Source organism: Microbulbifer maximicatervae (SeqCode), assembly GCF_052468155.1.
This window is the reverse complement of the sequence record NZ_CP174335.1, coordinates 519,042-634,384: the sequence shown is the minus strand read 5'-3', so window position 1 is coordinate 634,384 and position 115,343 is coordinate 519,042. Positions and strand designations below refer to the sequence as shown.

At 49.3% G+C, this 115,343-nt stretch carries 85 protein-coding genes (1 of these 85 only partly in view); 46 read left to right on the top strand and 39 right to left on the bottom strand.

Going from position 1 to position 115,343, the window contains the following annotated elements:
* Positions 1-714: 714 nt before the first annotated feature.
* Positions 715-2,358 carry an alpha-amylase family glycosyl hydrolase gene (locus ACJJIY_RS02565; protein WP_445359028.1) on the bottom strand — a complete coding sequence of 548 codons (1,644 nt, stop codon included), beginning with the start codon at positions 2,356-2,358 and terminating at the stop codon, positions 715-717.
* Positions 2,359-2,568: 210 nt separating this feature from the next.
* Positions 2,569-5,283, bottom strand: coding sequence for an HTH-type transcriptional regulator MalT (gene malT / locus ACJJIY_RS02560; RefSeq protein ID WP_445359027.1), 2,715 nt, complete (start codon positions 5,281-5,283; stop codon positions 2,569-2,571).
* Positions 5,284-5,717: 434 nt separating this feature from the next.
* Here malT and ACJJIY_RS02555 point away from each other — a divergent pair, with 434 nt between their 5' ends.
* The 9 genes from ACJJIY_RS02555 to ACJJIY_RS02515 all read left to right on the top strand — a co-directional run bounded on the left by ACJJIY_RS02555 (position 5,718) and on the right by ACJJIY_RS02515 (position 12,452).
* Entirely contained in the window at positions 5,718-6,611 is an 894-nt protein-coding gene (locus ACJJIY_RS02555; RefSeq protein WP_445359026.1) for a hypothetical protein, read from the top strand.
* 50 nt (positions 6,612-6,661) lie between these two features.
* Positions 6,662-7,312 carry an MBL fold metallo-hydrolase gene (locus ACJJIY_RS02550; protein ID WP_445359025.1) on the top strand — a complete coding sequence of 217 codons (651 nt, stop codon included), beginning with the start codon at positions 6,662-6,664 and terminating at the stop codon, positions 7,310-7,312.
* Between the two features lie 55 nt (positions 7,313-7,367).
* Entirely contained in the window at positions 7,368-7,982 is a 615-nt protein-coding gene (locus ACJJIY_RS02545; RefSeq protein WP_445359024.1) for a DUF2799 domain-containing protein, read from the top strand.
* 82 nt (positions 7,983-8,064) lie between these two features.
* Positions 8,065-8,493, top strand: coding sequence for a hotdog fold thioesterase (locus ACJJIY_RS02540; RefSeq protein ID WP_444892114.1), 429 nt, complete (start codon positions 8,065-8,067; stop codon positions 8,491-8,493).
* Positions 8,494-8,526: 33 nt separating this feature from the next.
* Positions 8,527-9,234 (top strand): M48 family metallopeptidase, encoded by a 708-nt coding sequence (locus ACJJIY_RS02535; protein WP_445359023.1) that lies wholly within the window; start codon positions 8,527-8,529, stop codon positions 9,232-9,234.
* Positions 9,235-9,277: 43 nt separating this feature from the next.
* A complete protein-coding gene (gene rlmD / locus ACJJIY_RS02530; protein ID WP_445359022.1) occupies positions 9,278-10,639 on the top strand; it encodes a 23S rRNA (uracil(1939)-C(5))-methyltransferase RlmD in 1,362 nt (453 codons plus the stop codon).
* 61 nt (positions 10,640-10,700) lie between these two features.
* Complete coding sequence (locus ACJJIY_RS02525) at positions 10,701-11,069, top strand: DUF2750 domain-containing protein (RefSeq protein WP_444895989.1); 369 nt, start codon at positions 10,701-10,703, stop codon at positions 11,067-11,069.
* Positions 11,070-11,124: 55 nt separating this feature from the next.
* Positions 11,125-11,499, top strand: coding sequence for a VOC family protein (locus tag ACJJIY_RS02520; protein WP_445359021.1), 375 nt, complete (start codon positions 11,125-11,127; stop codon positions 11,497-11,499).
* Between the two features lie 23 nt (positions 11,500-11,522).
* Positions 11,523-12,452 (top strand): SDR family oxidoreductase, encoded by a 930-nt coding sequence (locus ACJJIY_RS02515; protein ID WP_444895991.1) that lies wholly within the window; start codon positions 11,523-11,525, stop codon positions 12,450-12,452.
* Positions 12,453-12,458: 6 nt separating this feature from the next.
* Here ACJJIY_RS02515 and mnmH read toward each other — a convergent pair whose 3' ends face one another.
* Positions 12,459-13,562 carry a tRNA 2-selenouridine(34) synthase MnmH gene (mnmH, locus tag ACJJIY_RS02510; protein WP_445359020.1) on the bottom strand — a complete coding sequence of 368 codons (1,104 nt, stop codon included), beginning with the start codon at positions 13,560-13,562 and terminating at the stop codon, positions 12,459-12,461.
* A gap of 351 nt (positions 13,563-13,913) precedes the next feature.
* Here mnmH and ACJJIY_RS02505 point away from each other — a divergent pair, with 351 nt between their 5' ends.
* Both ACJJIY_RS02505 and ACJJIY_RS02500 read left to right on the top strand, forming a co-directional pair.
* On the top strand, positions 13,914-14,504 hold the full coding sequence (locus tag ACJJIY_RS02505) for a hypothetical protein (protein WP_413663455.1): 591 nt from the start codon (positions 13,914-13,916) through the stop codon (positions 14,502-14,504).
* A 128-nt stretch (positions 14,505-14,632) separates the two neighbouring features.
* Positions 14,633-16,474, top strand: a complete 1,842-nt coding sequence (locus ACJJIY_RS02500; RefSeq protein ID WP_413663454.1) for an SLC13 family permease — start codon at positions 14,633-14,635, stop codon at positions 16,472-16,474.
* Between the two features lie 11 nt (positions 16,475-16,485).
* Here ACJJIY_RS02500 and ACJJIY_RS02495 read toward each other — a convergent pair whose 3' ends face one another.
* Positions 16,486-16,932 (bottom strand): CBS domain-containing protein, encoded by a 447-nt coding sequence (locus ACJJIY_RS02495; RefSeq protein ID WP_445359019.1) that lies wholly within the window; start codon positions 16,930-16,932, stop codon positions 16,486-16,488.
* Positions 16,933-17,482: 550 nt separating this feature from the next.
* Here ACJJIY_RS02495 and ACJJIY_RS02490 point away from each other — a divergent pair.
* Together ACJJIY_RS02490 and ACJJIY_RS02485 are read left to right on the top strand one after the other, a co-directional pair.
* Entirely contained in the window at positions 17,483-17,959 is a 477-nt protein-coding gene (locus ACJJIY_RS02490; protein WP_282931121.1) for a DNA binding protein, read from the top strand.
* 169 nt (positions 17,960-18,128) lie between these two features.
* On the top strand, positions 18,129-18,692 hold the full coding sequence (locus tag ACJJIY_RS02485) for a SixA phosphatase family protein (protein WP_282931122.1): 564 nt from the start codon (positions 18,129-18,131) through the stop codon (positions 18,690-18,692).
* Here ACJJIY_RS02485 and cobB read toward each other — a convergent pair.
* The 3 genes from cobB to ACJJIY_RS02470 all read right to left on the bottom strand — a co-directional run bounded on the left by cobB (position 18,689) and on the right by ACJJIY_RS02470 (position 23,392).
* The gene (gene cobB / locus ACJJIY_RS02480) at positions 18,689-19,399 is read right to left on the bottom strand and encodes a Sir2 family NAD+-dependent deacetylase (protein WP_445359018.1); all 711 of its coding nucleotides are present in this window, start codon (positions 19,397-19,399) and stop codon (positions 18,689-18,691) included. The genes ACJJIY_RS02485 and cobB overlap by 4 nt on opposite strands.
* A 195-nt stretch (positions 19,400-19,594) precedes the next feature.
* Positions 19,595-20,902 (bottom strand): NAD(P)/FAD-dependent oxidoreductase, encoded by a 1,308-nt coding sequence (locus ACJJIY_RS02475; RefSeq protein WP_444892108.1) that lies wholly within the window; start codon positions 20,900-20,902, stop codon positions 19,595-19,597.
* Between the two features lie 207 nt (positions 20,903-21,109).
* The gene (locus tag ACJJIY_RS02470) at positions 21,110-23,392 is read right to left on the bottom strand and encodes a slr1591 family oxidoreductase (RefSeq protein WP_445359017.1); all 2,283 of its coding nucleotides are present in this window, start codon (positions 23,390-23,392) and stop codon (positions 21,110-21,112) included.
* A gap of 258 nt (positions 23,393-23,650) precedes the next feature.
* On the opposite strand from ACJJIY_RS02470, the gene ACJJIY_RS02465 reads away from it, so the two are divergent.
* The 3 genes from ACJJIY_RS02465 to ACJJIY_RS02455 all read left to right on the top strand — a co-directional run bounded on the left by ACJJIY_RS02465 (position 23,651) and on the right by ACJJIY_RS02455 (position 30,245).
* Positions 23,651-28,849 (top strand): DUF748 domain-containing protein, encoded by a 5,199-nt coding sequence (locus ACJJIY_RS02465; RefSeq protein WP_445359016.1) that lies wholly within the window; start codon positions 23,651-23,653, stop codon positions 28,847-28,849.
* A 390-nt stretch (positions 28,850-29,239) separates the two neighbouring features.
* Positions 29,240-29,647, top strand: coding sequence for a GFA family protein (locus ACJJIY_RS02460; protein ID WP_445359015.1), 408 nt, complete (start codon positions 29,240-29,242; stop codon positions 29,645-29,647).
* A 292-nt stretch (positions 29,648-29,939) separates the two neighbouring features.
* Complete coding sequence (locus ACJJIY_RS02455; RefSeq protein WP_282931129.1) at positions 29,940-30,245, top strand: hypothetical protein; 306 nt, start codon at positions 29,940-29,942, stop codon at positions 30,243-30,245.
* A 70-nt stretch (positions 30,246-30,315) separates the two neighbouring features.
* Here ACJJIY_RS02455 and ACJJIY_RS02450 read toward each other — a convergent pair whose 3' ends face one another.
* Positions 30,316-31,116 carry an ABC transporter permease gene (locus tag ACJJIY_RS02450; protein WP_444934272.1) on the bottom strand — a complete coding sequence of 267 codons (801 nt, stop codon included), beginning with the start codon at positions 31,114-31,116 and terminating at the stop codon, positions 30,316-30,318.
* Entirely contained in the window at positions 31,113-31,718 is a 606-nt protein-coding gene (locus ACJJIY_RS02445) for an ABC transporter ATP-binding protein (RefSeq protein WP_445359014.1), read from the bottom strand. The genes ACJJIY_RS02450 and ACJJIY_RS02445 overlap by 4 nt, the downstream gene beginning before the upstream one ends.
* A 696-nt stretch (positions 31,719-32,414) precedes the next feature.
* Here ACJJIY_RS02445 and ACJJIY_RS02440 point away from each other — a divergent pair.
* From ACJJIY_RS02440 to ACJJIY_RS02425, 4 genes are all read left to right on the top strand, one after another.
* Positions 32,415-35,477 (top strand): hypothetical protein, encoded by a 3,063-nt coding sequence (locus tag ACJJIY_RS02440; RefSeq protein ID WP_445359013.1) that lies wholly within the window; start codon positions 32,415-32,417, stop codon positions 35,475-35,477.
* A 304-nt stretch (positions 35,478-35,781) separates the two neighbouring features.
* The gene (parC, locus tag ACJJIY_RS02435; RefSeq protein ID WP_282931134.1) at positions 35,782-38,031 is read left to right on the top strand and encodes a DNA topoisomerase IV subunit A; all 2,250 of its coding nucleotides are present in this window, start codon (positions 35,782-35,784) and stop codon (positions 38,029-38,031) included.
* A gap of 137 nt (positions 38,032-38,168) precedes the next feature.
* Positions 38,169-38,618 (top strand): MarR family winged helix-turn-helix transcriptional regulator, encoded by a 450-nt coding sequence (locus ACJJIY_RS02430; protein ID WP_444915437.1) that lies wholly within the window; start codon positions 38,169-38,171, stop codon positions 38,616-38,618.
* Positions 38,611-39,690, top strand: coding sequence for an HlyD family secretion protein (locus tag ACJJIY_RS02425; RefSeq protein ID WP_282931136.1), 1,080 nt, complete (start codon positions 38,611-38,613; stop codon positions 39,688-39,690). Before ACJJIY_RS02430 ends, ACJJIY_RS02425 begins: the two co-directional genes overlap by 8 nt.
* Before the next feature lie 64 nt (positions 39,691-39,754).
* Here the strand turns inward: ACJJIY_RS02425 and ACJJIY_RS02420 are convergent, their stop codons facing one another.
* The 3 genes from ACJJIY_RS02420 to ACJJIY_RS02410 all read right to left on the bottom strand — a co-directional run bounded on the left by ACJJIY_RS02420 (position 39,755) and on the right by ACJJIY_RS02410 (position 43,369).
* On the bottom strand, positions 39,755-40,174 hold the full coding sequence (locus tag ACJJIY_RS02420) for a DUF2147 domain-containing protein (protein WP_108734638.1): 420 nt from the start codon (positions 40,172-40,174) through the stop codon (positions 39,755-39,757).
* Positions 40,175-40,357: 183 nt separating this feature from the next.
* Positions 40,358-41,881 carry a protein adenylyltransferase SelO gene (locus tag ACJJIY_RS02415; RefSeq protein ID WP_445359012.1) on the bottom strand — a complete coding sequence of 508 codons (1,524 nt, stop codon included), beginning with the start codon at positions 41,879-41,881 and terminating at the stop codon, positions 40,358-40,360.
* Between the two features lie 15 nt (positions 41,882-41,896).
* Positions 41,897-43,369, bottom strand: a complete 1,473-nt coding sequence (locus tag ACJJIY_RS02410; RefSeq protein ID WP_445359011.1) for a Ppx/GppA phosphatase family protein — start codon at positions 43,367-43,369, stop codon at positions 41,897-41,899.
* Positions 43,370-43,754: 385 nt separating this feature from the next.
* Between ACJJIY_RS02410 and ppk1 (ACJJIY_RS02405) the strand changes: the two genes are divergently transcribed.
* The gene (ppk1, locus tag ACJJIY_RS02405) at positions 43,755-45,803 is read left to right on the top strand and encodes a polyphosphate kinase 1 (protein ID WP_444934264.1); all 2,049 of its coding nucleotides are present in this window, start codon (positions 43,755-43,757) and stop codon (positions 45,801-45,803) included.
* Between the two features lie 360 nt (positions 45,804-46,163).
* On the top strand, positions 46,164-48,215 hold the full coding sequence (ppk1, locus tag ACJJIY_RS02400) for a polyphosphate kinase 1 (RefSeq protein WP_445359010.1): 2,052 nt from the start codon (positions 46,164-46,166) through the stop codon (positions 48,213-48,215).
* An 88-nt stretch (positions 48,216-48,303) separates the two neighbouring features.
* Here the strand turns inward: ppk1 (ACJJIY_RS02400) and ACJJIY_RS02395 are convergent, their stop codons facing one another.
* Both ACJJIY_RS02395 and aceK read right to left on the bottom strand, forming a co-directional pair.
* Positions 48,304-48,813, bottom strand: a complete 510-nt coding sequence (locus tag ACJJIY_RS02395; protein WP_444907179.1) for a hypothetical protein — start codon at positions 48,811-48,813, stop codon at positions 48,304-48,306.
* 56 nt (positions 48,814-48,869) lie between these two features.
* A complete protein-coding gene (aceK, locus tag ACJJIY_RS02390) occupies positions 48,870-50,624 on the bottom strand; it encodes a bifunctional isocitrate dehydrogenase kinase/phosphatase (protein ID WP_445359009.1) in 1,755 nt (584 codons plus the stop codon).
* 156 nt (positions 50,625-50,780) lie between these two features.
* On the opposite strand from aceK, the gene ACJJIY_RS02385 reads away from it, so the two are divergent.
* Both ACJJIY_RS02385 and ACJJIY_RS02380 read left to right on the top strand, forming a co-directional pair.
* A complete protein-coding gene (locus ACJJIY_RS02385; protein ID WP_413663436.1) occupies positions 50,781-51,389 on the top strand; it encodes a MarC family protein in 609 nt (202 codons plus the stop codon).
* A gap of 150 nt (positions 51,390-51,539) precedes the next feature.
* Positions 51,540-52,274, top strand: a complete 735-nt coding sequence (locus ACJJIY_RS02380) for a sulfite exporter TauE/SafE family protein (RefSeq protein WP_445355592.1) — start codon at positions 51,540-51,542, stop codon at positions 52,272-52,274.
* 128 nt (positions 52,275-52,402) lie between these two features.
* Here ACJJIY_RS02380 and ACJJIY_RS02375 read toward each other — a convergent pair whose 3' ends face one another.
* Positions 52,403-52,762 carry a putative quinol monooxygenase gene (locus ACJJIY_RS02375; protein WP_444915443.1) on the bottom strand — a complete coding sequence of 120 codons (360 nt, stop codon included), beginning with the start codon at positions 52,760-52,762 and terminating at the stop codon, positions 52,403-52,405.
* 917 nt (positions 52,763-53,679) lie between these two features.
* Here ACJJIY_RS02375 and ACJJIY_RS02370 point away from each other — a divergent pair.
* On the top strand, positions 53,680-55,542 hold the full coding sequence (locus ACJJIY_RS02370) for a sensor domain-containing diguanylate cyclase (RefSeq protein WP_445359008.1): 1,863 nt from the start codon (positions 53,680-53,682) through the stop codon (positions 55,540-55,542).
* A 1-nt stretch (position 55,543) separates the two neighbouring features.
* Here the strand turns inward: ACJJIY_RS02370 and pstS are convergent, their stop codons facing one another.
* Complete coding sequence (gene pstS, locus ACJJIY_RS02365) at positions 55,544-56,626, bottom strand: phosphate ABC transporter substrate-binding protein PstS (protein WP_445359007.1); 1,083 nt, start codon at positions 56,624-56,626, stop codon at positions 55,544-55,546.
* A gap of 111 nt (positions 56,627-56,737) precedes the next feature.
* The gene (locus ACJJIY_RS02360; protein WP_445359006.1) at positions 56,738-58,660 is read right to left on the bottom strand and encodes a PhoX family protein; all 1,923 of its coding nucleotides are present in this window, start codon (positions 58,658-58,660) and stop codon (positions 56,738-56,740) included.
* A gap of 229 nt (positions 58,661-58,889) precedes the next feature.
* On the opposite strand from ACJJIY_RS02360, the gene ACJJIY_RS02355 reads away from it, so the two are divergent.
* Both ACJJIY_RS02355 and ACJJIY_RS02350 read left to right on the top strand, forming a co-directional pair.
* Entirely contained in the window at positions 58,890-61,493 is a 2,604-nt protein-coding gene (locus ACJJIY_RS02355; RefSeq protein ID WP_444934257.1) for a TonB-dependent receptor, read from the top strand.
* A 132-nt stretch (positions 61,494-61,625) separates the two neighbouring features.
* Positions 61,626-63,506: a phytase gene (locus ACJJIY_RS02350; protein WP_444915448.1), complete on the top strand. Its 1,881-nt coding sequence runs from the start codon at positions 61,626-61,628 to the stop codon at positions 63,504-63,506.
* On the opposite strand, the gene ACJJIY_RS02345 is transcribed toward ACJJIY_RS02350, so the two are convergent.
* From ACJJIY_RS02345 to ACJJIY_RS02325, 5 genes are all read right to left on the bottom strand, one after another.
* Positions 63,484-63,921 (bottom strand): VanZ family protein, encoded by a 438-nt coding sequence (locus tag ACJJIY_RS02345; RefSeq protein WP_444915449.1) that lies wholly within the window; start codon positions 63,919-63,921, stop codon positions 63,484-63,486. The genes ACJJIY_RS02350 and ACJJIY_RS02345 overlap by 23 nt on opposite strands.
* A 592-nt stretch (positions 63,922-64,513) precedes the next feature.
* Complete coding sequence (locus ACJJIY_RS02340; protein ID WP_445359005.1) at positions 64,514-65,224, bottom strand: outer membrane beta-barrel protein; 711 nt, start codon at positions 65,222-65,224, stop codon at positions 64,514-64,516.
* A 218-nt stretch (positions 65,225-65,442) separates the two neighbouring features.
* Positions 65,443-66,153, bottom strand: coding sequence for an outer membrane beta-barrel protein (locus tag ACJJIY_RS02335; RefSeq protein ID WP_445359004.1), 711 nt, complete (start codon positions 66,151-66,153; stop codon positions 65,443-65,445).
* A gap of 142 nt (positions 66,154-66,295) precedes the next feature.
* Entirely contained in the window at positions 66,296-66,961 is a 666-nt protein-coding gene (locus ACJJIY_RS02330; protein WP_445359003.1) for a replication protein P, read from the bottom strand.
* Positions 66,873-68,180, bottom strand: a complete 1,308-nt coding sequence (locus tag ACJJIY_RS02325; RefSeq protein WP_108734619.1) for a DnaT-like ssDNA-binding domain-containing protein — start codon at positions 68,178-68,180, stop codon at positions 66,873-66,875. The genes ACJJIY_RS02330 and ACJJIY_RS02325 overlap by 89 nt, the downstream gene beginning before the upstream one ends.
* A gap of 200 nt (positions 68,181-68,380) precedes the next feature.
* Between ACJJIY_RS02325 and ACJJIY_RS02320 the strand changes: the two genes are divergently transcribed.
* The 4 genes from ACJJIY_RS02320 to gbpA all read left to right on the top strand — a co-directional run bounded on the left by ACJJIY_RS02320 (position 68,381) and on the right by gbpA (position 74,432).
* On the top strand, positions 68,381-70,624 hold the full coding sequence (locus tag ACJJIY_RS02320) for a heavy metal translocating P-type ATPase (RefSeq protein ID WP_445359002.1): 2,244 nt from the start codon (positions 68,381-68,383) through the stop codon (positions 70,622-70,624).
* The gene (locus tag ACJJIY_RS02315; protein ID WP_282931156.1) at positions 70,625-70,993 is read left to right on the top strand and encodes a cupredoxin domain-containing protein; all 369 of its coding nucleotides are present in this window, start codon (positions 70,625-70,627) and stop codon (positions 70,991-70,993) included.
* Between the two features lie 155 nt (positions 70,994-71,148).
* Positions 71,149-71,976, top strand: coding sequence for a DUF417 family protein (locus tag ACJJIY_RS02310; protein WP_445359001.1), 828 nt, complete (start codon positions 71,149-71,151; stop codon positions 71,974-71,976).
* A gap of 785 nt (positions 71,977-72,761) precedes the next feature.
* The gene (gbpA, locus tag ACJJIY_RS02305) at positions 72,762-74,432 is read left to right on the top strand and encodes an N-acetylglucosamine-binding protein GbpA (protein WP_445359000.1); all 1,671 of its coding nucleotides are present in this window, start codon (positions 72,762-72,764) and stop codon (positions 74,430-74,432) included.
* 89 nt (positions 74,433-74,521) lie between these two features.
* Here the strand turns inward: gbpA and ACJJIY_RS02300 are convergent, their stop codons facing one another.
* Entirely contained in the window at positions 74,522-75,133 is a 612-nt protein-coding gene (locus ACJJIY_RS02300) for a TetR/AcrR family transcriptional regulator (protein ID WP_444896022.1), read from the bottom strand.
* A gap of 134 nt (positions 75,134-75,267) precedes the next feature.
* Between ACJJIY_RS02300 and ACJJIY_RS02295 the strand changes: the two genes are divergently transcribed.
* A complete protein-coding gene (locus ACJJIY_RS02295; protein ID WP_445358999.1) occupies positions 75,268-76,338 on the top strand; it encodes an MBL fold metallo-hydrolase in 1,071 nt (356 codons plus the stop codon).
* 130 nt (positions 76,339-76,468) lie between these two features.
* Here the strand turns inward: ACJJIY_RS02295 and ACJJIY_RS02290 are convergent, their stop codons facing one another.
* From ACJJIY_RS02290 to ACJJIY_RS02250, 9 genes are all read right to left on the bottom strand, one after another.
* Positions 76,469-76,906, bottom strand: a complete 438-nt coding sequence (locus ACJJIY_RS02290; protein WP_445358998.1) for a hypothetical protein — start codon at positions 76,904-76,906, stop codon at positions 76,469-76,471.
* A 27-nt stretch (positions 76,907-76,933) separates the two neighbouring features.
* Entirely contained in the window at positions 76,934-77,554 is a 621-nt protein-coding gene (locus ACJJIY_RS02285; RefSeq protein ID WP_445358997.1) for a tetratricopeptide repeat protein, read from the bottom strand.
* A 12-nt stretch (positions 77,555-77,566) separates the two neighbouring features.
* Positions 77,567-78,205, bottom strand: a complete 639-nt coding sequence (locus tag ACJJIY_RS02280; RefSeq protein WP_445358996.1) for an alpha/beta hydrolase-fold protein — start codon at positions 78,203-78,205, stop codon at positions 77,567-77,569.
* Positions 78,206-78,350: 145 nt separating this feature from the next.
* A complete protein-coding gene (locus tag ACJJIY_RS02275) occupies positions 78,351-79,097 on the bottom strand; it encodes a copper resistance protein B (protein WP_445358995.1) in 747 nt (248 codons plus the stop codon).
* Entirely contained in the window at positions 79,090-80,880 is a 1,791-nt protein-coding gene (locus ACJJIY_RS02270) for a copper resistance system multicopper oxidase (protein ID WP_445358994.1), read from the bottom strand. The genes ACJJIY_RS02275 and ACJJIY_RS02270 overlap by 8 nt, the downstream gene beginning before the upstream one ends.
* Positions 80,881-80,891: 11 nt before the next feature.
* Complete coding sequence (locus ACJJIY_RS02265; protein ID WP_444915465.1) at positions 80,892-81,380, bottom strand: DUF411 domain-containing protein; 489 nt, start codon at positions 81,378-81,380, stop codon at positions 80,892-80,894.
* A gap of 108 nt (positions 81,381-81,488) precedes the next feature.
* Positions 81,489-81,836 carry a hypothetical protein gene (locus tag ACJJIY_RS02260; protein ID WP_445358993.1) on the bottom strand — a complete coding sequence of 116 codons (348 nt, stop codon included), beginning with the start codon at positions 81,834-81,836 and terminating at the stop codon, positions 81,489-81,491.
* 81 nt (positions 81,837-81,917) lie between these two features.
* Positions 81,918-82,715, bottom strand: a complete 798-nt coding sequence (locus ACJJIY_RS02255) for an oxygen-binding di-iron domain-containing protein (RefSeq protein ID WP_444934238.1) — start codon at positions 82,713-82,715, stop codon at positions 81,918-81,920.
* 13 nt (positions 82,716-82,728) lie between these two features.
* The gene (locus ACJJIY_RS02250) at positions 82,729-83,172 is read right to left on the bottom strand and encodes a pseudoazurin (RefSeq protein WP_282931168.1); all 444 of its coding nucleotides are present in this window, start codon (positions 83,170-83,172) and stop codon (positions 82,729-82,731) included.
* 261 nt (positions 83,173-83,433) lie between these two features.
* Between ACJJIY_RS02250 and radA the strand changes: the two genes are divergently transcribed.
* Positions 83,434-84,828, top strand: coding sequence for a DNA repair protein RadA (gene radA / locus ACJJIY_RS02245; protein WP_444896030.1), 1,395 nt, complete (start codon positions 83,434-83,436; stop codon positions 84,826-84,828).
* 82 nt (positions 84,829-84,910) lie between these two features.
* Here radA and ACJJIY_RS02240 read toward each other — a convergent pair whose 3' ends face one another.
* From ACJJIY_RS02240 to ACJJIY_RS02225, 4 genes are all read right to left on the bottom strand, one after another.
* The gene (locus ACJJIY_RS02240) at positions 84,911-86,017 is read right to left on the bottom strand and encodes a YHYH protein (protein WP_445358992.1); all 1,107 of its coding nucleotides are present in this window, start codon (positions 86,015-86,017) and stop codon (positions 84,911-84,913) included.
* Between the two features lie 52 nt (positions 86,018-86,069).
* Positions 86,070-86,324, bottom strand: a complete 255-nt coding sequence (locus tag ACJJIY_RS02235; RefSeq protein WP_413663408.1) for a hypothetical protein — start codon at positions 86,322-86,324, stop codon at positions 86,070-86,072.
* 396 nt (positions 86,325-86,720) lie between these two features.
* The gene (locus ACJJIY_RS02230) at positions 86,721-87,779 is read right to left on the bottom strand and encodes an AraC family transcriptional regulator (protein WP_413663407.1); all 1,059 of its coding nucleotides are present in this window, start codon (positions 87,777-87,779) and stop codon (positions 86,721-86,723) included.
* Between the two features lie 736 nt (positions 87,780-88,515).
* Complete coding sequence (locus ACJJIY_RS02225) at positions 88,516-90,117, bottom strand: AbgT family transporter (protein ID WP_444896033.1); 1,602 nt, start codon at positions 90,115-90,117, stop codon at positions 88,516-88,518.
* A gap of 315 nt (positions 90,118-90,432) precedes the next feature.
* Between ACJJIY_RS02225 and ACJJIY_RS02220 the strand changes: the two genes are divergently transcribed.
* Positions 90,433-91,134, top strand: a complete 702-nt coding sequence (locus tag ACJJIY_RS02220; RefSeq protein WP_444896034.1) for a glutamine amidotransferase-related protein — start codon at positions 90,433-90,435, stop codon at positions 91,132-91,134.
* Between the two features lie 571 nt (positions 91,135-91,705).
* Positions 91,706-94,693 carry a TonB-dependent receptor gene (locus ACJJIY_RS02215; RefSeq protein WP_444896035.1) on the top strand — a complete coding sequence of 996 codons (2,988 nt, stop codon included), beginning with the start codon at positions 91,706-91,708 and terminating at the stop codon, positions 94,691-94,693.
* 95 nt (positions 94,694-94,788) lie between these two features.
* On the opposite strand, the gene ACJJIY_RS02210 is transcribed toward ACJJIY_RS02215, so the two are convergent.
* Positions 94,789-95,106, bottom strand: coding sequence for a hypothetical protein (locus tag ACJJIY_RS02210; protein WP_444896036.1), 318 nt, complete (start codon positions 95,104-95,106; stop codon positions 94,789-94,791).
* 3,018 nt (positions 95,107-98,124) lie between these two features.
* Between ACJJIY_RS02210 and ACJJIY_RS02205 the strand changes: the two genes are divergently transcribed.
* The 3 genes from ACJJIY_RS02205 to ACJJIY_RS02195 are packed head-to-tail and all read left to right on the top strand — an operon-like array spanning position 98,125 to position 104,151.
* Complete coding sequence (locus ACJJIY_RS02205) at positions 98,125-99,309, top strand: HlyD family secretion protein (RefSeq protein WP_444896037.1); 1,185 nt, start codon at positions 98,125-98,127, stop codon at positions 99,307-99,309.
* 2 nt (positions 99,310-99,311) lie between these two features.
* Positions 99,312-102,044 (top strand): ATP-binding cassette domain-containing protein, encoded by a 2,733-nt coding sequence (locus tag ACJJIY_RS02200; RefSeq protein WP_444896038.1) that lies wholly within the window; start codon positions 99,312-99,314, stop codon positions 102,042-102,044.
* The gene (locus ACJJIY_RS02195) at positions 102,034-104,151 is read left to right on the top strand and encodes an ATP-binding cassette domain-containing protein (RefSeq protein ID WP_444896039.1); all 2,118 of its coding nucleotides are present in this window, start codon (positions 102,034-102,036) and stop codon (positions 104,149-104,151) included. The genes ACJJIY_RS02200 and ACJJIY_RS02195 overlap by 11 nt, the downstream gene beginning before the upstream one ends.
* A 114-nt stretch (positions 104,152-104,265) precedes the next feature.
* Here the strand turns inward: ACJJIY_RS02195 and ettA are convergent, their stop codons facing one another.
* The gene (gene ettA / locus ACJJIY_RS02190) at positions 104,266-105,930 is read right to left on the bottom strand and encodes an energy-dependent translational throttle protein EttA (RefSeq protein ID WP_413663399.1); all 1,665 of its coding nucleotides are present in this window, start codon (positions 105,928-105,930) and stop codon (positions 104,266-104,268) included.
* Positions 105,931-106,110: 180 nt separating this feature from the next.
* Between ettA and ACJJIY_RS02185 the strand changes: the two genes are divergently transcribed.
* The 5 genes from ACJJIY_RS02185 (at position 106,111) to fnr (ACJJIY_RS02165) (ending at position 111,596) form a co-directional block, all read left to right on the top strand.
* On the top strand, positions 106,111-107,217 hold the full coding sequence (locus ACJJIY_RS02185) for an enoyl-CoA hydratase/isomerase family protein (protein ID WP_445355620.1): 1,107 nt from the start codon (positions 106,111-106,113) through the stop codon (positions 107,215-107,217).
* 72 nt (positions 107,218-107,289) lie between these two features.
* Positions 107,290-108,195, top strand: coding sequence for a 3-hydroxyisobutyrate dehydrogenase (gene mmsB / locus ACJJIY_RS02180; RefSeq protein ID WP_445358991.1), 906 nt, complete (start codon positions 107,290-107,292; stop codon positions 108,193-108,195).
* A 397-nt stretch (positions 108,196-108,592) separates the two neighbouring features.
* A complete protein-coding gene (locus ACJJIY_RS02175; protein WP_444907211.1) occupies positions 108,593-109,291 on the top strand; it encodes an OmpW/AlkL family protein in 699 nt (232 codons plus the stop codon).
* Between the two features lie 123 nt (positions 109,292-109,414).
* Positions 109,415-110,797: an oxygen-independent coproporphyrinogen III oxidase gene (hemN, locus tag ACJJIY_RS02170; protein ID WP_445358990.1), complete on the top strand. Its 1,383-nt coding sequence runs from the start codon at positions 109,415-109,417 to the stop codon at positions 110,795-110,797.
* A gap of 127 nt (positions 110,798-110,924) precedes the next feature.
* Entirely contained in the window at positions 110,925-111,596 is a 672-nt protein-coding gene (fnr, locus tag ACJJIY_RS02165) for a fumarate/nitrate reduction transcriptional regulator Fnr (protein WP_238152063.1), read from the top strand.
* Between the two features lie 52 nt (positions 111,597-111,648).
* Here the strand turns inward: fnr (ACJJIY_RS02165) and ACJJIY_RS02160 are convergent, their stop codons facing one another.
* On the bottom strand, positions 111,649-112,671 hold the full coding sequence (locus tag ACJJIY_RS02160; RefSeq protein ID WP_445355624.1) for an adenosine deaminase: 1,023 nt from the start codon (positions 112,669-112,671) through the stop codon (positions 111,649-111,651).
* A gap of 302 nt (positions 112,672-112,973) precedes the next feature.
* Here ACJJIY_RS02160 and ACJJIY_RS02155 point away from each other — a divergent pair, with 302 nt between their 5' ends.
* The 3 genes from ACJJIY_RS02155 to ACJJIY_RS02145 form a co-directional block, all read left to right on the top strand.
* The gene (locus tag ACJJIY_RS02155; RefSeq protein ID WP_444896045.1) at positions 112,974-113,840 is read left to right on the top strand and encodes an SDR family oxidoreductase; all 867 of its coding nucleotides are present in this window, start codon (positions 112,974-112,976) and stop codon (positions 113,838-113,840) included.
* 169 nt (positions 113,841-114,009) lie between these two features.
* Complete coding sequence (gene fnr / locus ACJJIY_RS02150; protein ID WP_444896046.1) at positions 114,010-114,732, top strand: fumarate/nitrate reduction transcriptional regulator Fnr; 723 nt, start codon at positions 114,010-114,012, stop codon at positions 114,730-114,732.
* A gap of 400 nt (positions 114,733-115,132) precedes the next feature.
* Positions 115,133-115,343: the start of a putative adhesin gene (locus ACJJIY_RS02145; RefSeq protein WP_444896047.1), read on the top strand. 452 nt of this gene lie beyond the right edge of the window; the window shows 211 of its 663 coding nt (coding positions 1-211); the start codon lies at positions 115,133-115,135; its stop codon lies off the right edge, out of view.

Sequence of the window (115,343 nt, the reverse complement as noted above, 5' to 3'; positions counted from 1 at the left end):
AATTATGACATTGAAAGTAGAACAAGATATGAAATGCTGTATATCAGACAGCTTGAAGAGCAATGTTATGGAAGATATTCGCGGTTGAGTACCAAGTAAGACTGAATGCTTCACGGGAGTCTCCTGGTAGCATATTTGAAGTTAAGTACGGTTGTATTAGGAAGGAGAGGTAAACTTATACTCACTGGGAGAAGCAATTCATGTATTTTGTTAAGGAAAATAGCCTCACTGATAGGGTGGGAAGGTTGCGAGAAGCCTCTCTCACCTTGTACTTCAAGGAAGGACTGTCCCATTTCTAAATAGCTAAAATATAAGTCCTATTATCGGTTTTATATAAACGTTCAGAATTTTTCAATTTTTTATTTGAAAAATCATATGACGTGCCCCTCCAATGGTAGTGCTTTAAATTGAGATTAAAGGATTCTTAACTCGATGGGTTGGTATTTTTCATTAGTTGATGATTTTGTCTTTGCATTTGGTTATTTCCAATAGCGAAGATTTACCTTGAGAGGGGAGCCGCACCGGATATCTTTATCTGGTTTTTTTATTTTGCAGGCTATAGATGATGAAGTGCTGGAGTTAAACAGAAAAAAGCCGGCATTGTGCCGGCGGGAAAGCAGACGTCGAAAGGAAGAGACGTTGCAGAGAGACTGTAATTCTTACTTGATGCCCAGGCTCGAATATGAGCTGGGCATCTTTTAAATTGCTAATCAATCAGGCTTTTTTACGCAGCAGCACACAGGCATCTGCGGCAGCTAGCTCTAAGCTATTACCTTCCACGCTGCCAGCAAACAGTGCAGGGGTAATATTGTGTGCACCGGAGAATGCTGCAGGTAATTCCAAGATGCCACTGCTTTGTCCAAGGTTGAGAGCAACCAGCATTTCTTCGCTGTTGCTGCGCCTTATAAAAGCAAATAAATCACTGCCGGTGTCGATCACTTCCTGCCCGGCTGTCGCCAACGACTGGGGTAGCTCCCGGTGCCAATCGATCAGTGCGCGGAAGCGGTTGAGCATGGAGCGCTGAGTGTCTTGCTGCACTTCTACCGCTCGCAGCTGGTGCTCCGTTGAAACGGGCAGCCAGGGTTTTGCTGTAGAAAAGCCAGCGTTGTCTTCACTGGTATTGGTCCAGGGCATCGGTGTACGGCAGCCGTCGCGGCCTTTGAATTCCGGCCACAAATTAATGCCGTAGGGGTCCACTAGATCTTCATAGGCAATTTCCGCTTCCGGCAGGCCCAGTTCTTCCCCTTGATAGAGGCAGACACTGCCGCGCAGTGCCAATTGCATCAGCAGGAACAGCGGGGCTCTGGCATCGGCTTGATCGTCGTTAAAGCCTTTGTTCCAGCGGGTTATTGAGCGGGGTACATCGTGATTGCTGATCGACCAGCAGGGCCAGCCCTTGTCGATTACGTCGCGGTTTTTTTCCAGGGTTTCGCGCAGGAAGCCCGCACTGCAATCCTCGGTCAATAGATCGAAGGAATAAGCCATGTGCAGGCGTTTTTCCGTGGTGTACTCAGCCATGATCTTGTGGGTGTTGTCGTCGCCAACTTCACCTACGGTCACAGTGCCGGGATATTGATCCATTAACTGTCTTACCCGCTGGAGAAACACCAGGTTTTCCGGCTGGGATTTATCATTCTGGTGCCACTGGTAGTCGTAGTGATTGACTGGCGGCAGGCCTTTCTCGTCGAGCTTGAGCGGGCGCGCCGGGTTATTGGCCAGGGCCTGCTGATGGAAAATAAAGTTGACCGCATCCAGTCGGAAACCATCTACACCCCGATCGAGCCAGAACTTCATATCGGCGAGCAACTGCTCCTGGACTTCCGGGTTGTGCACATTCAGGTCCGGCTGTTCTTTGAGGAAGTTGGCCAAATAGTACTGGCGGCGGCGGGTACACCAGCGCCAGGAGCCTCCTCCGAATACGGAGACCCAATTGTTGGGAGGGGTGCCATCTTCTTGGGGGTCAACCCAGACATACCAGTCCGCTTTGGGGTTGTCGCGGTTGGCGCGGCTCTCCTGGAACCAGGGGTGCTGGTCTGAAGTGTGGCTGAGGATTTGGTCGATAATCACTTTCAGGCCGCGTTCATGGGCCGCTTCGATCATCCGGTCGAAATCTTCCAGGTTGCCAAAAATAGGGTCTACATCGCGGTAGTCGGCAACGTCATAGCCAAAATCCACCATCGGCGATTTAAAAAAGGGTGAGATCCAGATGGCGTCTACGCCGAGGGATTTTACATAATCCAGTTTTTGCGTAATTCCGGGAATATCACCGATGCCATCTCCGTTGGCGTCGCAGAAGCTGCGTGGGTAAATCTGATAAATAACGCTATTGCGCCACCACTCATAGCTGTTGCCGCTCATGGATTACTGCCTTGTTTCATTATTTGAAATGTGGAGATAGTCCACCTTTAAAGGATAGGGTGAGTATGGAGTAGTCATTGGCGGGCTTCCTCCTCCCCGGCGAGGGGGGAGAGGGGGGTAAAGGGTGACCGGCCTGGGGCGGCTTGGTATCGGCGGGCGGGGGATGAGGAGCATAGTGGGCACGTCCCTGTGCCGCTGGAGCAGGACGGTTTAGGGCTTGTCCTGGACCGAGCGAAGCATTTGCTCGGCCAGGGCGATGGCCTCCTGGCGATCCTTGACGTCCAGCTTTTGGTAGAGGCTGCGAATATGGGTCTTGATGGTGCTCGGTGCCACCTTAAAGTGACGGGCGATTTTCTCGTTCGACAGCCCCGAATGAATCGCATTCAGTACCTGCCATTCCCTTGGGGTTAGAGGGGAGTGGCGTAGGAAGTCCGGCACGGCATCGCTGGCCAGTATCTCGCGGATAATGGTGTCATCCAGTTCGATGCGAATACCACCGTCTAGCTCTGGCTGCTGCTGTGCCGCTTTGATCAGTTGTTGGGCTTTGCTGGACTCCGCCTCTCCCAGGCCATTTTCCAGGGCGGCTTTCAGGATAACGATTAAAGGTTTGCCGATCTGCAGGAAGCTGGCGCGAAAATCCCGTTCGTGGGAGAGAAGCAGGGCTTCACTAATAGCCTCTACAGATTGGGGGTATTGCTCCCTCAGCCACAGCAGGTGGGATTCCAGCACCCGGTTACGCAGGCGATCTGTTTCCAGGCCGCACTCGTTGGCGACTTGTTTCAGGCGGCTCAACAGGCGATTGGCATCGGACCAGTGGTGCAGCTCAATCATTGCGCGCACATGGTTGCGCCCGTGGCACTGTTCAAAGTGATTGCTGGGCCTGTCAGCGACGGGAGTAGCCTGTTCCAACCAGCTGACGATGGCCTGCTGATTGCCCAGGGCGCGCCAGGTGCGGATGCGGGTGGCATCGGCGTTGGCGATCCAGTCCCGGTGGTAGCGCCCGTCAGTGAGCAGCCGCTCGATACGCTCCAGCCACTCCAGGGACTCCTCTTTCTCTCCTCGGGCCTGGGCGATTTTTAAAAGCAGGGTGTACTCCGGCAGCAACCAGTGCTCGCCGACCCGGCGGTTGATTTGCATACCTCGGCGAGCGGATTGCTCGGCACCTTCCAGATCGCCGGACTCCCATTGAAGCTGGCCGCGCAGCCGGCACACAAATTCCGAGATGGGCAGTGTGGACAGGTGATTTTTCTGCACCAGGGTCTGCACCTTCTCCTGCAGCGTGGACGCTTTCTTCAGCAGGCCCTGGGCAAAGGCGATCTCTGTCTGTTGGCAGATGGCCCAGGCGGCGCTGGGGATATCCCGTTCGGCGATCGCCAGGGCTTCAACTTCCTGCATATAGCGGTTGGCCTCTTGCAAGGCACCCAGGCAGAAGCTGGTCTCACCGGTGACCAGCAGAGCGGAGATTCTTTCGCCTAGCTGGTCTGCGCGGAGTAGGGCCAAAGCTTCTTCGGCATACTCCTTGGCTTGCAGTGTCTGCCCTCGGGCAATGGCCACCTGGGCGCGCATGGTGGCAAAGGCGCCTTCAAAGTCGCGCCACTGTGCCGGGTCCTCCCGCTGCAGCCAGCTTTCCGAGGCCGCCAGGTTTTTCTCGCACAGGTCGTATTCAAAATTCTCCCGCGCCATTTTTGCGGACAGGAGGGTAAAGCGGGCGCTGTGTCGCAGGGCTTCGTCACCGAGCCAGTCGAGGCAGTCCCGCAGCAGGCGCGATTGCCCTGCGCGCAGAAGCTGTTCCCCTCGATCGTTGAGCAGTTGTTTTAACCGCTCGCGGTCGCCGCCGGCCAAAGCGTGGCGCAGGGCCTCCACTGGCTGGTCTAATTCTTGCCAGGTATCACAGGCAGTGCTGTGCAGTTGCAGTAAGTGTTCGCGGTCATTAATTTGCCGCTGCAGGAAGCGGGCGAAGACCGGGTGGAAGCGGAACCACTGGCGACTTGAATCCTGCGCCTGCAGGAATAACCCGCGACGCGCGGCTTCTTCCAGCAACTGCTGACCGTCCTGGCGACCGGTAAGGCGCTCCGCCAGTTGGGCATTCACCCGGGTGAGGATGGATGTGCAGGAGAGGAGCTGACGCAGTTGGGGCTCCAGCCGTTCCAGCACTTCCTCAGCCAGGTAATCGAGAATATGACTGTGGCCCTGCTCCAGCTCTGCCAGATAGCGATCCACTTCGTTGCTGTCGCGCACCGATAAAGTGAATAGCTGTACGGCGGGGGGCCAGCCCTCACTGAGATGATGCAGTTGGGCTGCGCGGTCGCCGTCGAGATTAAACGGCAGGCGCTGCTTGAGCAGGGTGGCGATTTCCTCAATGTTGAGGGCCAGCTCATTACTGCCCAATTCCAGTAATCGCCCTTGAACCCGCAGGGTGGCCAGGCCCAAAGGCGGTTGGCTGCGACTGGTGAGAACAATACCGACACCGGCGGGGGCGTGGCGCAACAAAAAGCGGGTAGTGTCGTGCACCTGCTGGTTGTCGATCTGGTGGTAGTCGTCCAGTACGATGCGCAGTTCGCTGGGCAGGCCCCGCAGTTCCGACAGCAGGTGGCTTACCAGGGTTGAGGGGTCCGGGCGCTGGGGCGCGGACAATAACTGGTGAGTCTGGGGGACACCATTGCCGGTCGCCCTGTGCACGCTTTCCACCAGGTAGCGGCAGAATTGGCTCGGTTCATTATCGCTGGCATCCAGCGTATACCAGGCCACCGGGTTGTCCTGCTGTGAGGCCCAGGAGGTAACCAGCGTGGTCTTGCCGTATCCCGCAGGAGCCGTCACCAACAGCAGTTGATCGCTGTGGCATTGGTTCAGAACCGACAGCAGGCGCGGGCGCGATAGGGCGTGCTCGGGGCAATCCGGCAGGCTGTATTTGGAAGTTAAAAGCATCGCTGCGGGAGGGATTGTTATAAATGTTTGATTTTTGTACAGCCACTATTATGCACCAGGACCCGGGTATTGTTACAGCACTGTAATAGGCCAGCTTTCTGGTGATTCCGCCTCTTGGGTGGCAAATTGGAGTGGCGCCGGTTTAGCTTTGGGCAGTATATTACTATTCGGGTTAAATCGGTCATCTCAACCCGTCGCAATGCAGTTTCTGCGGCTCACTAGTGGGTACGTTAGTTCATATTTACTTTGATGTATCCACACCGGCTCGTAAAGGGATGCGTTATTGTGCAGCTTCCCCTCGCGCCACTTTCAGTATTTTTTCGATTTTTCTTTGGCAGTGAGAATGCCCCTTGTGCGGGTTTTCATCAATGTTCATTCATTTAAAAAAGCCGAGCGCTGCGAAGGCGCCGATAGAATAATAAGAAGAGGAAGCCATGGCGGATATCGTAATCCTTGCTGCTGCGGGTATGGGGGCTGTGGATAACACGTTTGCAAAGCCACTGTTTTCGGCATTGGAAACCGAGCTTGGGGAGGAGTGGTCGCGTCTCTACTGCGCTGAATTACCCGGCCTGGAGCACTTCCAGAGCAACATCGAGCGCACCTTTGAGAGTATGCAGAAGCGCGAGCTGGACTTCCTGCGTGCACGAAAATATTTACTCCTGGGAATGTCGCAGACGGCGGCGCAGTCCGGCAATGTGGATCGCCGGGATAGCAACTACGAAAAGACCCAGCGCGAGATCTATGCGGCGCTGGCCAAGGCTGCTGATGAGGTTGATGAGCGGGCCCCGGTGATATTGGTCAGCCACTCGGTGGGTTGTATTAACCTATCTAATTACCTCTGGGACGCCCAGCGCCCCAATGTCAGTTGCGGTGTTTGGCGTGACGGTGGTCCGGCGGGGGTTCACAAAGGGTCGGCGCGTGAGAGGTTTTTGCGCCTCAAGACCCTGAGCCATTGGTACACCCTGGGGTCGACCATGCCCCTGTGGTGTTCCGATCGACCCAGGGAGCAAATTCAGGCGGTCACCTCCAATACCCGAGGATACAATTTTCGCTGGAAGAATTTTTATCACCCCAATGACCTGTTTGGCTGGCCCCTTAAACCCCTGAGCCCCTCCTATAACCAGGCGGTGTGCCGTGACTATGAGACTTGTTCGCTGAGCGATCACGGCGCTTTGGGTTCAGTGGCTTTTCCCTCGCCCCCTGAGGATTACTGGCGGAACCCGATAGTTGTTGAGCAGCTGATAGAGGATGTGCGCTCCCTGCTCAAGACGGTGAATAAGCCCGCTCATCGGCATCCACAACCCTCTCAGCAGGCTCTCGCGGTATAATCCCCAATTACCTCAACAGTCTCCTGTAAAAGATGAAGGGCCGCTTTCTTATGTCGCTGCAATATCACCTGGTTCCGGTTACTCCTTTCCAGCAAAACTGCTCGCTGCTGTGGTGTGAAGACAGTAAGCGCGCGGCTGTTGTCGACCCCGGTGGCGATCTCGATAAGATTCTGGCGGCGGTGGAGGAGCGCGGTCTCAAGCTGGAGAAAATCTTGCTGACCCACGGCCACCTGGACCATGTAGGCGGCACTGCGGCGTTGTCCAAGCAGCTCCTGCTGCCGATAGAAGGGCCGCATAAAGGCGATGATTTCTGGATTCAGCAGTTGCCCATGCAGGCGCAGATGTTTGGTTTCCCCGCTGTCGAAGTATTTACTCCAGACCGCTGGTTGGAGCAGGGAGATACGGTTACTGTAGGGGATCAGGAACTGGAGGTGCACCACTGCCCGGGCCATACCCCCGGCCATGTGATTTTCTTCCACCGCCCGAGCCAGTTGGCTCTGGTGGGAGATGTTTTGTTTGCCGGTTCGATCGGGCGCACAGATTTTCCCCAGGGAGACCACGATACCCTGGTTCGCTCTATCAAAGAGCGCCTATGGCCGCTGGGTGATGAGGTTCAATTTGTACCGGGGCATGGCCCCATGTCCACTTTTGGCCAGGAGCGCCAAACCAATCCTTTTGTCGCCGACAAGCGCTTTGGTTAAGTGATACCTGGATTCCAATAACAGGCGGGAAGTACAGCGCCGGGAGTCCCATTTTATGTTTGCAGGAAAAGTACGTCTTTTTCTCGCCTTGCTGGTGCTGGGGTTAAGCGGCTGCGCAGTAATTTCCGAAGAGGAGTGCCGCGCGGGGCTCTGGTATGAGCGGGGCCTGCAAGACGGCGCTCGCGGTCGCCCACAGTCGCTGGTGTACGATATTGCCCAAGAGTGTGATAGCTACGACATGCATGTGGATAGCGATGCATGGCTGCAGGGCCATGAAGAGGGTGTCGAGACTTACTGCACTGCAGAAAATGGCTATCACCAGGGGCGTAGGGGACGTAATTACCAAGGGGTTTGCACTGGCCCTACTGCTGATTTGTTTTTACAGAATTACGAGCGCGGTCTCGCCGAATACCGTGTTGAGCAGCATTACCAGCGCCTTTTGTGGCGCCGGGATAATTTAGAGCGCGAGTTGCTCTCCCTGCATTACGCCTATCGGAACACTGATAGTGAAGCCCGGGCCCAGGCATTGTACTTGCAGCGCAGCCGCCTTCGCTGGGAGCTGCGGATGTTGGATATGGAGTTGTTTCGTTATGGCTTGTTTGGCCCCACGCATTTAACACCCGGCTATTATCCCCCCGGATTTTTTTCTGCCAGATTATTTTATTGGTAAGTAAAAAAATTTTTGATCCTGAATGTAAGTAAAGAAGTCCGGGTTAATGCTCCGGTATCACACGCACAAGAGATTTATTGTAATGGCAATTTGGCATTTAGATCCTTCACTGGAAGAACTGAACCAGGGAATATCCCAATGCATGCCCGGCTACCTGGGAATGGAAATTACGGAAATTGGCGATGATTACCTGGAAGGGACCTTACCCGTAGACCATCGCACTCGCCAGCCCTTCGGTATTTTGCATGGTGGTGCTAATGTCGTATTGTCGGAGACGCTGGGCTCCATAGGTGCCAACCTATTAGTGGATACCGATAAATTTTATTGTGTCGGTCAGGAAGTTAATGCCAATCACCTGCGCCCTGTCCCTGAGGGAGAGGTTCGCGGTCGTGCAAAACCCGTGCATATTGGGCGCAGCAGCCAGGTGTGGGAAATTCTGATCTATGCACCCAATGGGAAACTCAGCTGTATTTCTCGCATTACCATGGCTGTTGTAGCTCATGGTGCCTAGTATTAGCTCTTGGGTTGCGAGTGGAGGTTCCGCTTGAAACAGGCCCAGGATTTTATTTTTGAAGATATTCCCTATCGCTTGGTGCGTTCGAGCCGGCGCAAGCGTCTGGGACTGGTACTGTCTTCCGGTGGTGTGGAAGTGCGAATTCCACAGCGTTGTGCAGCCCGTTATGGGCATGAATTCCTGCAGGAAAATATCCAGTGGGTGAGAGCGCAGTTACTCGCAGCCGACCGGCGCGCCGCGCAGGTGCCACAATATCAGTACGCTTTTGGTGAGAGTTTTCCCTGGCTGGGACAGCAGCTTCCCTTACAGCGTGCAATGAGCAGTAAAAGTGCCGGTATTGGCGATGGTGCTATCGGGCTTTATACCCGCTATCGCCAGCCTGATGACACGCAGCTGCAAACTGCTTTACAACGCCTTTACCAGCGGGAAGCATTGGCATTGTTAACGCAAAAATCCCATGTGTTGGCCGAGCAGCTGGGGTTAAGTATTTCATCAGTAAAAGTCCGTCGCACCAAAAGCAAATGGGGTCACTGTAGTATCCGCGGTGAGCTGCAGTTTAACTGGCTTGTTTGTCTCGCTCCTGAGCCGGTGGTTGATTACCTGGTGGCTCACGAGGTCTGCCATTTGCAACATCATAACCACAGCCGCGCTTTCTGGGATTTAGTCCACAGTGTGTGCCCCAGATTTAAAGAGTTGCGCCGCTGGTTGCGCGATAACGGCCACCGCCTGACCCTGTAACTTTTTTCTATTCTTTAGTTGTACTGAATTCTCCCAATTAATTATGAGTAAGAAGCCCCGTTTTATTACTGGCCGCAAGCCGGTTAAAAAAAACTTGCCGAGCCGCGCTGAAGCGACAATAGAAAAATTTAGTCACGATATGCGCGGTATTGCCCGGGTGGGTGGCAAAACGGTGTTTATTGATAGTGCCTTACCGGGAGAGCAGGTTAAATTCCGCTATACCGCACGGCGCGGCCGTTTTGATGAGGGAATTGTTGAGGACGTCATATCGGCTTCAGCGGACCGGTGCGCGCCGCAGTGCGCCTATGTGGATTCATGTGGAGGCTGTTCGGTTCAGCACCTGGAGCCATCGGCACAAATTATTGAAAAGCAAAAAATTCTTTTGGATCAGTTGTCGCGCTTTGGCGGTATTGAACCCGAAGAAATACTGCCGCCGTTAACCGCTGATGCCTATGGTTATCGGCGCAAGGCCCGTATCGGCATTCGCAAATTGAAAAAATCCCAGGGTGGTGAGTTGCTTTTTGGTTTTCGAAAAAAGCACAGCAATGATTTGGTAGATATTGATGAGTGCCCGGTACTACATACAAAAATTGCCGAACATTTAGGGTCGCTAAAAAAACTTGTTGGCGAAAGTGAAGGCCGGGCAAACTTTTCTCATCTGGAAGTGGCGGTTGGAGATGATGTGACAGCTCTGGTGCTCCGCCATTTAAAGCCCCTGTCAGATAAGGACTTGGCGCTCTGGTTAACATTTGCTAAAAGTACCGGTATACACCTGTATATACAAGGTGGGGGTGATGCTTCACTGGAGAGAATCTGGCCGACAGAAGGAGCTGCTTATCTCAGTTATCAGTTGCCGGAATTTGACCTGACGCTGAGGTTTAAACCGCAGGATTTTGTGCAGGTTAATTTTGCGATAAATCGGCAGATGGTGAGTCGAGCCGTTGAGTTACTCGATCCGCAACCCTCCGAGCGTGTATTGGATTTATTTTGTGGATTGGGGAATTTTACCCTGCCATTGGCGCGTCGTGCAGCGGAAGTGATCGGAGTCGAAGGTGTCGGCGCTTTAACTCAACGAGGTGGGGACAATGCCGCTTTGAACCAATTACAAAATGTGCACTTTTATTCTGCCGACCTGAACGAAAAAATGGCAGGTGCGCCTTGGGCTGAAGCAGGTTTCGATAAAATCCTGTTGGACCCACCGAGAGACGGCGCTTTGGAGGCTGTGCGCGGGTTGGCGCGATTTTCTGCCAGTAGGATCGTCTACGTCTCCTGTAACCCGGCCACCCTGGCTCGGGATGCCGGTGAATTGGTGAAGTTGGGGTACCGGTTGAGTAAGGCGGGTGTCATGGATATGTTTCCCCATACCGATCATGTTGAGTCGATGGCAGTATTCGACAGAATTTAGGGCCTATTGAGGCCGGGAAAACTAACGTAAACTGCGGTAAAACCGTTTAAGCGAAGTTGTTATGCAAAGCGAAACCCTAACCGATAATTTTGAAGATAATTGCGCGCGCTTTTTGCCTGAAGCTGTAGGCCAGGGCTGCGTCTGGGCCCTGCAGGGTGAGGAGGGCTTTGCACTTTGTGAGTCTGAAAAGCGGGCAGATACCGAGGTTATGCCCTTTTGGTCGCAAAGAGAATTTGCACAAGACCACTGCGAAGGAGACTGGGCTGACTATGAGGCAGTGGCAATTGACCTGGAAGAATTTATGGATGACTGGCTCACCGGCATGCATGAAGATGTCTTATTGGTGGGGATAAACTGGAATGCCGAACTGGAAGGGGTTGAGATGGAACCCCTGGACCTGCTGGAGCAGTTGGAGCAAGAGCTGCAATAAACTGCGCCATAGTGCCCCACCCAGTGGATAAAAATTACTCAACGGGGTGTCTCAAATGGGGCAGATTCTTGGCTTGCGCAAAACAGTCTACGGAGTTGCCAACATTACCGAGGCTGTGGCCTGGTATACGCAGGTACTCGAACAGAAACCCAGCTATGAAAGCGATAGCTATGCGGCATTTAGTATTGGTGATTGCGAGCTCGGATTAAATGCCGATGCGCGCAGCGCGATCAGTCGGGCCGATGGTGTAGTTGCTTACTGGCAGGTTTTGGATTTGGCCGTGCAGATTGAGCGACTCGGTACTATGGGGGTGCGGCAGCACACGGATGTAGAGGAAGTTTCTGGACGTGTGCTGATGGCGAGCTTTCTCGACCCCTATGGCAATGTTTTCGGATTGATTGAGTACCTGCAAACGCCCATTGAGAGATAGGACCATTAAACGGAGCAGTTCCTGTGGATAAGCCGCCCATTTCCAGATTTCGTTCCCCCAATCGAAGTTTTGCTGCGGAAAGCCTTGCGCAAATTGGGCGGGGTTATGTAGTTCCGGATCGAGTGGCTTTAATTACCGGCTGCTCAAGCGGTATTGGGCGGGAACTGGCTTTGGCGCTACATCGCCGGGGAACCATAGTGATTGCCACGGCGCGCCGCCCGGAAAGTTTACAAGAGCTGGCGGACCTGGGAATTGCTACAGAGGCCTTGGATGTGAATTCCCAGGCGGATATCAATCGAGTGGTTCACGCAGTAAAAGCGGCATACGGGCGGCTCGATATTTTGGTCAATAACGCCGGTTACGGTCAGATGGGGCCGTTGCTGGAACTGGACACGCGAGCACTCGAAAAGCAGTTCCGAACCAATGTATTTGCCCCTCTAGCTTTGATTAGAGCCTGTGTACCTTTAATGCGTTCGGAGCAGGGCGGAATTGTGTGTAATATTGGCTCGGTTTCCGGGGTATTGCCCACACCTTTCTCCGGTGCCTATTGTGCTTCTAAAGCGGCCCTACACTCTATTTCTGATGTTTTGCGACTTGAACTAAAACCCTTTGGTATTCGGGTAATGACGGTGCAACCCGGTGCGATCGCATCGGAATTTGGTCGCCACGCTGAGACATCCCTGCGCGGTCTTTTACCGCCGGACTCCCTGTATAAACGGCAGGAAGAGGCGGTTAGGGCCCGTGCCCAGGAGTCCCAACAGAATGCTACATTGGCAAGCACACTGGCCAAAAAGCTGGTGCGTGAGCTGCTGCGCAAGCGTGCGCGCCCCTTAGTCCGTATTGGCAATCGCAGCAGCCTGTTGCCCTGGATGGCCCGCTGGCTGCCGCGCAGTTTTAGGGACTGGTTTTTAATGCGGAGATTTAAATTAAATCGCCTCGCTCACAAAAGCTGAGGATTGTTATTCTGGTTTTTGCAGTGAGTGGTTGGACTCCTTCAACCACTGTTGTACTTCGTTGTAGTTGCCTCGATACAGAATTTTCTGTTCCGATTTCTTCATAAGATGGTCGTAGCTGCCGTCATAGTATTCCCGCAACAGTGACACCACGATAGGGATGTACACATCACTATTATTCGTTCTCAGTAATTCTTGGTTAGCTGAAGCTAAGGCTTCGTTGAGCTGCTTGTAGCGCAGCCCTCCTAGGCGTTTACTGATTTTATTGAGATTGAGATGTAATTCTTCCCCCAAAGATTCAGCTGCTGATTTTTCACTGCTTTTAAAGCGCTCTAAGCCCTCGTGAACATAATCTTGCACAATGCGCTGTGCCCGTGTTTCCAGTGGCTCCTCGACAAGAACCCTGGGAGCGGCCTTCATGGCGGTTTGCAATACTGGAGGAAGTGCGCAGCGTCCAATTAGACGGCTTTCATCTTCAATCGCAATAGCACCTGTCTGCTGAGAAAGCTTCAGCAGGTCGATACTGATCTGATTTTCAAAATCGATTTGTGAAGGTTGGCTACTACGGGTGCGTCCAAAGCTAGAACCTCGATGTTTTGCGATCCCCTCAAGGTCGATATACCGCCGCGCAGCCTGGATTAATTCTGTTTTGCCACTGCCGGTGTGACCAGCAACAACGATAAAGGGCAGCTGGGTACAATGCTTTTCCAGCTTGTTTAACAGGAACTGCCGCATGGCTTTATAGCCACCCTCTACTATCGGGTATTCAATATTATTCGAGCGTAGCAGTTTTTGTGTCATTCGGGAGCGCAAACCGCCTCGGAAACAGTAGAGGTAACCTTGGGGGTGTTTACGTACAAATGCGCTCCATTGTGAAAGACATAAGCTTCGCACGTCATCTGTTGCTAAACGCCAGCCAAGGTCAATTGCTGCTTGCTGGCCTTTGTTCTTGTACTCAGTCCCGATCAGTTCACGTTGGTGATTGTCAAGCAGGGGGTGGTTTCTTGCGGAAGGGAAAGCGCCGCGAACAAACTCAACTGGGGCGCGTACGTCCATCAGCGGAATATCATTCAGGAAGATGTCCGTGTAATTCGCAGTATCGGTCCGCAAGGTAGCACTCCTGCTTATTTAGAAAATAGGTGGTATTTGATTGTATCTCCATTTTCTTTCCAGGCCTATGGCAACTGAAGAAGCTACTTGTATATGCAATATATGATGTGCTTAGCGTTAGATGACAGTTTGATATTTACACCGGAAATTAATGCTCAGTATGAGAGAATACTTTTTTAATTTATTGCTCGATAGCTCAGTGTTTACATTTACTTTTTGAACCTAATGCGATTCCAGGTCACAGAAGGTAAATCTTAGCTTCCCTGAATTATTGCAGCTGATTTAAAAATCCTGGAAGCATTTGGATTACATAATGGGCGGGTTGCTCCTGCATGTATAGAGGATAAAAACGTGGCTAAAAAATATATCTATATCCCGATAAATAGTGATGAAATGCAGGAATATGCGGAGGGGTTGGCGAAAGCCTGGGGCATACCGGTGAATCAAATCCTGGCCAATAAAGTAACCTCCGGTTTTGGAAAAGCCATGTATCGATGGGTGAACCAGTGTTTGAGTAAGCTGAACCCTGCCGATACCCTTTACATCGTAACCCATGGCACGGGTGCCGGGGATGGACAATTTATTGGTGCTGAGCGCTCCACGAGTAACAACAAGCAGAAAAAAGTATATGTAAACGGCATGCCTAACTGGCAGGGAGGAGAGTGGAAAACCTACACGCCTCGACAGCTAGCAGATACCTTGGTTAAAGAGGGGCTTCCTGCTAATTTCGTTAATTTACATGTTTGTGCCTGTGGTTCCGGCTACGATGGAGAAAAGTTAAGACCTTGGGCTCAACGCTTGCGCCAGGCGATGGTTGGCACCTATAGAAATATTCAGGTCACTGGATATAGAGGTTGGTTCTCCTGCAGTACTGCCAGGGTTTGTATTAAAGTAGGTACTCAGTTTTATCCATTGGAAGAGCGGGCAGTTACTTTCTCCTGAATTTTGTACCCCTAATGTAGCTGGGGTTATGGCGTAGAAGTGCGCTCCATGTAATTTCCCGGGTATACCCTGAATAGATAGCTGAACAGAAATCTGAGCAGCTTTTATATTCAGGGATATCTTTCTCCATGACTGTTGACCAGTTACTAATCCTGATTATTTTAAGTGTCACTATAACCCTGTTTATATGGGGGCGGTGGCGCCACGATATGGTTGCTATAGCAGCCTTATTGACTTGTGTCTTTACCGGTCTGATTCCCCCGGAAAATGCTTTTATTGGTTTTGGCCATCCAGCGGTCGTGACTGTAGCTTGTGTGTTAATCCTGAGTCGCGGCTTACAAAATACCGGCGCAATGGATGCACTTGCACAACGAGTTGTCCGCAAAAGCGGGAGTATCTCAGTATCCATATTGTTACTCATTGGGCTCGGCGCGTTTTTATCGAGCTTTATGAATAATGTCGGCGCGTTGGCTTTATTAATGCCCGTGGCTGTGGATATGGCCGAGAAACAGAAAGTGGCACTGGGGAGGGTTTTAATGCCCCTGTCTTTTGCAACGATTCTGGGGGGAATGACCACACTGATAGGTACACCGCCAAACTTGGTCGTTTCCGGTTTTCGGGCGGATTCTGGCGCCGGTAGCTACGGTATGTTTGATTTCACCCCGGTGGGTCTGGCAGTTGCGATAGCCGGAGTTTTGTTTATTGCATTTGTTGGGTGGCGCTTGGTGCCTGCACGCAATCGAACGGGGGCCTCCTCCTTTGAAACTGGCACATATTTAACAGAAGCACTTGTTGAGGAAAAAAGTGTAGCTGCCGGTAAGAATCTACGTGAAATTTCCAAAATGCTGGGAACAGAAGATGCCCAAGTTGTGGGTGTCGTACACAATGATGCCAGGGTCTCTCCCGCGACTCCCTGGCATAAAGTAAATAGCGGTGACATTTTGGTCATTGAGGCGGAGCCGGAGAGCCTTGCCACCTGCTTGTCCAATCTCAGTTTGAAAACAGTGGGAGCCCTTGGGGCAGATTCATCGGGTAAGGCTCGACAATCGGGTAGCAATAACACCGAGAGTGATTCTCAGAATAAGACCCCAATAAAAGCACTGGCGGATCGTACCGAAATGCAGCTGCGGGAGTTGGTTGTCATGCCAGATTCCCCTTTAGTGGGACGCCCTATGAGGTTTTCACGCCTCGCAGCGAGATACCAGATTCACTTGCTAGCACTCTCGCGCCAGGGGCGCCGCTCGGTGCGCCGGTTGCGTTCGACACCATTACTGGCCGGTGATGCTCTGTTAATGATGGGGGCCGATGAAAACCTAAACAGCTTTGCTAGGGAAAAGGGCTGTGTGCCTTTGGCCTCAAGGGATATTAGCATTCCCAACAAGGAGAAGGCGGCCATTGCCCTATTGGCTATGGTGCTTGGTGTCGCTGGTGCAGCGTTCGGCTTATTACCGGCAGCAATCTCGTTCGCCACTTGTGTATTGGCTTTTATGGCGTTGAAGATAGTGCCGTTGCGAAATGTTTATGACTCTATCGACGGGTCCGTCGTCGTGCTATTGGGGACTTTGATTGCTGTTGCTGATGTGATGGAGTCAACGGGAGCTGCAGACTTGGTCGCTCAGGTTTTGTTGGATGTTCTGGCTCAGGGCAGTGCTGTTTTGGCCCTGGGGCTGATCCTGGTGGTTACTATGACGCTGTCTGATTTTATGAATAATGTCGCCACTGCGGCAGTGATGTGTTCAATTGCCATGAGTACTGCAGAACAACTGGCGGTGAATCCAGATAGCTTCCTGATGGCTGTCGCAATTGGAGCCTCTTGCGCATTTCTAACGCCGGTTGGGCACCAAAATAACACCTTAATTTTGGGGCCGGGAGGGTTTGAATTTGGTGATTACTGGAAAATGGGGCTGCCACTCGAATTGTTGGTACTGGTTGTGAGTATCCCTATGTTGCTTTGGGTTTGGCCCTTGTAATCGCGGTGAGCTCAAGCAATAGAATCGTCTACCGGCTGGGCCAACTCTGCCATGAACTTACTACAAAAGCGCAGAATATCAGTCACAGTTACAATTCCAACCAGCTCGCCTTCCCGCATAACCAGTACAGAGCCAATACTGGTATCGGCCATAGCTAAGAGAATTTTATCCAGCGGGTCGTGGATATCTGCGATAAAGGGACGTCTGGCACATAGGTCATGTACATAGAGCTGCTGCTCTTCTAGGCGGTGTCCCGGTGCACTGGCTCTTTCGATATCCCCTCGGGAAATGACCGTCTCCAAGTCGCCTGCACGTGTTACCGGCAGGTGGCGTACTTTGTGCTCCTCCATCATTGCCAGAGCATCCTCTACCGTGGCATTGATATCGATATGGTAGGGAAATGGCGTCATCAGAGCGGCCAAAGTCGGTATATGGTGGATATTATTGTGAGTGGACATAGTATGATCTGGGTATCCAATTGTATTTGGCAATATGCTCGATTACCGTTACACAGCGACTAATTTGCAATTGACGACTGCAGCTACAATATAGCTAATTGCGCTCCCTAGGGATATCCTTTTAAGATTGCAGATATGGCCGCCTTTGTTACACTTTTTAGCCCTTATTTTGAATTATTCCTATTATATTCAAAGGTAGGGACACAAATGGTTGATATTTGCCGGTGAAAGATTATTATTCGCGACCTCAGTCGAAAAATATAATCAGTGATTCGGAGTGTTTGCCGAACCGAGCTGAAATCGGCTAGTTTTTAATAATGTATTTGCCGAATATACCTAACACCAGAACTACACGATGTGTAGTGGTATCTACTCATGTATATCGGGCAATTCATAATATGCCGGACTAAACATCACTAAATTGCTTGCCATTGGCCAGCCACGGTGTTTGTTGATTTTTTACACGGTATATCCGAAATAACAATCTGTGTCGCCCAGCGCCACAGATATATCTCTGTGTTTTTTAATAACCGTCGTTGAGGTTTATTGAATGTTTCAGGAATACGAACAACTTGAACAACAAATCGCCGAACATCAGGCAAGAATCGAAGAGTTACAAGAGCAAATGGCTCAGGCTGAACGCAAGAAAGATGGCGTAATTGCCTATGATAAAGCATTGGTGAACCTTGCTGCTGAATACCACATGGATGAAGAGGAGTTCTTCGTTGCCCGTGGCCAGCAAATCGTTGAATGGTTGGTAGCACAGCTGGGTGATGAAGATCCTGCAGACTACGTACAAACCCTGAAGGCTCGCGTTGCCCGTCATCTCAAGAAGGAAGGTGACAGCCCCCGTCGCGGCCGTCGTGCAGCACCGGCAGCAAAGGCAGCAGAGCCCAAGCTGGAAACTGGTCACTATCGCAACCCGTATACCGGCGCTACTGTTGAAAAGAAAAAGCGTAATCCTAAGGCCCTGAGCCAGTGGATTGATGAGTACGGTCTGGACACCGTAAAAGAGTGGAAAATCTAATTCTGGATGACCACTCATTTGATGCCGGATATCCGGCATCAAATATTTTTTTAAAAATCGTTCGATTTTAATTCATCGCATTATTTGGCATTTTCGCCGCATCCTCTCTTTACTTACCTTATTATATTCAGCATATGTCTGCCCCGTTATTTACCTGGGAGTTTATACTGTGCTTTCAAGACTTAAGCTGTTTATTTTCTGTACACTTTTTGTTCTGGTTGGGGCTTCAAATTGGGTTTTAGCCGACTCTTCTGAGTCTCAGGTTATTTACTTAATACGCCATGCAGAAAAAGAGAAAGGGCCCGGGGTGGGTCGCGACCCTCATTTGACTGAGGCGGGCCGGCAGCGTGCACGGCAACTCGCCTATATTCTTGGGGGAGTGGGTATAGACGCTATCTATAGCACTGACTACAACCGCACCCGGGAAACGGTTGAGCCTCTGTCAAAAGAGCTGGGGCTTGAAGTGGAAATTTATAACCCCAGAGATTTAAAAGAATTTGCTAACTCTTTGCAGCAGGCGGGAAATCGAATTTTAGTGGTTGGGCACAGCAATACCACTCCAAAACTGGCGGAATTGCTCGGCGGTGAAAAAGGGCGACCTATTCGAGAGGCCAGTGAGTTTGACCGACTCTATATCCTTGTGCGTGATAATGAGGGGGTAACCACTTTGATACAGCGCTATGGCCCGATGAAATCCTCGCAGACAGAAAATGCAGTTTCAGAGTCACCTTAATTAATAATTTCTTTTATAAAACTATCGACTACCTGTGACGCCAGTCCGTGGCGGTGTTCTTTGAAGGCATCGCCGACACTACTGCGCTCCAGGTTCAACTCTATGGTGTGAGCTCCAGCCTGATTGGCACATTCGACAAATCCCGCTGCTGGGTAGACGTTTCCAGATGTGCCAATGCTGATAAATAGGTCGCAATCGGACAACGCCTGATAGATAGTTTCCATTTCCAGAGGCATTTCTCCAAACCAGACCACATGGGGGCGAAGGTTTCCCGCCTGCTGACAGCAACTACAGGTATCAGCTATCGAAAGATCCGAATTGAGCGGATATAGTTTCCCGCTCCGGCTGCATCGTGCTTTTAGTAGCTCTCCATGCATATGAATCAACTGCTCACTGCCCGCGCGCTCATGCAGGTTGTCAATATTTTGAGTAACCAGTAAGTAATCCCCTTGGAATTTCTGTTCCAGTTCGGCCAGGGCGAGATGGGCAGGGTTGGGATGGATATCTGCAGATAGCAGCTGCTGGCGGCGTTCATTGTAAAATCTATGTACCAGTGCCGGATTGCGATCAAATGCCTCTGGCGTTGCGACATCTTCCAGGCGATGGTTTTCCCACAGGCCATCGGCACCGCGAAAAGTACCTATGCCAGATTCAGCTGAAATTCCTGCGCCGGTAAGTACAACGATTTTTTGATACTGTTTTTTCATTTTATATTTTCACACAAGGGCTTTGCCTGGATCTACAGAGGAGCTCGCATTCAGCTCAGAGGTCTTAATTGATGGGCTGGTGTGACTCATAATGTTACCGCCCTGGCACTTCCATGTGCAGGGTTTATTGGTAGCAGTATTAGTTAATTTTGCACTAACTTTCTATTTTTCCCTTAGCTTCATGGGATTGATCCTTTAGTGCATCTTGAGCTTCGGCTTCACAAACCGGTTCGCCTGTCCGATTAGGTAGAGCAGCATAGCTCTCGGCCAGCCGTGGATTGCCGCCAAGTGCATACGGTAGAGCGAGCGATAGGCAAGGCCAGCAAGGCGTCCTTCTACGGTAAGACTGCCTTTAACCAACGCCCCCATCAGGTTGCCAACGGCAGTGTATTGACTGAGGGATACCAGAGAGCCTCGATCGCGATAATAAAAATGGTGCAAAGGTCTATCTTCAAATAGGGCAATAATATTGTCGCCAACCAGGGTAGCCATTTGCTGTGCTGCCTGGGCGCGCGGAGGCACTCGCTGGTGATTGCCGTCAATGCAACTGGCGCAGTCCCCCATGGCAAATATCTTTGCGTCAGTTTGGGTCTGTAAGGTAGTTTCCACTTCGATTTGATTGAGTCGGTTGGTACTGAGACCATCCAGCTGGGTGAGGAATCCCGGAGCTTTGACGCCGGCAGCCCACACTCGGATTGCGGCAGGGAGTTCCCTGCCACAGGAGGTGGTAAGTCCACGTTCGTTTGCTGAAGCAATATGGTGGCCGGTAAGGATATTAACCCCCATCTTGGCCAGTTCGCGTTCAGCATTATTTCCAATTCGTTTTGGTAGTGCTGGGAGTAGGTGCTCACCCCCTTCTATCAAGGTGATTTCCATCGCATTGGGACGAATGCGTCCATAGTTGCCGACTTGTTTTACGGCATCCACCAATTCAGCAGAGAGTTCTACACCGGTTGCACCGCCGCCAACGATTGCCACTTTTAACTTATCATCAACATGTGTCTCCAGCCGCAGGAAACGATTGAGAAGGTTTTGGTGAAATTTTTGTGCTTCGTTGCTGCTATCCAGGAAAAAGCAGTTTTCTCTGACGCCGGGGATATGAAAGTCGTTACTGTGCCCGCCGATACACAGTACTAAATAATCGTATTCCAATTCCCGTGCGGGTACTAACTCGCTACCGTCCTCATCATTAACAGGTCCGAGCCCGACTACTTGTCGTTCACGATCCAGGGACTGCAGGCTACCCAACTGAAATTCATAGCCGTGAATGCGGGCATGCACCTGATAATTCAGTGCATCCATATTGGCATCCAATGCGCCGGAGGCAACCTGGTGTAGCAGTGGTTTCCACAGGTGGGTGCGATTTCGATCAACCAGAGTAACTTGTGCAGCGGGGGACTTGCGGCGGCGCTTAAAGAAAGGGGTAAAAGAAAAATATTGACCGAGCCGTGTAGCCAAATGCAGGCCGCTGGCACCGCCGCCAATAATGACGATCTTTTTCATAGGGGTCTTCCTGTCGATTGCTAAAAGCCGACTCCCCAATCTGTGAAGACCTTTTTTGGTATCGGGAAATATGTCACCGATGTTTTTTCTAGCGCCAGTATGTCGCGCTGAAAGACAGATGACAAGTTAACAGAGTCGGTGAAGGCCTCTCTCAATAGAAATCATACAAAGCTCATAACCGGTTGTTGTTCCGGTTTCGCAAAATCCTTAAACCTGGCCTGGTACAGTCTCGTTGTCCTGTGAAATTAGCGCTCGCCAGTCTGCTGACTTGCGCAAGTGTACGCTCACTTCTGGATTCTGTGAGTCCGTCACTACACCGATAATTGACGCCTGGGTGTAACCGCGCTCTAGCAGTGCGCCCACGCAGGCTTCGGCTTGCTCAATAGGAACAGCAGCGAGGAGTCCCCCGCAAGTCTGTGGATCGGTAATCAGCGACCACTGGGGTAACCACTGCCACTCCTGGGGGTTTTCCACAAAGGCGTAGGCATTGGCATTTTGCGGTTGCAGGCTGGATAGCCATCCGCGCTCGATACAAGTAGCGGCGCCGGAGATTAGTGGTAGATTCTCAGCGATCAGTGTCGCGCTTAACCCTTCAGGGCCGAGCATTTCCAATAGGTGGCCCAGCAGGCCAAAGCCCGTGACATCTGTCAGCGCATTGGCGTTGTGGCGGGCAAATATCTCTGCGGCGTCGGCATTGCTATGCAACATGGTTTCCAGCGCCTGCTGCAACCATAGGCCTTTAGCCTCTCCCGCGCCCTCTGCTGCCAGGATAGTGCCTACACCCAATGGCTTGCTCAGGATCAAGCAGTCTCCCCCGCGGGCCCCCGTTTTCTCCAGGAGTTGCTCCCGCTCGGAAAATCCATTGACGGTTAAGCCCATTAGCATTTCAGAACCTTCGGCGGTATGCCCGCCAGATAGGACACAGTGGTGCCGGTTCAGCTCGTGGATGGCGCCTGCGAGTAACTGCTGTAGGTCTCGCCGGGTTATTTCCTCTGCAGCCGTAGGCAGGGTTGCAAGGATTTGTGCGGTGGCGGGTCGAGCATTCATAGCAAATAGGTCGGATAGGGCGTGCAGAGCCGCCAGGCGACCAAATATCCATGGATCATCTACAGGTGCACGCAATTGGTCGGAGCTTTGCACTAATAAATGATTAGCCGGTAGGTCCATAACTGCGGCATCGTCACCGACGCCCTTTAACAGGTATTCCGAATGCTGATCCGGGAGGGTCGCCAGCGTGCGGCGCAGGATGTCAGCTCCAACTTTTGCGCCACAGCCATTACAGCGCATTGGAGATAGAGAAGAGCCTGAGCGCTGGTCGACGATGTCTTTGGTTTTGGCAGTGTGATCAGCCATGTCCATTGGCAGCTCACTGAAGCGTCGCATAAATGTGCGGTCGATAGAGTCTTTCCATCGCCACATCAGACCGCTTGCAGCGGCGAAGCCATTTCGAACTGCCACAGCCCGCTTGCCACCGCAGGAGAGCAGGCTGAGAAAATCTTTTTGTGGCAGGTATTGTTTTAAGCGGCGTCCGGTCAGGGAGGCGCGCAGATTGTGAAATAGAACTGGCCCCTGGCGAACGGCGTAAACTCCAGCCTTGGGTAGAGGCTCTGGGGCGAAACTGGCCACATCACCAGCTGCAAAAACGTCTTCCCGCCCCTGGGCGCGAAGTGTTTGATCCACTACCACAAAGCCTTTGTCATCGAGGGACAGGCCCGAGTTGGCCAGCCAGGGGGGAGCACAGGCATTGGTGGTGAGTATTACCTGATCGAGGGGCAGGCAGTCACCGCTCCCATTAACGACACCCTGTTCGGTAATTTCATTAACGTTCCAGTTATGGTGTAACTGAACCCCTAGCTCTTGCATCTCCTTTGAGACTAATTTGCGTGCTCTGACTGGATAGCCCTGGGGAATTGCTGCGGCGCCATGAATCAGGTGAACCTCTACCTGCTTTTTCTTAACGGCACCTTGTAAAGCGTGAGCCATTGCCATCGACAGCTCGCAACCTCCGGCACCGCCGCCGACAACTCCTAAGCGGAAAGGTGAGGTGTTTTCACCAACCTGTTTTTGCAGCTTTTGCCAGAAACGGTAGAAATGCCCGATAGGTTTTACCGGGATTGCCAATTCGGAGCCCGGTAACTCGCGGGCGGGAGTCGCGCCGACATCCAAAGAGAGCAGGTCGTACTCTATGGGAGGTCTACCCAATAGGGATACGGTGCGATTATCGATGTCAATTTCGTGTGCACAGGCCTGTATAAAGCGGGCACCAGCGGCCCGGCAGAGCCTGGCAAGATCTATATGAGTGTCTTCCAGGGAGTAATGGCCTGCAACCATTCCGGGCAACATACCGGAGTAGGCGGTTTGCACTTGGGGAGAGACCAGGGTCAGACGCGCGCCTGGCAGAGGGTTCATGGCCCACATTTGCAGCACAATAGCATGGCTATGGCCGCCGCCGACCAAAAGGATGTCCTGGTAGTTTGGATGCTCCTGCATGTCTACTCACTGGCTGGGTAACAGAAAAAATGAGAGGCGGTAAGGATACTGGCTTCCCAAACTTCCGCGCCGCGCAAATACACCCCTGGATAAATAGTAGACAGTTCGCATTTGACTGCGAGCGAATGGACGACGCAGCTGCTTATTATCGCGAATAGCAGCGCCAAGGCAAAAAAATCCCCAGGTGCTGGTCTTTACTGTATGGGCCTAATTGCAGTTGTAATCTGCATAAAATTCATTTTCTGGCGCTTAATTCTAATGCCCCCAGAGCCCGCTTCTCAGAGTGCCTTTTTCCGTCGCTTAATCTGGTGGCTGCTAGCTGGGCTATTGCTGGTGGAAGTTCTTCACTGGTGGGCAGCAAACTGGGTGCGGGTAAAAGCTGGCGACTGGATGGAGGAGCGAGGCCTTGAATTCCATGTGGATCACTTGCGCGTATCGCTGCTGAATCTAAGTGTTATAGCGATTGATGTAAAAGCTAAGAATCGCGAAGGGCGGGGATTCTCTGCTCATGAGGTAATGCTCGATTACAGCTGGTGGCAATTGTTATGGGGGCGAGCTCATTTACCCAAGGCATCGGTGAGCGGTGCCTATATGGACTTGCAATCTTACCCGGGTGAACTGTACCGGGAGTGGGAGGTGGGTGGTTGGAATCTTGGAGGTGGAGCGCGGCAGGATCGCGATTTCAGGCTGCTTATCGGTCGAGCCCAGATACGAGATAGCGAACTATGCTACCTGCACAAGCCTATTTGGAGCCAAGCTACCTGCGCAGCCATAGGCAAACTCCAAACCGATAAATTCACGCTGGCATTATGGCGCAAAGGTGATGTTCCCCTGAATGTAGATATTGCTATTGGGGATTTACAGGTCGGTGACTTATTGGCCTGGGAGAGAGGTAAATCACGATACAACACGGTGATAGGCAGCTTGAAAGGAACCCAGGTCAATTTTTCCTGGCCGAGTCTCAATACAGATCTTAACAAGTTTGCTGCGGAATACTTTATAGGGTGCCCGCCACAGCGTTGGGCCGATGCAATAGCAGGGCTGCAAAGCCTGATTGGACATTGCGCCTCCGCCCGCCGGCTTGCCGCAGAAGGTGATATGAAATTCGGGTTTGGCCGCAAAGCTCGTGCCCAGTGGCGGCAGCTCAATGGTGAGAGTGTTGTACTGAGGCACAGTGATCGCCTTTGGCAGGATTGGCGGGCCGGGGTTATTAGCATCAGTGAGTTTAATTTTGAGCGCCCGAAAAAGCGCTTGGGATGGAGTCGAGGCTTTGCCCAGGCATTTGATTGGTGTCCACGACATCTGCGTAACGCCAATTCCCACCTGTGTCTGCGAGCGGCTAATTTAGACCTGCCGGAAAAAACGGTTTTCGACTGGAACGATCGCTTAAAAATAAATACAGGGGCCAGTTCAATTAATCGGGGCTACCTTTTAGATATGGCTCGATCTACCAGCCATCCCATCAGGGCTAATAATGGCGTATTTGGTCCTCTTCAGTTTTATGCCAAAACGCGAATATTATCTTTTTCCCACCTCGCGATTGAAACAGCCAATGGGTGTGTACCGGGTGGTCTGTGGCAGAAGCCCGATCACTGTGTCTCTATGGTTGGTCTCAAAAGTACAGAGGAGTTTGCCTTTCAGTTCGGCTCTGCTGAACACAATATTGATTGGGGGCTTTCCAGCGGTCCTCTGCAATTGGCTCAATTTTCAATAGGTGCCAGAGGTCGTCCCAGAGCTAAACTACAGGACCTACGCTGGCAGGCCATTGATACAATAGGTCGTAACGGCCCGCTATCTGCTCAGGACTTTTTTATCCAGTCACTATCAGGGTGTTTGCCGCAGGACTTTCTCCCCTCGGATTGGCAGCCTTTGTGCGCACGTTTGAACAGCTTTTCGGGGCAGGGACATTTTGCCTGGCAGGGAAGTGAAGATGGCTATGCCATTTTGGGAAAACTGCGCCTTCACCGATTACTTCTAAATGATTCCGCTGGTGCAGGAAATGGCTTACTGATACAGCAGTTTGAAAGTGGCGATAGCTTATTTAAAAGAAAGGTTACAAATAATCCTTGGGTGGCGACCAGTCAGTTACCGGGTATTCCTCAAGGAGTTGGTGATGATAATTACGGCACCGAAAAAGGAAGACTGGATCAACAAAATATTGATTCAGATAAAAATCCTGACGATTTAGGGCTGGCCAGCATAGAAAACCCAAACCTGGAAATTAAAAACCTTGTTTTGAAGAAACTGGCTGGCTGTCTCACTGAAGGTTGGAAAAGGTTATTTTATCGCGCCAACAAAGGCCACGAAAATCTGCCAGTTTGCTTTGATATCCGCTCATTAGAGCAAAGGGAGCCACTCTTTATATCTTGGCAGCAGGGGATAGATCTTTCTGTAAAAAAAATATCCGTGGTTAGTGCTGAAGCAAAGACAAAAGGGGGCAGAAAATTATTTGACTTAAAAATGATAGAGCTACCCCTTGCCAGGCTAAGGCATAGACGTACACCAGACTCTGAATCTTATGTCGCTTTGCCCGGTGCAAATGCTGAGCAGTTGAGTGGCTGCTTTCCCGGCGGTAGGCAAGTGAGTTCACTAAATATTCACTGTGTAGATGTTGAGCGCCTTTCACTGGGAGATTACTCCTTCGTTTATTTCAGCCAACGCAATCTAATTGCCAATATGGATGACTCAGCAATTCAATCCGTGCAGCTGAAAAACCTGTCTGGCGCGAATGTTTTTGACATTGGAGGTGTACTTATACCAAAGCTAGAGTTGCTATGGTCCCGGGAAAAACCTACCCAGTCAAAAATTGCATTGCAGGATGTTGCTGCTGACAGAGTAACCTTGTGTCTTCCCTGGCTAGCAGAGAAGTATAAATCGATACCGACCTGTGTATTTGGGCAAGACATCCATTCGGTAGGGCATAGCGGTTGGTCGATCGAGGAAGTGGAATTTAAGGAGGACTTCGAAACTGTACCCATGTTGCAACTGGGGCGAGTATTCACTAAGAGAATGTCTTTTTCCTCCAATACTCTCGATTTTTATGGGCTCAATATCGATGATGTTCTGCTTTGTGGGTTGAGGTCTTATTCTTCTGAAAATAATGAAGATATGGGTCTTGCCGATTGCATTGAGACCCCACAAATAAGCTTTGGTGATTCCTGGGTAAAATTGGGTATAGATTCCGGCGCCCCCCGCTTGGATTTAGGACCGTTAAAGAGTAAGCCTATCGCGTTTTGGCAAAAGGGTAGCGGCTATTTAGAAGCTGGTGTGCAGAGCTTGGGTTGGAGTCGATTTATCTGGGATAGCGGTGCAGAGTTCTCGGTGTCGAATCTAAGCTTGCAGAATATCCGGGTGTGTACGCAGGATACGGGGCTTGCAGTAACTGTGGATAAGCTGAGTCGGGCCAGGGCAGGTGACTCCCACCATTGTTTTGGGGTTGATAAATTATCCATGTCGGGATTACAGAAAATCAAATTGTCACACCCCTGGTCAGTTCAAGGTTCTGTAGAATTGGTTGGGTTATCAATACCCAGGAAAAATTTGGGCCCTCTGAAAATACCAAAATTTGAAATTGATAATATCTCCTTGCAAGGGGAATCTTTGGCGAAAGCCTCTGGTGCGAGGGGATGTATGCCAGGGGGACTATTAAAAGACGAAAAGATTGCGCCCTGTTATGAATTTGGGGCCTTTAGTATTGGCAAGGCAGAAGGTATTAATGGCTCTAGCGGTAGGCAGCTTATCCTTTCTGGGATAAAAATAAGTAATGTACAGTTGCATGAGCAGAATTTTCCACAGGAATTGCCACTTAAACTTTTATCCGTATCCGGTATGGGGGCCGGGCACTTAAATATCAGTCGGCAGGGAGTTGACTTCAAGGATTTACAGTTTAAGGAAATTGCAGGATGTTTTCCCAGTGGTTATCTGGATCAGGGAGATCATTGCTTCAGCTTCTCGAGTTTAATGCTGGAGGGAAACTACCGCCGTGGTCAGGGGGCAGAACTTGCTGTTGTGAGGGTCAATGGCATCACTTTACTTTCACCCTCTGGGGAAGAGTTAGTGCACGGTGAGAGCATAACCTTGTCGCATTTGCTCTTTACCGATACCGAGTGGCGCTTTGCCAGTGGTGAGGCAATTCACTTTCATTTTTTTGAGAGAAACCCGGATAGTTTGGATTTTGATCGCCATAGATGGATGGCTGATTTTAAGTCCCTGTGGGTTGAAGGTTTGAGCTACTACCGCCCTAAGAAAACACTCACTGTTGGTTTCATCGACTTTCTGCGCCCTCGATTTATTCTCTTAAGGGATTTATCGGGGAAGTTTCCGGTAGCCCGAAAAATTAATGAACTGCGAGGATTTGGTGGTATTGACACATTTGCTTTCAGGGAGAAGGGCAGCCCACCGCTACTATATCATCTCGGTGACCTATATCTAAAACACGGCACTTTTAGTTGGGTAGACTATCAAGATGAATTCAGGGCCCGCTTACCGGTCCGGGATATCAACTTTAATCTCAGTGATTTAAGTAACTTAGCCGAACACCCCCCTGCGGTGATTGTTGTTAATGGAAGGCCTGGCGGATTTGGTGAGGTTCAGATAGGGGGAACTGTAGATTACTTGGGAGATAAAAAGTGGAATGCTGATCTTACCGGATATCTCACCAGCGTAAATTTGATACCTGCTACGCCTTATATGGCCAAGTTGTTAGGTTACAAAATCCTTCAGGGGCAGGGAGATGCGGTAGTTAATATTCGGGTATTTGAAAATGAACTCGATGGCTTTGCCGATATACGACTGGAAAAACTAAAAGTTCGCCGGGTGCGGAAAGATGATCAGCTACCGGTGAAGTCCACGCTGATTCCCTTGAATATTGCTCTATGGTTGCTAAAAGACGGGCGGGGGGATATCAAGTTTGGCATGCCTGTTAGCGGCAATATTCGCGATCCCAAGTTCTCCTTTAGTTTTGTATTTAGTGAGTTGCTACAAAAGGCAATTATAGATGCCTTGATAAGCTATTTGACTCCCTATGGCGTATATTTGTTGGCACGCTATGCCTGGGGGCGTTTCAGGGCGAAATCATTTGCGTCTATTGACTTTGAGCCTGGAAGTGCAAAGTTAACTAATTTAGCACTGACACAACTACAGCGTATGGTCTTTGTTTTACTTAAGAACCCTGACGCACGACCAGGAGTATGCGGCATCTCTAATGCCCGGGACTGGCAAGCCCTGTACCCCTATTCCATGGCAGGTATGAGCAGAAGCGGAAGAGCTCAAGTTGCTTTTTACCAAAACCCATCTCTGGAACTTCGTGAGGAACTTGAAAATTTGGCAATGGAGCGAAGCCGAAATGTCGAAAAGTATTTGATTGATGCGGGAATAGAGGCTTCAGAATTAATCCCTTGCGCACCTGACTATATTGGTAAGGATTTTGGTGATCCAAGGGTGGAATTTTCGAACTAGAGTTTATTTTAAATAATTCAAATAATGTCTGATTGCTGAGTGGGTTCTCTCGGGGAATATATAAGTTGGCCTGAATCCCCGTAAATAATCGTTAATGTTGCTTGATAAGCTGCACATATTTAGCGTCTTGAAAAAATCATAGGATTTTCATTAACTTTTTAGATGTTAGGATGAGTTTAGTACGGTGAGCTGAATAAGCAGTGATTTATTGTTTATTGGCTGTTTATTGCGGAGTGATTATTTCTTGGGAGGTTTGTGCACTATTTCACATTGCGATATGAAGCTTATGATATTGCTGATTTTGATCAATAGCTGATTAGTTTTCTATGGTAGATTCCACTCCCGATTTTGATATTGATTTTCTGAAGTAAGAAATACTTAGGTAAAAAAATGACTCAAGTACACGGAAGTTGCCTCTGTGGTTCAGTGACAATTAGCGCATCTTTGCCCTCTTCAAATCTGGGGGTTTGTCACTGCGGTATGTGCAAAAAATGGGGAGGTGGTCCTCTGTTGGCGGTGGATTGTCAAACCAGTGTTGAGATCACCGGTGAGGAACATGTCAGTGTATTTGATTCATCAATTTGGGCTGAACGAGGTTTTTGTTCAAAGTGCGGTTCGCACCTCTTTTATCGCTTAAAGGAAACTTTCCAGTACTCAGTGCCTGCGGGGATCTTTGATCTTCCGGCCGAGACAACAATGACCCATCAAATCTTTATCGATGAAAAGCCGGATTACTACGAATTTGCCAACGATACCCAGAAGATCACGGGGCTGGAGATAGTAACTGAGTACTCATGATAGTGAGTGCTCGCTATCTCTATGGGTATCTTTTAGTCAAGACGGAATATGCGCCCGGGATTCACTTTAGGGTTACTATAGCGTCCTAGGGCTGGATCGCCGCTTCCCTCAATGGTGATTTCAGCTTAGATGGGTACCAAAAGGGTCATCTGCATGGGTTTCGCTCACTGCGGCGGCTCTTTTAGCATCTTTGCGTTGGTATCCGGATGTCTCGTTCTGGAAGCACCTAATCTTTTAAGGTGCCGAGAGCATTAAGATGTAATCGGAAGGTAATACGGACTGGCGAAATTCCATGACTGAAACCCAAATTGTAGAAATTTTCCTGGCCAACCAATGGTGGTCCATCCTGGCGTTGGTGGTAATTGTAATTGGCGTAACTTTATGCTGGTTTGGTGGCCTGATGGCTGCGTTGACGGCCTTGGGTAACAAGCGCTGGGTTTGGGGGATTGTAACGATCGTCCTCGGGCCGATTACCGGCATTCCCTATGCATTGCGTTACAAAGAGGCGGAATATGCCCGATCGCTGATGCTGCGGGGTGTATGGGCCTTACTGGTAGGTCTGATTATCGCCGGGGCTATCTTATTCTTTGGCCGTTAAAGGTTAATAGAGCGCTGGTTTTCAGGTGTCCAGCGCTCCCTCCTTCGATCGAATCATCTCTCCACAGACTTTAGACATTTTTAATCAGGCGATCAGTGCGCAGGCGCTCCCGCTTATCAAAGAGCTGCCTTGAGGCCAGGGCAACGGCGAGAAAAGTGCCGAAACCGGTGCCTGATGCAATCGCAAAAAGAATCAGGATTTGATATTTGACGGCAATTGTAGGGGAGGTGCCTGAGAGAATCTGCCCTGTCATCATTCCCGGTAAAAATACTATCCCAGCGGCAGCCATGGAATTAATTGTCGGCATCAATCCTGCACGCATCGCATCCCGCCGAAACTCCAAGCTGGCTTGTTGCCAGGTATGCCCCAGCATCAAGCGATTCTCAATAATATCCCTAGAGCGGTGCATACTTTCTGTTAGACGGTCCAGGCTTAGGGCAACACCAGTCATTGTATTACCCAGCAACATACCTAAAAGTGGAATGGAATACTGGGGTTGGTACCAGGGAGTAGGGCCAATCAGTACGGCCAAACTTAATATGGTGATACTGAAAGCGGATACCAGCATTGATAAGGTGCCTACGGCAAAGCTCCAGCCACCGAGCAGACGATACTTTTGTCGGGCTGCCACTTGCTGCCCGGCAAATAGCAGCATTGCCAAGGCCAGTAGTCCCACCCAAAGTAGGGTACCAACTGCAAAAAGGGTTTCCAGTACCAGTCCTACCAGGGTGAGCTGAATAGCCGTGCGTAGAGCGGCAACAATTAACGATCTACTTAGTTGTAGTCGTGCTACATGAGTGCATACAGCTAGAGCCAGTACCAACCCCGCAGCCAAAGACAACTGCCACCAGGATAGGTCGATTACACTCATCGATGGATCTCCTGTTCTTTCAGTTGATTATCAACAATGGCCAGGTGGCGGTGAGCTATCCTTCGAATCTGCTCCTGGCTATGAGCTACCCAAATCGTAGGCAGCTCGTGCTCCTCAATGAGCCCTGTCAGCCATTGCTCTACCTCTTGCGCGGATCTGCCGTCTAGGTTGGCCGTAGGCTCATCTAGAAGAAGCGCTTGGGGTTTGTAGGATATTGCGCGAATAAGAGCCAGGCGCTGCTTTTCTCCCGAAGAGAGTCGATTTACTTGCCACTTTACTGCATTTTCAGGAAAGCCGAGAAGTTTAAGTGCATCATTCATAGGGGTTGCGAAGTGATCGCCGACAGTTTCTTCCCACCAGGCAGTCTGTGCAGGAACTAACATCACTTGTTTTCTCCACTGGTGTGCCGGGTAAGAATTTTGAGATCTACCAGCCAGGAATATATCACCTTCGTGAGATTCGAGATCCGCTATGGCTCTAAGCAATCGGCTTTTACCTGAACCAGATGGCCCAGATATGCAGGTAATTAGGCCGGGTTCCAGGGTAAAACTTGCGCCCTGTAAGGTGCCGATAGAAAGATCTTTGATTTTAAGGTCCGGCATGGATAGCCCTATAGATATTGGACACCAATAATTATCTCCGCATTGGTGCTCTGAGTGAAGTATTTATAGCTCTATTGAATGTTTATAATTTCTGCGTGGATAAGAAACCTTCATTTGGTTCTATCGTTTAAAAAATATCAATATAAGAAATTGTATTTCTTGCTTAATAAGGAACCATGTTGAGAAAATTAATTATTTTTCTGATGTTTTCCTATAGAGTTGTGACCAAAATATGATTATTCCTTATAGGTACTACTTTTAGTTGTTCAACATAGCTGAATCGAAAATTTTATGTTCTAAGACTATCCATTATAGACTTTATGAAAATCATATTTATAGTCAGGATAATATAGATTTTTATATGGTGAGTTGTTTAGCATTAAATTAAGTTTGTGGGTTGTGCGATATAAGTTATAGATTTTGCATTTTTCTTAATGATGTTTCTCGGGCTATACGCGAGCCCTTCTATAAATATATTTAACATGTATATCTGCTTCTGTTATATGCGAATTTATTTAATTAATAAATTTGGTGGTAATGCGGGTTGGTGGAAAATTTTTGTTGTTGAATTAAATTAATTGCCATGTTAGAAAGCGTGCGAATTTTATCCTGTTGTATTGTTTTATTGCGGTGAACGTATGTGGATGGATGTAGCAGGCTAAAGGGATAAATTATAAAAATATAGGAAGGGAATAAATGAAATACTCGTCGAAATCGACAGCTGTTATGGGATTGGCACTAGTTGCTGGGCTGTCGTTGCACTCTCCTGCTAGAGGCGAATCTGGAGTCACAGATAAGTTGTCTGGCAATGAATTGATAGTTGCATCAAAACTAGATGGAGCTAGTGCACTGGATTTTTCTACTAGAATTGGTACTCAAGTAGAAGGTCAGCTGCTAGTAGATGCTATTCGTAAGCAGCTTTATTATAACGAAGCTGATTCAGTAAGTGCTGAGGCAGAGGATCCGCAAGGTGGGGTTTATTCTCGCGATAATGCAGCATTCCGTTATTTAGATTTAATGTATAGCTTGGATGGTACATCTGAAGAAGTCATCAATAGCTATCTTAGCAGTGTCTCTCCCAAAGAGTTTTCTGATTTATATGGCGATCCCGAGCGTGCACGTACTTCTGTTGCTGAAGCTCTGATTTATGAACAGTTAGAGTTATACCCCACGAATTTAGAGCTGCAACAGTCGTTGCTGGATCTTTATTACGATCGGGCGGTCGCAGAAATTGTTCACGCCAATATTGCTCTGGATAAGGCGCTGTCCAGTCGTTTGAATGGAGAGCTGGCTGCTATTGAAATTGAGCATGTCGGGAATGCCTTTACCCTGCTCAATAGTGCTTTCGTTGAGTATGTGGCTCTTGTAGAGAATACGCCCACTTATCTGCAGCAATTGACCAGTTCTCGGGGGCAAGTTAGCCCTCGATATTATGATTCCATAACAAATACCCAAAACGATGTCGCCCCAGCCGGTGTCTTGCCTGGCGAGTACAAAGATATCACCTTGCTGTACCAGTTAATGAGTAATCTCGCGGCTGTAAAAGTACAGCAGGCAGGTTTATTGATAGAGTCAGACCAGCTTAACTCTTCCCTGTCTACTCAAATGATCGATGAGATTTTATCTCTGCAGAATACTCTGGTAGCCAAGGAAGCTGAGTTACGCACTCTATTCTCCGGCACTGATTTTACTGAAGTCTCTTCGCATTCCGGCTTACCTCAGGCGGTAGAGCAGTGGCATTTTCAACTTGATCAGCTGGAAAATGCTATGTCCTGGCTTGCCGGTGATACCAACTTCCTCGGTATGTCGAAGTTAGCTGTGCCACACGGCTTTAGCAGCGATACACATTTTGATGCTTTCAATATATTGAGTGAGTTCCTCGATAGGGAAGATACAGGCTTTATCGTGCGGGCAGAAAGCAACCTTGCTGCTGCCAAGTTGGATTATGATAACTACCTCCATAATGCCCAGGCATTAACGGACGCCTATATTGGGCGCCATGAACTGTCGTCTAATAAATTATACAGTTTGTTAGGTGCCAGATTTCCAAGTAGTTGCTATGAAAAAAACTGTGTAGATATCACCAGTGAGGCTCGAGACAATAGTGAAGTAGCTGCTTGGTCGCGGAATGTAGAAAGTGTTCAAAATTCTATCACCCTAAGTCTTCAGCGGCTTGATAATCGCCTGGCAAAAATCGAGTTGGAAGTGGAGCGCTTAGCGCAAGATGCTGGTGTTGCAGATGGTTTTGAGAAGATTGTTGTGGATTATCATTCGCAGCAGAGCTCACTTGGCCAACAGATTAATCGCATTCGCCAGAAGCAAGAAGTGTTCAACTCCCACTCGGTATTATTCGAATCTCTATCTATAGCAGCTCAAAATTACATGAGTAGTAGCTGGGATGCCGTTGGTGAACTTTCAGATCGTTTGGTTGCGGTTAACAACTCTATTGACACCCTTGATGATTTTACTTTGCCCGAAGCTGCGAACGTGACTCTTGCAGCTGAGCACCGTGCGTCTCTGTATGATAGCAGCGGTAAAATTCTGCAAGCTGGTAGTCAGTACCGCCTGGAAAGCTTATGGCTCGAAGTGAATGCTATTGTTTTGGAACTCGCCCAGAGTGAAGCGACACTGGTGCAGGAAGCAAAACGTCTCTCTGTTATTTTGAATCAGGCCAAAAGCTTGATCGCGGTTGCAACCAGTGACGCCCCAATGGCCGCTCAGCGCTATTTTGCAGACTTGATTTATTCTCGTCGAATTACAGAGACGGCCTTAAAAGCGACCAGTGATTTTGATCGGGCACAACAGTGGCTTTTCTATACTGCCGAGGCCCTGGAGTACAAATGGCAAAAACCTTTCGCTGTTCGTGATGTAGATATCAGCAAAGGCTCTGTATTCCATCTGCGCAGTGCTGGGGATATGTGGGATTTTTACGGCAAAATGATGGATTTTGACTCGCCGGGTATAGCTACTTCTCATCAGGAGAGAGATGTCTTTTCCATCAAAGAGGATGTATTCGGATACAGGGATAGTATTAACGGTAGAGAGCAAACCTATTTACACCCAGATCCGAATCAGCAAAACGGGCCCCGCTTAAGCGCCCGAGAGGCCTTCCAAGAACAGCTGAAATTACTGGCGCGCACTTTCGGGTCAGACACCTGGGTTACAATCGAGTTTAGTACGGTTAAAGAACCTGTTAGGAGTGACCTTTTCACTGGACCGATTATCAGTGAAGTAGATGGGGAGAGCTGTATCGCGGTTGCTGGTGCCTATGGGGATAAGATTGAAACAGTAGAGCTTAATATCCCCATTCTCTATAGCACTAGTGGTGAAGTTCAAACCCCGGCTTACCTTACCTATGGTGGTGCCAGTGTTGTGCGGGATTCTCTCCCTGGAAATGAAGTTATCACTGATGAAGGTGCTGCTGGGGTTGAGGGAGAGTTCAACACTTACAGTGCGCTGTTCTGGGATGCCGCAGGACTTTCTCAGCTGGCTGCTGTTCGCAATAGTTATCGTGTACCTATGAGTGCGGCTCTGGATGTATTTGGATCTGGAGCGGGTTCTATCAATACGGTTACGAATAAATTTAAAGAACGCAGTGTGGCAGCGACAGGTTGGCGTTTATCCTTCTTATTGGAGGATATCTACGGTTCAGTGGTGGATGTTGAAGCAATTAGGGATGTAGAGCTGATTTTTGAGCATCGCTTTAAGGCCAGTAACTACTCCTCATGTGCTGGTGGCGACCCCTCTGGCCCTCTGTAAAAAGTAACAATGCTTTTGGTGATACATAACTTCAAAAAGGGATTGCGCAATTGCCGCAATCCCTTTTTTGCTTTAGTCACTGCGTTCCCGGCAGGAAAGGGGAGCCGACACAAGGTCTTTTATTTACCTATTCCTTCCTAATGCAATAACTGAGTAGTGCCATTTTGCATAGAACTAAAGCAGTTCGAGAGTGAGGACTATGCCAATCCCCTTTGCCAGATAGTGCTTCATTACCAGCTCCCTTTGAACCTCCCGCCTCAGTCCGCCATAATCCGCCCCTTCCGAACAAAATAACGAGTGCTGTATGACCGACACCTCTGTTTATGAGGCCACAGAGCGCCTGCCGTTAAAGGAGTACACCGAAAAGGCGTACCTGGATTACTCCATGTATGTGATCCTGGACCGCGCCCTGCCGAATATCGGTGACGGCCTTAAGCCTGTACAGCGGCGTATCGTGTACGCCATGAGTGAGCTGGGCCTGAAGAATACTGCCAAGTATAAGAAGTCCGCGCGCACCGTTGGTGATGTGATCGGTAAGTACCACCCGCACGGCGATAGCGCGGTGTACGAGGCGATGGTACTGATGGCGCAACCGTTTAGTTATCGCTACCCCCTGATTGATGGCCAGGGCAACTGGGGCTCGCCGGATGATCCAAAGTCCTTTGCCGCGATGCGTTACACCGAGTCGCGCATGGGGAAATATTCGGAAGTGCTGCTGTCGGAGTTGGGGCAGGGCACTGTGGACTGGCAGCCCAACTTTGACGGCACCATGGATGAGCCCTGCGTACTGCCTGCGCGGGTGCCCAATATTCTATTGAACGGTACCACCGGTATTGCCGTGGGTATGGCTACGGATATTCCCCCGCATAACTTGCGCGAAGTGGTCAACGCGACTGTAGAGCTGCTGGAGAATCCCAAGGCCACAGTAGAAGAGCTGTGTGAGCATATTCTCGGCCCGGATATGCCCACTGAGGCAGAGATTATTACGCCGCGGGATGATATCCGTAAGATTTACACCTCCGGTCGCGGTTCTATCAAGATGCGCGCCCTGTGGAGTAAGGAAGACGGCGATATTGTCATTACTGCGCTGCCCCATCAGGTGAGCGGTGCCAAGGTGCTGGAGCAGATTGCCCAGCAGATGCAGGCGAAGAAGCTGCCCATGGTGAGCGACCTGCGCGATGAGTCGGATCACGAAAACCCGACGCGCTTGGTAATTGTGCCGAAATCCAATCGGGTGGATATGGAATCGGTGATGAATCACCTGTTTGCCACTACCGATCTTGAGCGCAACTACCGTGTCAATATGAATATGATCGGTATCGACGGGCGCCCGCAGGTGAAGTCCCTCGATAAAATCCTGCGGGAGTGGCTGACTTTCCGCGCCACTACCACCCGCCGTCGTCTGCAGTTCCGTTTGGATAAAGTTGAGAAGCGCCTGCACCTGTTGGCAGGTTTGCTGGTTGCCTTCCTCAATATTGATGAAGTGATCGAAATTATCCGTACCTGTGACGAGCCCAAGCAGGAGCTGATGGATCGCTTTGAGCTCACGGATATCCAAGCGGACTACATTCTCGATACCAAGCTGCGCCAGTTGGCACGCCTCGAAGAGATGAAGATTCGCGGTGAGCAGGCGGAGCTGGAAAAAGAGCGCGATACCCTCACCAAGACCCTGAATAGCGAGCGTCGCCTCAAGACCTTGATCAAGAAAGAGCTTCTGGCCGCAGCCAAAGAGTTTGGCGACGACCGCCGTTCCCCGATTGTGGCTCGTGAAGAGGCCAAGGCGTTTAGTGAATCTGAGCTGCTGTCTTCAGATCCCATCACCGTTATCGTTTCTGAGAAAGGTTGGATTCGCGCGGCCAAGGGCCATGAAATTGATGCGGCAGCGCTCAGTTATAAGGCAGGGGACAGTCTCGGTTTTGCCGCGCGGGGCAAGAGTAACCAGCCCGCGTTATTACTCGATAGCACTGGTCGCAGTTACTCCATTGCCTCCCATACTTTGCCTTCGGCACGGGGGCAGGGCGAACCCCTCAGCGGGCGTATCAACCCCCCCTCCGGTGCCACCTTTGAGGGCTTGTTGATGGGCCCTGATGAGCAGCGAGTGTTACTGGCTTCCGATGCGGGCTATGGCTTTATCGCCAAGCTCTCTGATTTGCAGTCGCGCAATAAGGCAGGTAAAGCCATGCTGACCCTGCCCAAGGGAGCCCAGGTGCTTTCCCCTCAATTGCTGGAGAGCCTCGATGATGTTCTGCTGGCAGCGGTGACCACCGAGGGGCGCATGTTGGTGTTCCCGGTGACTGAATTGCCGGAATTGTCCAAAGGCAAGGGTAACAAGATTATCAATATCACTTCGGCCCGAGCTGCGGCCCGCGAAGAGGTGGTCATCGGTGTTGCTGTATTGAAGGGCAGGGATCAACTGGTCGTTCACGCCGGTAAGCGCCATACCAAGATCAAGATCTCGGAGATGGATCACTATCGCGGCGAGCGTGGCCGGCGCGGCAACAAGCTGCCCCGGGGCTTCCAGAAGGTCGATAAGATTGAGGTTCTGGAGAAATAGATCCATCCCGGATGCAGGTCGAAAGGGCGGTCCTAGTGACCGCCTTTTTTAATGGGGTTTTGGGATATTGATAACTCACACATTGATGAAATAATAAGCAGGCTTATAATGAGCGGCCTTAGACAGGGAGAGCAGATATGTCCAGGGAAGATGCCGTTACTGAAATCAGTTTTGAACTACACAGTGCAGCACGGCTGCTGCGGCGAAACTTCGACCGCAGAGCCAAGGACCACGGGCTGAGTGGATCCCGCTGGCAGGTGCTTTGGCATCTACTGCGCGAGGAGGGCCTCAAGCAGGCAGAGTTGGCCGAGCGCCTGGACCTAGCACCGATCAGTCTGGCGCGCCAGCTGGATAACCTCCAGCAGGAGGGACTGGTGGAGCGGAGGCCCGATCCCGAGGACCGGCGCTGTTTCCGTATTTATCTGACGGGGCAGGCAATGCCGGCCCTTGAGTTACTGGGCGGTGTAGCCCAGCAGACCCGCAGTGAGGCACTTGCGGGCTTTTCCGCCGCAGAGGTGGATCAATTGCAGTCGCTGCTATTGCGGTTGCGCAAGAATTTGACACGTGAAGAGATTGAATGTGACTGAAAAGCTGTCCATTAAGCTAGACCGCGCCGGACAACGAGAGTTCGCACTCTCCTTTTTCCTGGTATTGGCCGTCCTGATAGGGGGATGGAACCTGTTGCGCGGCAGCGATATTGTCGAGACAGAGAACGCTTACGTGAAAGCGGACAAGATTTCCCTGGCGCCTGAGGTTAGTGGTGTTGTCACCCAGGTACTGGTGAGTGCCAACCAGGTCGTGGAGAAGGGGCAATTATTGATTCAGATCGACCGCACGGCCTTCGAACTGGCGGTGACTGAGGCGGAGGCGCGCCTGGCCCAGGTGCGCAACGAATTGCTCGCTCGCCGTTCAGAATATGCTGAAGCAGACGCAGCGTTGCAGCAGGCACGCAAAGATGCGGACTTTTACCGCCGCCAATTGGAGCGCAATGAAAAACTGAGCAAGGTGGCGTTTTCCGAGGCGGAGCTGGACAGCGCCCGCCAGCAGCTGGAGCGGGCCCGTGCACAGATCACGATTAATGCTGAGAAGCTCTCCAGCTTGCGCGCTGAACTGGGAGGTGATCCCAGTATTGCCCTGGAAGAGCAGGCAGATTTAAAAGTGGCTCAAGCGCAGCTGGATACCGCCCGCTACCAGTTATCGCGCACGCGCATTATTGCTCCCGTGGATGGCACTATCGCCAATACCGTACCCAAGGTGGGGGAGATGGCCACTCTGGGCATTAACCTGCTGCAAATGATTGGCTCCACTGGCCTTTGGGTGGAGGCCAACCTGAAAGAGACCGAGCTGGGTCGCGTGCGCACGGGCCAACAGGCGGAAGTGACCCTGGATGCCTACCCGGATTTTGAGTGGCAGGCTCAGGTGGACAGTATGAGCCCCGCCAGTGGCAGTGAGTTTGCTTCCACACCGCCGCAGAATGCCAGTGGCAAGTGGGAGAAAGTCGTGCAGCGGGTGCCGGTGCGATTGCGTCTATACCCCCTCAAGGATTCTCCGCCTCTGCGCGCAGGTATGAGCGCCAAGGTACGAATTGATACCAGTGAAGATGATAAAGTGGTGTCGGCCCGTGCAACGAGCGGTGAAAGCGGCAGGGTGGTGCTTTAACTGGGTTTGAGAGAGAGGTTTCTGGGCCCGAAAGAACTCGGGCCCGAGAGCTGCACCTAGTTGCTTATTGAACTCGGTGCCAAGTTTGGGTGCGGTAGAGGAAGCCCAGGTAGCCGCGCAGCTTAAGGGTGTTGTCATCCTCCAGCCAGACTTTCAGGTCGTAAACCTTGCCTTTAACCGGGTCGAGAATTTCCCCGTCCTCGTATTTTTTCCCTTTCTTTTCCAGCCCGCTGATGACATCCATGCCGACAATGGGCTTACCTTTCAGGTCGCCTGGGCACTTGTCGCAAACGGTGTCGTTAGGCTTCATCAGAAGATCCACTACCTTGCCGTAATACTTCCCATCCTTTTCATAGATGTTGACGATGGACTTTGTCTCTCCAGTCTCGTCATCGATAGTGCGCCAGTTGCCCAGGATATCTGCAGCACTGGCCTGCAGGGCGAACAGCAGGCCAAAGGTGGCCAGAAGCAGGTTTCTAATCATCACTTATTTTCCTATGTAAAGTAGGGTGACCCAGATATTACATCAAGTCACCTGAGAGGGCAGTGGGCTAGTCGTCATCAGGTAAAATCTAACAGTCAAAAAGTAGCATTTGGCCACATATCCCTGCCTTTTCTCTCTACTTGTCCCAATTTCGGGACCTTTGTGAGTTACCCAAAGGCACCTTTAAGAGGAACAGCTCAAGGGGATACGCTTGCCGGATTCTGGCGGTGCACTGGCCCAGACTTCTCGCTCCGGGTGCTCGGCGAAAGGGGATTGCAGTAACTGGCGCAGAGTCCGCAAAGGATGATAGTCGCCATCTTCAGCAGCCTCGATGACCTTCTGTGCCAAATAGTTGCGCAGAATGTATTTCGGGTTGACTGACAGCATGGCTAGATTGCGCTCCCGGGAGTTATTTGTCTCCCGGGTGAGGCGGCGATCGTAGTGCTCCAGCCACTGATCCAGGGCGCTGTGGTGAGTGGGTTTGAGTAACTCGTGCAAAGCGCTGGCCGGACGCTCCCCCCGGTAGTGGGCCAGGGCGCGGAAAAATAGGCTGTAGTCGGCCTGGCCGTGTTGTAGCAACTTCAGCAGTTCCGAGCAGAGGGCCTGGTCGCCATCTTCTTCTCTTTCCAGGCCCAGTTTGGCCCGCATACGTTGCGCATAGGCCTCGCTTACCACCGGCTGGAATTGCTCCAGGCATTCGCGCAGGGCGTCTACACCGACAAAGGCCGACAGTGCATGGGCGAGAGCATTCAGGTTCCACAGTACGACTCCAGGCTGTTGCTCAAAGGCGTAACGGCCGGTGTGGTCGGAGTGATTGCAGATAAAAGTGGGGTCGTAGTCGTCCAGGAAGGCGTAGGGCCCGTAGTCAAAGGTGTCGCCAATAATCGACATGTTATCGGTGTTGAGCACGCCGTGGGCAAAGCCTACGGACTGCCAGGCTGCAACTAGCTCTGCACTGCGGCGTGTGGTAAAGCGCAGCAGTGCTTCAGCTTGGTCTCCCACTGCCATACCCTCTGTACCCGGTATAAAGCGTCGGCAAATAACCCCGATCAACTCCTGTAAGGCCTCCAGTTGCTTGGTGTAAAACAGGTATTCAAAGTGACCGAAACGCACGTGGCTCTCTGCCACTCGGATCAGCATGGCTCCGGTTTCGATTTTCTCTCGGGTGACAGGTTCGTCGCTTCCAACAATGCACAATGCCCGGGTGCTGGGAATACCGAGGCCGTAGAGTGCCTCACTGGCGAGGTACTCCCGTATGGTGGAGCGCAATACTGCGCGGCCATCACCAAAGCGGGAGTAGGGCGTTTTTCCTGCACCCTTTAAATGCAGTTCCCAGCGCCGGCCTTCACTCTCGATTTCACCCAATAGCAGTGCTCGCCCATCCCCTAGGCCCGGGTTGTAGACTCCGAACTGGTGACCGGTGTATTTCATCGCAAATGGGCGGCTTCCCTTAAACAGGCGGGCGCCACAGCCCAGCTCGGCCCAGGCGGGGTCAGATTTCTCGTTGGGATCTATTCCCAATAGTTGCAGCACTGAAGGGTTGGTATCGATTACCTTGGGGTGGCGAAAAGGAGTGGGTGCTATGGGGGTGCCAAAGGCTTCCCCCATATCCGCATAGTGGTGTTCGAGAGTGACTTCGCTCAGTTTCATAGCTTTTGATTGTAGGGTGAATATTTGCGTAAAACGCCAGTGTCCAAAGTGGCTCACAAGGGCCCCTGGCTCTTATACCGCCGTTATCTTTAGGGGCCGATTCTGTGAGCGCCAGTGTTGCTCTTCCTGCTCCAACAGTTCTGCAATTGCCGGGCTATCCTCCAGCCACTGTTGATCGGCTTCCAGGTGATAGGCGTCTCCCTGGTCATATAGCTTTAAGCCATCCAGGCTGCGTTCGGTGCGGTCCCGGTGAATAATACATCCGAGGCGCAGGCATAACAGAAGGTCTGGGCTGGGGTGGAAGCCATAGTGCTCCCGTGGCGGTTTGATTCTTCCCCGTTGGTTGTGTACCAGGTAGGCCAGGTGCTCCTGTTCACTTTTGGCAAATCCGGCCATATCGGCGTGTTTAACCATATAGGCCCCCAGCTTGCGGAAGCTACTGTGAGTTAGGGCCAGGCCGGTTTCGTGCAACTGGATAGCCCAGTGCAGTCGCACCTTGCCTTCTGGTGGGTACTGGGGGCGCAACTGCTGCAGGAGCTTGAGTGAGGTGGAACTGACACGTTTAGCTTGGTTGGTATCTACCTGCCAGCGCTCTACCATGGCGGCAATCGTATCTGCACGTCGATCCCCTCCGTGCAAGCGCCCGGCCAAGTCGTGCACTATGCCCTCGCGGATTGCATAGGGGGAGACTTCCATACGCATAATGTCGAGTTCGCAGAATATTGCATGCAGTATCGCTAAGCCGGCAGCGAATACCGGGCGACGCTCTTCATCCAAGTAGGGTAAATCCAGGTCCGCGATATGTTTGGCGGAGGAAACCCGGTGCGCAAGCTGATCGATATCCCCGCGCTTGATCGCCTTTACTTCACCATCATTGCAAATCCTGGCAACCGCTTTGATAGTCCCGGAGCAACCGGTAACTTCCGCGCCTTCGGCAATATGCTGCAGCTCCTGCAATTCGGCCCGCGCCGCTCGCCGCGCGCGCTGGAAGTGGTTTACGGTGTTGCGGCTGATCAGGCCATCGGCGAAGAAACGTTTACTGTAGGAAACACAGCCTATATCCAGGCTTTCCAGTTGCTGTGGAGTATCACCACCGCGAACCAGCTCCGTGGAGCCACCGCCAATATCAATAATGCAGCGCAAGCGAGGGGGGCCATTGGCGGCGGCGAGAACCCCGGTGAAGATCAGGCGGGCCTCCTCGATACCGCTGATAATTTCCACCGGCACTCCGAGTATTGATTCCACTTCTTCCAAAAAACCATCGGCGTTGGCCGCAGCCATGCGCAGTGTATTTGTACCCACAACACGCACATGGTCGAGGGGCAGTTTATCCATCACTGGTTGGAAGCGTTGCAGAGCGGTCAGGGCCCGTTCGGTTACCGCCGGGTCCAGGTGGTGGTTAATATCCAGCCCCTCGGCCAGGCGCACCATGGCTCTGTCTGTGTGCAGGCGTACCATGCGCTGATCGCGAAATTCCGCCAGGAGCAGATGAAAACTGTTTGAGCCCAAATCTAGGGCGGCATAGCGTTCGTTTGGAGCTTGCATCAATATCCCGCTGAAAGCGCTAATGTATGGAGTCGGACGCTCTATTATTCATTTTGCCACTTTTCAGTCCAATAGTGGGTGCAGTCAATTTACAGCGCACCAAAAAGGCGCCACCTATAAAAGTGTTACAAAATTATTAAATATCTTTTATAAATAAAAGATATTTTTTATTTATTTGTGCCAATTTATGGACTGAAACAGTGTGGCAGAAAACTGTGAAGCCATACTAGATCGTTATATTGCTATAGGCGCTTGCTCACAGCCACATTTCAGTGGCATATTTCTTTACTTAATCTTGACCCTCAGCCCCGTGTTAAGGCTGCTTCCAGAATGATCTGGATTTTTAAACTGCCGTCAGATACTGGGTGCGTTTTATGGTTTTGCAATGTCTAACGATGTGCCTCTATTTCCCAAAGAGTTGAGCTGGCTTTCATTTAACGAGCGTGTTTTACAGGAGGTGGAAGATGAAAGTGTGCCTGTTATTGAGCGCGTACATTTTTTGGGAATCTTCTCTAATAACCTGGATGAGTTTTTCCGTGTGCATGTTGCAGCGGTACGTCGTTTAGCAGCCTTTTCCGTTGGCGGAGAAAAGAAGGAATATTACAGTAATCTATTGCAATCGATTAATAATCGAGTGTTGAGGTTACAGTTGCGCTATGCGAAGGCCTATAACAAAGCTTTAAAGGATCTGGCAAAGCATGATATCCATGTGGTTAGGGAGACTTCGCTTAGCGATAACCAGCGCCAGTTTGTAGAAAGTTACTTTCACCGGGAAGTGCTGCCGGAGTTGGAGCCATTCTTTATCGATGGGCGCAAGCCCATGCCATTAATTAATGAAACCAGTATCTATTTTGCGATAGCACTTGAATTGGATGATGGTACCGAGCGCTATGTGGCAATGGAGATTCCTACGGATACGCTTCCCCGCTTTGTGGAGATTCCTCCACGTGAGGGGAAACGGGAGAAAGTCTACATCGTTCTCGATAATATTATCCGGGGATGCCTTAAAGAAATATTTCGCCATGTGGTGCCTATCGCTAAAGCCAGCGCCTATACCTTCAAGATCAGTCGCGATGCTGAGTTGGAGTTAAGTGAAGAGGTAACCCAGAATATCCTCGATCGAATGGAGCGCTCACTAAAAAAGAGAAAGCGTGCAGATCCGGTGCGTATGGCATACGACGGTGATATGCCTGAGGCTCTACTGGAGCTGGTGAAGAAGAAACTGAAAATGGGGCGTTATGATACCTATACCCCCGGTGGGCGTTATCACAATTCCAAAGATCTGATGAAATTCCCGGGGGAATCCGCCCGACTTCGCTATAAGCGCCTCACACCACTGCCAGCCTTACCGAAAAATGAAAGTGTATTTTCACAGCTGTGCGCAGGGGATCGGCTTTATTATTATCCCTATTATGACTTCCATGCGATTGTCAATTTCCTGGCATCTGCCGCACTAGACCCTCAGGTAAAAGAAATTCGGATTAATCTCTACCGGGTAGCAAAGAACTCCCGTGTAGTTGCGGCTCTGGTAAATGCGGTTCGCAATAACAAAAAAGTGACTGCGGTGGTGGAGTTGCGGGCGCGCTTTGATGAAAAGGCCAATATCCATTGGTCCCATGAGTTGAGCGATGCCGGGGTGAATGTGGTGTATGGCATGCCCAACCTAAAAGTACATTGCAAGTTAATTTCTGTGCTTCGCCGCGAGGATGGCAAAGATCGTTTCTACAGCCATCTTGGCACCGGTAACTTTAATGAGAATACAGCGAAGGTCTATTGCGATTTTAGCTTATTGACCAATAACCAGGAGCTGGGTCGGGACGTGTACAATGTATTTGAGTTTATGCAGGCACCGCGTAAGCGCCCTTCTTTTAAACGTATTATCACTTCACCATTTTTCTATCGGGATGCGATTACTGCAGCGATAGATCGTGAAATTGATGCCGCCCAGGCAGGGAAGGAAGCGGCGCTATTTTTCAAGTGCAATAACCTTGTGGATAGCCAGATTATTGAGCAGCTGTATCGTGCCAGTGCCGCAGGTGTAAAAATTCGTATTATCGTTCGTGGGATGTGTGCATTGGTTTGTGAGACTCCGGGCGTATCAGACAATATTCGTATTATCAGTTTGGTAGATAAGTACCTGGAGCATGCCAGAGTCTATATTTTTCACAATGGTGGTGATGAGCTGATGTGGTTGTCTTCGGCGGACCTGATGAAACGAAACCTGGATCAGCGAGTTGAAGTCACTTTCCCGCTTATGAATCCGGAGCACCAGGCTACAGTTCGCAAAATTATGGAATTGCAGTGGAGTGATAATCAGAAGGCACGGCTGATTGATGCCAGGCAAACAAATTCCAAGTTAGCTAATGAGGGACGAAAAGGTTGTCGATCTCAGGATGCCATCTATCGCTTTTTAAAGCAGCGCGAGGCGGAGTAGTATAGATCGTCAGTAATGGGCTGTAGACCTTCCCTAGATAAAAAGGTGACCCTTCAGTTTGTCTGTGGGGTCACAAATACCATTTGCACTGCTAACATCATTATTCTACCCAATTTAGGCTATCACTCATGATAGAGTGCATCTTTCCTTTATTTATTGATCCCGCTACCAAGATAGAAGCTCTACTTTTGGTTTTATAGCCGATATCACAAGGAGTGAATCCAAAAATACGCTGTCACCTTGTTCTATTATTTTATAGTTAGCCAGATTTTAAGCTCTGTACCAGTAGGGCGGATTTGGGGAGGCTGGTATCTGTATTTTGGTGATCAATAGTAGAAGCGTTGGTGAAGTGCTCTATCTATGCTGAATGATATTCCTCTATTTCCCAGCGAATTAAGCTGGCTATCTTTTAATGAACGAGTACTACAGGAAGCCGAGGATGAAACAGTCCCAGCTATCGAACGGGTACACTTTCTCGGAATTTTTTCCCAGAATATGGATGAGTTTTTCCGCATTAAGGTGGCTGGTGTACGGAGGTTGGCGAGTATTGATTCTGGTGTGGGGCAGAGGGAGTACTTTTCCCAGCTATTGAAAACTATTAATGATCGTATTTTGACACTTGAAAAGCGCTATGCCGAAGCTTATGTCAAAGTGTTATCGGGGTTGAAAAAGCATAGTATTTATCTTGTTCGAGAAGATAGCTTAAATAGCCATCAGTTGGGATTTGTAAAAAATTATTTCCATAGCCTGGTTTTACCGGAGTTAGAGCCTTTTTTTATCGATGGCAGATCAGCAATGCCATTGCTGAGTGACAACAATATCTATTTCGCTATCACTTTGAATTTAAAAGGGGAGCCAAGCAGATATGCAGTTATGGAAATCCCCACTGCTATTCTTCCCCGCTTCCTCGAAATCCCATCGCGCCAAGGCAGGAAAGAGAAAGTTTACATCGTTCTGGATAATATTATTCGAGTGTGCCTGGAAGAAGTCTTCCGCAATGTCCTGCCTATTCTTTCTGCCAAGGCATATATGTTCAAGATAAGTCGAGATGCAGATATTGAGCTGGGGGAGTATGTCAACCGGGATATTCTCGAACGTGTTGAACGGTCGCTCAAACAGCGTAAGCGTGCAGAGCCGGTACGTCTTGCTTACGACATGGAAATGCCTAATGCACTGTTGGAGCTGATTAAGAAAAAGCTGAAGATGGGGTCCAGGGATAGTTATACCCCAGGTGGGCGTTATCACAACTCCAAAGACCTTATGGGCTTTGCCCCGGACTCCAAAAGTTGTCGATATAGAAGGCCGGCGCCACTTTTGGCTTTATCTACCAGTGAAAATATTTTTGATCAACTGCAAGCCGATGATGGGTTGTTTTGTTATCCGTACCATGATTTTTGGGCAATAACAAATTTCCTTGCCTCGGCCTCTATTGACCCGCAGGTAAAAGAGATACGTATTACCTTGTATCGAATGGCGAAAAACTCAAGAGTGATCGCGGCGTTAATTAATGCGGCTAGAAATAATAAAAAAGTGATTGCGGTTGTTGAATTGCGGGCGAGTTTTGATGAAAAAGCCAATATTTATTGGTCCCGTAAATTAATAGAAGCAGGAGTATTGGTTGTTTACGGCGTTCCTGAAATGGAGGTTCATGCGAAGTTAATTTCTGTAGTCCGCCGTGAGCAGGGAAAGAATCGTTTTTATACCCAGTTGGGAACAGGGAATTTTAACGAGAGTACTGCCCGTGTCTACTGTGATTTCAGTGTATTGACTAATGATCAGGGAGTGGGGCGCGACATCTATAACTTGTTTGAGTTTATGCGATTCCCCAATACAAAACAGGTTTTCAAGCATATTATCGTTTCTCCTTTCTCATTGAGAAGTTCGTTTGAGCAGGCCATAAACCGGGAAATAGAGGCTGCCCTTGCTGGGCGTAAAGCTGGCATATTCTTTAAGTGCAACAGCCTGATAGACAGCAAGCTGATTGCCCACCTTTATCGGGCGAGCGCTGCGGGAGTAGAGATTCGATTACTCGTTCGCGGTGAGTGCTCTTTGGTATGCGACACTCCTGGATTATCCGACAATATTAAGGTGATCAGTTTGGTGGATAAGTTTCTGGAGCACGCAAGGATTTATGTGTTTCATAATGGTGGCGATGAACTGATGTGGATGTCCTCTGCAAACCTGAAAAACCGCTGTCTGGATCAACGGATCGAAGTCACTTACCCGGTGACCAATTCTCGACACCTCCGAACCATTAAGAAGATCATGGAATTACAGTGGCATGATAATCAGAAGGCCCGCTTAATTGATGCCGGTCAAACCAATACCAGATTGGCTAATGAAGGGAGTAGAGGTTGTCGGGCCCAGGACGCTATCTACCGCTATTTAAAGAAGCATTCTCAGAGGTACTAAAAAAGGCAGAAGGGAAATTGTACGGTGCCCAAGAGGCCTAACTGGGTGTCTCAACTAAGGTCTATTTACGCTAGTGGCAACTCTTTTTTCAGTTGGGGCTAAATCCCACCAGTTGTCCATCACTAAATGAAAAACGATATCCCTGGCCCACCTTCAGCCGCTGGCCGCAGGGGGATTGAATCGTAATACGAGGATATTGCGGTGTTGAGATCCAGGTCGCAAAGTCGCCTCTAGGTCCGCGTCCCAGCAGCTGGTAATAATCTCCATAGTTACAGAAGGCTGCTGGCGTACACCTTTCCGCGCCCCAGACATAGGCAATCACGTCGAACTGTTGGGGGAGGCCGTATGACTCTACGAATGGTTGTCGCGGATTTTCGGTAAAAGTAAACACTTCATCAAAGGACAGGGTTGGAAACCCCCGGGCGGGGGTTGCGCAGCTAACTACGTGGGGTTTTCCTGTGATTCGTGCGTAAGGTGGTGGGCGCTTTGCCGGCGGAAGCTTACCGGGGATGGACATCTCGCTGGGGAAATAGCCGCAACCGCTGGTCGTCAGCAGGGAAACAGTTGCGGCAACTAGAGCCCAGCGAAAAATATGCACGGATTATCCGCTCCCTTGGAAAAGTCCTCCTACCAATATAGTCATAGATTGGTCGTCTACTTTTGTTGTGCACGGTTATGGGAACGGCGCGGGAAACGCCACTTGCGTCGATAGGGGAAAGCACTCTCCACATGTCCGGCGCGAATACGATCTTGCAAGAGTTTCCAGAAGCGATAGTTGTATAAATCGCCGTGCTGCTTTTCGAATGCAGCGCGCGCGGTGGGATTGCCAGAGAAGAACAGGCGGAATTCTTCTGGGAAGACGTCGGCTTCTGCGACGGTATACCAGGGCTTGTCGGCCAGCTCCTGCTCAGAGGTATGAGCTTCGGGAATCTTGCGGAAGTTACATTCCGTCAATGGGCAGAGTTCATCGTAATCGTAGAAGACTACCCGCCCGTGACGGGTAACCCCAAAGTTTTTCAGCAACATGTCGCCTGGGAAGATATTCGCGGCTGCCAGTTGTTTGATGGCATTGCCATACTCTTCCATGGCCTCCTTGGTTTGCTCTTCATTGGCGTGTTGCAGGTAGAGGTTAAGCGGTTCCATACGCCGCTCTACATATAGATGTTTGATGATGACCCGCTTCTCATCAATGATCAGTTTTGATGGTGCCACTTCCTGCAGCTCTTTGATCAGCTCTTCACTGAAGCGATTGCGGTAGAAAATAAAGTAAGAGTACTCCTGGGTGTCAGCCATACGGCCGACCCGGTCAGAGCGGGATACGAACTTGTACTTTTCCTTTACGATCTTCTCGGTGACAGTTTTCGGCTGGTCGAACTCATCTTTAATGACTTTAAATACCACCGGGTAGGAGGGCAATGTGAATACACTCATCACCATCCCTTTAATGCCCGGTGCAATAACAAACTTGTCGTTACTGACCTTCATATGGGCGAGGATATGGCGGTAGAACTCGGTCTTACCGTGTTTGTGGAAGCCGATAGAGTTGTAAAGCTCAGACTTCTCCTTGAGCGGCATAATGGTGGACAGGAAGCGCACAAAGCGGGAGGGGATTGGCGCATCCACCATAAAGTAGGAACGGGTAAAGCTGAAAATGATACTGGCGGAGTCGTTATTGTAGATAAGGGTGTCCACAAAAATACCGCCGCGCCCGTTGTTTAGGCAGGGCAGGATCATGGGGATAACTTCGCCGTTCAGGATAATGCGCCCCACCAGATAGGCTGCTTTGTTACGGTAGAAAACAGACTCCAGCATATCCACCCGCAAGTGTTTCTCGCTGTCCACATTCGCCAGAGGTGCACTGCGCAGGGATTCGCAGATATGGGCAATGTCGCGCTCCATATTCTCCCAGGGCGTGGAGAAGCTGAAATCCTTGAGAATATCTTCGATCATACACTCGAGGCCGTGGCGGCCGCTGTAACTGATATAGATGCTGTAATCCCGTAGCGGTTTGTCTTCCGGTGCTCGGGACGGCTTGACGAAGATATTGCTGTCGTGAATGTTGGTGTGGTGAAACTGGCTGCAAAACACCGAGTTAAAAAAGGTCTCGGCGATCTCATAATTGCTGTGATTGGCAATCAGCTGTGCATAAGTGGCGCGGGCATCACGCCACAGCTCCAGCTGGCTGGTGTCCTTGCTGGTTACCGAATGGACCAGGTCCACCACTTGGGTGACCTTGGTTTTGTACAGATCGATCCGGGCTTTATTGGCCTCATGTGCCGCCTGCCAGGAGGCGGTTTCAAAGCGGGCCTTGGCGCCCAAAGTGATGTTCTGATAGTCTGCGAAATAGGCGTCAAAACCATTGAGGATGGTTTTAGCGATGCGTCGGGCGGTCGGTGAGTGATTCGTCATGCACTAGACTTTTTTTCTAAGTTACAAGTTACGCTTGCGCCAGCAGTTACCGTAGATAACGGCGTTGGACCCCCTAAGCACACCTCGCTCCGGTCCTGCCCATACTGCCTGGGGCTCTAATTAAGCGGATAGTAGCACGGCACGTCGGAGTCCCAATTGAACGATTGGATCAGTAGCTTTGTCTTTTTCTTTGCTGTGATTGACCCGGTGGGTACTCTGCCAGTGTTTATCGCAGTCACTTCACGACATGCAGAGTGGCAAAAGCGCAGGATAGCCTGGCTGGCAGTACTCGTCGCAACCGGGATCTTGTTGTTCTTTTTGGTCGCAGGGCAATTCTTCCTCGAGGCGATTGGCGTGCCCCTTTCTGCATTTCAGGTAGCTGGAGGCGTCGTCCTGTTCCTGTTTGCCTTAACCATGATATTTGGTGAGAGCAAGCCAGAGCAGGAGATAGAAATCATCCGTGAGGGGCATGAGACAGCGATTTTCCCTCTTGCGGTGCCCTCCATTGCCTCACCCGGAGCCATGCTCGCGGCTGTGGTACTCACAGATAACCATCGATTTGATGTGGTTCATCAGCTGAGTACAGCATCTGCCATGGTAGCGGTGTTGGCGATAGTGATATTGCTGCTGCTAACTGCCAACTGGATATATCGATTTATTGGTGATGCCGGGGCCAGTATCGTAAGTCGCGTTATGGGGCTGATCCTGGCCTCCGTAGCAACAACCAATGTACTTGTCGGGATTCAGCAGTTCTTTTCAATTTAGCTACTGGCATTTGGTTTTGTACTGGTTGAGCTAAGGCTGCATTTCTTCTAGTGAAGAGAGTATTGGATTACCGGTTAGGTGTTGGAATTGCGCCCAAGCCTGAATTTCTACTTTATTCACTGTGATTTTGGTGACTTCTGAAGCGGTAAAATGATAGAGCTATTGCTGCTGATTTTTGGCGTCTTGATTTGGTATATCAGTACGCTTGCGGCCGGGGGCGGGGCACTGCTCCTTGTTCCAGTGATTAGCTTTATCGTTGGTCCACACCTGGTTGCACCAACGGTAACCATTGCCAAGTGCCTGGCTTCGCCATACCGGGCACTGGTTTTTTGGTCCTATATTGATTGGCGGGTAGTACGCTGGCTTACCCCGGGAAGCTTAGTCGGGGCATTGCTAGGTGCATATTCCTATACACAGATGTCCCCAGAGTGGATACAAATAGTGGTTGGGCTTTTTTTAATGTCCACGATACTTCAGTATCGCTTTGGCCATAGGGAAAGATCTTTTCCCATGTCACTTCCCTATTTTTTACCTCTGGGATTGGTGACTGCTTTTGCTTCCGGTCTTATTGGGGCAATGGGTCCACTTAAGAACCCTTTCTTGCTGAATTATGGTCTCGAGAAAGAATCCCTGATAGCCACTAAGGCCTTTAATGGGCTGTTAATGCAGCTTGTAAAGCTGGGAACTTATATTACATTCTCGGCGGTATCCCTAGAGTTGGCATTCTATGGTGTGGCGGCTGGGCTTGGGGGGATTATTGGTGTAACCCTCGCTAAAAGGAGATTGAATCAGGTCAGCTTTAAAAAATTTAGGAAATACACTCTATTGGTAATGTTTTTGTGTGGCTTGGTATTAGTGATAAAAGCGCTTTATGACATGGTTTAGATTTATAGGGATAGTGTTTATAATTTATTGCCAGAACTAACCGTTTGGAAAGCAAAGAATTAAAATTCGCTCTCCTAATTACAATACTATCATCATAAGAATTAGTATAATTTTTTATATTCAGTTTATTAATGGCTGCGTTCGAATCCTGCATAGGTGTGATACTGCTGGGGGGGTAGGCCTGCATGGCGTGCCTGAAGATCTTTGGGAAGATCGCCTAAATAGATAACGCGAGTGGGTTCTGCCGTCTTGAGCCAGCGCTCTGAATAATTCTCCCAGGTATCCACATGTTTATGTGCGGCACTTACATCTTTGAAATGCTCGTATACAATAATTTCTCCACTATCAGAAATATAGTACTGGTAATTCAATGTCCCCGCTTCTTTCTGCGAGACTACCTCTACCATTTCATCAACAATTGACCTAAAGGCCTGCTCTTGTCCGTTCTTTATTTTCGCCTCCACAAGCCAGCCAACATTATTAAACATAAGTATCTCCAATACGGTTTAAGAGGCTTTGACATAAGTGGTAGAGCAACAATTTTTAGGTCCTGGGAGCATGCTGACTGATAAGCAACCTGTCGCTAAATACCAGAGGGGGAGTAACTGCTCTACTCAGGAAGAAGATCAAGTGATGGTCCTAGATATTGTAGACGACATCGTGGCGTCTAGTTTGGTAAGGCTAGCTATTTGATAGCTCTCCAGTTGCACTGAACCTCACCGGGCTACTTGTATAAGAAACCTGCTTCAGGAATGACTATTGGTTCATTGTTTGGTCTAAGGGAGGGTTCAATGCTTGGGTTGTGAGATAAGCCCAATTGTATTCAGCTGTTCTTTAGAGGCTCCTTAATATCTAAGAGTGGCATATTTTCTATATGTACTGATTGGTAAACAATGATGAGATCCCCGGATCAGCAAAAATTTCTAAATTTAGCGTTCTAGAGACAATATTTAAATTTGATGTGGGTAGTCAAATGTAATCGTTAACAGGAATTTTCTCTTTGGCGTATTTAAGATTTTGTATCCTAATTAATACCTGACTTTAAGGCTTAGCCCCAAGGTGTAAGACGGCGTAACAGCCTGTGTACCCTTATTTCAAGCTAAAAGGCATAAAACACATTACTTAAGCGCTTGATAAATGAAAAGTGAAACTGCCAAATAGGGGGAGCAGAAAAAAGTTGTACCTGATAATTTAAAGTCCTTGCTAGTGTGTTTTTTGTACAGGTGCGGACTTGTAGAATTCATACATAGCTATTTTATGTAAGTATGAATTGATGACTTTCTTGTATGGAAGCTATTTCTCTGAAATACAAAAAGCATCATCAATTTACTTTGGAAGTCAGTATCCATTATGACTGATTTGATCTTTATGAAGACGGAAATTGTTGCGCATCTACATAGTAAGAATGAAAAAAACAATTGGTGAATTTGAACTGTGGACTCAAAAGGGTGGCCCTAAATGGCACTACCGTTTGGTTTGTTGTGCAGTGCTGATGTTTGTCATACTTCTTTCTATGCCCAGCTACCCCCATACGGTCGTGGATGTCACCTCGTTGGAGGGAGGAAGTAAACCGAGTGGCCTAAATGCAATTTGGCATGAACCATCGGGGTTTGGAAACATTATTGAAGCTGAAAAAGCTTACAAAAATAAACTTTTTCTTCCCCTGGGGACTGCCGGATCTACCGGACTTAAATCCGGAGCCTTCTGGTCTCACTTCATATTAAAAAACTCCAGTAGTGAAACAGTTTATGTCTCAATTGAATATGTGGATAACCAGCTCGATGGGCTGACGGCCTTTTCTAGGATTCAGGGCGGCAGTCAGCCTTACACTGAACTGGCAAGTCTGTCTGCGAACCAGCCTTTTTCCAGTCGAAAAATCAAGCATCATCGTTTTGCGTTCCCACTTAAAATCCCCCCCTTCGCATCAAAGGAAATGATGGTTAAATTTGATGTTGGAGTTTTGGGTGTTGCCTTTCCCAGTATGCGTATTTGGAGACCTGAACAACTTGAAGAGAGGAGTAAGGCTGAGGCCATTTTAACGTCATTTCTTTTTGGTGGTTATTTTTTGATGGCCATTCTTGCGCTGATTGGTGCTATTGCTGCGCGTAAGAATATCCTGTATCTATACTCTTTATATTCTGTAACGAAAATTTGGGTGTGGGGGTCTTTACTGGGATATACCCATCAATATTTGCTCCAAGAGCAATTTGATTGGCGCTATCAATCGATTAGTAGTGCTGTGGCGATCCTGACCGGAATTCTTTTTGCCCGATACTTTCTTGAAACGGCAAAGTACACGCCAAGACTGGATTACTTTTTAAAATTAATTTTACTCAACGGTTTATTCCTGGTTATTTGCGTTGTACTGCAGTGGGAGGCTCTGGGGCACATCTCTATGATGCTCGCTCTGTTTTTCTATCCTGGCGTTGTTGTTGTCGCACTGGGACGTTGGCGGCAGGGGGATACTTCTGCGGCCGTTTTTGCTTTAGCCTGGGGCGTTTTGGTGTTGGGGCTTTTGGTGCAGGCGATGAGGGATCTCGGTTATGTGGTGCACAATCCAATTAATTATTATTGGCCCCCGGTTGCCTCTTTTGTTGAGATGTTGGCAATAATGATAGCTATCGGATTACTGGTAAAACGTTTAAGGCAACAAAAAGAGACTGCAGAAAAAAGGTATCTACTACACCTGGAAGCCTCGAGAACCGAGCTGGAGCAACAGGTAAAACTTCGCACACAGGAATTGGAATACGCTAAATCCAAGGCTGAAGAAGAGGCGCGCACAGACCCGCTAACAGGTATTTTTAATCGCCGCTGCTTTTTCGAAGAGGCCAGTAATCTGGTGACTGTGGCAATTAATAACCAAATGCCATTGTGTGTATTAATGCTGGATATCGACAATTTTAAATCTGTTAATGATATTCATGGCCACTTAATCGGCGATCAGGCACTCTGTGCGACTTCTCGAGTAATTTCTCAACACGTGCGGGATGTGGATATCTTCGGGCGTATTGGTGGGGAGGAGTTCGCGCTAGTACTCAGCTCCAATGTCGAAGGAGCTATGAAGGTTGCCAATCGTATACACCGGGATATCGCTAAAATCGTGATTAAAAGTGCCGTTGGGCAAGCCCAGTTTACCGCAAGTATTGGCATCGCCCGCCTTCAGGGGCGAGAAAACATCCTGGAGCTAATGCGACGGGCAGACTCTGCGTTGTATCAGGCCAAACGCGCTGGACGTAATCGTATTGTGGAGTGCGCTGAAGCTACGTAAATTAGCGTACGTAGGTAACGGCATTGAGTACTTTTTGACGTATATTCTCCGGAAGGGGCACCAGGCCCAAGCTTCCGGCCTGGCTTTGGGATGCGTTGCTCAACATAAAGACCAGCATTTGCCGCAATGCTTGTGCTTTTTGATCATCCTGGTCTGCGTAGAGCAACAGCCAGGAAAAGCTGGTAATGGGATAGGCGGTTTCTCCCTTGGGGTCCCAGATCCAGGCGATAAGGTTGGGAGCACCACTAATTGGCAGTGATGCTTTTGGAAATTCAACCTCTAATAGTGCCTCTGCTCCGCTCTTGGGGCCGGCAGCAATATAATTGCCCGCTCGGTTTTCCAGTAAAGCCACAGGCAGGTTTACCAGTTGGGCAAACCCGTGCTCGACATAGCCAATGGCCCCAACTTTCTTGCGAACCTTAGCGGCTACGCCTTGATTGCCCGGTGCTCTTTTAAATCTGGGCAACTTTGGCCAACTGGGTGTTCTGTCCAAACCAATTTTTTCGCGAAAATCTTGGCTCACGCTACTCATATGTCCAGAAAAGATATATGAGGTACCCGAGCTTTCAGAGCGGGTGACAACGGTAATCTCATCTCTGGGCAACTTGATATCGGGATTTGCAGCTGCGATCTTGGGGTCATCCCAGTGAGTTATTTCTCCGAGGAAAATCCCCACATAAGCTTCCCTGGACAGTTTGAGCTTGTCGATTCCAGGGAGGTTAAATACCAGTACGACTTCCCCAGCAGTAACCGGTAGTACCACGCCACCGCCTTTCAGCTTGCGTAACTCATCGATCTCAATAGCGGCATCTGAGGCGGCAAAATCAACTGTATGACCGAGAAAGTCCCTGATGCCGTCACCGCTACTGCTCATCTCGTAGAAAATAAATATATTGTTTTCCCGGTGGGTGAACTGCCGAAACCACTCCACATAGATTGGATAGGGGAAACTGGCGCCACTGCCCCGGAGATTTACAGGATTTTCTGGTACCTGGGCAGTTCCCGGTGTGACGGCAAGGATAAAACTGGCGGTTGCCAGCACAGCGGTAAGGCGGCGTAAAAGGGTTGCACACCTCGATATCATAGGGACCTCGGCTTATAGGCCTCCGACAACCTGCCTATAGGCGGGGTGAGAGGCCGAAAACTGCTTTAGATTAAAATTTTAGCAGGGTCCCTGGTTTGTCATATCAATTGCCTAGCTACCGACTATTTGGTCGTCCTCACGGTAAATGGCCAGTACTGATGGCCTAGGCGGTAACAGGGGATTATTATCTGGCCAACGGTGCAGGGGTTGGTCATAAGTGGAGTTGCGCGAATCGGCCGGATGTTGCACGGCAATAAACAGGGTTTTTCCATCGGGAGTAAATTCCGGCCCGCATACTTCAGCCCCTTGGGGGCAGCCAAAAAAATGCTTGGGTGCCGCTCGCAAAGGCCCTTCAGTAGCCATTGCCCAAAGTCCATCGTGGAACCCAAAGCGCTCACAGCCATCAGTAGCAATCCACATATTGCCCCTGGGGTCGAAAGCGACGTTATCGGGATTGGCAAACCAGCCGTGCTCAGAGATATCGTAAGGGGACTGCTGTCCATAGGCGCCCCTTTCAGCGGGGTTTTCAGCATTGGGATTTCCGCCAAGTAGAAATTGCTGCCACTGAAATTGTGCGCTTGTGTGGTCGCGGTTTCCCTTCTTCCCGGGGGGCGCTATTTCCAATACATGGCCGGCAGTATTGCGGGCGCGGGGGTTGGCGGCATCGGTATCGCTGCGCTTCTTGTTTTTGGTCAGCATTACATAGGTGCAATCATTGTGGGGGTTAGTCTCCACGTCCTCCGGCCGATCCATTGGCGTGGCTCCCAGTAGCGCGGCTGCGCGGCGCGCATCAATCATTACATCTGCTTGATTGCGAAAACCATTCTCTGCGGTCAGTGGGCCCTGGCCATATATCAGCGGCAGCCATTCGCCACCGCCATCGTCGGCAAAGCGCGCGGCATAGAGCGTGCCATTAACGAGTAGCTTTCGGTTTGTATCGGGATCTTCGGGCTGATAGTTATCTTGGGATACATAGCGATAGACAAATTGATGTTCATCATCATCGCCGCCGTAAGCAACGATCGGTTGTCCCGGTTTACAGACCAGGGTAAAGCCTTCGTGCTCAAAACGCCCCAAACTGGTCAGCTTGCGCGGTTTTGATTGGGGGTTATAGGGGTCAAACTCCACCATCCAGCCGAATCGGTTGGGCTCATGGGGTTCTACCTGAATATCAAATCGACGGTCGTGGTCACCCCAGTTGCGATTTTCTGGTTTTATACCAAAAAGTTGATGGTTTTCGATCTCCCGGGAATCTTCGAGCTTTTTTGGGTCTCCCTGAAAAGCGCCGCCAAACCCCTCTTCGGCAATTAATACGGTTCCCCATGGAGTTTTTCCTCCTGCACAGTTACCTATGGTGCCGAGGACCTGGGTTCCGCTGGGATCTTGGCGGGTCCTTAAACGTTCGTCGCCTGCGGCGGGGCCAGTGATTTCCATTGGCGTCGTAGAAGTTATCCGCCGGTTATAGGGACTGTCAGCTACTACTTTCCAGCCCTGTTTACTTCTTCGAATTTCCACGATGGAGTGTCCGCAGGCGGCCTGTTCAATGGCCACATGCTCGGCACTCACTCCCCGGGTGGCACTGTATTCGTCGTTATAACCGGAGAACATCAGATGGGGCTGGGTGTATTCGTGATTGACACATAAAAGCCCGCGATCACTATTTTTACTTTGTATATGCAGGTATCCCTGGGTTGAACTCGCCCCCTTTGCCAAGGGCATAAAAGCAATAAAATCGTTGTTGTAACCGAATCGCTGCTCCTGGCTACTGGCACTAAGTTCTTCAGGCTGAAAAGGTGTTCCCTCTCTATTTAAGGGATCTCCCCACCTCAATAGAACCGTGGATTTATAACCCTCTGGTAGATGGTGTTGGTAATCCAGGCCATGGGGAATTTCTTTAAAGGTGAGGGAGTTGTGTGTGGGCTTTTCACTTTCACTACAGCCGGGTAGTAAGCTGCTTACAGCACCGGTGGCGGTTACACCACCCAGGACTTTGAATAGAGATCTGCGTGCTGGGTTTTTGGGGCCTTCGTTCATGACTGCTCCATATTTGGCTTCAATATATGACGCTTTTTACTGTTAATTGCCTTGATGATTCTTTTTAAGGCGATTGATATCTGTGTAAATAGCAGGGCTTACATCTATCGTTGCAGTACTAATTGACTATGTGATGACAAGCTTAAAAAAAATGTCACGTAAAGTTCATAGCGGCCTTCTAGTCTGCGTCCAATTCAATAAGCCACCGGCAAAGTGGGAGTGGGACGCAATGAAATACAGAACTTCAGGCTTGCGGTTACTGGGAATGCCATTGGCGGCTCTGGCGACTGCCATCATTAGCGCGAATACTGTCGCAGAGAATGACCAGGCTATGGAAACTGTGACAGTTACTGCTCAGGCGAGTAATGCGCGCAGCGATTTGGATCGGCAGCGCGATGCCAATAAAGTCGTAGCGGTGCAAACATCTGATGCGATCGGTGAACTCCCCGATGCCAATGTCACGGAAGCGTTACAGAGGATGCCGGGGGTATTTATTGCAAGGGATCAGGGCGAAGGTCGTTTTGTCGGGGTTCGGGGTATAGACCCAAATTTGAATGCGGCGACAATTAACGGAGTGAGCCTGCCGGCACCGGAAACAAACACTCGGGCGGTAGCCCTGGACGTTATTCCATCGGACTTATTGGCGAGTTTGGAGGTGTTTAAAACGCTTACGCCAGATATGAGCGCAGATTCTATTGGCGGTGCCATTGAGATCAAAAGTCTGAATGCCCTGGATTATGACAGCAATCGCTACAAGTTCAGCGTAGAGAATAGTTACAGTGAGCTGCAGGAAGAGTACAGCCCCAAAGTGGCTGCGACCATGACCAATATTTTTGAACTTGCTGGCGAGCGCCGTCTTGGGGTGGCCCTGGCGCTAAGTCACCAGGAGCGGGATTTTGGCTCAGATAATATTGAGACTGACGGTAGCTGGGAAGAGCTGACGGCTGAAGATGGCTCTGTCGCTAAGGGCGCGACCGAAATAGAACATCGAGATTACAGCATTACCAGGGAGCGCACAGGCGTTGCTGCCAACTTCGACCTGGACCTGGGCAGTGACTCCAGTATCTATCTCCACAGCTTGTACTCCGATTTTTCTGATCAGGAAATTCGCCAGCGCAATTCCTGGAAACTCGATGATGAGCGCGATGAGCCGGAGACTATTTCAGCCAACTCGGCAGAATGGGAAGAGGCCGCGTTGGAGAAGTCCCTGAAGGACCGCCTGGAAGAACAGGAAATTATTTCTGCGGTATTTGGTGGCGAGCATGATTTTGAGCAATGGGGATTGTCCTATGCCTTGGGATATTCCCATGCAGAGGAATCTGAACCCAATCGACGCGATACCGATTTTGTCTTGGACTCCCTGCGTTTGGGGTATGTTGAAGCTGGTGATACTCCCCGTATGGCGGTGGGAAGTGAGGATGTTGAAGCAGTATTGGACCCGGCCAGTTATCAACTCGATGAGTTGGTCATTGAAGATAACTTTACTGAAGATGAAGAAATTAGCTTCCGTATTGATATCAGTAGAGAAATTGATTGGGCTGGCAATCCTTCAGTAGTTAAATTCGGATTACATGAGCGTCAGCGAGAAAAGGCTGGTGACTTAAATGCGACTGTATATGAAGGGTTTGGTGGGGATTACACTCTGGCGGACTTTTCTCGCAATAGTATCGATTATGGTTTGGATGCATTTGGACCTGGCGTCAATGTTGGAAGCCTGAATAGTTTTATCAATGCTAACCTCAGTGATTTTGACATAGATGAGACGGAGACCGCTTTGGCATCCGCCCGTGACTACGCAATGAATGAAGACATCACGGCCTTGTATGTGATGAATTCTATTGAGTTGGATCGCTCCCAGCTGGTTTTTGGGGTTCGCTATGAGCGCACCGAATTTACTGCTGAAGGAGTGAATGTGGCAGAGTCGGAAGAGCCCCTGCCGGGTGCCGATTTAATTGCAGAAGAGGTTTATGCCACTAAGGTTAACTACGAGCGGGACTACGACAATTTCTTCCCCAGTATTAATTACAAGTTTGATTACAACGATAATGTTGTTCTCCGTGCAGCTTATTCGGAGTCCTTATCGCGTCCATCATTTGGCTATTTGAACCCCTCTCCGGCCAAAATTGAATACGATGATGGGGAACTGGAGGTTGAAGCTGGAAATCCAGAATTAGACCCTTATGAATCCCGCAATATCGACCTCTCTGCCGAATACTATGCGGACGACCTGGGTATGTTCTCTGTGGGACTTTTCCATAAGAGTATCGATAACTTTATTGTTATGTCTGAGGTTTCCAGTAATACCGATTTTACCCGTTTTGTAGGGAATTTAGCGGTTGATGATGCTGAAGTATGGCAACCGATTAACGGAGACAACGCCCGTATCAGCGGTGCCGAACTGGCCTGGACCCAAGGTTTTGAAAATGGGTTCTTACTCAGGGCTAATGCAACATTAACCGATTCAGAAGCTGATCTGGGTCTCAATAGCAGTGATCGCAGTGACAAAATATCTATGCCTTCCCAGGCGGATTTTGTCGGCAACTTTATTGTAGGCTATGAACGCGATGCCTTTAGTATGCGCCTGTCAGCAGCTTTCCGCAGTGAACGCCTGCTGGAAGTAGACCTTGAAAATGAGGTCAATGACCGCTACGAAGAAGACCATTTGCAATTGGATTTGTCGGCCCGCTACCGCTTTGATAATGGCCTTCAACTCACTTTTACTGGGGTTAACCTCACGGATGAGCCTTACTATGTTCACACGTCTGGGTTTAATGGTCAGTACGAAGAATACGGTCCGACTTATGCGATTGGGTTGAGCTACAGCACTTTCTAAAATTTTAACTGGAATTTTTTGGTTAGTGTAAATTCTTACCTTGATAAAGCCCCTGCAATATTGTGGGGGTTTTGTTTTTTGCAAAAGTAATATTTTCTGTTATTTTCCGGTAAATCCTGAGCAGGTTTTATTATGCGTTTTTCAATAGTGGGTGTTTTGTCCTGCCTTATATTACTGGGATGCGATCTTGAAAAGGGTAGTCAAAGATTATCTTCGCAAAAGATCATATCTTTAAAGGGGGTGATAGCTGAACAGATTCAGCTGGTCAGTTTCCTTGAGCAGCAATACTTGTTGCTATCCAGTAAAGATAAGGGGCTGGTGCTTGTAGATGATTCCGCAGAAATACAAGTTCAAAAGGATGGCAGAGTAGAGGCACTTGTAATTCAGCCAAGAGAAGATGGTAGCTACCTGGTGGCCGCTTACGAAGAGCAGGAAGCAGAATTACATCTATATCAATTATTTACTGATCTAAACGATGATTTGCAGCTTCAACTTTTAGGAAAGCTTGAGAGTGCCAAGCCTGTGAGCGCACTCTGTTTTTCACTACAAGCAGGAAGAGATCACCTGTTTGCCATTGGAGAGGACGGACTGGGATTTGAGTACCTGCTTTCTCCCAGTGATGAGCACTGGGACTTTACCGAGATCCGCCCAATATATTTGGGGGAGGAGGTTAATAGTTGTAGCGTGGATAACCGTCGGGGGCGATTACTGGTATCACAGCCGCCTATAGGGATATTGGCATTGAATGCCGATGCAGAGCGAGATGAGGAGCGTGAGTTTTTAATCTCGGCGAAACAGCTCGGTGATGATTTCGGCAGCTTGCAACTGGATTATCAGCAGGACCAAATCTGGATTGCTGTGGAACAGGGAGTACAAGTTTTCGACTTGTCAGGAAGTGGTAGGCCCGACCAGTCTTGGACATTGCCTGCAGAAAGTCCTGCCTCTATTGCAGTTTTTGGTGATAGGTTGGCCGTGCTAAATGATAAGCAGAGTGAAATAACCTATTTCCCGATAAATAACAAGCTGACCAGCGTTACAGATAATCCGCTTGAAATTATTCCCACTGTTGCCGCCAGGGGACAAACTGACCCCGTTCACTCTTATGGTGATGCTGCTGATGATCCCGCTATTTGGGTGAACTCTCATTCGCCGGCAAACAGCCTGATTTTTACTACAGATAAAAAAAAGGGGCTCAATGTCTATCATCTGTCCGGCGGGTTAAAACAGCATTTTCCCGTGGGCAGGGTCAATAATGTCGATATCCGTAAAATTTCCCACCCTAATATTGATGCGATTGCCGTTGCCTCTAATCGTACTAATCCCGGTTTGGATCTATTTGCTATCAGTGCAATGGGCGAAGTGGAGCACCTGGGATACCGGGGTATAGGGCTTGGTGATCCCTATGGCTTGTGCCTGCAACAGGACGATAGTGGGCTTTATGCCTGGGTTTCTGATAAGGAGGCCAGCTTGCATCAGCTCAAAATCAATGTCTCTGAGTCCTCCAATAAGTTTGAGATTGAGCAGGGTATCCAGTTTGATGACTATGGACAGGTTGAAGGCTGTGTTGTGGATGACCAGTTCGGAACCCTGTTTTTTGCTGAGGAGGACCGGGGGATTTGGCGGCTGGACCTAAAGTCCTTATCAGAGGCCTCTCCAGAGTTGGTGGCAGCAGTGGATGGTGAAAAGCTGGTGGCAGATATAGAGGGATTGGCACTTTATCAGGATGGCGACAAGGGCTATCTAGTGATATCCAGTCAAGGTAATGATAGCTATGTACTATTCAGCCGTAGTGGGAATGAATTTATTACCCATTTTCGGGTTGGTATGAATTCCCAGCTAGGTGTGGATGGCAGCTCGGAGACCGATGGTTTGGCCGTTACCAGTTCAGCTTTGGGTGCGGAATATCCTCAAGGTTTGTTAGTTGTTCAGGATGGGCGCAACCGAATGCCCAGCGCAGCCCAGAATTTTAAATTGGTTGATTGGAGGGATGTCAATCGTCTGTTGTCTCACTAGTGGCGCCGGGGTTTTCAGGCTGGTTTAAATTGTTAATATTGCGGGCTCTCTGAACCAAGTATACTAGAGAGCTCGCAAGTAACACTCCAACGATATCGGCGGCCAGATCAAGTAAGTCAAAAGTCCTTGAGCGAACAAATGCCTGGCTTATCTCTTCAATCAGGGCAAAGCCAAGCACTGCGATAGCACCACAGTAAACTCTAATAAAGCCGAGCTTAAAATAAGTGGCGCGGGTGGCAAGTATCAGGATAAGGCCAAAAGTACCAAACAAGACGATATGGCCTAGTTTATCGCCATAGGGGATAGCACGGACAAGGTCAAAAAATATACTATTCGATCCGGTATTGGCTAGATAGATAATCCAAAGAATAAAAAGAAAAAACAGTAGGGCTGAAGCCTTGAGAAATCTTGGCATAATACTTATTGATACAGTTTTGTTTAATCTTGTGAAGTCTAGATGTTGATTTTATCTATATCTTATGAGAGAGGAAAGAGAGGCCTTAAAAAACTGAGAGTTAACCAGATTGTGATGGCTCAGTATCAATTATTTTTGACTTGCAGTCTTCACATAGATAGACGATTCCCCTCAGATCTTGCCACCTGCATCCGCTGGTATATTCACAGCGCCGCATCTTGTTATTGCAATTACTGCAGATAGGGGGGTGTTAATTTTCTTCTGTTCCAGTTGCCAGTTAAGACCGTATAAAGTAAGTATAATCCCAAAGGTAATGGCCATTAAAAGTTCGTCATATCGTTGAGCGTAACCCGAAAGAAAAACTGAAATAATAAGTAATATAGTGAAAAATAATAGTGAAAATGTTTTAATTAATTTATGTTCATCTTTTAATCGATTTTCAAATTCTATTTTTGCTCTATAGTCTTCACTGTATTCTTTTAGATCTTTTGCTTGTAGGTTTTTTTCTTATTTTTCATTTTTTTATTGTTTGAATCGGTGAGCTGATAGCTGTTTTTCTAGGAATAATTAATGTTGAACCTTCCTTGCTTTATCAAAAGTTAATACTCCACCCCATAGTGATAGCTTCACTATCTATTTCATCCAGAAACGTATCGCCCCCAATTTTTGAAAACTGTTCCCACTCTATCCGTAGGCTCCACTTACCCCTATAGCTATAGTTAATACCAGCACCATAAGCCCAGTGGAATCCATTGCTGCTATCGGTTAATTCACCTCTGACTGGAGTTAATTGTTCTATTAAACTTCCATCTTCAAGCTGGTATAGGATAAAAACTTCACCCTTCTGAATCTCATTGGTTTCCGCGTACCAGATGCCGGTGCCAAGTTTCCCAAATAAGCTAAATGACTCTCCCAGGGGAAGATACGCCAGGGAAAATATATTGAAAAGCTGGCTATCAAAATCAGAGAAATAGTTTAAATATTCACCATCCCCATATGAGATATGGGTATCCAGCTGGTACTTATTGAAATTTTGATAGCTGGCTTCAATTGCCAGGTAAGGTGTCCATCGAATTCCTGCAAATAGTTTCCAGGCGTTATTTTTATCATCACACTGACTGAGATCCACTTGATCTAAGCTGGCGCCAATTTGTTGAACCCGCTTCTCTGCTTCGCTACACAAGTTATTGGCATGCTGGTTACCGAAAGAGATACCAGCATATTTGTGTGAGTAGAAATCGGCGCAAGTAAGGGCAGGCAAGGAAAGTAGAAAAATAATGAATAGGGGGCTAAAGCGGTTCATGGTTTGACCTTGTTTAGCTTATATGGGGGGACCGCTGAAGCTGATTTTAGAGTGAAATTTGATTAAGGCAACCACCAAAATAATAACGTCTTTTAGATTGATCGAAGGTAGGACCTACTCTATTAACTGGATTCGGCGCCTAAAGGTAGAGTTCCCAGTAATAGTTCGCGGGAACTCTATTTAATTTGTATAAAGTTATAGGTGTCAATTAACAAAATTCAAAAAAGCCGCCCTAAACCCAGTGATAGTGTTTCTGCATTGAAGTCTACTCCAGTGGGCTCCAGTTTCTCCCACTCCAGTCTCCAAATCCAGTGATTCCTATAGATATAATTCATGCCGACCCCAACACCCCAGTGAGGGCCTTTGTGGTTTTGGGACTTGTCTTTATCGAGCGTCTGAAGTTGTGTTGTGAATTGTCCATTGGATAATTGCTGGGGGATATAAAATTGAGCGGATTGTTGCTCTGATAATTTTCCTCTCCAAGCTCCAGCCCCGACTCTGGCAAACATATTTATATTGGAGTTAACAGGATAAAAACCCAATAAAAAGGCGGTCAATAAATGTGTCTCAACCTGGTATGCAGCCTTTGCATACTCTCCATTTTCATTATTGGTATAAAAGCTGCTTTGCGCAGCTGAAGGTTTTAGATAGCTGATTTCAAGGGCGAGGTATCTGTTCCAGCGCAAGCCGCCATAAAACTTAATCGTACTGCCGCTACTATTGCAATGAAAGCGTCCGTCTGTAGATCCTTGAGGAATCTGTGATTTTATCCGGGGGTTTGCAGATGAGCAAAATTGAGGATAAGAGGTTTCACCGAGGGTAGCCCCAATATATTTCCTGTTGGCAAAGTCAGCGCTGGTATTTGTAGCGAAAGTGAATATAAGGCTGGAAAACAAACTTGTTTTTACGGTGGTCTTAAAATTATTCATGATCTGTCCTGTGCTTTGTTTATTTTTATTTCAAGCACAGTAAAGCTAGATCAGGGCTTTTACTTCACAAGTCATTGGCGTGAGGGCCTTTAGGTATCAGGCCCTGTATTCAAAGTCAGAGTAAGCAGTTGGCTGTTAATTTCTAAATGCCAAGCTTTGCTCGCATCTCCGAGAGTCTTTTCGAATTTTCTTCCTTGGAAAGTGGTGAGCCGGGGTTTTCCTCCAGCTTTAATTGCTCTGGAGCGGTTAGTTTTTCTCCCCCCAGGACTCGTTCACATATTTTTCGATAGTGCTCAGCAAAGACTGGGTAGGCGATAGACTCGGGGTTATTGGCAAGAAAAAACCAGTTGGATTCCCGCCCTGCGTGATAGATCGCTAAGTGGCTCCAGTTGTAATTGGTTTTGGGGCTGGGGGCATTGCAGGCTTCGCGATAGGCGGCGCGTGCTTCCGGTAAACCACTCTCCCCAGCGGCGCACAGCTGCAGCATTTTATGTACGGTGGGCAGGTACTCGCTTTGCAGGATCGCTCGCTTGGCACCCTGCATTATATCCTGGGGAGCGAAAGCAAGCAGGGCCTCCAGCCAGAGGCGCTTGGCGTGGTGAAGGGTTTCAGTGTCGGGAAACGCTGCGCTGAACTGATTATGATAATTCAGTTTAAACAGCGCAAATACTTCATTGATTGCGCGCTTCTTTTCGTTCAGCAGTTCATGGCCCTGTTCACTACCAGTTTGTGTCTGTGAGTATGTCGCCGATTGACCGGTCGCGGGTGCGCTGGTTGGTGTTGTTGTGGGAGTCTTGTGGATTGCCATAAGAGTTTCCTATTGCCAGTTTGTTGCGCTCCGCCCACTGGTGGCGCGCGTGACGCACAAATACGGCGTCCCAGCTTTTACGTGCGGCATTTTGACCGCGCCAGTAAATAATAAATTCTGGAACCAGGGATAGAGCGAAGTCGCGATCTATCTCGCATTGGTTCATCAAATGACTCAGGCAGTCACCACTGGGCTGCCAGTTGCGGGAGATGGGTTTGGCCACCGGGTTTTTCTCAATACCCTGGCAGTAATAGGCCCACTCTTCCCGCGCATACTCGATAAACAGTTCACCCCAGCGGGCACTGTGGCCACCGCGCTCGGTCCATTTATAAATGAATTCCGGCAGCAATTCGGCAGCAAAGCGCGGATTGATGGCCAGGCGCTGTAACTGCTCCCAGGTGTGCTCGCTGGGCTGCCAGTCGCGGGACATAGCAGTGGGCTTGCGCTTTTCGATAAATGGCGTGTCCTGCTTTTCCCAGTCTTCCATAATCCAGTCATTGAACTCCAAATCCCAGGAAATGGACTGCTTGCCACTGGAGCGGTGGTAATCGAGAAAGCGCTGTAGGCCGCGACCGACAAAAGTGCTGGGGACTCCCTCGTCCGCCAGCTTGCGCAGGGTCTCATCGCTGGGTTGCCAGCCGTTGGGCAGTGGCTGTTTGCGCTGAGCCGTTGCGCGAAAAGCCTCCCACTTGCTTTTAACCTGGCGCAGGAACAGGGAGCCAAAGGAGTGACGGGGCTCGGCGCGCTCGCGCCAGTAAGTGACAAACTCCGGCAATTGCTCCCTTACAAAGTGCTCGGGAATACCCAGTTGGGCGATACGTGCCATGGTTTCACTATCCGGCTGCCAACTGGGGGCAATAGTGTTGGCATTGCGGTTGGACGGGGTAGGGGGTGTTGCCACCGGGCGCTTGTACTCACCGGGCAGGGCGAACTTCAGAATCTCACTACTGCCGAATGGTGCCGCCCCCAGCAGAAGGGCACCCTGGTTGCGCAAGCTGGTGGCTACCCGCTGGATATCCGCTGCCTGCCAGAAGGGCAGCAGCAGATATAGCTGCTCCCCCTCGGCGGTATACCAATCCCGGCCTCCGTAGGGCTCCAGGGGAAGGAATGGAGCCAGGTCGCCAAGTGCAGTGAGCAGCACAGCTTCCTCCAGGCCGACAGTGGCAGCCAGAGAAGGAGAGATACTCAGGGGTCTTTCGGGAAGCAGGGGATGTGTCATGGCGCGATAATAACATTCCGGCGCATCGCATGCGCGATCATTGGCGAATCCTCAGCCTTTTCCCGCCCCTGGTGCCAGCCACTAAGCTGAAGGATGAATTGACTGCGAAATTTCGGCGGGCGGTGCGCTGCCAACTGTTGCCTTCCCCTAGCGGTAAGGTTGTAACTTTGTCGCTGTAATTGGTGTTGCGGGAGAGCAAGATGACGAAGGAGCAACAATCTGCGCCAACGGTGTTCCGTTTGAGTGGAGTCAATTGTGCCGGTTGTATCAACAAAATTGAGACTGCGGTTAAGGCCGTAGCCGGGGTGACTGATGCCCGGGTAAACCTGTCCGATAAAATCCTGTCGGTATACGGCCCGGCAGAGGCTGAATCCTGTATCGAAGCCGTCCGAGGCGCGGGCTACGGCGCTGAACTCCTGCGAAGTAGTGAACGAGAGCAGCGCGCGGAACAGCGGGAGCAGACACAGCGGCACTACCGACAGCAGTTGTGGCGCTCGGCATTTGCTTTGGGCGTGGGCGTGCCAATGATGGCCTGGGGGCTGATCACCGACAAGGTATCGGTGAATACCCCGGTGGAGCAGCTGGCCTGGGGTGTTATGGGACTGATTACCCTGGCGGTGCTGGTCTTCTGTGGCGGCAACTTCTTCAGTGGTGCCTGGAAGGCACTGCGTCACCACAATGCCACTATGGATACGCTGGTGGCATTGGGCACGGGAACGGCCTGGCTCTTTTCTATGATCGTGGTATTGGTTCCCCATCTCTTACCGGAAGCGGCACGACATGTGTACTTCGAGGCCAGTGCCATGATTATTGGCCTGATCAGCCTCGGCCAGGCACTGGAGATTCGGGCGCGCGGGCGCACTAGTGCCGCAGTGGAGAAGCTGTTAGAGCTCCAGGATACATCCGCGCGGGTATTGAGAGATGGCCGAGAGGTGGACCTGCCTATCGAGCAGGTGCAGCAGGGAGACCAGCTGCGCGTCCGCCCCGGCGAGAAAATTCCGGTGGATGGCACTGTGCTTGAAGGGCGCAGCCTGGTGGATGAGTCCATGCTCACCGGGGAACCAGTGCCGGTGAAAAAGGCGGAGGGTGACAGCCTCGCCGCCGGCACCCTAAATAAAAATGGCAGCCTGTTGTTTCGCGCAGATAAAGTGGGTTCCGACACCCGCCTCGCGCAGATTATCGAGATGGTAAAGAATGCCCAGAGCTCCCGGGTACCTATCGCGCGCTTGGCGGACAAGATATCCGGTATCTTTGTGCCAGTGGTGATGATTATTGCCCTGGTGGCCGCACTGGTTTGGTTCAACTTGGGCCCCGATCCTCGGGTTGCCCATATGTTAGTAGTACTGACTTCGGTGCTGATTATCGCCTGTCCCTGTGCCTTGGGGTTGGCGACTCCCATGTCGGTTATGGTGGGGGTGGGCAAAGGTGCCGAGTATGGTGTACTGGTGCGCAACGGCAAGGCCCTGCAACAATCCTGCACTCTGGATGTCCTGGTTGTGGATAAAACCGGGACTCTCACCGAGGGTTCTCCGCGTCTGACAGATATCGATAGTGATGGCGACAGCGATGAACTGCTGCGCTTGGTGGCGAGCCTGGAGCAGGGCTCAGAGCACCCCTTGGCCGAAGCCATAGTGACGGCTGCTCACGAAAAAAACCTTGAATTGCAGTCTCCAGCTAACTTTGAGGCCATCACAGCTCACGGTGTGAGTGGTGACATCGGTGGCAGTCGCGTGCTGTTGGGGAATACCAAGTTAATGCAAAAGGAAGCCATTTTCCTGGATGCCTGGAGTGAGCGGGCAGCCACGTTGGCTACGGCGGGGCGCACGGTGATGTACGCCGCCGTGGACGGCAAGTTGCGGGGGATTATTGCCGTAGCCGATCCGATTCGCGCTGATGCGCAAGCTGCTATCGAGCGACTGAGCAAACTGGGTTTACGCATTGAAATGCTTACCGGGGACAATCACGGCAGTGCCGAAGCGGTTGCCCGGCAACTGGGCATCGATCGGGTTCACGCAGAACTATTGCCGGAAGATAAAGAGGGGATCGTCGCTGAATTACAAAAAAAAGGCGAGCGAGTGGGTATGGTGGGTGACGGGATTAACGATGCCCCGGCCCTGGCGCGGGCCGATGTGGGCTTTGCGATAGGTGCCGGTACCGATGTTGCTATTGAGAGCGCCGATGTCACCCTAATGCGCTCCTCCCTGCACGGGGTCGCCAATGCCGTGGAGTTGTCCCGGGCCACTTTGCACAACATCAAGCAAAACCTGTTTGGAGCTTTTATTTATAACACTCTGGGTATTCCCATCGCCGCCGGTGTCCTCTACCCGATTACGGGTATGTTACTGAGCCCCATTGTTGCCGGTGGTGCTATGGCGCTTTCCTCCCTGACAGTGGTCAGTAATGCCAACCGCCTGCGCTTCTTTAAACCATCGGAGGCTCGCTAAATGGCTGAAGTTCTCGTAAATATCGTCGGTGTGCTGATGATTCTGGCTGTTATCTGGTGGTTTTGGTTGGGCCCAAAAAGAAGTGCCAGTAAGGCGACGCCGAGCACGGATAATTTACAGATTCTGGTTAAGGATGGAGTTTACGAACCGGATCTTATCCGCCTGCCCGCCGGTCGCACAGCGACTTTGCATTTTCACCGGGAGGACCCAAGCCCCTGCTCCGAGTGGGTATTGTTTCCAGACTTGGAAGTCAGCGCTCAGCTTGCCCTGAATCAGGATACCTTGGTGGAAATACCAAAAGCCGAGCCGGGTGAATACCCGTTCAACTGCCAGATGCAAATGTATCGGGGCACATTGATACTGGAGTAACAGTAAATGTGATTCTCTATGGGGGTGTAATAATTCCCCGGGCCAAGACGACATAGATATAACCAATACCCCAGAGCTGCCTTTCACCTGTATGGAGAGAGGGGCTCTGGTCAGGCTGGTGACTAAGCTCTAATTTGTTAAGAGGTCGTCAACAAATGTCATTTCTTCTTCGAAAACTTCCCTTCGCCCTGGTGGCCATCGCCTTTGCGCTTATTGCGGTGGCGCTTTTTTCCGGCCAATGGGGTGGTATCAAGCGCGTATTTGAATTCTACGGTATCACTAATGAGGAAGTGCTTTCCTCTATACGTTTACTGACCGCCATTATTTTTTCAGTCGCCGCTATTTTGGGGGCACTCGCCCTTCGCTTTGAGCGGGTTATTAAGCCCTTGGCAATCCTTCTGATTCTAATATCGCTAGTGCCCCTACTGAGTCTTCTTGGCAGCGGCCATTGGATCGACTCCCTGGGCGGTTTTCCGGCAATTGGCTCAGGACAGGGGATAATTAAGTATTTTGCCCTGTTAACCTTGGGTATTACCTGGTTGTATAGGGATTCGTTGAGTCCACTAAAGCTGATATGGCTCAATTATTTCCCTGTCGGCTTGGTATTACTCTGGATTGGTGGGATGAAATTCACAGCGCTTGAGGCTGAGGGGATTGAAGGCCTGGTAAGCACTTCGCCACTGATGTCGTGGTTATACAGTCTATTTAGCGTGCAGGTGGCCTCAAATCTTATCGGTATATATGACTTGATTGCGCTGGCTATCCTCGCCTTGGGTATTTATATCCGGCAGCTGTTTTGGCCGGGACTATTGCTTTGTGCCGCAGTATTTATAACAACCCAGACCTTCCTCTACTCCTATCCAGGCAGTTGGGTAGCTCCCTGGCAACTTAGCTCCAGCGGTATTTTTATTATTAAAGATCTGTGGTTTATCGCAAACCTGATATTAATCTTGGGCTTTAGAAACTCCATGATTAAATCTTAAAACTGATGGGGTCAAAGAGTTGCTCTGAGGCCCCCAAAATGCCAGCTTTGATACATTGGGAATACTATTTGTAAGTTATCGAAAGGTGGCATTTTCTGTGGGCTCAGGGATATCTGGCCGGCGTGAATTCAGTGAAGTGAAAGCTTTAAAAAACTAATATTTTTAATTTTCAATGGAAAACCCTCTGCCCGATTAGTTACAGAAGAAGTATTGGCCGTTGTTTTCTAGATTTTTTCTGTTTCTATTTTGTCGTGGGTGCACCGTGTTTTTTTGCCGGTAAGCGATAGGTGGAGTTAGTTAGGGTTTCATATTGAGTTTCGGAAGGGCTTAAGTGTGAAATTCATAGTTCTTCCATATTTTGTTTTTATATTTTTATAAGCGGTATATTCGGATTTATACCTGACTGCCCTTGCTGGAATAAAATACCACTAAATGTCGATTTTATTGATGTTATGTTGCATTAATTAACTGAAATTGTGGTTTTATTTTTTGTTTTAGATCGTAATTTTTCTATTTTGTAAGAGATTATTTTGTCATTGTTTATGTTTTTATTTTTGTGTTTGTATGGAACTTTTAATGGGATGGTATTTATTAAAAATTAGACTTATCTTTCGGTGACATGCTGAAAGTTGTTTATTTAAATTATAAAAATAATAGGAACCGTGCCAATTAGTGGCGGTCCATAACTCTGTTGCTAGCGTTGCAGGATTTACATCCTCTAAAAGTAAAAATTTGTGTTCAGCTGGGGAAGGAAGTTGAGCGCAAAGTAATAAATGGGCAGAGATATGATTCTACGTAAGAAAAAATTAGCATCCGTATTTAAACAACCGATAGTCAATCGCACATTAATGGCAGTGGTATTAGCCGGTGCCAGTTCTAATGCTTTCAGTCATGGTTATGTTGAGGCCGCTGACGGTGGTGTAGCTTCTGCGCGTGGTACCCTGTGTAAATACGCATTAGATACCGGTGAAATGAATTTGAATTGTGGCGCAGTTCAGTGGGAGCCACAGAGTATTGAAGGTCCTGAAGGCTTTCCCGATAGCGGCCCTGCCGATGGGCAAATTGCCAGTGGAGGAAGCAGTGCCTGGTCTGAGCTTAATGAACAGACATCTGATCGCTGGGTAAAAAATTATATTAGCTCCGGTTGGCAAACCTTCAAATGGTACTTCACCGCCAACCATGTAACTCGTGATTGGAAATACTATATTACTAAAGAAGATTGGAATCCGAATTCAGTCTTGACTCGCGATCAATTTGATCTCGACCCATTCTGTGAGATAGATGGCAATTATGAACAGCCAGATGTAAATACAACTCACGAGTGTCAGGTGCCGGATCGCGAGGGCTATCATGTAATTCTGGCTGTTTGGGATGTGGGTGATACGGTTAACGCTTTCTACAATGTTATCGATGTAGAATTCGATGGCGATAATGTCACTAATACCGAATGGAGCGCTGCGGGTACCATCAATCCGGCGCAGGACTTGAACGTTGGCGATAAAGTATATACCCGCGTATTTGATGGCTCAGGTGAAAACTCGTCTTACAGCACTGTTTTGGAAATTGCCTCCGAAGAGCAGGGCATCGCTGAAAACTGGTCACACGATTTGGCTGAGTTGATTAATGCAGAGCAGACCGATATCCGCGCCGGTGATTTCGATGGTGATAACAGCTTTGAGCCTCTGTACGGTATCAACCGCATTTATCTAAAAGATGGCAGTGGCCTGGAAAATGTCGAGATCGGTTACGAGTTGAGCGAAGAAGAGCCCAACTATGAAGTAACGGTAAGTGGCCTTGAAAGTGAATACACAATTACAGGCGGTGCTATTTCTCTAGACTTGGCTCTCAGTGCTACGGGAGATGTCAGCGTTGAGGTTACAGTGGTAAATCATGGCGGTGATACTCTATCAAGCTATAGCAATAACATTGATGATGGTGATACTGCCAGTACTAGCTTGACTCTCTCAGAGACTGTAGCAGGGCACCATATGGTTGTAGTGGTGGTAAAAGATCGCGATGGCAACATGGTTGATCAAAATACCCTGAACTTCTATCTGGTTGAAGATACCTCAGATGATGACTCCTCTAATGGGGATGATGACTCCTCGAACGGCGACGACGATAGCTCGAACGGCGATGACGACGCTTCTAATGGTGACGACGATAGCTCCAACGGCGATGACGACACCTCTAATGATGACGACGATACTTCAAACGGAGACGATGATAGCTCCAATGACGATGACCAATCCTCGAGTGATCAGGATTATGATTATGTCTTCCCTAGAGGCCATAGAAACTATGCTGCGGGCACCAAAGTCCTGGGTCGTGACGGTAATGTCTACGAGTGTAAGGACTCTGCTTACTCCCACTACTGTAAGGAAGTAAAAAGAGGTGCAATACAGTTCGAGCCAGGTGTTGGTGGGAACTGGGAGATACTTTGGGAAAGACTGTAATTTATTCCCGATAAAATAAAAAAGGCCCCTTTTGGGGCCTTTTTTGTTGGTAAATTAGTAGGTGAAAAATGGCCTCTTAGGGCAGCGATTCAAGCCTGGTAATAACTTAAAAACATCGCAGCGGTGCGCTCGGCCAGCGCCTCTTGCTCAACGGAGCTCGGTGGACCGGAAAGTTGGAGTAACTGAGGCCAGTAGCAACCGCCTTTAATTAAGTTATGAATCTGCCCACTGGCGACCTCTATGTCGAGAGACTTTAGTCGGCCGTCAGCTACGGCAGATTTAATCCAGCGCTGCACCCCGGTTTCATGGGCCTTATATTTTTCCATTTCCTTCTGTAGTGCTTCCGGCTGGTGGAAGAAGTAGTCGAAGGCCATGCGGTTAAGCTCAATATACTGCGGGTTGCAGATCGTTTTTATTTCCTGCTCTAACAGTGTGCGGAGTTGTGATTGCATATCACTATCCGGGTTGTAGTCACAACCGGAGGGCTGGGTGGCCTGCTGCCAGAGTTCACCGATCAAATACATCACCAGGGCTTCTTTACTGGAGAAGTGGTTGTACACGGTGCGTTTTGATACCTGTGCTCGGGCTGCCAGCTCGTCCATACTCGTGCCCTGCACTCCCAGCTCCTGAAAAGCCTGCTTGGCGGCATCAATAATAGCTTGGCGTTTCAGCTCACTTCTGGTTGGTTTCTTTTCAGTCATGGGTATCTCTGTGAAATCTGGGCCGGGGGATTCCATTGCCGGCGAGTTACTTCTTACGCAAATTTTACACTATATAGTTTACTTTCATATAGTTAGTTTATACACTGCACTGTATAGTTTACATGGTAAGTGAAATGAAGAAGCGCTGGTGGATTCTGGCAGGAGTGATTGTTATGTCGGTAGGTCTCTTTGGTAGCTGTACAAATCAACCCGAGAAGTTCCGCAACAGTGATACGGACTACAAAGTCAGTAGTGGCGGTATAGTTGAGATGATCGGCGCCTACATTAAGGCGGATCGTGCAGCCCCCGCACCGGTGAAGCCTATTCCATTGCGACAGATTCCCGCTGCGGAGCTGGCTGCCCCAGTCGCTGAGAGTGCCGTATATCGCCTCGGGCACTCCACAGTACTGATTCGAATGGATGATCAGTATGTTTTGACAGATCCGGTATTTAGCAAGCGGGCATCCCCGGTTCAGTGGATGGGCCCGAAGCGCTTTCATCCATTGCCCATAGAGATTCGAGACTTGCCTTCGATTAAAGCGGTCGTTATCAGCCATGACCACTACGATCATTTGGACAAAAATAGTATTCGCGCACTCAAGAATAAAGTAGAGCAATTTATCGTTCCTACCGGGGTGGGAAGTCGTTTGCGTAACTGGGGAATTCCGGCCGAAAAAATTGAGGAGTTGGCCTGGTGGGAATCGTTTGCCTTGGGCAGTTTGCACTTTACCGCGACCCCGGCTCAACATTTTTCCGGGCGTGGACTAACGGATAAAGACTCAACATTGTGGGCCAGCTGGGTAATTGAAGGGCGCGAGGGCCGTATATTCTTTAGCGGTGACAGTGGCTATTTTAGTGGCTTTCGTGAAATTGGTGAGCGATTTGGTCCGTTCGACCTGACACTGATGGAAACGGGTGCTTACAACAAGCTTTGGAGTTCGGTTCATATGATGCCCGAAGAGAGTGTACAGGCACATCTCGATCTCAGAGGGCGAGCAATGTTACCTATCCACAACAGTACTTTTGATCTTGCCCTACACGATTGGTATGAACCTCTGGAGCGCGCACAGACGGCAGCCAAAGATCAGGGTGTCACTTTGGTGACGCCTATCATTGGAGAGGCTGTTCGCTTGCAATCTCCCACCACAACAAAGGCCTGGTGGAAAGATGAGATGGCTACGGATTTACGCCTGGTGAGTGAGTAGAGAGGTTCTGTGAATTTGCTATTAGTAGCTGGGTGCTGCTGGATTTAGATATCGATATGTTTTCTGTAGGCGAGCTGGAGGTAAATGCCAGCTCGTTTTTTAGTTTTCCACCATACTAAGTGCCCTTGGCCTAAGGTTCTGAAGAGCAATTATCGTCCTCTGTGATCATATGTAAAAGATAACCTGTACTCCTAACAGATATACGTCCTTCTCTAACGCAGCTTGGAAATCCGTAATTAAAAGCAGCAGTGATTACTGTGTCAGGGGTTCCTGTTGCATCACTATAATAGCCGGTAGATAAAGTGAAGCTTCCGGGATCTATTCCTTTGAAGTTGTCTATAACGTCTTTTGGTATTTCAATTGGTGTGTTATTTAGGACAAAAACAAGGTTTTTGACGGTTTTTGTAGTATTCGAAAACTCAGGTTTTAAATATACATCAAGTCTAAGAGTCCCGATTTCTGTCCGGAGAGTTTTGTAATAACTTATCCTGTCCCACCATCTTGAATTTTCCTGTGAGGTGAATGCCAACGGGGAAAAGAAAATTAGTGTGATAACTATATTTTTCATTTTTAGTATACAATTTTTAATCGTAAGCTAATTGAGCTTGAGTTCAGCTATTTGCCGATTTATCGTCGCCGTTTTGCTTTTATCCTGAATGCGAGAAATTTCTAGTGCTTTCTTCAAAACATCAGAAGCCTCTGAAATTTCATCATTCTGTTGTAACGCCTGGGCCAAACTTTGGTGGGCGTCAATAGAATTTGGTCGATATTCCACCCATCGCCTTGCAACACTGATAGCTTCTTGGATGCGACCATCCTTTAGTAACAAACTGGTGATATAGCTTAATTTGTTAACATTTCTCCAACGTGTAGCCCTGGGTAAAATAGGAAAACCGTATTTCTGTGAGAGTGATTCATAGAAATGATCGATATTTTGTAAGGCGTCACCGGGCTGGGATATCAATTCGCGATAATTTGCGGACCATTCTTCGTGGGGATAATTAAGCTCAATAGCCGTTAGCGCGGCTTTTATAAAGGCACCGTAGTGGTTTTCATTGTTAAGAACTTCTATTTTTAATTTGAGATTCTCTTTTGCGTAAGGCGATAGTTTGGTATTAATTTGACTTAAGATTTTTTCATGGCGCTTATCTTTACGCATATCACTGTCAGCCATGGCGAAATAAAAAGCACTGATCTTGTTTGATGAGGTCTGCATACTTGTGGTTATTTAATTAATAAAAGTACTCTCTGAAGTGGGCCCCATACCAAATATGTCAGCTGCAGATAAAAAGAAGTAAGACTGAAACAATCCAGGTTTGTTAGTTAGGGCGTAGAGAGGAAAGATACTGCTAGTTGAAACACCAATAATCATTCGATTGTTGAGTGCGCGGTAATTAATTTCTAAATATGGGAATAGTTCTTCAGTTAGAAATTTACTATAGGCCTCAGGGTCTCCCTGGGCGCTAAATTTCTCCTCTGCGGTATGTGTCCACATTCCATGTAGGTAGGTTTCCGGTTCATCACCACCATCATTAAGGCTGATTACAATACTTTCCGGCATACGTTCTACGCTACTTAGATGCTTTACTACCCCGGTTAAGGCGTGGAAAAATTCTTTGCCGTGAGTGCCATTAATAAAGATAACCGGGTATCTATGCTGCTTTGATGCTTGATGGAACGTTTGCGGTAAATATATGTTGATTGATATTTCACGACTCAAGATTCTGGATGAGAAAAGAAATTCATTGCCATAACTCAAGTGTTTGGTCGTGCTAACAGAAGAGTGGCTCTGTGGGCTTTCAGGTTCTGCTGATAGTCCCACACACAGTAAAGAAACTGCGATTAACAGTATTCGGGGAAAAATCATATCACCGGCATCCTTGCTGAATTTAAATTTTCTTTAAAAGGCGATTAAGATCTATTAGATGCTATGACAGATTGAGGGGGTGGTAAAGTTGGTTACAGCTGATGCGAAGTGGTACAACTTGTATAGATATAGAAGTTGGATTTTTTCAAAACCAAGCTCTAAACCCCAGTACCCATACGGTTGAGTCCACATCCTCACCTTCTTCACGGGCGAAATCAGCGGCATTGCCCACTTCCCGTTCATAGTGGACGCCAATATAGGGTGAGAATTTCTTGGTGACTTCATACATGAGCCGAAAGCCGACTTCCGCTTCCGATAAGCCAGAGCCGCTACCTCGGGCCTCATCGTTCTGCCCAAAAAAGTTCAGCTCGATACGTGGGACCAGATTCCAGTCCTGTGCCAACTTTATTTCATACTCGCCTTCCAGGCGAAATGCAGTACTGCCATGTTCTCCATAGAAAAATACTGCATCCATTTCGAATTTGTAGGGAGACTCTCCAGTAATACCCACAGCAGCCCAATTCCGGCTGGTAGTCTCCAGATTAAAATCGTGGCGAATTCCAATTAGGAAATTCCAGTTTGCTGAAATTGCCCGGCTATAGAGCGCCCAGAGTTCATTTTTTTCAGTCTCCCCACTGCTTCGCTCATAGTCGACTTCGGCAACAAACTTATTTTGCTCTCCGCCATAACTGAAGTCTCCCTCGATTTCCCCGCCGTTATCACCTCGCAGTTCCACATAGTCGAGGCTGACTTCAGCCATGGGTTCTTCTTCGTTATCCTCGCCAGAGGACTGGTAGCTGTGGTGTTGATGCTGAGGTTCTGACTGCCCATAGCTGGCCTGGGCAGCAAGTAGCCATAGTGTTGCTGCTATCCCTGAAATATTCTTAAACAATGCGCACCTCCCGATACATACCGGGCCTCTGGTAAAGCATTTGGCTGTGTAGAGCCCAGCGGCCATAGGTGTCGGCGCTGACCAAGTAACTGATGCTTGATCCGGGTTGTGCGATTACCGTGTGCTTGCGAGGTAAATACTCTCCGTCGCCGGTTTCCAACTCACTCCAAAAACCGTGTAAGTGCATGGGCTGGGGAAGCGTAGTGTCATTGACCAGGGTAATGCGCAGGCGCTCCTGGTGCCGAAATAATAATGGGCTGGCATCGCGAAACTTTTCACCATTTATTGACCAGAGATAGCGCTCATAATTGCCGGTCAGGTGTAACTGTAATTCCCGCTGTGGCTCTCGCTGATCCTGAGTAGGCTTATTGCTGCGCAAGTCGCTGTAAGTCAGTACACGGCGGTTATAGCGATGTTTATGGTTTCTGAGTCCTACACCGGGGTCAGAGATGCCGTTTGCTGGCGTCAGCGCGCGGTGATCCACCCTGAATCCGGATTCACTTGGCTGGTGAATGATAGGGCTATTACTACCGAGCCCCGCTGCAGCGAGGTTTCCGTAAAACCATCCCCCCTCAGTTGCATCGGGCAAATAGGAATGTTTTTCGGTGTGAGCAGTCTGGGTTGTTTTAAAGTGTGTGTCTGTCTCTTCGGTTTTTCTCCCTAGTCCCAGATCTTGCCGAGTGAGCACTGGGCGGTGATCCATCGCGGGAATCTCTGCGCTCAGACGTATATCACTTGTCAGTGTGCCTCGCGCATAGCCACTGCGGTCCATGGACTGCGCAAATATACTGTAGGCTTGATCACTCTCTGGCTCGACAATTACGTCATAGGTTTCGCCGCTGCCAATGCGAATTTCATCGACGCTAACGGGCTCGACATTTTGTCCATCGGCCGCCACCACCTTCATTTTCAGGCCGGGGATACGCAGGTCGAATAAGGTCATCGAAGCTGCGTTAATTAATCGCAGGCGAACCCTCTCACCAGGTTTAAATAATGCAGTCCAATTGGTATCGGGTGTATGCCCGTTAATCAGGTAGGTGTAAGTCTCGCCTGTGACCTGGGAGATATTGCGGTCGGAAAGCTGTTTCCAGTTCCATTGATGCCGGTCCCGCCAGGTTCGTGCGACACCTTTTGTACGCACTTCACGCCATAAATCTGTAGCCGTGCGCTGTTGCCGGTTGTAGTAGTTCGGGTCTTTTTTTAGATGGGTATAAATAGTTTGGGGAGATTCATCGCTCCAATCGGATAGGACAACAACATAATCCCGCTCGTAAGAAAATGGTTCTGGAGATATCGGATCAATGACTATTGCCCCAATTAGCCCCAGTTGTTGTTGAAACCCGGATTGGCTGTGATACCAATAAGTACCACTTTGGCGCAAAGGGAATCGGTAGCGAAATGTTTGCCCGGGTTGAATGCCGCTAAAGCTCAACCCCGGTTCGCCGTCCATATCGCTGGGTACCCTAACACCGTGCCAGTGTAGGGAGGATTTGTCGGGTAATTGGTTGTGGACATTCAGGGTGACGGTTTCCCCTTCCCGCCAGCGCAAAATGGGGCCCGGTAGACTGCCATTAATGGTCAGGGCTTGTCGTTCGCGCCCGGTAAGATTTACCTGGCGGTAACTGATGGATAAATCAAAGTGATTACCGCGCAGGGTTGTTGCCGAAGCTGTAGGCGAGTTTGGGCGCGAACTGTGGGATAACCCCAGCAGCAGGGCTCCCGCTCCGAGACCTGTGACGAAAGTACGCCTCGATACGGCGTCGGTGCGGAAGCTCTCTGTCATCGATGTCCCTTCTAAAACTGCTCCTGTGCCGTATTGATTTCGGCGTAAATTTCGCTGCTGCCGTCTTTGTTAAGCAGCATTACCTGATAGGGCGTAAAACGGTCGCCCACTTCCATACCGGGGCTGCCCAGGGGCATACCTGGCACTGCGAGGCCAATGGCATCTTGCGGTGGATTCTGCAAGAAACGCTGTATCAGCTTTGCCGGTACATGCCCTTCAAAAACATAGCCCTGTTCTGACACTGTGGTGTGGCAGGATTGGTAGCGCGGAGAGATATGGTGCTGCTTTTTCACGCCGTTAAGGTCTTCGACATCCTTTGCTACGATGTCAAAGCCACTTTGTTGGGCATGCTCAACCCAAATTTTGCAGCAGCCGCAAGTGGCGGATTTGTAAGTGGTCAGGCTCACAGATTCCTTTTTGGGGTCTGAAGATTCGGCACAGGCATTTAATGCCAGGGTTGTGAGTAGCGCCGCAATAGCGACCAAAATTGAACGGTTCATATGAACTCCGATGATGAGATTTAGGGCGCACACAGGCGTGCGAGTATTTATAAAAAATATTTGGAGTAAAACTGGGGAGTGCGCGTATGCCTAGGCATACGGGGCCCGTTAAGTGCGGAATATGGGTGGGCGCAGTGCCATTTCCGGATCTGGAGAGGAATTAAATTCCCGGTAGGCAGTTACAAGTAGATTGCGGTTGTATACAAGGATTTTATATTGAGCGTTTACCGCAGAGCTGGTGCCTGGCCCTGCACAGCAGCTGCATTCAGCAGTGCAACTGGAGGGATGGCTGTCGCTGCAGTTCTCAAGGGTTGCCTCGTCGCACTGGCCTTTTTCTTCTGCAGCGATGGATGCCGCTGGGGGTTCGTGTGTTTCCGCACAGGATGACGCAACTGCCTGGCCGCCGAAGGCCAGTAGCAGTATGAGCAAAAATAGGCGGAAGATCCCGGTGTGCATGGCGGTATTCAGAAAACAAGCCAGCCCGCAGTGTATGGGCTGGCCTCTGCCGGTGCAACTTCCCGCTTGCGGGATGGCGGATTAAGAGCGGCCCAGGGGCAGGCGGAAGTCCTGGTGTTGCAACAGGTCCGGCCCACATTCGAGGCGCTCGAGCCAGCCCAGGAAGCGCTCTTTGACATCGCCCGAAGCAAAGTAACCGCCGTGCTGGGGCACAATCATTGCGGGGTTGAGTTCCCGAATCATCTTGGCCCAGAGACGACAGGTCCAGTTCCCGCCCATATAGCGGCGGTGGAACCCTTCCATCGACGGCAGGTGCTCGTCGAAATCTTTGACTTCGCCCTCCTCACCACCGAGTGAGGCACCGATATCGCCGGAAAATAATATGCGGCTGACCGGATCATAAAAACTGAAGTTGCCACAGGAGTGCATAAAGTGTGCTGGCAGCGCCCAGATCTCGCTGTCGCTGAAGGGGATAATTTCTCCCTTATCGTCCAGAGGCATGATGCGTTCCTGCCAGCGTTCAGCACCGGCACGCGAGGCGACAAAGCCGGAAACCAGGTGTGGCAAAAACCGCGACCACAGCTTCGACACGGCCACCTTACAGCGCGAATGCAGCATCCAGCGCGGCAGCGAGGCGATAATATCCGGATCCTGGTGCGAGGCCAGGATCAGGTCCAGTTCGCTCAGGTTCAAATGGCGGCTGAGCTCAATGGTGAGGTGTGTGTAAGTCAGATCGCCGCCGGGATCGATAAGCGCCCCTTTGGTGCCGCGGCGAATAACAAATTGATTGGCCTGTACCCCATCGCTGCCATTCTGCTCTTTAACCAAATCGCCGAACCGCGCAACCAGGTGGTGACCTTTTTCAAATAGGATGTCCACGCCGCGACTCCTCTTATTGGACTTGGCCGAGGTACTGAGTGAGCCTCTCCTTGTTCATGGCGATGGTGGCATTCATGCCTTCGGCATGCTTCTTGGCTTCTTCCAAGTTGGTTGCCTTACCTACCTGAATTACCCCAACCATACCCAGCGGCAGATGTGGGTCGCACTGGTATACGTAGACACCTTCCTGGTTCAAAGTGACAGTCACCTTTTCTCCCATGCTGCCATTCCAGGTAGCGCCCTCGGCAGGGGACAAAACTGAGTGAGTGTTGTGGGCCGCATCAGTGGGCAGGAAGGTGACAGAATCGCCCGGTGCTACTGCGAGAAATGCCGGTTCAAAAGTCATCATGCCGTCCTTGCCCTGGTTCAGCATCTTAACTTCGTGATCCGCAGCCAGGGCGGAGGTCGAGGCCATGGCGAGCGCCAGAATCGCGCCGCGAAGAGTAATAGACGACATACTTACTTCCTGTTCGATGGTTAGTCAGTGTTGTTCAGCGCCTCCCCATTAGTGGGTAGAGGCAGCGGCGGATGTTATCTCGGAGGGGGCTGGGTGAATTGATCTAGATCAATCGCGTAGATAGACCAATTAGAAGGAGAAGATGCCAATAGAAGGGATCCGTGTAGGAGAGTCATTTTAGACTGCTGAGCACCACCCGCCTCGGCCGGATAAGGGGTAAACTGTGCGCCGATCAATTCTGTGACTTTTCGGGAGAGTGCTTTGGCCACAAAACGTAAAACTGCCTACGTGTGTAATGAATGCGGCGCTGACTACACCAAATGGGCAGGGCAGTGTAGTGCTTGTGGCACTTGGAATAGCCTATCGGAAGTACGCCTGGGACCGGATCACAAAGACAGTCGCGCCGCGAATTTTACCGATGCACAAAGTGGTTACGCCGGTTCCGCTGGTGCTGGCAAAGTACAAAAACTATCGGAAATCGACCTCAGTGAATTGCCGCGTATTCCCACTACGGCCTCGGAACTGGATCGAGTGCTGGGCGGCGGGCTGGTGCCGGGCTCCGTTGTATTGATCGGCGGCCATCCTGGTGCGGGTAAATCTACTGTTTTACTCCAGACCCTGTGCCATCTCGCCACATCAATGCCGGCGCTTTATATCACCGGTGAGGAATCTCTCCAGCAGGTTGCTATGCGCGCTAAGCGCTTGGGTCTGCCCACGGATTCCCTGCAATTGCTCAGCGAAACCGATGTGGAGCGTATTTGCCTGGCGGCCAAGGAAGTGAATCCTCGGGTAATGGTAGTGGACTCGATCCAGGTGATGCACATGAGCGATGTGCAATCGGCACCCGGCTCTGTGGCACAGGTGCGCGAGAGTGCGGCCTACCTGACCCGCTTTGCCAAACAGACTGGCACGGCGCTGATTCTGGTGGGGCATGTCACCAAAGATGGCAGTCTCGCGGGCCCCAAGGTGCTGGAACATATTATCGACTGCTCCATTCTCCTCGAAGGCACCCACGACTCCCGCTTCCGCACATTGCGGGCCCATAAAAATCGCTTTGGGGCCGTTAATGAACTCGGCGTGTTTGCCATGACAGAGCAGGGCCTGAAAGAGGTATCCAATCCCTCAGCCATTTTCCTGCAAAGGGCCGAGGAGATCGCTGCCGGTTCTGTGGTGACTTCGGTGTGGGAGGGCACCCGGCCGCTGTTAGTAGAGTTGCAGGCCCTGGTGGACGATAGCAGTCTCGGAAACCCCCGCCGGGTAGCGGTGGGCCTCGACCAGAACCGCTTGAATATGCTGCTCGCTGTGTTGCATCGCCACGGTGGGGTCTTGGTGGGGGACCAGGATGTCTTTATCAATGTGGTCGGCGGGGTAAAGGTGATGGAAACCAGTGCCGACCTGACACTGTTATTGGCGGTAGTCTCCAGTTTCCGCAACCGTGTCCTGCCCCGGGATCTGGTGGTATTCGGGGAAGTGGGGCTGTCAGGCGAGATTCGCCCAGTGCCTTCGGGCCAAGAGCGTTTGCGCGAGGCCGCCAAACACGGTTTCCGCAAAGCCATTGTGCCTGCAGCCAACCGTCTTAAAAACGATATCGAGGGAATGGAAATGCACTCGGTCAAAACCCTGGCGGAAGCGCTGGCGGTAATTGATATGAGCTGACACTCCAGTTGGCGACAGCTGTTTTGACAGGGGAATACCTTACGTATTCCCCTGGAGAAGTGAGTTTTCAGAGCCTCCTGCGCTAGGGGCGCCTAGTTGCTCCCTTGCGCTGGTTGTTACCGGGGCCCCGACGAAAATCCTCTGACGGAGTGCCCTTGTAACAGCGCGGGATAATGGGCCAGTCCTCTGTTAGAAAATAGGCATAGGTGCCCTTGGGGAATTCCGGGGTGCGAACCATTCTGCCGTTGCACTCATCCAATGTGCCGGAGCCAGCCACATAGTGGTAATCATCCACAAAGGTACCATCGTAGTAGCCACCGGGTTCTTTACTGCCCTTGGGGCGTTTCCCGGATTTCACCTGATAACTTGAAGTCATTGCCGCAATCCCGGATTTCGGTTCCCAACCATCGGCATAGGCGTACAGGGCATAAATGGGGAATCCATCGGCAGCCCAGCCAATCAGTGGCGAATGCCTTTCCTTAGATACCCCCAGGCGCTGTAATAAACCGGTGGGAATTCCGTGATAGTGATAGGCACCATTGGGCTGAACATGGGCGTAGTTATCGTCTACACCCAGTTGAATCGCACCGGATAGGGCTTCGTAGCGCCAGCGTCCCCGATTGCCCAGGTACCATTCCGCAGCGCTGGGGTCGAAAGGCACTCCGTTCAGTCCGATACCAAAATTCTGCAACGGAACCGGTGTAGATTGGGCGGCAATTTGGGGAATAGCCGGAACTCGGAAACGGTAGCGCTGCACCTCGATTTCATGGGGATTGCCGCGATTGGGGAAGGTACCAGTCTTATGCTCGGAAATACCGTTGGCCTCAATAACGCGCCAGGGTCCCTGGATACTGATACTCACTTCACTAAAGGTAATCGGCGCTTCGGTAGCAGGGACAGTGTGCTGCAGACCATCGGATTGCACTACTGTGTGTTTGCGAGCGGTGTGGCGCCCACCAGTGGCGCCCCCTCCTGTAGAGCGCGCAGTCGGTTTGCGCTCGGGAACACAAGCTAGGCCATGTGATTGGGGGTGGTTGCGGCAGCGACCACTGACTCGGCCATTGGGCAGTTCCATTGAGCAGCTGGCGCCACTGGACAGGTTTCGACAAGCCTCCAGGGCGCTATCGGGTACGTGAGCCAGCGAGAGAGGCGCAATACTGCAAAGCCCCACAAATAACCACTTCTTCATAATGACATCTCAAGATTTACAGCACCGCTGGCCGGTTGCGATTTATTGGGAGTTACTGTTCTTCATCTTCCATGGGGCGAGGGCCGCCTTTGCCCTTGCCGCCGGCAGGTACACAGACCAGCTGCTCAATCTGCGGGGGCATACGGCAGGTGCCCTCCAATGTGCCTCGGGGTGTCTCGACAGTGCAGGCGTCTCCTTCAGCCAAGCTGCTGCAGGCATCAATCGCTTCCTGCGGAGGCTGGCGCGGCTGTGCAGATACATTTGTGGCCAGTAAGAGGGCTGCTACTGGGATAAATATTTTTTTCATCGTGTTCTCCTGTCGTAGGCACTTTGAGGGGAGTCCCTGGAGCCTCAACTTTGCTCATTGGGTTTTGACAGAGGTTATTGCTGTCGCCCGAAACTATAGACTCGGGAAATGGCGATTACCGCTCAGCGAAGGGCTGGCTTCTCGAATTGGCCTGGGACTGCCATCGAAAATAGTCGAGGAATGAGTAAGTAATGTGGATAACTTGTAAAGAAGTGTGGGGCTGGAGAGCTCACTTTACGACTAATGATCCAGAGATCTGACAGGCTCTAATTGATCAGTGGTGGAGGTGGGAATTAGGGGATGAGTAAGTAGGAAAGGCTGGGTATTTAATCAGTCGTGACACAAGCTAAAATCTGGCTTGTGTCACGACTGATTCTGTATTTTTCTGAAGGGGCTTTAACTTTCAGTTTCCAGTGCAGCTTTCGCCGCAGCTTCACTCAACAACCTGCGGCGAACTTTCATTGGAGTGGTACCAAACCAGCGGTCGCAGGCCCGGTTAAATGAGCTCTGCTCCCGATACCCCAGCATATTGGAAATCTGGGCCATAGGTGGCAACTTTCTACTGAGATAATGCTCTGCGCGTTCGCGGCGAATACGGTCGAGAATATCCTCAAACACCAATTCCCGATCTCGCAACCTGCGCTGCAGTGTGCGCTTGTGCATGCCCAGCTGATTGGCGACTTCCTGCAGACTGCAGCGCTTTAGCGGCATCAGGCAATAGATCAGCTGTTCTACCTGGTGAATCAGGTTTGATTCACCTTGTTCCAGTACTTTGTCGATATAAGACTTTAATAGAGGCCTTAAAACCGGGTTGCACTTCTCGGTCGGTTGGGCCAACTGGCCGCTACTTAGAATCAAGGTGTCGCTATTTTGTGAAAACTGTACATTTGTACCAAAAAAGTTTTCATATTGGTCGTGGAGCGGCTGTTTGGACTTTAAATGAACCGCCTCCAGATTGAACTTTTCACCACATAATATTTGTAGTGCGACAACAGAAACCCCAAGGAGAAATTCCCGGAATAGCTCGAGAGGCAATGGAGAGTCCGAAGGTATATAACTTTCTAAATCATTTAAACAATGAAAAGTTATAAACGTTTGGAGCCCTTTAACTTCCAATTCAACTCGCAGGTTATAAGGAGGGGCGGCAAATTGCTTTACGGCAGCATTGAGGAATTCCCCGAGGGTCAACGACTGCAATACTGCTGCTCCAAGAGAACTGAGGGCGGCAGCCCCCTGGCTTTTTGCCAGTCTCAGTCCGAAATCCGCGCAATTGAGTTGTCGTGCGGCCTTTTCAACAAGGTCAGTCACTTTACTCAACGGGAGATACCCCTCGAGTTTTTCAACTTGCTCGGGGTTAATACCGGCGCTATTAAGCAGTGTTTCCGGGCAGCCATTTAGCTGGGATACTTGGTCATAAAAGCCGGTTAACAGCTTAGCTCTTATTTGTTGGGTCAATTTCTTCCAAATCCTTCCAAGAACCCAGCCTGATTTAATTATTAGGCGTGCCGGGTCGCAACTTCTATTTGAGCGGAAATATTCAACTGATAGGCGCGCCCGATAATTTTAGGAATCTACAAATAAATGCAAATTCCAGGATTACACATTCCTGGGCATTGTCTGACGGATTTGCAAAACCGTCATATTGGCGAATGCCTGTTTTATTTCGAATTCCTGATATGTATTGTGCGCTATGGATAACTGTTACTGCACTAACTACCACAAAGTGCACACGACTCATCCTGAGAAAATAATATATGAGATTAAAACAAGGCAGCCGAAACTGGCGTAATCCGCCAATCAGTCTCCGCTAAGTATTATTTCAAGGCCTATATTACTTGTTTTTTTTTGTGGATTCGAAGGGCTTTTGGCTTTTGCTCATAATCAAAATGTCACCTAATGAAAAAAAATACCAATTAAAGTTAATACATTGAAACTTTATTCCCTTATGACAGTAAAAAAATTTTTTTGTTTTATGGTGACTCCATATCTGGGAATAATAATTTTTTCTTAATTTATCCACTTTTTTACCCCTGCCTAAAGCTATCTTGAATGACTGGTGATTTCAGGAACGCTTTAACACTTTTTGGGTAGTTACCAGCGGATATAAATGACCAGTTCAAATGTACGGTCATTTTTGGGAGACAAAAAAGCCCGCATAAGCGGGCTCTAGGATTACTGATTAATCAGTGGATTAGCCACCATAGTAGGTAGCTGCACCGGGGCCGACGGGCAGTCCCAGGGCAAAAACCCAGATGAAGAACAGGGCTGTCCATCCAATAAAGAAGAAGATGGAATAGGGAATCATGGTGGCGATCAATGTACCCATGCCCAAGTCTTTCTTATAGCGCGCAGCAAAAGTAATGATCAGGCCAAAGTAACTCATCATCGGCGTGATAACGTTGGTCACAGAGTCACCGATACGGTAGGCCGCCTGGATTACTTCGGGGGCGTAGCCCAGCAGCATCAGCATGGGTACAAAGATGGGAGCTGTCACTGCCCACTGAGCAGAGGCACTGCCCAGCATTAAGTTCACAAAGCCACACATCATGATGAAGAACAGGAACAGTAGTGGCCCAGTGAGGCCGATGCTTTGTAGCGCATCAGCACCTAAAACGGCAAAAATGGTGCCCAGGTTGGTGATCTTAAAGAAGGCGACAAATTGTGCAGCAAAGAACACAAGGACAATGTACATCCCCATACTGTTCATGCTCTTGGCCATGGCATCAATGACATCTCGGTCATTCTTCATGGTGCCGACAACCTTACCGTAAACAAATCCCGGGATAGCGAAGAACACCAGGATCAGTGAGACGATACCTTTAAGGAACGGAGAGCCCGCGACCAAGCCTGTCTCGGGATTACGTAAAACACCCCACTCAGGCACCACCGTCAAAGCTAGTACTGCAGATACGCCCAAAACAGCCAAACCTGCGTACTTAAGGCCGCGCTTCTCGGCGTCGGTCAGGGTGCCAACTTTGTCTTGAGTCAGGTCGACAGATGCTTCACTGGGATCATATTTACCCAGCTTGGGTTCTACGATCTTCATGGTCACCCAGCTACCAACTCCGGTAATCAGGAAGGTACTGACAATCATAAAGAACCAGTTTACTTCCGGGCCCACGGAGTAGGTCGGGTCGATCATATGGGCTGCTGATTCTGTGATCCCCGATAGCAGCGGGTCCACCGTTCCCAGCAGCAAGTTAGCACTGTAGCCGCCAGAGACACCGGCAAACGCGGCGGCCAGGCCAGCGATAGGGTGTCGACCGAGAGAGTGGAAAATCATTGCGGCTAATGGGATCAGTACCACGTAGCCCAATTCAGAGGCGGTATTAGAGATGATGCCGGCAAAAACCACTATGACAGTGACTGTGCGTTTGGAGGCCTGGAGTACCAGACCGCGAACAGCGGCACTTAACAGGCCGGAGTGCTCGGCAATCGCAACCCCCAATAGGGCCACCAAAACTGTCCCCAGCGGAGCAAATCCGGTGAAATTCTTAACCAGACTGGTAACGATCATCCTGAGTCCATCGCCACTCATAAGGTTGAAGACCTCAATGACACCATCTGGCGCTCGGCCAGCAGCGCCAACCGGGCGGGGGTCGGGGACAGACAGGCCAAAGTAAGAAGCGATACCACTAATGACTATCACGCTAACGGCGAATAGCGCGAACAGTGTGATTGGGTGGGGGAGAAGGTTGCCGAGCCATTCCACTGCATCTAAGAAGCGGATAAAGGCTGTCTTGCGCCCTGGGGGACTATCCTGCCGATCACTCGGGGAGGTTGTTGTGGTCATTGTTGGTCCTCAGTCGTTACTGCAAGCGACCCTAATTGCCTCTGGGCCGCCTTGTAGCCGAAGGGTTGGCTGAAAAATGTGCTAAAGCCGAGATCATACACAAAACTACTTCAGCTAAGAATGCCCAGAGAGAAATGTTGCTCCTAGGCGGCGGGCCAAAGAGCTATCAGGCGACCCGGATAGGTAAAAGATCTATGATGAAAGATGTGCTGTTATGGCGCTTGTTACAGTGGGGCAAATCTTTCTGATTGCGGTCTCTGATGACTGGATATGCCATAATCCCAATACTACGTAGTCAATTCAGCGGTGAAAATAATGAAGATTGGAATTTTAAAAACCGATGATGTGCGCAAAGAGCTTGTCGGCGAATTTGGGGAGTACCCGGAGATGTTTGCCGACTTGTTGCGCGACCAGGACTCCAATTTGGAGTTTAACACCTACGAAGTCCAGCACGGCCAGTATCCCGATCATATAGATGAAGTAGATGCTTATCTGATTACCGGTAGCAAGACAGGCGTTTATGACGACAAACCCTGGATTGCGCCCTTAATGGATTTTGTACGCAAGTTACATGGTGAGAAAAAGCCGACCATTGGTATTTGCTTTGGTCACCAGTTAATTGCCCAGGCACTGGGAGGCCGGGCCCGTAAGTCGGATAAGGGCTGGGGGCTGGGGGTGCACACCTACGAAATGCAGGAGACGCCTAGTTGGATGTCTGAACCCGCGCCCAACTTTAGTCTCTTAGTAACGCATCAGGATCAGGTGGATCAGCTGCCGCTTGGTGGGCGAGTACTGGCTTCCAGTGAGTTCTGCCCAATGGCAATGGTGCAGGTGGATGATCATATGCTTAGCTTCCAGGCGCACCCGGAATTTACTAAGCCCTACTCAAATAGCTTAATGGAGCTTCGGAGGCAGGCTTTTGGTGAAGCTGTGGTTGATAAAGGGCTGGAGTCTCTTAAGAACGATATCCATGAAAATGCAGTTGCCAGATGGATGTTGGAGTTTTTACGGCAGTAAATTTTCCCCATTAAAGAAAATTGAAAACCTCCATATAGCTATTTTCTATTTCTGATTCCAACAGTGTCTGACCTTTTGAAACCCCACTTATAAGTGGGGTTTACTCTCATACATGCATCAAATTGCACCGTTATTCACCTTTGTTCTATATGTCTTAAAGGGCATATAAATTTCTTATAGGTTGTATTTTTTAATTTTATTTGAATATAACGATTTAACTGACAAAATATAATTTTTTCCGGTAACTGGCAGTTATTTTTGCGCTCATGTTTATGTTTGTCACTATCTCTAGATTTATATGTCGATAATATGAACTTTTAAGGTTGTTTTAAAAAGTAGTGGGTGTTTAATATGGGGTTGTTCATTTAAAGGTTCTTGTTTAGGGCGGGTATTCAATTAAATAACATGCTTGTGCCAGTTTCATTTTTCTGGGGGCGTGTATGTATTCTAGTTGATTTAAATGGAGGTCTTGGGTGTTCGCAGCTCGCTCAGGGAGGATGGATTAATAATTAACACAGTTTTTTAATCTAAAAAAATCTATAAATATTTCTATAAGCAAAAGGATAGGTTTATGAGTTTATTTAAAAGGGCAGTATTGGCCAGTGCCATTGGCTTGTCAGTAGCTAGCATTAATGTGCTTGCGGCTGGAAATGTAAACGGGGGAATTGATGGAAGGCTTATTGGAGCAGATGGTAGTGAGATTCCTAACGTAACCATTCTTATTGAAAATGAAGAAAATGGCTTCAAAAGGACCATCTCAACTGGTGACGATGGGGATTTCAAGGTCAAGTTACCCAGTGGAGTTTATAAAATAACCGCGCAGAAGTCAGGGTACCAACCGGCAGTAATCGAATCAGTACTAGTGTCTATCGGTAGCACAGGTAAATTAAGTATCCCTTTGAGCCAAGGCGATATGGAAGAGGTTCTGGTTGTAGCTGAGGCCTTACCACAAATACGTACAGGAACAGCTGAGTCTGCTCTCAATATCAGTTTAGAGGATATTGAGATGTTGCCTGTAGGAAGAAATATAGAATCTGTTGCCTTGCTTGCTCCGGGAACTGTATTGGGGGATAACACATTCAGAGAGGATAAAGATCTTATATCATTTGGCGGAGCCTCTGTCGGTGAAAATGCTTACTATATTGATGGCTTGAATGTTACCAATTTTCGCAATGGCTTAGGTGGTTCTTCTGTACCCTTTGAGTTTTATGATCAGTTTCAAATCAAAACTGGTGGATATAGTGCAGAGTTTGGGCGATCTTTAGGTGGCGTTTTAAATGCTGTTACAAAGCGTGGAACCAATGATTTTAAATATGGTGTAGTTACTTACTTTGAGCCTGGATCATTAAGGGAAACAAGCCCGGATACATTATCCACAGATGGAACGCTCTATGACCTCAATTCGGAGAATGAACAGTCTAGATATACTACGGACTACTATATAAGTGGTCCGATTGTACCGGACAAATTATTTTTCTATGCGCTCTATGAACAACAGGAAACTGTTGAAGAGTTTAACACTCTCCAGGCCCCAGATACCTTTAATAATAGGGAAGTGGCTGATGACTTTTGGGGAGTTAACTTAACTTGGAATGTGACCGATGATCACATCTTAAGTTATGTTCATTTTTCCGATGAGCGGACTCGAGAAAATAAACAGTCAAACTATGACTACTACAACATGGACAAGCTTGATTATAAAGGCACGATCAGTGATTATCGAGGAGGAGAGAACTGGTTGTTGCGCTACGATGGTCAACTAACTGATAATTTCAGTATGTCTTTGTTATATGGACAAAACGAATATGAGTTAACAACAATTGGAACCACCGATGTTGAATGCCCTTTTATTATTGATGCTAGTGATGGGGCGCTATCAGGAAATTCGTCTTATTATCCAGGCTGTAATACAAACTCCAGAATTCAAACCGGTGGTGATGAGCGCGAAGCAAGTCGAATAGATTTTGAGTGGGTGCTTGGAGATCATACTGTCCGCTTCGGATATGATCGTGAAGATAATTCTTCCTCTTCTGCTGAGACCTATGCGGGCACCGGATTAAGGGATGGAAAAGGGGTCTATTACCGCTATATATCTGCCCTTCCTGACTCCAAGCTTTCTAATGGAGGTATTGTTCCCGATGTGAATGGCGATGGTAGCACGGTTCACTTGGTGCGGTATCGAGTAAGCGATGTTTCAGGATCCTTTAAAGTTGAGTCTGAGGCTTTTTATATCGAGGATACGTGGGATATCACTGATAACTTAACCGTCAGTGCTGGGCTTAGGAGTGAGATTTTCTCCAATTACAACGGTGAGGGTGATGTATTTATAGAAATTGATGATCAATGGGCTCCTCGTCTCAGTTTTTCTTGGGACCCTAGTGGCGATGGAGAGACGCGCGTTTTTGGTAATTGGGGTAGGTACCATATGCCTGTTGCTGCTAATACTAACGTGCGTTTATCTGGAGGAGAATTGGGCTTGGAGCGTTACTTCATTTTTAATGGAAGCTATGATCCAGTAACTTATGTCCCCACAGATATTGATGCAGAAGGGATACCTACAACTGAAGAAATAGGTCCTGTTCAGATTAACTCTAGCGGAGAAGTTCCCGATAGCCGACAATTATCTGATCGGGATTTGAAGGCTATGTATCAGGATGAATATATTCTGGGCTATGAAAAGGTTCTCAATGAAAGTTGGAGTGTGGGTGTTAAAGCTACCTATCGTGATCTAAAGTCACATATTGACGATATCAGTATTAACCATGCGGTTGACGCATTAGGCTATGCTCATACTGGGGATGCTCATGGTTATGTTCTCGCTAACCCTGGAAGTGATGTAACAATTCCTTATGATAGGTATGGTACCGGTGAGTTGGAGATGACAACTTTCTCTGCTGAATTGCTCGGGTATCCAGAAGCTAAACGAACCTACAAAGAGCTAGAGTTTTCCGTTGATAAAGCCTTTGACGGCGTTTGGGGTCTAACAGCCAGTTACGTGTGGTCTGAAAGTAAAGGTAATACAGAGGGGTACGTTAAATCTGATAATGGTCAGGATGATGCGGGGATTACTCAAGACTTTGATTTCCCTGAAATTATGGACGGTGCCAATGGCTTTCTCCCTAATGATCGCACCCATAAGTTTAAGATATATGGAAGCTATCAGATAATGGAAAACTTACTATTAGGCGCCAATTTCCTTTTGCAATCAGGAAGACCGATAAACTCCTTTGGCAAAGGGCACCCAGATGGCACTCCCTACTATGGCGATACCTACTATTTGACTGATCCAGATGGTAATTTAGTGCGAACTGAGCGCGGTAGTCGTGGCCGGACGAGCTGGGTGAATCAGATTGACTTATCGTTAATTTATAATACTGAAATTGGTTTGGCTGATGTCGAGTTAAGGGCTGATGTCTTTAATTTATTAAATGCAGACGCTGAAACAGAAGTTGACGAATTTGCAGAGATTAGCCCCGGGTTATCTGACCCTGACTGGGGATTGAACCAATACTATCAAACGCCCAGATATTTTAGGCTAGGCGCCAGCGTACGTTTTTGATTTCAACTTTAATGGGCCGCCATTGTGGCGGCCTTAACTTTAATAAATATAACAGTAGAGGTAACTTGAGCTAACGATTCCTATTAAATGGAAGGCTAATTGACCCCATATACTGAATCTTCTTCGATCTGAATAACTCTTACCCGGATAGGGTCTTCAATCTGAAAATATTGTCTTGCGCTTTCGTCAAGTTGAATGGCCAAAGCTTGAAGTTTTTGGTGCGTTCGATCTGGTTTCTTTAAACAGGATACTTCAATATGGCACTCGCCTGGTGTTATTTGGAGGGTGTTAATGATTTCTACATTAGGGTCTTCTTCTGTATCTAACTCCTTAATGATTAGATCTTGGAATAGCTTAGAGGCTGAATCCGGAGCTAGCTTTAGTGAACTCAAAAAAATCTTGCAACTAACCATAAGGAAATTCCTATTGGAAACGTTAATAGCTATATCAATAGTCTTCAGATTACTTTGTAAAGGGGCTGGTGTGTAAGAGGGGTCTTAAATATCCCTTAGGTTGTCATATGTTGAACTGTGCAAAGATAATAGCAGAAGATTGTGTTTTTTTTAAGGTTGTCCTGCGTGATTATAACTTTTTGTAATTAATAGTACCTATTTTCTGAGTTTGAAGGTTTGGGTCAAGCTGATTAACTGTCTTTATGTGTTGGAAGGGAATTGTCCAAGTAGTTGGATCTTTATATTGGATAGACAAAAAGGAAAAATAAAATTGGCGGGTAAATTTTTTGATTCTAATGATTATTTGGCGATGATAGGGGATGTAAATTTTTATCGAGTGAGTTGGCTTCATTGGGGGGGAATATAGTTAAATACGATGTCAAGCTACTAATGTTCTCTTCCGGTGGGAAGCCAACTGATTTATCTAGATATTCACCTTTAGTATCGGAAGCATTATTTTTCTGGAGGTTTAGCTTTGCGGTATAAGTCAATAAAATTTGAATAGTACTTCTTTATAGATGGTTGTAGGGGCGGTAAGTCCACGTGGGTATATTTTACATAATGAAACATTGGTACCAACTAAGGGTGGGTTGGCGAGCACATGTAGTTGAGGCTAGAGGCACAGAAGTTTATAAATAGCCATAATTTGAATGGATTGAATTTCCTGCAGTGAGATTGGCAATATCTCATTAATCCAATGTTGAGAGTGGGCTTGGTTATACTAAGGTCGTGTCAATATTTATTGTTTTAATCTGGCCGAGTTTTTAACTTTTTTTTGCTGAGCTTGTTAATTTTTGATCCTAATATTTTGTCTTTTCGAGGGGGCTGTGGAAGTTAAATCACGTTAGTAAGAACTCTGAATATTCTTAGGGTATTTAGGCTCGGTTTACCCCGGACGAACTGGTACGATAGTTTCGTTAATGGTGTGAAAATTCAGTCTAACTTGATTTTATTAAGGGCTGGCTTAATGAAAATCGCACTAAGAGTTTATGAGTAGCATTAAGTTAGTTGAGGTTTCATCAATTCAGTTAAAAATATCGATAAGTATTTTACAAATGTCGATCGGTGTAGGATGAATATTACATTACAAGAGAACTAGTAGGCTGTAGTTAGGATAGATAGTCCTGAAGTGATGAGCCTACTGGGCTAAGATAGTTTTCGCTCAGTTCAGAGGTTTAATGCATGTATGTGGGTGTTTCTAGCGGTAGACAAAGATTTTTGTTGTGATCACTCACCCATAATTACCAGTCAATATTGGCATGTTGGGGCATAATCGAGTTAAGCTTTAGTTTGCTGGATAGAGGTTTCTATCTGGCAAACTATACGAACTAACTGAAAGGAAGGTGCGCTATGTACACTGAAACTGATATTAAAGCTGGGCCTGAGGCACAAGTAGAGCTGCCATGGGATGAAGATTAAGTAATCTTTTTCTTAACCCCCAAAGTTAGGTTGTTTAGAGTGTTTTTTTGTGCAGATTGATCTCAATAGATTTGAGGATAATTTCAATATTTTTTTGTTGAAAAACTTCAAATAATCTTGTAGGTTTTTGTGCTTGCACTTTAGGCATTGCTTTCCTTGGGGGCAACCCTGACTACCAGTCGATTTTATTCCATTATAGTTGGATAGTTGTTACTCATTCTATTTGTTTGACGCATCTATTTTTGCAAGAGTTCATTGATGAATTTCCATTATTCCTACATGACTCTTATCACGTGGACTTCTTTCTATAGGATAGTTTGGGGTTGCAGGCGCCAGTCGGAAAATGATGTCGATTGGTGCCTCTTTATTTTTGCTATAGAAAAATTTCTATTTGGTAATTTTTTAAATACTAGAATCAATCTAATTGAGCTTGCTCCCCTATACTTTTCAGATTTTGTCTGACAGTGAAAGGTCGTAATAATTTTTTGATGATAAAGCTTATATTTCAATATGATTGTTGATGTTTGACTCATAATTGAAGCCTGCCTTTATCGACTTTGACTTCACTAATAATTTATTGAGAATAAATCTCAATAATAGTTCCTGTTAAAAAATAGGTCGGAGAAGCCAAGTTTCAATTCGATAAAAAAGCTTGCTGCTAGTAGAATCTCCGAAGTATAGGTGCATTACTTAACTCGTAAGTGGTAGTTTTGTTGGAGATTTATTCAATCAGATAACTCCCTTAATCCATTTTAATTGTGTAGTTTAAGGTGGTGGTGATAAGTTTTTGTTGTAGAATAAAAGTTATGAGTGGTTTTTCTTTCGGGTTTTTGATAGTGCCGTCCGTGGATTTACATTGACCCGACTTGCTGCTCTTCTATAGAAATTTCTAGTAAAGATTTTTGCGCCACCTTTTGGGATTGAGCTCTATCATGTGTGTTGTTTTTGACATTTTGGAAGTAATATAAAGTATTAAGTAGGTCTTGAGTGTGTATTTATAGTAAGCTGAATTTACATTGTTAATTTTAACTCTTGTGCTTCATTCTTGGGGTTTTTTATCAAAAAGTTAGCCCATGTTTATATAGTATGGTGACTGCTTAGCTTAAATATGTAAAAAATGTGAAATTCTTATATCCCGACAAATACTTCGCTTTGTATCAAGGTTTTAGTGGCGGGAATAACTATCAATGAGCTAATCACTACGCGTATAGTTAGTTTGCGCTTACTTACAGTGTTGGGTGGATATGAATTAATAAAGTAAAGACGCGCCTCAAGTATAGATTGCTATTTACTTGTCAATGATTTTTGGTCGAAAGACTTCATCTGGACTGCTCTGGTACTGGGGTTAAAAATCACCATATGAATCATAACCTAAGTTTAGGTGGGAGTTATGAACCACTATGTTAGAGTCAGGTAGGTGTAGATTCTAATTGACTCCATTACCTGAGAAATCTAAATTTGTATGTCCTGTATTTTCAGAAGAGAAATACAAAAAAATCGAATGAATAGAGTTAAATTTTACTCCTGTTCAATGCGATAACCATTTATAGGTTTCTCATATTGTCAACGCCTTTTTTTAACACTACCCGCGCTATTATTTCAGATTCTATCCGTGCCTTGGTTGTAGCTACTACTCTCGGTGTCCTGCTTCTGGCCGTTTGGGCTATATGGTTTTTTACAGTAGAAATTACAACATATAGCGTGAGTGAAGACGCTAGGTTGGAGCAGGAGCACAATACTGTTCATGTAAGTACCCAGCGCGTTGGACGTGTTGTTCAAATTGAGGCAGAGCTTGGTGATAGTTTAGAGCAGGACGATGTACTCATTCGTCTTGATACGTCCGTACTTGATTTGAGCCTACAGGGAGACAGCAAGATATCTGGCAGCTTGCGCGATCAACTTGAATCAGTTCAAAGGGAACGAGAGCTGCTGGATAAAAAATTTGGTGAAGATGAGAAGGCTCTCAGTGATCAATTGAAGCTGTTGGAGCAACAGTACCACCTTCAAGTCAGTAATCAGAAAATTCAAGCGGATGTTGCCGATCGTTATGAACGGCTGTTACAAAAACAGCAGAGTTCAGAGTTGGATTACCTTGCCGCAAAACGGACGTACCAACAAATGGCGATGGCAACCCTGAAAGTGCAGGCGGATATTCGCGCTTTGGAGGATCGTCGAGCACAGCTAATAAGTGAATATCAACTTGAAGTGAGCGCTTTAAAGCAGCGGCATCAAGGTATTGATGGAAAGATTGCAGAAGTTGATACCCGTATTCAGCAAAGCCACCTTGCTGTGAGCGAACAGAACCTGCGTGCCCCAATTACCGGGGTGTTGGCTTCGCTGGCAAAAATACGGGAAGGCGAAGTGTTGGTTGCCGGGCAGCAAGTTGCAACGATTCAAGCAGAAGGTGTTATTTCTATACAGGCATTTTTCCCACCCGCATTAGCTTTGGGGCATATTCAGCCTGGGCAGAAGGCCCAAGTAAAGCTGGATGGATTTTCCTGGGCCCGTTATGGGCAATTGGAGGCCCGAGTAGAACGGGTCGCTAGTGCCGTCCAGCAAGGCAAAGTTCTTGTACAGCTATCCCTACAAGGTGAAGCACCGCCCCATCTCCCATTACTGCATGATTTACCGGCCAGGGTAGAAATTGCCACAGGCAAGAAAACACCATACCAACTGCTTCTACAAAGGACAGGTGAGATACTCTCGGCCAAAGCTCCCGCAGAGACCGTGGAAGAGGGAGCGTAACAGTGGAAAGCAAAAGACGCTGGTTAGTTCCAGAGGTAGTTCAGACCTCTAATATGGACTGTGGTCCGGCTTCCCTGAAGTGTTTGCTCGAAGGTTTTGGTGTAAATACACACTACGGCCATTTGCGCGATGCCTGCCAGACTGATGTAGATGGAACCTCGATAAATACCCTGGAAAAGATTGCGGTAGAGCTTGGGCTAGAAGCTGCCCAGATGGTGGTTCCCGTGGATCATCTCTTATTGAACTCCACCGGCTACTTGCCAGGATTGGTTGTGGTACGGCTACCAAACGGTAACACTCATTTTGTCGTGGCCTGGAAAAATCATCGCGGTATTGTGCAGGTGATGGATCCCGCCAGTGGTAGGCGTTGGCCTAGCGCACGTCGTTTTTTGGATGAGTTGCATGTCCACATCCTACGGGTGTCTCCTCAGGGCTGGAGAACCTGGGCAGGTGGTGATGACTTTATTGCCCCGCTTAAAGAGCGTATTGCACACTTAAAGGTTGGCGATACTGTGGCCACCACGCTCTGTGACAAAGGGCTAAAAGATAAGAGTTGGCTGTCGCTGGCATTTCTCGATGCATCCGTTCGAATGCTCACCTCATTAGTTACGTCTGGGGCGATAAAGCGAGGAACTGAAGTCAGTGGTATGTTGCAGCGGCTGTTTGTTGAGTTTTCTACAGATACCAGCCAAGCATTTTCTCTAGTGCCAGAGAGTTACTGGTGCGCTCGACCGTCCCGTCCCCGTGGAAGTGAGCCGGCAGAGACAATTGAACTGTCGCCAGAGCAGCTGGCATTTAGTGGTGCGGTGATCGTGAGCGTAAAAAGGGTCCGCGATGTCAGTGAAGTTAAACCGAAATCGGAAGCGCTATCCAGGGCTTTGCGAGAGCCACCGGTTCAACCTCTCAGGCAGCTCTGGGGGTTGATGCGCGAAGATGGATTGATTGCGCCACTCACTATATTTATTGCTATGCTCGGAGCGGTATTGGGGCTGATGTTCGAAGCCTTGCTTTTCCGTGGCCTGATTGATATCCACAGCGAGTTAGCCACAGAGATACAGCGAGCAGGCACGATTGCATTGCTGTTGATCTTTATGATCACATTAATGCTATTGCAGTTTCCCGCAGCAAAAGTCCAAATGGTGGTCGGGCGCCGTTTGGAAAATCGTTTCCGCATACGGTTTTTAGCGGCCCTACCCAAAATACCTGATCATTTCTTTCAGAGCCGTCCCACCTCTGATACAGCCGAACGCTCACACCGCATTGCCGCCTTGAGAGGTTTGCCTGTTCTCGGAACGAGTCTCATTTTTAAAATTTTCTCCCTGTTCGCTACTGCACTCGGAATAATCTGGCTTGCTCCAGCTGCCGCTCCTTTGGTGCTAGTCATGTCGGTATTGCAAGTTGCTGTACCCTTGATGTTCCATCCAGTACTCACTGATTACAGTATGAGAGTACAAACTCATGCGGGAGCCCTGGCTCGCTTCTATATGGATGCGCTGCTGGGAGTTATTCCAATCCGTACGCACGGCGCCGGTGAGTCTGTACGGCGTGAGCATGAAAACCTGCTCACTGAATGGATAAGGGCTGGATACTCATCACTGAGTTTTCAGCTCAATAGCCAGGCGGTACAGCTGTTGATTAATTGTACCCTCAGTAGTGTATTGGTGATTTATTGTGTTAATGCACGAGGGGCAAGTCCCGATCTGCTTTTATTGATTTATTGGGTATTGGCATTGCCGCCGCTGGGTGAAGAAATTGCGGGACTGATGCGAAGTTATCCACGGCAACGGAATTTTTTACTGAGAGCCCTCGAACCGCTGCAAGCAGTCACTGAAACAGACACAGATAAAAATTCCGCTGATAGTGTGGAATTTTCCCCGGCAAAACCGGTGGGTATCAAGTTTGAGAATGTCACCGTTAATACCAGCGGTCGCACTATTCTCGACAGGGTAAATCTGGAAATTAACCCCGGTGAGCAAATTGCTGTGGTCGGAGCATCCGGCGCTGGCAAGTCGAGCCTTGCCGGATTATTGCTGGGGTGGCACAAACCCGCCAGTGGCCGTGTGATGCTCAATGGTAGAGAGTTGAAGGGAGAATTACTGCATCGTTTTCGCCTTCACTGTGCCTGGGTTGATCCCGCAATTCAGCTGTGGAATAGCAGCCTTCTGGAAAACTTGAGTTACGGCAATAAGCCCGGAGCTCCCCTTTACCCCATTTTACAGCAAGCGGATTTGCTCAAGCTGGTAGCAGCGCTACCGGAGGGGCTGCAAAGCCCGCTAGGCGAAAGTGGTGCCCTGGTCAGTGGTGGTGAAGGGCAGCGCGTACGTCTGGGGCGCGCACTTGGCCGCGAGGAAACTGCTTGTGTGATTCTGGATGAACCGTTCAGGGGGCTTGATCGCCAACAGCGGCAGCGCCTGATGAACCGGGTGCGGGAGGTTTGGCAGGGGGTCACCCTGATCTGTATTACCCACGATATCAGTGAAACCCGGGACTTTCCTCGTGTTTTGGTCGTGGACGAGGGTTGCATTATTGAAGATGGTAAGCCCAGTGAGCTTCAAGCCCAGGGCGACACGCGCTATGCGCAGCTACTGGCAGCTGAAAGCAGTCTCTGGCAAGAGTGTTGGCAGAGTAGCAGTTGGCGTCACTTGCGCATGGCCAGCGGTCAATTGACAGAAGTACAAGGAGTTCCTGGGGCGACACCGGCCTCCCGGTTTACGGAGGTTGCCAGTGAGCAGTAAAGAATTAATGCCCTATTGCTGGCCAGTGTCGCAGCTGGAGGCCGCCTTACAAGCGTTGGCAAAATACAGCGGCTTGGAGCCTGAAGTAGCGGAGCACAAATCCCTTGGAAGCACCCTGGAGTTGAATGCCAGGTTGCAGGCAGGTGCTGAAGCTTTGGACTTGCAAGTGGAGCAGGTGAGTTGTAGCTACCCAGAGCTGGAAATCATGCTGTTGGGAGCCGCCCCGGCGCTGTTGCGGGTTCGCTTTCCCGAGGGGGAATATTTTATCGCACTGTGTGGTGGCAGGGGGCATAAGTTACAGCTGCTCACACCGGCACTGCACCTGGAGAAAGTTTGCCTAGAGCTGGTTATTCAGCAGCTGGCTCGCGAGCTTGAAGGGCCCCAGCGCGAGCGTATCGAACAGTTGCTGGATAGTGCACACATTCAAGGGCGTCGGCGCAAGAAAGCCATGACCGCCCTGCTGCGGGAAAACCTTGCCGGCGTACGCCTGGATGATTTCTGGTTGTTGCGTCAATCCTCTCACCGGTCTTTCCGCCTACAACTTCGCCAGCGCGGGTTGTATTGGCGCTCTGCCGCCATGCTTGCCTGTCACAGTGCCCAGATGGCTATTTTTCTGTGTAGCTGGTGGGTGATAGGTAGGGCTGTGCTCGAGGGCCATATTGATACTGGCTGGCTATCTGCCTGGGTATTGTTATTGGTGACTCAGGTTCCCCTATCCCTGCTCACAGCCCGGCTGCGAGGTGTGGTCTCCGTTGAGACCGGTGCACTCCTGAAGCAGCGATTGCTTGCCAGCGCGCTGCGCGTTATTCCCAGTCGTATTCGCCATATGGGGTCGGGTCAGGTATTGGGCAGGGTTTACGATGCGGAGAATATAGAAGCCAGTGCGTTACAGGGTGCCTTTTTATTATTGCTCGGCGTTGTAGAACTGTTAATTGCAGCCTCAATTTTACTGATGGGAGCTGGTGGCCTTATCTACGCAGCAATTTTGCCCCTATTTTTAGCGGTTGCGTTTTTCCTGGGGCGGGCACAGTACTACGGCCGCAAAGAGTGGACGTCACAGCGCCTTTCAATGACCCACCGTTTGATTGAGAAAATGATCGGCCACCGCACCCGCCTCGCGCAGCAGGCACCTGGCGACTGGCACCGGGGCGAAGACAGTGAGTTAAATAACTACCTGGAGATTTCCTCTCACATGGATAACACCATGGCGCGTTTGCAGGCTTTTTTGCCGCGCCTCTGGTTACTTCTTGGGGTAGTGGGGTTGGCTCCAATATTTATCGCTAACAGTATTAGTAGTACCCAGCTCGCGATTGCCTTTGGAGGTATGTTGTTGGGGTATCGCGCGGTCTTGAAGTGTATGAGTGGCTTTACCAGTGCTTTGAATGCAGCAATTTCCTGGGAAAAAGTACGTGAATTATTTTTCTTGGAAGAGTGCATTGTAAAGGGAAGCGTGGGGTCGGCAATGGTTACGCCGTCGGGCCAGCAAAGTTCCTCGCAACCACTGTGTTATTTACGCGATATTGGCTTTACTTACAAAGGAAAAGATCAAGCGGTGTTGGCGGGTTGCAATCTCAGTATTTATCCTGGCGATCGGCTTTTACTACAGGGCGCTTCTGGTTCAGGTAAATCTACTTTAGCGAATATTCTCACCGGTATTCAGCGGCCGGATGAAGGTTTATTACTACTTAATGGCTACGACCGGGCGAGTATTGGTGCTGAGCCTTGGCGCAGGATGGTCGCATCAGCTCCCCAGTTTCATGAAAATCATGTGCTGGGAGATTCATTTCTTTTTAATTTATTAATGGGAGACCAGTGGCCACCTCACCAGGAGAGCCTGCGCAAGGCTTATGCAATTTGTGATGAGCTGGGGCTGACCCCGCTATTGAAAAAAATGCCGGCGGGGATTTTACAAACGGTTGGCGAGATGGGGTGGAGGTTGTCTCATGGCGAGATGAGCCGTTTATTTATCGCCCGTGCGCTTTTACAAAATGCTGAGTTAGTGGTGTTGGATGAGAGTTTTGCGGCACTCGATCCGGAGAACCTGCAGATGGCGGTAGCCTGTGCGCAGAAAAATGCAGATACCCTGATGGTGATTGCCCACCCCTAGAGCGCTAAGTTTATTTTTGGGGATTTTACTTAAGTAACCTATGGAAGGAGAGGTATTATGTACCTCGAATCTAATAAAAAAGCCCGCATAATGCGGGCTTTTTTATTATCAAAATCAAGTCTTTAGCTTCTTATAATGCATGCGATGGGGTGTTGCATCCTCACCTTTGCGCTGCACAAAGTCCTCGTGGTACTCGGTGTAGTTACCCTCGAAGAATACCGCTTCACTCTCACCCTCATAGGCGAGGATATGGGTGGCAACGCGGTCCAGGAACCAGCGATCGTGCGAGATTACCAGGGCACAGCCGGGGAAGTTGAGCAGGGCTTCTTCCAGGGCGCGCAGGGTTTCGATATCCAGATCGTTGGAGGGTTCGTCCAGCAGCAGTACGTTGGCGCCCTGCTTGAGGGTATAGGCCAGGTGCAGGCGCCCGCGTTCACCGCCGGAGAGTTCGCCTACGCGCTTCTGCTGGTCACTGCCCTTGAAGTTAAAGCGGCCAACATAGTTGCGCGAGCCCACTTCGTAGTTGTTGATCTTGAGCATATCGTGGCCGTCTGAGATGGCTTCCCATACGGTCTTGCTGTCATCCAGGTTTTCACGGCCCTGTTCAACGTAGGCGACCTTAACGGTTTCCCCCATCTTGATCTCACCAGAGTCCGGCTGCTCGGTGCCGCTGATCATACGGAACAGGGTGGACTTACCGGCACCGTTACCGCCGACGATACCTACAATTGCGCCCTTGGGCACGCGGAAAGACAGGTTGTCGATCAGCAGGCGCTCGCCGAAGCCTTTGCTCACACCTTTAAACTCAATCACATTGTCGCCGAGACGCTCGCCGGGCGGAATGTAGATTTCGTTGGTCTCGTTGCGGGCCTGGAAGTCCTGGGACTGCATTTCTTCCAGGCGGGACAAACGGGCCTTGTTTTTGGACTGACGGCCCTTGGGGTTTTGACGGGCCCACTCGAGTTCCTTTTGCATGGCTTTGGCGCGAGCCTGTTCGCCGCGCTGCTCTTGCTCCAGGCGTTTTTCTTTCTGTTCCAGCCAAGTGGTGTAGTTACCTTCCCAGGGGATGCCGTGGCCGCGGTCCAGTTCCAGAATCCAGCCGGCAACATTGTCGAGGAAGTAGCGATCGTGGGTGATGGCAACCACAGTGCCAGTGAAATCGTGCAGGAAGCGCTCCAGCCAGAATACGGATTCCGCATCCAGGTGGTTGGTGGGTTCGTCGAGAAGCAGCATATCCGGGCGGGACAGCAGCAGGCGGCAAAGGGCCACACGGCGCTTTTCACCGCCGGACAGATTGTTTACGTCCGCATCCCAGGGGGGCAGGCGCAGTGCGTCTGCGGCAACTTCCAGGCGGTGCTCCAGGTTGTGGGCGTCCCAGGCCTGGATAATGTCTTCGAACTGTTGCTGTTTCTTGGCCAGGGCATCGAAGTCTGCGTCGGGCTCGGCGTAATCGGCGTAGACCTGTTCCAGGCCGGCGAGGGCGTCGATGGCTTCGCGTACACCGTCCTCTACGTTGCCGCGCACGGTCTTGCTGGCATCGAGTTGCGGTTCCTGGGGCAGGTAGCCGACCTTGATGCCGGGCATTGCGCGGGCTTCGCCGTTAAAGTCCTGGTCGACCCCGGCCATGATGCGCAGCAGGGTGGATTTACCTGCGCCGTTTAGACCGAGTACGCCGATCTTGGCGCCGGGGAAGAAGGAGAGGGAGATGTCCTTGAGGATCTCGCGCTTGGGGGGCACTACTTTGCCCACCCGGTTCATGGTGTATACGTATTCGGCCATTTGGGGTTCCGTAATGGGTGTTGGAATCGGTCAGATTTTGCGCGCAACTTATCAGTTTGCGTAAAAAGTGCAACCGGGCATCTCTTAGGTAGCCCGCTGTACTCGCGTGTGGCTGACGTCAAATGTGATCTGTGTTTAACTGCGACACTATCTAGTACAAGAGCTATAAGACGAATAAAAATGGATCAGGATTCCCCGGTGTTGTTTTCCCGGCGCGGCGCCCTGGCGATCGCGACACTAAACCTCCCCAAGGCTCTCAATGCCTTAAATTCACCCATGATCGATCTGTTATCGGCCCAGCTAAACCGCTGGGCTGAAGACACTGAAGTTGCAGCAGTCTGGATCGATGGCAGTGGCGACAAGGCGCTGTGCGCTGGCGGCGATGTGGTGGCGCTGTATCGGGAGTCCGCCGCCTATGGTGAGACACCGGACTACGGCTTCACCACCGACTTCTTCTCCCGCGAATATCGCCTGGACTACCAGATTCACACTTACGCCAAGCCCGTCGTGGTGTGGGGCGGTGGCTTCGTGATGGGAGGCGGTATCGGCATTATGGCGGGAGCCAGCCACCGGATTGTGACCGAAACCACGCGTATGGCAATGCCGGAGATTACGATTGGTTTGTTTCCCGATGTGGGGGGCAGCTGGTTCCTGAATCGTATGCCCGGGCGCCTTGGACTTTTCCTGGGACTGACCGGTGCGCAGTTTAATGGCGCCGATGCCCTGTTTGCCGGTATGGCGGACCGCATAATCGGTCAGGGCCAGCGGGAGTCAGTCTTGTCTGCGTTAGCGGAGCTCAGTTTCGGTGAAAACCTGGAAGCCAATCACCAGTTAATTAGTAATTGCCTTAAATCCCAGGAGCTGCCCCTTCTGGAGCGGCCTGAGTCTGCTCTGCGAGAGCATTATGACCAAATCCAGCAGCTTACCGATTTTGCCACCTTGCCAGAGGTTTGTGCTGCCATCAGTGCATACCAGGGTGTGGATAAGTGGTTGCAGCGGGCAGCTGCCACTTTGGCAGGTGGCTCTCCGCTGACACCCTGGATTGTGTGGGAGCAATTACAGCGGGCTCGACACCTGTCCCTGGCGGATATCTACCGCATGGAGTTGGCACTCGCGGTAAACCTCTGTGCCAGTGGCCACTTTAAGGAAGGGGTGCGCGCGCTGTTGATTGATAAAGACCGCGAACCCCAGTGGCAACCTGACAGCTTGGAACAGATTACACCTGCGCAGGTGGAAAGCTGCTTTGAGGGACCCTGGGCTGGTGAGCACCCACTGGCCGACCTGTAGATATCGTATTTACCGAGCGTCCCGGGCTGTTAATCGCCAGGGATACCAACAACAAAATAGGGAGTGGCTTTTATGGAAAAGATAGCCTTTTTTGGTTTGGGTAATATGGGTGGCCCCATGGCTGCCAACTTGGCGAAGGTCGGCTATACCGTAGCGGCATTTGATTTGAGCCCTGTTGCTCTGGAACAGGCACAGCGAGATGGCTGCCTGCCCTGTGACAGTGCCCAACAGGCTGTTGAGGGCGCGGATATCGTAATTTCCATGTTGCCCAGTGGCGACGCGGTGAAAGAGCTCTACCTGGGAGAGGCTGGGTTGTTGCAGCAACTCCCGGCCGATACCCTGATTATCGACTGTTCGACTATCTCTGCAGAGGATGCCTGCCTGGTCAGCCAGGCTGCCGGGGAGCATGGGTTGAGAGCGATAGATGCCCCGGTATCCGGTGGTACAGCTGCGGCACAGGCGGGGACGCTTTGCTTTATGTGCGGCGGGGATGAAGCGGCATTCGATGCAGCGCGGGCCCCGCTGCAGGTGATGGGCAGCAAGATATTTCTCGCCGGTGCTGCCGGTGCCGGGCAGGTGGCAAAGATTTGCAACAATCTGCTGCTCGCGATCCATATGACCGGTACCGCAGAAGCTTTACAGCTGGGAGTGGATAAGGGCCTGGATGCCAAGGTACTGAGCGATATTATGCGGGAAAGTTCGGGTAATAATTGGTCCCTGGCTAACTACAATCCCTACCCGGGCACTATGGAGAGCGTGCCTTCGGCAAAGGGCTATGCCGGCGGTTTCAGTGTGGCATTGATGCTCAAGGACCTGGGACTGGCTATGGATGCCGCCTCAACCAGTGCATCTTCTACTCCGATGGGGGCCCTGGCGAAAAACCTTTTCCAGCTGCATGGCGCTAGTGAGGAAAACCAGCAACTGGATTTCTCCAGTATTCAGAACATGTTCCGGCGCCCGGCGGGTAGCCTTACTTAGCGCCTGTTTAAAGGCCTTGCACCACAGTCTGGCAATGTCGGCAGTGGTGCAGTTTTGGTCTGTTTTGTTTGTCCTCAACCTTGTCATCTAAAGAAAAAATTTGCGGTAGTTCTCAATTTGGCAAGATCGTATCAAATACCATTGAGTGCTCGGTTCCCTCGGACTTTCTGAGCCGCTATCTTCCCCGCCCCTTCCCGGAAACGGGTCTCCCTTAAACAGCGCAATTATCTTGCTGCTGCACATTCCAATGGATTTTTTTCCAGGTAATTCGGCAGCTTGATTTGGATCAAGCAATCTCAGGCAGTCAGCGAGTAACCTGTCCGCGACTTGTGATTGTGCCTGGAGGGGGGCCCTTCCTGAGTCGGGAAAAATGCCTAATCGCTTTATGGAGAAGTTAATGAATCGTATAACTGCTTGTGCGACAGCCGCTTTGACCGCCGTACTTTCTGCACCCGCACTGGCCTATGAACAAGGCAGTTTAATTCTGCGCGGTGGCATGGCCACTGTAGCACCCGATGCTAATTCCAGCGTACTTTCCTTGAATGGAACCGGCATCAACCAAACCGGTGTTGATGTGGATAACGGTTCAGCACTGGGCCTGACCGGCGTCTATATGTTCCGCGATCACTGGGGTTTGGAACTGGTTGCCGCAACGCCGTTCAGTCACGATATCGAAGTTGTTGGCGAGGGCCTGGGCAGTTTCAACCTGGGGGAAACCAAGCACCTGCCGCCGACTCTGTTGGTTCAATGGTATCCGATGGAGCCACAGTCCAACATTCAGCCGTATGTTGGTCTGGGTGTGAACTACACCGCTTTCTTTGATGAAGAAATCAGCAGCACCGCCGATAGCGCTTTCGAAAGCCTTGGCGCCACCGGTGATGCAGAACTGTCCCTGGACAATTCATTTGGCCTGGCAGCAGAAGCCGGTATCGATTTTACCTTCGGTGCCGATCAACGCTGGCTGTTCAATATGTCTGTGTTCTGGATGGACATCGAGACCGACGCCAAAGTCAAAGTACCTGGCCTGGGTGAAGTGACTGCCAATGTGGATATTGATCCGCTGGTTTACATGGCTGGTCTGGGCTACCGCTTCTAAAAGGTAGCAATAAATAGGTCTGGGGTAGAGCAGTCACTGTGGTTTTCTGGTCGAAGACCCGGTGGCTGCTTTTTTGTTTGTGTCGGATTTCCAAGCAAACTACCGAACGAGGTGTGAATGAATATGAAGCAAGAGATTAAAAGCCCCGTGGGAGGGTTGTCTGAAGAACTCTTATCCCGTTATAGCGGACCCTGCCCGCGCTACACCTCGTATCCTACCGCCGATCGTTTTCACACATTAAATGGAATTGAGCCCTGGGCAGCACTGCAGGATATTCGCAGCTTGTCCCTTTATGTTCATATTCCTTTTTGCCGTTCTCTCTGTTACTTCTGTGCCTGTAATAAAGTAATCACTCACCAGTATGGATTGGCTTCCAGTTATCTGGATCATTTGCTGCAAGAAGCCCAATGGTACCGGGATAAGGTGGCTGATGTCCCCGTTACCCAATTGCACTTGGGCGGTGGTACGCCGACATTCTTGAGTGATAGTGATATGCGTCGCTTAATGGGAGGGCTGGCTGAAGTCTTTGATTTGAGCCCAGGCGACGGGGTTGAATACAGTATTGAGGCCGATCCACGTACCCTTGAGTTAGAGACCCTGGATACCCTGCGAGAACTGGGTTTTAACCGCTTGAGCCTGGGGGTGCAGGATTTCGATATCGAAGTTCAGCGTTCAATCAATCGTATCTGCAGTGCCAACCAAGTCACGGAGTTGACCGTAGCGGCGCGTGAGCGCGGGTTTGAGTCCATTTCCTACGACCTGATTTACGGACTACCCAAGCAGGGGCTGAACAGCCTGCACCGCACTTTGGATAAAGTGCTGGAGCTGCAACCGGACCGCATCGCTCTCTATCACTATGCACACCTGCCACACCGATTTAAGGCCCAGCGCCTGATTGATACGGATTTAATCCCTTCTGCCGCAGAAAAAGTGGCGATGCAGCTGGCGGCTGTAGAGCACCTGGGTAAGGCGGGGTATGAATTTTTGGGGATGGATCACTTTGCCCGTCCTGGGGATGAACTGGCTAAGGCAGCCCATGCCGGTATGCTGCAGCGCAATTTCCAGGGTTACACCCTAATGCCGGCAGATGCTTTGGTTGGTCTGGGGGCATCGGCGATCAGCTACAGTCGCGATGGCTACTGGCAAAATTTACATCGCTTAAAAGAATATACTCAGGCGATTGGAGAAGGGAAATCTGCAGCCTGCCGCGGCTGGTTAATGGATGATGAAGATCGTTTGCGCCAGTGGATTATTAGTGAATTAATGTGTCGTTTGCGCCTGGATAAAAACCTTGTTGAACAGCGTATAGGTGCTTCCTTTGAGGAGTATTTCTCTGAGGAATTAGCGCGCTTACAGCCTATGTTTGACGATGGTCTAATTTATCAGGATAACGAAAATATTATTGTTACCGAGGAAGGCCGCTGGTTCGTGAGAAATGTTGCCGCTGCATTTGATATGTATTTGCACAGTCAAGAAACAGATGCGAAATATTCACGTGTTCTATAGCTACCGGCAGGAGACTAACGGCTCGACAGCCGTTACAATTGCGGCAAATTAGTTTACCGACCGGTTTAGTATGATGGATTCCTCTACAGCTGTTAGTTGCGGCAACTGTTCAGTCAGGCGTTTGTGCTTGCCAGCTGGTTTGTGTCAGTCTGATATTGATCGGCTAGAGCAGATCACGCGTCGAAAGAAAATAATTAAAGCGGGGGAGACCCTTTACCGAGCTGGCGATCCGTTTGCCAATCTCTATGCAATTCGCTCAGGCAGTTTTAAAACTGTGGTGATTGCTGCAGATGGTGACACTCAGGTCACCCACTTCGCTTTACCTGGGGAACTGCTCGGTCTGGATGCCTACAGTACTCGGGTACATCCGAGTTATGCGGAAGCATTGGAAGACAGCAGTGTTTGCCTGCTGCCTTTTACTCAACTGGAAATTTTGGCCCAGCAGGTGACAGCCCTGCAGCAGCAGATTTACAGCATTTTTTCTGAAGAGTTGCGCCAGGAAAACGATATTTTAATGTTGTTGGGCAAGCGCTCTGCCGATACTCGTTTGGCGGCTCTTCTGATTAATATTTCCAGCCGTTACGCTCGCCGTGGATACTCTCACAGTGCGTTTGTTTTATCGATGCCGCGCACTGATATCGCCAATTATTTGGGTTTGACAGCGGAAACTGTCAGCCGGCTTTTCTCGCGTTTTCAGCGAGAAAAATTAATTAAGGTGAGTGGTCGATCAGTTGAGATTATTAATTTAATTGAACTCAGTGAGCTAGCGGGTACTCACTGTGGTTATGATGAAGACTGAATTTTTAAATAGTGTCCTGGCTTTATAGTCAGTCAGGACACTACCCAATCCACTAAACTTCAGCAACCGTTTCGACTGCTGATATTGCCTCCGCCCACTTTTCTTTATCTGCCTCTGAAATGTAGCTCGCTTTAAAACTATTCAGGGCCAGTTTTTTCGCCTGCTCTTTAGTCATGCCCAGACTTTCGCTAAGGGCCAGATAATTTTTATTAACGTAACCGCCAAAGTAAGCGGGATCATCTGCATTAACAGTGACACACAGGCCGCGCTCGAGGAGTGACAAAATGGGGTGTTGGTTCATATTGTCGTAGACACAGAGTGCGGTATTGGAGAGCGGGCAAACGGTCAGGGGGATATTTTCCGCTTTCAGGCGCTCAATTAGTGCTTCGTCCTCAACGCAGCGAACCCCATGGTCGATACGGCTCACGTCCAGAAGATCGAGAGCCTCTACGATATAATCGGCAGGCCCCTCTTCACCAGCATGGGCAACTCTCTCAAGCCCTAGCTCTTTGGCCATAGCAAAAACGTTTTCAAATTTGCTGGGTGGATGACCCAGCTCAGAAGAGTCCAGCCCAACACCTTTTATTAAGTTGAGGTATGGTTTTGCCGCTTCCAAGGTGGCAATTGCTTCCTCTTCACTCAGGTGGCGTAAGAAGCACAAAATAAGGTGGCTACTTATTCCCCACTCATTTCTTGCATCATCAAGAGCGCTGTTAATGCCCTTGATAACCACACCGATATCAATGCCCCTCTCTGTATGGGTTTGGGGGTCAAAGAAGATCTCTGTGTGGACAACATTGTCTTCACGACAGCGCTTGAGATAAGCCATGGTCAGATCATAAAAATCCTGCTCATGGATCAGGACCGAAGCGCCTTGATAATAAATATCGAGGAAGGACTGTAAATTATGAAATTTATAGGCTGCCTTAATTTCCTCAATACTGGAAAAGGGAATTTCAATATTGTTGCGCTTGCTCAACTCGAACATTAGCTCCGGTTCCAGTGAACCCTCGATATGGAGATGAAGCTCGGCTTTTGGCAGTGCTTTCAAAAAGTTCAAATCGGCAATGGACATAGAAATACCTTGTTGCGGGACTACCTGTGAACGTGAATGCGCCGGAGGCTATCCAACATTCCGACTCACAGAAACTGTCTGGGCTATAAAAGGGCGCTAATGGTATCAGGTTACACCCTCTGAGAATAAAGCTGGCGGAGCTTATTTTGCGGCTTATTCTGACTCGCCAGCCCTATTGTTTAGCTGCAGCCAGATTCATTGCCAGAAAATACACCGACCGGTTTACTTACTGCTATTCATGTGTATACTGCACTGAGTAGTTTACATCTTGAGATTGATTAACTGATACTGAGGAGAGAGCAATGAGTAAGGTTGCCTTGATTACCGGGACTTCCACAGGGCTGGGGCAGAGTCTGGCGCTGCAAATGGCCAAGCAGGGGTTTAGGGTCTTTGCCACCATGAGAGATCTCTCCAAGGCCGACCAGCTGATAAATGCGGCTCCTCAGGGGGCGGCTCTCGAAGTGATGGAATTGGATGTAACAGATTCTGACAGTATTCAGAACTGCGTAGATACCATTATCCGGGATGCTGGGCGTATCGATTTATTGATCAACAATGCTGGCGCTGGTTTTGTAAAGACCACTGAACACGCCAGCGAAGAAGAGATACGTTGGGTGACGGATGTGAACTACCTCGGTGTAGTTCGCTGCACTAAAGCAGTTTTACCCCATATGCGCGAAGCTCGTAGTGGACACGTTATCAATATTTCGTCAGTGGGTGGGCTAGTTGGGCAGCCGTTCAATGAGCTGTATTGTGCGGCAAAATTTGCTGTTGAGGGTTATACAGAGGCCCTGGCAAGTTATATAACCCCTGCCTTTAATATTAATTTTACCGCTGTCGAGCCCGGTGGTATCCACTCAGAGTTTGCCAATAATGTACTTTCGCAGTTGGAGCGGAGCCAGGGGTATCCCGAAGATGAATACCAGGGGGTCTTCAATCAGTATATTGGTGGTATGAGGTCGCGAAGCCCAGAGCAGACAGCTGAGATATACCAGACATCTGACCAAGTAGCCGACGTGGTTTTACAAGTGGTACAGGCTGAGGAGCCACCTATTCGGGTCAGAACATCCAAGTGGGCCAATAAACTTTGCAATTTTAAGAGCGGCTTGGATCAGGATGGCAAAAAACAGCAACGAATGGTAATCGAAAGCTTTTTACCTGAGTTTTAATCTTTTAACTTTACGAATTTAGCACATAGGGCAAGTTACTAACTACAATGTGTGTTGCTTAGTATTATGGAGTGTATTTACCAGGACAAGCCGGTTATGAAAGAGTCAAAAAGTTGATTCATGGCCGGCAATAGTATTACTGTCAGTAAAAGAATTTGGTTGCCTAGCTATGACCAAGTCAGCGCAGGCCGTAAGTTGTAGTAACTGTTCAGTCAGGCGTTTGTGCTTGCCTGCAGGGCTGGTGCAGGCGGATATTGACCGGCTTGAACGTGTTACCCGCAAGAAAAAGGTAATTAAAGCGGGTGAAACCTTGTATCGAGCAGGTGACCCTTTCCAAAATCTCTATGCGATTCGCTCTGGAAGTGTCAAAACAGTAGTCATTGGTGCAGATGGGAATATCCAGGTAACACATTTCGCCCTTCCTGGTGAGCTGTTGGGGCTCGATGCTTATAGTAGTCGGGTTCACCCCAGTTATGCGGAGGCACTGGAAGATAGCAGTGTGTGCTTGTTGCCATTTGACCAACTGGAAACCTTAGCTCAGGAAGTTCCAGCACTGCAGCAGCAAATCTATAGCATTTTTTCCGAAGAGTTGCGGCAGGAAAATGAAATCTTAATGTTGCTGGGAAAGCGTGCTGCTGATGCTCGCTTAGCGGCATTGTTGATTAATATTTCCAGTCGCTATGCATGTCGTGGTTACTCCCCCCGTGAATTTGTACTCTCTATGCCGAGAACGGACATCGCCAATTACTTGGGGTTAACAGCGGAGACGGTGAGCCGTTTATTTTCGCGTTTTCAGCGAGATGGACTGGTGAATGTTAGTGGTCGAATGGTTGAAATCCTTGACTTGTTGGCGTTGAGTGAATTGGCTGGAACCCATTGTGGCTACGACTGATAGCCGTACAGGTTTTTCACTTTTCCAATTGATTTTCTGGAACCTAACGCTTCTTTTTTATAGCGGCTATTGAGCACGCTGGCGCATAAAGCCTCCTAATTTTAATTTTTATTCCTTGTCTATTTCGGCAGTATCTGGGTCATTTTAGCCAGAATAGCTGCGAATACTGCCGTCCTAAAAGGGTACGATGGTTCTAATTTGGTGTCACCATTTTGGAAGTGTTTTCTTTTCTCCTTTGTTTAAGAGGGTTTGGCTGTATAGCCTGGATATTTGTAGCTCTCTTACCTGGTATTTTTTGTATTTCACACCTCTAGCAAATATCCAATAAGCCATAGTAGCCTTTGTCACAGAGCGCTAGTCAGTAAGCCTCAAAAAAATAAGAAGTGAGAGGAAGGGAAGTATGCCTGTCAGAGAATTTGATCTAGTTAAGATTTTTGCAGCGGAAGGAACACAAGTGGGAGATGCTCCCAACCTGGTAATTTCTGCTCACGGTGCAACAACCAAGCAAATTTTTTATCCCAAAGGACACGGAGGGGATAACCTCTTTTTCTTTTCTCCCCATGGTTACTCTCTAAATGATCCGGGTATTGGTAGCGTCTTGAGTGGCAATG

Excerpts from the sequence above, each read along its gene's own strand:
- ACJJIY_RS02565 (WP_445359028.1), bottom strand. The coding sequence starts at position 2,358 with ATGAGCGGCAACAGCTATGAGTGGTGGCGCAATAGCGTTATTTATCAG.
- malT (WP_445359027.1), bottom strand. The coding sequence starts at position 5,283 with ATGCTTTTAACTTCCAAATACAGCCTGCCGGATTGCCCCGAGCACGCC.
- ACJJIY_RS02555 (WP_445359026.1), top strand. The coding sequence starts at position 5,718 with ATGGCGGATATCGTAATCCTTGCTGCTGCGGGTATGGGGGCTGTGGAT.
- ACJJIY_RS02550 (WP_445359025.1), top strand. The coding sequence starts at position 6,662 with ATGTCGCTGCAATATCACCTGGTTCCGGTTACTCCTTTCCAGCAAAAC.
- ACJJIY_RS02545 (WP_445359024.1), top strand. The coding sequence starts at position 7,368 with ATGTTTGCAGGAAAAGTACGTCTTTTTCTCGCCTTGCTGGTGCTGGGG.
- ACJJIY_RS02540 (WP_444892114.1), top strand. The coding sequence starts at position 8,065 with ATGGCAATTTGGCATTTAGATCCTTCACTGGAAGAACTGAACCAGGGA.
- rlmD (WP_445359022.1), top strand. The coding sequence starts at position 9,278 with ATGAGTAAGAAGCCCCGTTTTATTACTGGCCGCAAGCCGGTTAAAAAA.
- ACJJIY_RS02525 (WP_444895989.1), top strand. The coding sequence starts at position 10,701 with ATGCAAAGCGAAACCCTAACCGATAATTTTGAAGATAATTGCGCGCGC.
- ACJJIY_RS02520 (WP_445359021.1), top strand. The coding sequence starts at position 11,125 with ATGGGGCAGATTCTTGGCTTGCGCAAAACAGTCTACGGAGTTGCCAAC.
- ACJJIY_RS02500 (WP_413663454.1), top strand. The coding sequence starts at position 14,633 with ATGACTGTTGACCAGTTACTAATCCTGATTATTTTAAGTGTCACTATA.
- ACJJIY_RS02495 (WP_445359019.1), bottom strand. The coding sequence starts at position 16,932 with ATGTCCACTCACAATAATATCCACCATATACCGACTTTGGCCGCTCTG.
- ACJJIY_RS02490 (WP_282931121.1), top strand. The coding sequence starts at position 17,483 with ATGTTTCAGGAATACGAACAACTTGAACAACAAATCGCCGAACATCAG.
- cobB (WP_445359018.1), bottom strand. The coding sequence starts at position 19,399 with ATGAAAAAACAGTATCAAAAAATCGTTGTACTTACCGGCGCAGGAATT.
- ACJJIY_RS02475 (WP_444892108.1), bottom strand. The coding sequence starts at position 20,902 with ATGAAAAAGATCGTCATTATTGGCGGCGGTGCCAGCGGCCTGCATTTG.
- ACJJIY_RS02470 (WP_445359017.1), bottom strand. The coding sequence starts at position 23,392 with ATGCAGGAGCATCCAAACTACCAGGACATCCTTTTGGTCGGCGGCGGC.
- ACJJIY_RS02465 (WP_445359016.1), top strand. The coding sequence starts at position 23,651 with ATGCCCCCAGAGCCCGCTTCTCAGAGTGCCTTTTTCCGTCGCTTAATC.
- ACJJIY_RS02460 (WP_445359015.1), top strand. The coding sequence starts at position 29,240 with ATGACTCAAGTACACGGAAGTTGCCTCTGTGGTTCAGTGACAATTAGC.
- ACJJIY_RS02455 (WP_282931129.1), top strand. The coding sequence starts at position 29,940 with ATGACTGAAACCCAAATTGTAGAAATTTTCCTGGCCAACCAATGGTGG.
- ACJJIY_RS02450 (WP_444934272.1), bottom strand. The coding sequence starts at position 31,116 with ATGAGTGTAATCGACCTATCCTGGTGGCAGTTGTCTTTGGCTGCGGGG.
- ACJJIY_RS02445 (WP_445359014.1), bottom strand. The coding sequence starts at position 31,718 with ATGCCGGACCTTAAAATCAAAGATCTTTCTATCGGCACCTTACAGGGC.
- ACJJIY_RS02440 (WP_445359013.1), top strand. The coding sequence starts at position 32,415 with ATGAAATACTCGTCGAAATCGACAGCTGTTATGGGATTGGCACTAGTT.
- parC (WP_282931134.1), top strand. The coding sequence starts at position 35,782 with ATGACCGACACCTCTGTTTATGAGGCCACAGAGCGCCTGCCGTTAAAG.
- ACJJIY_RS02430 (WP_444915437.1), top strand. The coding sequence starts at position 38,169 with ATGTCCAGGGAAGATGCCGTTACTGAAATCAGTTTTGAACTACACAGT.
- ACJJIY_RS02420 (WP_108734638.1), bottom strand. The coding sequence starts at position 40,174 with ATGATTAGAAACCTGCTTCTGGCCACCTTTGGCCTGCTGTTCGCCCTG.
- ACJJIY_RS02410 (WP_445359011.1), bottom strand. The coding sequence starts at position 43,369 with ATGCAAGCTCCAAACGAACGCTATGCCGCCCTAGATTTGGGCTCAAAC.
- ppk1 (WP_444934264.1), top strand. The coding sequence starts at position 43,755 with ATGTCTAACGATGTGCCTCTATTTCCCAAAGAGTTGAGCTGGCTTTCA.
- ppk1 (WP_445359010.1), top strand. The coding sequence starts at position 46,164 with ATGCTGAATGATATTCCTCTATTTCCCAGCGAATTAAGCTGGCTATCT.
- aceK (WP_445359009.1), bottom strand. The coding sequence starts at position 50,624 with ATGACGAATCACTCACCGACCGCCCGACGCATCGCTAAAACCATCCTC.
- ACJJIY_RS02380 (WP_445355592.1), top strand. The coding sequence starts at position 51,540 with ATGATAGAGCTATTGCTGCTGATTTTTGGCGTCTTGATTTGGTATATC.
- ACJJIY_RS02375 (WP_444915443.1), bottom strand. The coding sequence starts at position 52,762 with ATGTTTAATAATGTTGGCTGGCTTGTGGAGGCGAAAATAAAGAACGGA.
- ACJJIY_RS02370 (WP_445359008.1), top strand. The coding sequence starts at position 53,680 with ATGAAAAAAACAATTGGTGAATTTGAACTGTGGACTCAAAAGGGTGGC.
- pstS (WP_445359007.1), bottom strand. The coding sequence starts at position 56,626 with ATGATATCGAGGTGTGCAACCCTTTTACGCCGCCTTACCGCTGTGCTG.
- ACJJIY_RS02360 (WP_445359006.1), bottom strand. The coding sequence starts at position 58,660 with ATGAACGAAGGCCCCAAAAACCCAGCACGCAGATCTCTATTCAAAGTC.
- ACJJIY_RS02355 (WP_444934257.1), top strand. The coding sequence starts at position 58,890 with ATGAAATACAGAACTTCAGGCTTGCGGTTACTGGGAATGCCATTGGCG.
- ACJJIY_RS02350 (WP_444915448.1), top strand. The coding sequence starts at position 61,626 with ATGCGTTTTTCAATAGTGGGTGTTTTGTCCTGCCTTATATTACTGGGA.
- ACJJIY_RS02345 (WP_444915449.1), bottom strand. The coding sequence starts at position 63,921 with ATGCCAAGATTTCTCAAGGCTTCAGCCCTACTGTTTTTTCTTTTTATT.
- ACJJIY_RS02340 (WP_445359005.1), bottom strand. The coding sequence starts at position 65,224 with ATGAACCGCTTTAGCCCCCTATTCATTATTTTTCTACTTTCCTTGCCT.
- ACJJIY_RS02335 (WP_445359004.1), bottom strand. The coding sequence starts at position 66,153 with ATGAATAATTTTAAGACCACCGTAAAAACAAGTTTGTTTTCCAGCCTT.
- ACJJIY_RS02330 (WP_445359003.1), bottom strand. The coding sequence starts at position 66,961 with ATGGCAATCCACAAGACTCCCACAACAACACCAACCAGCGCACCCGCG.
- ACJJIY_RS02325 (WP_108734619.1), bottom strand. The coding sequence starts at position 68,180 with ATGACACATCCCCTGCTTCCCGAAAGACCCCTGAGTATCTCTCCTTCT.
- ACJJIY_RS02320 (WP_445359002.1), top strand. The coding sequence starts at position 68,381 with ATGACGAAGGAGCAACAATCTGCGCCAACGGTGTTCCGTTTGAGTGGA.
- ACJJIY_RS02315 (WP_282931156.1), top strand. The coding sequence starts at position 70,625 with ATGGCTGAAGTTCTCGTAAATATCGTCGGTGTGCTGATGATTCTGGCT.
- ACJJIY_RS02310 (WP_445359001.1), top strand. The coding sequence starts at position 71,149 with ATGTCATTTCTTCTTCGAAAACTTCCCTTCGCCCTGGTGGCCATCGCC.
- gbpA (WP_445359000.1), top strand. The coding sequence starts at position 72,762 with ATGATTCTACGTAAGAAAAAATTAGCATCCGTATTTAAACAACCGATA.
- ACJJIY_RS02300 (WP_444896022.1), bottom strand. The coding sequence starts at position 75,133 with ATGACTGAAAAGAAACCAACCAGAAGTGAGCTGAAACGCCAAGCTATT.
- ACJJIY_RS02295 (WP_445358999.1), top strand. The coding sequence starts at position 75,268 with ATGAAGAAGCGCTGGTGGATTCTGGCAGGAGTGATTGTTATGTCGGTA.
- ACJJIY_RS02290 (WP_445358998.1), bottom strand. The coding sequence starts at position 76,906 with ATGAAAAATATAGTTATCACACTAATTTTCTTTTCCCCGTTGGCATTC.
- ACJJIY_RS02285 (WP_445358997.1), bottom strand. The coding sequence starts at position 77,554 with ATGCAGACCTCATCAAACAAGATCAGTGCTTTTTATTTCGCCATGGCT.
- ACJJIY_RS02280 (WP_445358996.1), bottom strand. The coding sequence starts at position 78,205 with ATGATTTTTCCCCGAATACTGTTAATCGCAGTTTCTTTACTGTGTGTG.
- ACJJIY_RS02270 (WP_445358994.1), bottom strand. The coding sequence starts at position 80,880 with ATGACAGAGAGCTTCCGCACCGACGCCGTATCGAGGCGTACTTTCGTC.
- ACJJIY_RS02265 (WP_444915465.1), bottom strand. The coding sequence starts at position 81,380 with ATGAACCGTTCAATTTTGGTCGCTATTGCGGCGCTACTCACAACCCTG.
- ACJJIY_RS02260 (WP_445358993.1), bottom strand. The coding sequence starts at position 81,836 with ATGCACACCGGGATCTTCCGCCTATTTTTGCTCATACTGCTACTGGCC.
- ACJJIY_RS02250 (WP_282931168.1), bottom strand. The coding sequence starts at position 83,172 with ATGTCGTCTATTACTCTTCGCGGCGCGATTCTGGCGCTCGCCATGGCC.
- ACJJIY_RS02240 (WP_445358992.1), bottom strand. The coding sequence starts at position 86,017 with ATGAAGAAGTGGTTATTTGTGGGGCTTTGCAGTATTGCGCCTCTCTCG.
- ACJJIY_RS02235 (WP_413663408.1), bottom strand. The coding sequence starts at position 86,324 with ATGAAAAAAATATTTATCCCAGTAGCAGCCCTCTTACTGGCCACAAAT.
- ACJJIY_RS02225 (WP_444896033.1), bottom strand. The coding sequence starts at position 90,117 with ATGACCACAACAACCTCCCCGAGTGATCGGCAGGATAGTCCCCCAGGG.
- ACJJIY_RS02220 (WP_444896034.1), top strand. The coding sequence starts at position 90,433 with ATGAAGATTGGAATTTTAAAAACCGATGATGTGCGCAAAGAGCTTGTC.
- ACJJIY_RS02215 (WP_444896035.1), top strand. The coding sequence starts at position 91,706 with ATGAGTTTATTTAAAAGGGCAGTATTGGCCAGTGCCATTGGCTTGTCA.
- ACJJIY_RS02210 (WP_444896036.1), bottom strand. The coding sequence starts at position 95,106 with ATGGTTAGTTGCAAGATTTTTTTGAGTTCACTAAAGCTAGCTCCGGAT.
- ettA (WP_413663399.1), bottom strand. The coding sequence starts at position 105,930 with ATGGCCGAATACGTATACACCATGAACCGGGTGGGCAAAGTAGTGCCC.
- ACJJIY_RS02185 (WP_445355620.1), top strand. The coding sequence starts at position 106,111 with ATGGATCAGGATTCCCCGGTGTTGTTTTCCCGGCGCGGCGCCCTGGCG.
- mmsB (WP_445358991.1), top strand. The coding sequence starts at position 107,290 with ATGGAAAAGATAGCCTTTTTTGGTTTGGGTAATATGGGTGGCCCCATG.
- ACJJIY_RS02175 (WP_444907211.1), top strand. The coding sequence starts at position 108,593 with ATGAATCGTATAACTGCTTGTGCGACAGCCGCTTTGACCGCCGTACTT.
- hemN (WP_445358990.1), top strand. The coding sequence starts at position 109,415 with ATGAAGCAAGAGATTAAAAGCCCCGTGGGAGGGTTGTCTGAAGAACTC.
- ACJJIY_RS02160 (WP_445355624.1), bottom strand. The coding sequence starts at position 112,671 with ATGTCCATTGCCGATTTGAACTTTTTGAAAGCACTGCCAAAAGCCGAG.
- ACJJIY_RS02155 (WP_444896045.1), top strand. The coding sequence starts at position 112,974 with ATGAGTAAGGTTGCCTTGATTACCGGGACTTCCACAGGGCTGGGGCAG.
- fnr (WP_444896046.1), top strand. The coding sequence starts at position 114,010 with ATGACCAAGTCAGCGCAGGCCGTAAGTTGTAGTAACTGTTCAGTCAGG.